This window comes from Chryseobacterium sp. Y16C (genome assembly GCF_022488405.1).
Classification (GTDB): domain Bacteria; phylum Bacteroidota; class Bacteroidia; order Flavobacteriales; family Weeksellaceae; genus Chryseobacterium; species Chryseobacterium geocarposphaerae.
In genome coordinates this window covers 1,210,021-1,325,363 of record NZ_CP092711.1, presented here as the reverse complement: position 1 = coordinate 1,325,363, position 115,343 = coordinate 1,210,021, and the positions used below count along the sequence as shown (strand labels likewise).

The 115,343-nt window shown below is 39.1% G+C and carries 106 protein-coding genes, 1 pseudogene and 3 riboswitches (2 of these 110 only partly in view); of the genes and pseudogenes, 64 read left to right on the top strand and 43 right to left on the bottom strand.

Going from position 1 to position 115,343, the window contains the following annotated elements; translation table 11 throughout:
• Together MKS83_RS05795 and MKS83_RS05790 are read left to right on the top strand one after the other, a co-directional pair.
• On the top strand, positions 1 to 831 hold the 3' end of the coding sequence (locus MKS83_RS05795; protein ID WP_240582373.1) for a tetratricopeptide repeat protein. Its footprint begins 870 nt before the window's first position; the window shows 831 of its 1,701 coding nt (coding positions 871-1,701); the start codon falls outside the window, past its left edge; its stop codon occupies positions 829 to 831.
• Positions 832 to 877: 46 nt separating this feature from the next.
• Positions 878 to 1,723, top strand: coding sequence for an RteC domain-containing protein (locus tag MKS83_RS05790; protein ID WP_240582372.1), 846 nt, complete (start codon positions 878 to 880; stop codon positions 1,721 to 1,723).
• A gap of 61 nt (positions 1,724 to 1,784) precedes the next feature.
• Here the strand turns inward: MKS83_RS05790 and mobC (MKS83_RS05785) are convergent, their stop codons facing one another.
• The 3 genes from mobC (MKS83_RS05785) to mobA (MKS83_RS05775) form a co-directional block, all read right to left on the bottom strand.
• Entirely contained in the window at positions 1,785 to 3,779 is a 1,995-nt protein-coding gene (mobC, locus tag MKS83_RS05785) for a conjugal transfer protein MobC (RefSeq protein WP_240582371.1), read from the bottom strand.
• 101 nt (positions 3,780 to 3,880) lie between these two features.
• Positions 3,881 to 5,167 (bottom strand): conjugal transfer protein MobB, encoded by a 1,287-nt coding sequence (gene mobB, locus MKS83_RS05780; protein ID WP_240582370.1) that lies wholly within the window; start codon positions 5,165 to 5,167, stop codon positions 3,881 to 3,883.
• The gene (gene mobA, locus MKS83_RS05775) at positions 5,164 to 5,607 is read right to left on the bottom strand and encodes a conjugal transfer protein MobA (RefSeq protein ID WP_240582369.1); all 444 of its coding nucleotides are present in this window, start codon (positions 5,605 to 5,607) and stop codon (positions 5,164 to 5,166) included. The genes mobB (MKS83_RS05780) and mobA (MKS83_RS05775) overlap by 4 nt, the downstream gene beginning before the upstream one ends.
• Before the next feature lie 670 nt (positions 5,608 to 6,277).
• On the opposite strand from mobA (MKS83_RS05775), the gene MKS83_RS05770 reads away from it, so the two are divergent.
• From MKS83_RS05770 to MKS83_RS05705, 14 genes are all read left to right on the top strand, one after another.
• Positions 6,278 to 7,045 (top strand): ParA family protein, encoded by a 768-nt coding sequence (locus tag MKS83_RS05770; RefSeq protein WP_240582368.1) that lies wholly within the window; start codon positions 6,278 to 6,280, stop codon positions 7,043 to 7,045.
• Positions 7,046 to 7,049: 4 nt separating this feature from the next.
• A complete protein-coding gene (locus MKS83_RS05765; protein ID WP_240582367.1) occupies positions 7,050 to 7,445 on the top strand; it encodes a DUF3408 domain-containing protein in 396 nt (131 codons plus the stop codon).
• 11 nt (positions 7,446 to 7,456) lie between these two features.
• Entirely contained in the window at positions 7,457 to 8,080 is a 624-nt protein-coding gene (locus MKS83_RS05760; protein WP_240582366.1) for a hypothetical protein, read from the top strand.
• A gap of 195 nt (positions 8,081 to 8,275) precedes the next feature.
• Positions 8,276 to 8,581: a DUF4134 domain-containing protein gene (locus MKS83_RS05755; protein ID WP_076352058.1), complete on the top strand. Its 306-nt coding sequence runs from the start codon at positions 8,276 to 8,278 to the stop codon at positions 8,579 to 8,581.
• A 12-nt stretch (positions 8,582 to 8,593) separates the two neighbouring features.
• Positions 8,594 to 8,926, top strand: coding sequence for a DUF4133 domain-containing protein (locus tag MKS83_RS05750; RefSeq protein ID WP_240582365.1), 333 nt, complete (start codon positions 8,594 to 8,596; stop codon positions 8,924 to 8,926).
• Positions 8,923 to 11,430, top strand: a complete 2,508-nt coding sequence (locus tag MKS83_RS05745; protein WP_240582364.1) for a TraG family conjugative transposon ATPase — start codon at positions 8,923 to 8,925, stop codon at positions 11,428 to 11,430. Before MKS83_RS05750 ends, MKS83_RS05745 begins: the two co-directional genes overlap by 4 nt.
• A gap of 19 nt (positions 11,431 to 11,449) precedes the next feature.
• Positions 11,450 to 12,082, top strand: a complete 633-nt coding sequence (locus MKS83_RS05740) for a DUF4141 domain-containing protein (RefSeq protein WP_240582363.1) — start codon at positions 11,450 to 11,452, stop codon at positions 12,080 to 12,082.
• Position 12,083: 1 nt separating this feature from the next.
• Positions 12,084 to 13,076, top strand: a complete 993-nt coding sequence (gene traJ, locus MKS83_RS05735) for a conjugative transposon protein TraJ (protein WP_240582362.1) — start codon at positions 12,084 to 12,086, stop codon at positions 13,074 to 13,076.
• A 12-nt stretch (positions 13,077 to 13,088) separates the two neighbouring features.
• A complete protein-coding gene (gene traK, locus MKS83_RS05730) occupies positions 13,089 to 13,712 on the top strand; it encodes a conjugative transposon protein TraK (RefSeq protein WP_240582361.1) in 624 nt (207 codons plus the stop codon).
• A gap of 10 nt (positions 13,713 to 13,722) precedes the next feature.
• Positions 13,723 to 13,992 (top strand): hypothetical protein, encoded by a 270-nt coding sequence (locus MKS83_RS05725; protein WP_240582360.1) that lies wholly within the window; start codon positions 13,723 to 13,725, stop codon positions 13,990 to 13,992.
• Between the two features lie 4 nt (positions 13,993 to 13,996).
• A complete protein-coding gene (gene traM / locus MKS83_RS05720; RefSeq protein WP_240582359.1) occupies positions 13,997 to 15,298 on the top strand; it encodes a conjugative transposon protein TraM in 1,302 nt (433 codons plus the stop codon).
• 15 nt (positions 15,299 to 15,313) lie between these two features.
• Positions 15,314 to 16,219, top strand: coding sequence for a conjugative transposon protein TraN (gene traN / locus MKS83_RS05715; protein WP_240582358.1), 906 nt, complete (start codon positions 15,314 to 15,316; stop codon positions 16,217 to 16,219).
• A gap of 1 nt (position 16,220) precedes the next feature.
• The gene (locus MKS83_RS05710) at positions 16,221 to 16,781 is read left to right on the top strand and encodes a conjugal transfer protein TraO (protein ID WP_240582357.1); all 561 of its coding nucleotides are present in this window, start codon (positions 16,221 to 16,223) and stop codon (positions 16,779 to 16,781) included.
• A gap of 11 nt (positions 16,782 to 16,792) precedes the next feature.
• Positions 16,793 to 17,245 carry a DUF3872 domain-containing protein gene (locus MKS83_RS05705; RefSeq protein WP_240582356.1) on the top strand — a complete coding sequence of 151 codons (453 nt, stop codon included), beginning with the start codon at positions 16,793 to 16,795 and terminating at the stop codon, positions 17,243 to 17,245.
• A 266-nt stretch (positions 17,246 to 17,511) separates the two neighbouring features.
• On the opposite strand, the gene MKS83_RS05700 is transcribed toward MKS83_RS05705, so the two are convergent.
• A complete protein-coding gene (locus MKS83_RS05700) occupies positions 17,512 to 17,955 on the bottom strand; it encodes a JAB domain-containing protein (RefSeq protein WP_240582355.1) in 444 nt (147 codons plus the stop codon).
• Between the two features lie 698 nt (positions 17,956 to 18,653).
• A complete protein-coding gene (locus tag MKS83_RS05695) occupies positions 18,654 to 19,649 on the bottom strand; it encodes a YhcG family protein (protein ID WP_240582354.1) in 996 nt (331 codons plus the stop codon).
• A gap of 158 nt (positions 19,650 to 19,807) precedes the next feature.
• Between MKS83_RS05695 and MKS83_RS05690 the strand changes: the two genes are divergently transcribed.
• Both MKS83_RS05690 and MKS83_RS05685 read left to right on the top strand, forming a co-directional pair.
• A complete protein-coding gene (locus MKS83_RS05690) occupies positions 19,808 to 20,023 on the top strand; it encodes a hypothetical protein (RefSeq protein ID WP_240582353.1) in 216 nt (71 codons plus the stop codon).
• 104 nt (positions 20,024 to 20,127) lie between these two features.
• A complete protein-coding gene (locus MKS83_RS05685) occupies positions 20,128 to 21,726 on the top strand; it encodes a recombinase family protein (protein ID WP_240582352.1) in 1,599 nt (532 codons plus the stop codon).
• Positions 21,727 to 22,353: 627 nt separating this feature from the next.
• Here MKS83_RS05685 and MKS83_RS05680 read toward each other — a convergent pair.
• On the bottom strand, positions 22,354 to 22,965 hold the full coding sequence (locus MKS83_RS05680) for a Crp/Fnr family transcriptional regulator (protein WP_240582351.1): 612 nt from the start codon (positions 22,963 to 22,965) through the stop codon (positions 22,354 to 22,356).
• A 158-nt stretch (positions 22,966 to 23,123) separates the two neighbouring features.
• On the opposite strand from MKS83_RS05680, the gene MKS83_RS05675 reads away from it, so the two are divergent.
• From MKS83_RS05675 to MKS83_RS05640, 8 genes are all read left to right on the top strand, one after another.
• Positions 23,124 to 23,657, top strand: coding sequence for a hypothetical protein (locus MKS83_RS05675; protein WP_240582350.1), 534 nt, complete (start codon positions 23,124 to 23,126; stop codon positions 23,655 to 23,657).
• Entirely contained in the window at positions 23,654 to 24,553 is a 900-nt protein-coding gene (locus MKS83_RS05670) for a ferredoxin family protein (RefSeq protein ID WP_410679427.1), read from the top strand. Before MKS83_RS05675 ends, MKS83_RS05670 begins: the two co-directional genes overlap by 4 nt.
• A 364-nt stretch (positions 24,554 to 24,917) precedes the next feature.
• Entirely contained in the window at positions 24,918 to 25,760 is an 843-nt protein-coding gene (locus MKS83_RS05665; protein WP_240582348.1) for an RteC domain-containing protein, read from the top strand.
• A 237-nt stretch (positions 25,761 to 25,997) separates the two neighbouring features.
• Complete coding sequence (locus MKS83_RS05660; RefSeq protein WP_240582347.1) at positions 25,998 to 26,297, top strand: helix-turn-helix domain-containing protein; 300 nt, start codon at positions 25,998 to 26,000, stop codon at positions 26,295 to 26,297.
• Positions 26,298 to 26,369: 72 nt separating this feature from the next.
• The gene (locus MKS83_RS05655) at positions 26,370 to 27,758 is read left to right on the top strand and encodes a DUF3945 domain-containing protein (RefSeq protein WP_240582346.1); all 1,389 of its coding nucleotides are present in this window, start codon (positions 26,370 to 26,372) and stop codon (positions 27,756 to 27,758) included.
• An 11-nt stretch (positions 27,759 to 27,769) separates the two neighbouring features.
• On the top strand, positions 27,770 to 29,854 hold the full coding sequence (locus tag MKS83_RS05650) for a type IA DNA topoisomerase (RefSeq protein WP_240582345.1): 2,085 nt from the start codon (positions 27,770 to 27,772) through the stop codon (positions 29,852 to 29,854).
• 169 nt (positions 29,855 to 30,023) lie between these two features.
• Positions 30,024 to 30,461, top strand: a complete 438-nt coding sequence (locus tag MKS83_RS05645) for a DUF1896 family protein (protein ID WP_240582344.1) — start codon at positions 30,024 to 30,026, stop codon at positions 30,459 to 30,461.
• A complete protein-coding gene (locus MKS83_RS05640) occupies positions 30,448 to 35,778 on the top strand; it encodes an N-6 DNA methylase (RefSeq protein WP_240582343.1) in 5,331 nt (1,776 codons plus the stop codon). The genes MKS83_RS05645 and MKS83_RS05640 overlap by 14 nt, the downstream gene beginning before the upstream one ends.
• A 158-nt stretch (positions 35,779 to 35,936) precedes the next feature.
• Here the strand turns inward: MKS83_RS05640 and mobC (MKS83_RS05635) are convergent, their stop codons facing one another.
• Positions 35,937 to 37,928, bottom strand: a complete 1,992-nt coding sequence (gene mobC, locus MKS83_RS05635) for a conjugal transfer protein MobC (RefSeq protein ID WP_410679424.1) — start codon at positions 37,926 to 37,928, stop codon at positions 35,937 to 35,939.
• A gap of 231 nt (positions 37,929 to 38,159) precedes the next feature.
• Here mobC (MKS83_RS05635) and MKS83_RS05630 point away from each other — a divergent pair, with 231 nt between their 5' ends.
• A complete protein-coding gene (locus MKS83_RS05630; protein WP_240582342.1) occupies positions 38,160 to 39,122 on the top strand; it encodes a tyrosine-type recombinase/integrase in 963 nt (320 codons plus the stop codon).
• A gap of 63 nt (positions 39,123 to 39,185) precedes the next feature.
• Complete coding sequence (locus tag MKS83_RS05625) at positions 39,186 to 39,446, top strand: hypothetical protein (RefSeq protein ID WP_240582341.1); 261 nt, start codon at positions 39,186 to 39,188, stop codon at positions 39,444 to 39,446.
• A gap of 72 nt (positions 39,447 to 39,518) precedes the next feature.
• Here the strand turns inward: MKS83_RS05625 and MKS83_RS05620 are convergent, their stop codons facing one another.
• The 6 genes from MKS83_RS05620 to MKS83_RS05595 form a co-directional block, all read right to left on the bottom strand.
• Entirely contained in the window at positions 39,519 to 39,869 is a 351-nt protein-coding gene (locus MKS83_RS05620) for a YtxH domain-containing protein (protein WP_240582340.1), read from the bottom strand.
• A 401-nt stretch (positions 39,870 to 40,270) separates the two neighbouring features.
• The gene (locus MKS83_RS05615; RefSeq protein WP_240582339.1) at positions 40,271 to 40,555 is read right to left on the bottom strand and encodes a hypothetical protein; all 285 of its coding nucleotides are present in this window, start codon (positions 40,553 to 40,555) and stop codon (positions 40,271 to 40,273) included.
• A 21-nt stretch (positions 40,556 to 40,576) separates the two neighbouring features.
• Positions 40,577 to 40,762 (bottom strand): hypothetical protein, encoded by a 186-nt coding sequence (locus tag MKS83_RS05610; RefSeq protein ID WP_240582338.1) that lies wholly within the window; start codon positions 40,760 to 40,762, stop codon positions 40,577 to 40,579.
• Positions 40,763 to 40,772: 10 nt separating this feature from the next.
• Positions 40,773 to 43,493 (bottom strand): DNA ligase D, encoded by a 2,721-nt coding sequence (ligD, locus tag MKS83_RS05605; protein ID WP_240582337.1) that lies wholly within the window; start codon positions 43,491 to 43,493, stop codon positions 40,773 to 40,775.
• A gap of 45 nt (positions 43,494 to 43,538) precedes the next feature.
• On the bottom strand, positions 43,539 to 43,730 hold the full coding sequence (locus MKS83_RS05600; protein ID WP_240582336.1) for a DUF3606 domain-containing protein: 192 nt from the start codon (positions 43,728 to 43,730) through the stop codon (positions 43,539 to 43,541).
• 138 nt (positions 43,731 to 43,868) lie between these two features.
• Positions 43,869 to 44,465, bottom strand: coding sequence for a Crp/Fnr family transcriptional regulator (locus MKS83_RS05595; protein WP_240582335.1), 597 nt, complete (start codon positions 44,463 to 44,465; stop codon positions 43,869 to 43,871).
• A 268-nt stretch (positions 44,466 to 44,733) separates the two neighbouring features.
• On the opposite strand from MKS83_RS05595, the gene MKS83_RS05590 reads away from it, so the two are divergent.
• The 3 genes from MKS83_RS05590 (at position 44,734) to MKS83_RS05585 (ending at position 46,427) form a co-directional block, all read left to right on the top strand.
• On the top strand, positions 44,734 to 45,009 hold the full coding sequence (locus MKS83_RS05590; protein WP_240582334.1) for a hypothetical protein: 276 nt from the start codon (positions 44,734 to 44,736) through the stop codon (positions 45,007 to 45,009).
• A 162-nt stretch (positions 45,010 to 45,171) separates the two neighbouring features.
• The gene (locus MKS83_RS22235; protein WP_262916678.1) at positions 45,172 to 45,522 is read left to right on the top strand and encodes a divalent metal cation transporter; all 351 of its coding nucleotides are present in this window, start codon (positions 45,172 to 45,174) and stop codon (positions 45,520 to 45,522) included.
• Positions 45,501 to 46,427 (top strand): NRAMP family divalent metal transporter, encoded by a 927-nt coding sequence (locus MKS83_RS05585; protein WP_317224477.1) that lies wholly within the window; start codon positions 45,501 to 45,503, stop codon positions 46,425 to 46,427. The genes MKS83_RS22235 and MKS83_RS05585 overlap by 22 nt, the downstream gene beginning before the upstream one ends.
• A gap of 102 nt (positions 46,428 to 46,529) precedes the next feature.
• On the opposite strand, the gene MKS83_RS05580 is transcribed toward MKS83_RS05585, so the two are convergent.
• From MKS83_RS05580 to mobA (MKS83_RS05465), 24 genes are all read right to left on the bottom strand, one after another.
• A complete protein-coding gene (locus tag MKS83_RS05580; RefSeq protein ID WP_240582333.1) occupies positions 46,530 to 47,300 on the bottom strand; it encodes a metallophosphoesterase family protein in 771 nt (256 codons plus the stop codon).
• A gap of 24 nt (positions 47,301 to 47,324) precedes the next feature.
• Positions 47,325 to 47,768, bottom strand: coding sequence for a universal stress protein (locus MKS83_RS05575; RefSeq protein ID WP_240582332.1), 444 nt, complete (start codon positions 47,766 to 47,768; stop codon positions 47,325 to 47,327).
• Positions 47,769 to 47,775: 7 nt separating this feature from the next.
• Entirely contained in the window at positions 47,776 to 48,147 is a 372-nt protein-coding gene (gene crcB, locus MKS83_RS05570) for a fluoride efflux transporter CrcB (RefSeq protein WP_240582331.1), read from the bottom strand.
• Between the two features lie 12 nt (positions 48,148 to 48,159).
• On the bottom strand, positions 48,160 to 48,522 hold the full coding sequence (locus MKS83_RS05565; protein WP_002981539.1) for a DUF190 domain-containing protein: 363 nt from the start codon (positions 48,520 to 48,522) through the stop codon (positions 48,160 to 48,162).
• Between the two features lie 37 nt (positions 48,523 to 48,559).
• Positions 48,560 to 49,831 (bottom strand): voltage-gated chloride channel family protein, encoded by a 1,272-nt coding sequence (locus MKS83_RS05560; RefSeq protein ID WP_240582330.1) that lies wholly within the window; start codon positions 49,829 to 49,831, stop codon positions 48,560 to 48,562.
• Between the two features lie 116 nt (positions 49,832 to 49,947).
• Positions 49,948 to 50,505, bottom strand: a complete 558-nt coding sequence (locus MKS83_RS05555; protein WP_240582329.1) for an inorganic diphosphatase — start codon at positions 50,503 to 50,505, stop codon at positions 49,948 to 49,950.
• A 7-nt stretch (positions 50,506 to 50,512) separates the two neighbouring features.
• Positions 50,513 to 51,796: a phosphopyruvate hydratase gene (eno, locus tag MKS83_RS05550; RefSeq protein ID WP_240582328.1), complete on the bottom strand. Its 1,284-nt coding sequence runs from the start codon at positions 51,794 to 51,796 to the stop codon at positions 50,513 to 50,515.
• 41 nt (positions 51,797 to 51,837) lie between these two features.
• Positions 51,838 to 52,284: a universal stress protein gene (locus tag MKS83_RS05545; RefSeq protein ID WP_240582327.1), complete on the bottom strand. Its 447-nt coding sequence runs from the start codon at positions 52,282 to 52,284 to the stop codon at positions 51,838 to 51,840.
• A gap of 51 nt (positions 52,285 to 52,335) precedes the next feature.
• Complete coding sequence (locus MKS83_RS05540; RefSeq protein ID WP_002981529.1) at positions 52,336 to 52,779, bottom strand: universal stress protein; 444 nt, start codon at positions 52,777 to 52,779, stop codon at positions 52,336 to 52,338.
• Between the two features lie 212 nt (positions 52,780 to 52,991).
• A riboswitch (Fluoride riboswitch) is annotated at positions 52,992 to 53,059 on the bottom strand.
• Between the two features lie 81 nt (positions 53,060 to 53,140).
• Complete coding sequence (locus MKS83_RS05535) at positions 53,141 to 54,124, bottom strand: hypothetical protein (RefSeq protein ID WP_240582326.1); 984 nt, start codon at positions 54,122 to 54,124, stop codon at positions 53,141 to 53,143.
• Between the two features lie 37 nt (positions 54,125 to 54,161).
• Positions 54,162 to 55,652, bottom strand: coding sequence for a MutS-related protein (locus MKS83_RS05530; protein WP_240582325.1), 1,491 nt, complete (start codon positions 55,650 to 55,652; stop codon positions 54,162 to 54,164).
• Complete coding sequence (locus MKS83_RS05525; protein WP_240582324.1) at positions 55,649 to 57,187, bottom strand: MutS-related protein; 1,539 nt, start codon at positions 57,185 to 57,187, stop codon at positions 55,649 to 55,651. Before MKS83_RS05525 ends, MKS83_RS05530 begins: the two co-directional genes overlap by 4 nt.
• Before the next feature lie 178 nt (positions 57,188 to 57,365).
• Positions 57,366 to 57,436: riboswitch (Fluoride riboswitch) on the bottom strand.
• Between the two features lie 58 nt (positions 57,437 to 57,494).
• Entirely contained in the window at positions 57,495 to 59,825 is a 2,331-nt protein-coding gene (locus tag MKS83_RS05520) for an HAD-IC family P-type ATPase (RefSeq protein ID WP_240582323.1), read from the bottom strand.
• Positions 59,826 to 59,848: 23 nt separating this feature from the next.
• Positions 59,849 to 62,971 carry an efflux RND transporter permease subunit gene (locus MKS83_RS05515; RefSeq protein ID WP_240582322.1) on the bottom strand — a complete coding sequence of 1,041 codons (3,123 nt, stop codon included), beginning with the start codon at positions 62,969 to 62,971 and terminating at the stop codon, positions 59,849 to 59,851.
• A 17-nt stretch (positions 62,972 to 62,988) separates the two neighbouring features.
• Positions 62,989 to 63,897, bottom strand: coding sequence for an efflux RND transporter periplasmic adaptor subunit (locus tag MKS83_RS05510; RefSeq protein WP_240582321.1), 909 nt, complete (start codon positions 63,895 to 63,897; stop codon positions 62,989 to 62,991).
• A 23-nt stretch (positions 63,898 to 63,920) separates the two neighbouring features.
• Positions 63,921 to 65,219, bottom strand: coding sequence for a TolC family protein (locus MKS83_RS05505; protein ID WP_240582320.1), 1,299 nt, complete (start codon positions 65,217 to 65,219; stop codon positions 63,921 to 63,923).
• A 114-nt stretch (positions 65,220 to 65,333) separates the two neighbouring features.
• Positions 65,334 to 66,623: a sensor histidine kinase gene (locus MKS83_RS05500; protein ID WP_240582319.1), complete on the bottom strand. Its 1,290-nt coding sequence runs from the start codon at positions 66,621 to 66,623 to the stop codon at positions 65,334 to 65,336.
• Positions 66,620 to 67,294 (bottom strand): response regulator transcription factor, encoded by a 675-nt coding sequence (locus tag MKS83_RS05495; RefSeq protein ID WP_240582318.1) that lies wholly within the window; start codon positions 67,292 to 67,294, stop codon positions 66,620 to 66,622. Before MKS83_RS05495 ends, MKS83_RS05500 begins: the two co-directional genes overlap by 4 nt.
• A gap of 60 nt (positions 67,295 to 67,354) precedes the next feature.
• Positions 67,355 to 67,993 (bottom strand): phosphatase PAP2 family protein, encoded by a 639-nt coding sequence (locus MKS83_RS05490; RefSeq protein ID WP_002981510.1) that lies wholly within the window; start codon positions 67,991 to 67,993, stop codon positions 67,355 to 67,357.
• A gap of 1 nt (position 67,994) precedes the next feature.
• A complete protein-coding gene (locus MKS83_RS05485; protein ID WP_002981509.1) occupies positions 67,995 to 68,531 on the bottom strand; it encodes a hypothetical protein in 537 nt (178 codons plus the stop codon).
• Entirely contained in the window at positions 68,528 to 68,812 is a 285-nt protein-coding gene (locus MKS83_RS05480) for a DUF211 domain-containing protein (RefSeq protein WP_002981507.1), read from the bottom strand. The genes MKS83_RS05485 and MKS83_RS05480 overlap by 4 nt, the downstream gene beginning before the upstream one ends.
• 3 nt (positions 68,813 to 68,815) lie before the next feature.
• Entirely contained in the window at positions 68,816 to 69,271 is a 456-nt protein-coding gene (locus MKS83_RS05475; protein WP_002981505.1) for a universal stress protein, read from the bottom strand.
• A 248-nt stretch (positions 69,272 to 69,519) separates the two neighbouring features.
• A riboswitch (Fluoride riboswitch) is annotated at positions 69,520 to 69,586 on the bottom strand.
• Positions 69,587 to 69,717: 131 nt separating this feature from the next.
• Positions 69,718 to 71,001 (bottom strand): conjugal transfer protein MobB, encoded by a 1,284-nt coding sequence (gene mobB, locus MKS83_RS05470; protein WP_240582317.1) that lies wholly within the window; start codon positions 70,999 to 71,001, stop codon positions 69,718 to 69,720.
• Positions 70,998 to 71,426, bottom strand: a complete 429-nt coding sequence (mobA, locus tag MKS83_RS05465; protein ID WP_240582316.1) for a conjugal transfer protein MobA — start codon at positions 71,424 to 71,426, stop codon at positions 70,998 to 71,000. The genes mobB (MKS83_RS05470) and mobA (MKS83_RS05465) overlap by 4 nt, the downstream gene beginning before the upstream one ends.
• A 692-nt stretch (positions 71,427 to 72,118) precedes the next feature.
• On the opposite strand from mobA (MKS83_RS05465), the gene MKS83_RS05460 reads away from it, so the two are divergent.
• From MKS83_RS05460 to MKS83_RS05435, 6 genes are all read left to right on the top strand, one after another.
• Positions 72,119 to 72,886: a P-loop NTPase gene (locus MKS83_RS05460; protein ID WP_240582315.1), complete on the top strand. Its 768-nt coding sequence runs from the start codon at positions 72,119 to 72,121 to the stop codon at positions 72,884 to 72,886.
• A 1-nt stretch (position 72,887) separates the two neighbouring features.
• Complete coding sequence (locus MKS83_RS05455) at positions 72,888 to 73,295, top strand: DUF3408 domain-containing protein (RefSeq protein WP_214588886.1); 408 nt, start codon at positions 72,888 to 72,890, stop codon at positions 73,293 to 73,295.
• Between the two features lies 1 nt (position 73,296).
• The gene (locus MKS83_RS05450) at positions 73,297 to 73,593 is read left to right on the top strand and encodes a DUF3408 domain-containing protein (RefSeq protein ID WP_240582314.1); all 297 of its coding nucleotides are present in this window, start codon (positions 73,297 to 73,299) and stop codon (positions 73,591 to 73,593) included.
• Positions 73,594 to 73,642: 49 nt separating this feature from the next.
• Entirely contained in the window at positions 73,643 to 74,212 is a 570-nt protein-coding gene (locus MKS83_RS05445) for a hypothetical protein (protein ID WP_240582313.1), read from the top strand.
• A gap of 46 nt (positions 74,213 to 74,258) precedes the next feature.
• Positions 74,259 to 74,660, top strand: coding sequence for a hypothetical protein (locus tag MKS83_RS05440; RefSeq protein ID WP_240582312.1), 402 nt, complete (start codon positions 74,259 to 74,261; stop codon positions 74,658 to 74,660).
• A 136-nt stretch (positions 74,661 to 74,796) separates the two neighbouring features.
• Entirely contained in the window at positions 74,797 to 75,594 is a 798-nt protein-coding gene (locus tag MKS83_RS05435) for a hypothetical protein (protein ID WP_240582311.1), read from the top strand.
• 123 nt (positions 75,595 to 75,717) lie between these two features.
• On the opposite strand, the gene MKS83_RS05430 is transcribed toward MKS83_RS05435, so the two are convergent.
• Together MKS83_RS05430 and uvrB are read right to left on the bottom strand one after the other, a co-directional pair.
• On the bottom strand, positions 75,718 to 77,298 hold the full coding sequence (locus tag MKS83_RS05430) for a Na+/H+ antiporter (RefSeq protein WP_240582310.1): 1,581 nt from the start codon (positions 77,296 to 77,298) through the stop codon (positions 75,718 to 75,720).
• A gap of 187 nt (positions 77,299 to 77,485) precedes the next feature.
• Positions 77,486 to 79,462, bottom strand: a complete 1,977-nt coding sequence (gene uvrB, locus MKS83_RS05425) for an excinuclease ABC subunit UvrB (protein WP_240582309.1) — start codon at positions 79,460 to 79,462, stop codon at positions 77,486 to 77,488.
• Positions 79,463 to 79,852: 390 nt separating this feature from the next.
• Between uvrB and hxlB the strand changes: the two genes are divergently transcribed.
• The 12 genes from hxlB to MKS83_RS05365 all read left to right on the top strand — a co-directional run bounded on the left by hxlB (position 79,853) and on the right by MKS83_RS05365 (position 93,861).
• On the top strand, positions 79,853 to 80,416 hold the full coding sequence (hxlB, locus tag MKS83_RS05420; RefSeq protein WP_240582308.1) for a 6-phospho-3-hexuloisomerase: 564 nt from the start codon (positions 79,853 to 79,855) through the stop codon (positions 80,414 to 80,416).
• 38 nt (positions 80,417 to 80,454) lie between these two features.
• Entirely contained in the window at positions 80,455 to 81,084 is a 630-nt protein-coding gene (gene hxlA / locus MKS83_RS05415) for a 3-hexulose-6-phosphate synthase (protein ID WP_061084748.1), read from the top strand.
• Positions 81,085 to 81,215: 131 nt separating this feature from the next.
• Positions 81,216 to 82,613 (top strand): NADP-dependent phosphogluconate dehydrogenase, encoded by a 1,398-nt coding sequence (gene gndA, locus MKS83_RS05410; RefSeq protein WP_240582307.1) that lies wholly within the window; start codon positions 81,216 to 81,218, stop codon positions 82,611 to 82,613.
• A gap of 11 nt (positions 82,614 to 82,624) precedes the next feature.
• Positions 82,625 to 84,145 carry a glucose-6-phosphate dehydrogenase gene (zwf, locus tag MKS83_RS05405; RefSeq protein ID WP_240582306.1) on the top strand — a complete coding sequence of 507 codons (1,521 nt, stop codon included), beginning with the start codon at positions 82,625 to 82,627 and terminating at the stop codon, positions 84,143 to 84,145.
• Positions 84,138 to 84,866 carry a 6-phosphogluconolactonase gene (gene pgl / locus MKS83_RS05400; RefSeq protein ID WP_061084745.1) on the top strand — a complete coding sequence of 243 codons (729 nt, stop codon included), beginning with the start codon at positions 84,138 to 84,140 and terminating at the stop codon, positions 84,864 to 84,866. The genes zwf and pgl overlap by 8 nt, the downstream gene beginning before the upstream one ends.
• Positions 84,867 to 84,880: 14 nt before the next feature.
• A complete protein-coding gene (locus MKS83_RS05395) occupies positions 84,881 to 85,756 on the top strand; it encodes an AraC family transcriptional regulator (protein ID WP_061084744.1) in 876 nt (291 codons plus the stop codon).
• 63 nt (positions 85,757 to 85,819) lie between these two features.
• Complete coding sequence (gene pgi, locus MKS83_RS05390; RefSeq protein WP_240582305.1) at positions 85,820 to 87,466, top strand: glucose-6-phosphate isomerase; 1,647 nt, start codon at positions 85,820 to 85,822, stop codon at positions 87,464 to 87,466.
• A gap of 291 nt (positions 87,467 to 87,757) precedes the next feature.
• Positions 87,758 to 88,909 carry an iron-containing alcohol dehydrogenase gene (locus MKS83_RS05385; RefSeq protein ID WP_061084742.1) on the top strand — a complete coding sequence of 384 codons (1,152 nt, stop codon included), beginning with the start codon at positions 87,758 to 87,760 and terminating at the stop codon, positions 88,907 to 88,909.
• Positions 88,910 to 89,057: 148 nt separating this feature from the next.
• Positions 89,058 to 89,951 (top strand): bestrophin family protein, encoded by an 894-nt coding sequence (locus tag MKS83_RS05380; RefSeq protein WP_240582304.1) that lies wholly within the window; start codon positions 89,058 to 89,060, stop codon positions 89,949 to 89,951.
• A 17-nt stretch (positions 89,952 to 89,968) separates the two neighbouring features.
• Positions 89,969 to 92,533 carry an excinuclease ABC subunit UvrA gene (gene uvrA, locus MKS83_RS05375; RefSeq protein WP_410679409.1) on the top strand — a complete coding sequence of 855 codons (2,565 nt, stop codon included), beginning with the start codon at positions 89,969 to 89,971 and terminating at the stop codon, positions 92,531 to 92,533.
• A 53-nt stretch (positions 92,534 to 92,586) separates the two neighbouring features.
• The gene (locus MKS83_RS05370) at positions 92,587 to 92,841 is read left to right on the top strand and encodes a SemiSWEET transporter (RefSeq protein WP_240582303.1); all 255 of its coding nucleotides are present in this window, start codon (positions 92,587 to 92,589) and stop codon (positions 92,839 to 92,841) included.
• A gap of 114 nt (positions 92,842 to 92,955) precedes the next feature.
• Complete coding sequence (locus MKS83_RS05365; protein ID WP_240582302.1) at positions 92,956 to 93,861, top strand: helix-turn-helix domain-containing protein; 906 nt, start codon at positions 92,956 to 92,958, stop codon at positions 93,859 to 93,861.
• A gap of 115 nt (positions 93,862 to 93,976) precedes the next feature.
• Here MKS83_RS05365 and MKS83_RS05360 read toward each other — a convergent pair whose 3' ends face one another.
• Complete coding sequence (locus MKS83_RS05360) at positions 93,977 to 95,176, bottom strand: alcohol dehydrogenase catalytic domain-containing protein (protein ID WP_027374817.1); 1,200 nt, start codon at positions 95,174 to 95,176, stop codon at positions 93,977 to 93,979.
• Positions 95,177 to 95,739: 563 nt separating this feature from the next.
• Between MKS83_RS05360 and MKS83_RS05355 the strand changes: the two genes are divergently transcribed.
• From MKS83_RS05355 to MKS83_RS05285, 15 genes and pseudogenes are all read left to right on the top strand, one after another.
• Positions 95,740 to 96,048: a DUF4134 domain-containing protein gene (locus MKS83_RS05355; RefSeq protein ID WP_240582301.1), complete on the top strand. Its 309-nt coding sequence runs from the start codon at positions 95,740 to 95,742 to the stop codon at positions 96,046 to 96,048.
• A 26-nt stretch (positions 96,049 to 96,074) separates the two neighbouring features.
• Positions 96,075 to 96,929, top strand: coding sequence for a DNA adenine methylase (locus MKS83_RS05350; protein WP_240582300.1), 855 nt, complete (start codon positions 96,075 to 96,077; stop codon positions 96,927 to 96,929).
• Positions 96,916 to 97,284: a DUF4133 domain-containing protein gene (locus MKS83_RS05345; protein ID WP_240582299.1), complete on the top strand. Its 369-nt coding sequence runs from the start codon at positions 96,916 to 96,918 to the stop codon at positions 97,282 to 97,284. The genes MKS83_RS05350 and MKS83_RS05345 overlap by 14 nt, the downstream gene beginning before the upstream one ends.
• Positions 97,281 to 99,856: pseudogene (locus tag MKS83_RS05340) on the top strand (TraG family conjugative transposon ATPase). Before MKS83_RS05345 ends, MKS83_RS05340 begins: the two are co-directional and overlap by 4 nt.
• A gap of 22 nt (positions 99,857 to 99,878) precedes the next feature.
• The gene (locus MKS83_RS05335) at positions 99,879 to 100,511 is read left to right on the top strand and encodes a DUF4141 domain-containing protein (RefSeq protein ID WP_240582298.1); all 633 of its coding nucleotides are present in this window, start codon (positions 99,879 to 99,881) and stop codon (positions 100,509 to 100,511) included.
• Between the two features lie 15 nt (positions 100,512 to 100,526).
• Positions 100,527 to 101,552: a conjugative transposon protein TraJ gene (gene traJ, locus MKS83_RS05330; RefSeq protein WP_240582297.1), complete on the top strand. Its 1,026-nt coding sequence runs from the start codon at positions 100,527 to 100,529 to the stop codon at positions 101,550 to 101,552.
• A gap of 2 nt (positions 101,553 to 101,554) precedes the next feature.
• Entirely contained in the window at positions 101,555 to 102,178 is a 624-nt protein-coding gene (traK, locus tag MKS83_RS05325; protein ID WP_002981472.1) for a conjugative transposon protein TraK, read from the top strand.
• A gap of 55 nt (positions 102,179 to 102,233) precedes the next feature.
• On the top strand, positions 102,234 to 102,515 hold the full coding sequence (locus tag MKS83_RS05320) for a hypothetical protein (protein ID WP_002981471.1): 282 nt from the start codon (positions 102,234 to 102,236) through the stop codon (positions 102,513 to 102,515).
• A complete protein-coding gene (traM, locus tag MKS83_RS05315) occupies positions 102,496 to 103,830 on the top strand; it encodes a conjugative transposon protein TraM (protein ID WP_240582296.1) in 1,335 nt (444 codons plus the stop codon). Before MKS83_RS05320 ends, traM (MKS83_RS05315) begins: the two co-directional genes overlap by 20 nt.
• A gap of 48 nt (positions 103,831 to 103,878) precedes the next feature.
• On the top strand, positions 103,879 to 104,739 hold the full coding sequence (gene traN / locus MKS83_RS05310) for a conjugative transposon protein TraN (protein ID WP_240582295.1): 861 nt from the start codon (positions 103,879 to 103,881) through the stop codon (positions 104,737 to 104,739).
• An 11-nt stretch (positions 104,740 to 104,750) separates the two neighbouring features.
• Positions 104,751 to 105,308 carry a conjugal transfer protein TraO gene (locus tag MKS83_RS05305; protein ID WP_240582294.1) on the top strand — a complete coding sequence of 186 codons (558 nt, stop codon included), beginning with the start codon at positions 104,751 to 104,753 and terminating at the stop codon, positions 105,306 to 105,308.
• Positions 105,309 to 105,323: 15 nt separating this feature from the next.
• Positions 105,324 to 105,800, top strand: a complete 477-nt coding sequence (locus MKS83_RS05300) for a DUF3872 domain-containing protein (RefSeq protein ID WP_240582293.1) — start codon at positions 105,324 to 105,326, stop codon at positions 105,798 to 105,800.
• Positions 105,801 to 106,084: 284 nt separating this feature from the next.
• A complete protein-coding gene (locus MKS83_RS05295) occupies positions 106,085 to 106,843 on the top strand; it encodes a helix-turn-helix domain-containing protein (protein WP_240582292.1) in 759 nt (252 codons plus the stop codon).
• A 130-nt stretch (positions 106,844 to 106,973) separates the two neighbouring features.
• Positions 106,974 to 108,512, top strand: a complete 1,539-nt coding sequence (locus tag MKS83_RS05290) for a MauE/DoxX family redox-associated membrane protein (protein WP_240582291.1) — start codon at positions 106,974 to 106,976, stop codon at positions 108,510 to 108,512.
• A 55-nt stretch (positions 108,513 to 108,567) separates the two neighbouring features.
• Positions 108,568 to 108,819: a DUF6520 family protein gene (locus MKS83_RS05285; protein WP_002981456.1), complete on the top strand. Its 252-nt coding sequence runs from the start codon at positions 108,568 to 108,570 to the stop codon at positions 108,817 to 108,819.
• A 13-nt stretch (positions 108,820 to 108,832) separates the two neighbouring features.
• On the opposite strand, the gene MKS83_RS05280 is transcribed toward MKS83_RS05285, so the two are convergent.
• The 3 genes in view from MKS83_RS05280 to MKS83_RS05270 are tightly spaced (at most 11 nt apart) and all read right to left on the bottom strand, a layout consistent with a single transcriptional unit that may run on beyond the window.
• The gene (locus tag MKS83_RS05280; protein WP_240582290.1) at positions 108,833 to 111,340 is read right to left on the bottom strand and encodes an alpha/beta hydrolase family protein; all 2,508 of its coding nucleotides are present in this window, start codon (positions 111,338 to 111,340) and stop codon (positions 108,833 to 108,835) included.
• A 2-nt stretch (positions 111,341 to 111,342) separates the two neighbouring features.
• A complete protein-coding gene (locus tag MKS83_RS05275; protein WP_214588915.1) occupies positions 111,343 to 112,704 on the bottom strand; it encodes a RagB/SusD family nutrient uptake outer membrane protein in 1,362 nt (453 codons plus the stop codon).
• Positions 112,705 to 112,715: 11 nt separating this feature from the next.
• Positions 112,716 to 115,343 carry the 3' portion of a SusC/RagA family TonB-linked outer membrane protein gene (locus MKS83_RS05270; RefSeq protein WP_240582289.1) on the bottom strand. The gene runs 465 nt beyond the window's last position, so 2,628 of the gene's 3,093 nt are visible here — the last part of the coding sequence; its start codon lies beyond the right edge, outside the window; the stop codon is at positions 112,716 to 112,718.

Here is a 115,343-nt window from a genome sequence, read left to right as displayed (position 1 = left end):
ATTGCCATTAAATACTATAACAGAATAGATTCTGTTTTTGAAAAGCATGAATTTGTACTCCCTGAAGTTTATAGCAGCTATAAATATCTCATTGAATATTACCGAAATAAAGATGTCAATAAGCAGTTGCATTTTACCAATCAATTGCTTAAAGCAGACAGCATTATTTCTAAAGATTACCCTTATCTTTCTTCGAAGCTTCATAAAGATTACGACCGTCAAACGCTGATCGAGCAAAAAGATGATATTGAAAAAATGAGCAAGAGAAAGATGAAATATGCTCAAATTTTGATCTTTTCCGGCAGTATTGTGCTTACGTTCTTTGTAGTAAAATACAGAAAGGATCAAAAAATTAAAAAGCAATATGATCTTTTACAAAAGCGGATAGCAGATGGCACTTACAAAATTAGTGATATTGAGAAGGATGAACTCGATGAACATTCACTTCGGAAAACCTTCCTAACTCCTGAAATGACTTTAGAAATAAGGGAAAAGCTTGAAAAATTTGAGCAGGAGTTGCAGTTTAAAAAGAAAGGGCTTACACAGAATAGTATTGCTGTGAAACTGGGAACCAATTCTCATTATCTGTCAGTATATATCAACGAAAATAAAGGAATGAATTTTAATAAATATATGGCAGAACTCAGGATCAATTATATCACAGACCTGCTGAATACAAACAATAAATATCTTAACTACCGAATTGAAGCGTTAGCAGATGAATGTGGCATCGCTGCACGTCAAAATTTTTCCAATCTGTTTTATGAAATTAACGGTATACGTCCGACGGATTATATTAAAAAACGAAAACAGGAGTTGGGAATCAGTTGATTATATTCCTACTAAACGTTTTTTTGTAAATTTCTAAAAAAAGGACATGGTAACAAAAACTCTTTTTAGAAAAATTAAAAAATTACATGATGACTTAGAGTTAAAAATTAATGAAGTCTATGACGATGATCAGGATATGGTGAAAGTCTCAGAAAAGTCTTTGATTCTTATCGATGAGTCTATCAGAATGCTTAAGGAAATGATTTCAAAGCATCATTTTGAGAGTCTCTCTGAAGAGGTTTATTTCTTTAAGAAATTGAAGCCTGAGTTTATTTCTAAGTTTATTTATTACTCAACCATTTTAGATCTTGAATCGCATAAACCGGCAGCCGGCAAAAAGGTGCTCAAGAAATATTATGAAGCAGAGCAGGAAAAACTCAAAAATTTCTATATCTCACAATCCGAATTTTACAGCTATTACAAACGTAATGCGTCTTATCTTGATCATAAGATATTTGTCCGCAATTCTTATGATCTGAAAATGAAGCTATCATTTGGATTTTATAATTTCGATGCCAGTTTTACCACCTCCCACGATCATCTGATTGCCCGCTTTATTGCCAATCAACAGTTTGATCAATACTTAAAAAAACAGATTGAAAATCTGATTGATACTGTGAACGGAAAAGCCATTTCTCCATTGGCCTGGTCTGCATCCAAAGTAGGATTAATTGAATTGGTGTATGCATTATATCATATGCGTTGTTTCAATGGAGGAAATATTGAATTAAGCGAAGTGGTCAAATTTGTAGAAAAATCTTTGGATACCGATCTGGGAAATTTTCATAAAACAATTTTCGAAATTAGGAATAGAAAACAGGGGCCTACAAAGTTTTTGCAATTGGTCAGTGATAATCTAAACCAGCACTTTGTCAACAGCGAAAGTGAATAGTTGTTCTGTATTTGAAAAGCCTCAAGAGCTTGGAAAGATAGTGAGAGGCTTTTTAATCCATTTATTGGATTAAGTGTTGTAAATCGGGATCATTTTTAATTCTTTCTAACTCATCCGTGATAATACTAAGAATATCGGTTTTAACCTTTTTGTAATTTTTGTTTATTTCTGTCTTCATACGATCTTCACCATCTTCATCATCAAAAGAACGAATTTGCGGGATCGGATGATAATCTTTCAACTCGGCAGAAAGTTTTGCTTGATCTACAACAATTTCAGAATGAAATATTTTCTGTTCTATTCTCTGATCAAAATTATCTGAAACAGCACCCACAAAAAATCCTTGAGTTAAGGTTGAAATTTTAGAAGCAGGAATTAAATTATCTAATTGTGTTGAAATTGACGTTGACGTATCATTTCTGTTAATCGACATGCTCTGTCTTTTTTGAAGTACTTTTCCGAAACGCTCCGAAAGACTTTTTGCGGTTTCACCTACAACCTGGCCGCTGAAAATATTTCCAACGGTGTTTTGAATAACCTTACTTTCTTTATCCCCATAATCTCTGGTCAGTTGAGAAAAGTCCTGGAATCCAAGACAAACTGAGACTTTATTGCTTCTTGCGGTTGCGATTAAATTATCAAGCCCCCTAAAATAAATAGTAGGTAACTCATCTATGATCACTGAACTTTTAAGCCTGCCTTTTTTATTAATAAGCTTTACAATCCTGGAATTATACAATCCCAAGGCTGCAGAATAAATATTCTGACGATCAGGATTATTTCCTACACATAATATTTTGGGTTCTTCCGGATTGTTAATATCCAGAGAGAAATCATCTCCTGTCATCACCCAGTAAAGCTGTGGAGATATCATTCTCGATAATGGAATTTTTGCAGATGCAATCTGACCCTGAAGTTGATCCTGTGCGCCTCCCTGCCAGGCATCCATGAAGGGAGACAGATAGTTTTCCAACTCTGAATAGGAAGTTAGTATTGTAAATACATCTTCATACTTTTTATTCAGCAGTTCAATAGCGTGCGGAAATGTACAATAGATCCCTTCTTTGTAAATTTTTAAAAACCAGATAATGGCGGCCAAAAGAATAATCGGACTTTCGACAAAGAAATCTCCCTGCTTTTGTATCCAGCTTCGATTGAGATTCAACATGATGGTATAGGCCGCTTCATAAGCATCAGAAATATCAGTCATGAAGTTTGGATTTAGCGGATTACATCGGTGGCTTTTTCGTGGATCATCAAAATTAATGATGTAAAATTTCGGCTTTACTTTATATTTATCGCTATTCTTCAATAAATGATTATAGGCAATGGAAGAAAGATCGTCGAATTTAAAATCGTAGATATACATGCTAAAGCCTTTCTCTATATGTTGCTTAATGTAATTGTTGATAACAGCGTACGATTTTCCCGAGCCTGGAGTACCCAGCACAATTGAAGCTCTAAAAGGATTGACAATATTGATCCATCCCTTATTCCATTTTCCTTTGTAATAAAATTGAGTAGGGAGATTGATGGAATACTCATTTTCGACCAGTTTGGTTTCCTGCCAGAAACTCTCATTTTCGTTGTTGAATACATCGTCCATTAAATGGGTACTGAGCAATCGGGTCATCCATACGCCTGCCATTAATAAGGCAATATAGCCTAATGAGATCGTAATGAAGTAGAGGAATATTGCTGTTTCGTGAGAAAGATGTAGCAACGGTGTATTGAGGAAGAAAAGCACAAAGCCACTAAATATTGCCAAGAAAATTTTTGACCAGGTTATCTTTTCATTTTTTACTCCTTTAGTTCCTAAACAACTCAAAGCCAGCAAAACCACTGCAAATACTTTGGTATAGAGGGGATGCGAAAACAGACCTGCCGTTCGGTCGAAGTTTGCTAATATTTTATTGATGATTACCAATGTCCAACCCCGCTCCAAAAAGAAACGATAGCAAAACCAATAAAGATGCATCAGTACCAAAAGAATACTGACTGCACGCATAAATGCCATTATCTTGGCGAGCCCCCTTAAATCATCCTCTCCCTGCATTATTTCATGTTTTACTGTTCAGGAATGAATTTAAAGGCTTTACAAAATTGCTATTGTAATCTGGCAGTATCTGGCTTTTGGTTGCCTTGCTTGGCCATATATTATTTCTGACTTCTTTGGCGTTTGCGTTTCTTCATCATTTCGTTGACAAAGATTTGTTCTTCGTAATCTTCTCCTTGTAATTGGGGCAATAGACCTCCAAGTGACTCAACCCAGTCGTCTTCTTGTTTACCTGTCGTTAAGAATTCAAACAGATGGTGTGGTTTTTTTAGAGGCATATCAGCAGGATCTGACGTTGCTAGTTTGGTATTTGATACTCGCGGAACTTTTGCCTCTTGCTTGATATTCCTATTCCAACAATCATTAAAGTTATTGGCAGCAAGCTCTTTTCCTAACCGTGATCCATTCCAAACTGTTTTAGAATGATGGTCTATGAATGTTACCCCATAGATTCTTCCTTTTTCATTTCTCCGAATGACAGTATCAATATGATGAAGAGCTAATTTTCTTTTAAAATCTGACTCATTATTTGTGGACTGAAAAGTTTTAAGAATAAGAGATTTTAGAATTTTTTGTGCAGGATTATTTTTCAGATTAAGTTTACATTTCTCAAAATGTAATTGTAAGCTTTCAAGCCCGGCTGTTTTCCCAAATAAAGAAGCTTTAAGGGGATGTCCTGTCTTTTTTCCATCATCAGATAATGGAAAATATAATAAACCCCTTTTCAATTTCCCATGCAATTCACCTTCTATCTGTTCGGTAGTAATATTATAGAGAGAAAGTAATGCATTGTATTCTCCCAATGTTTGAAATTGATAATATTCCGGTAGATGGCGAATGACAGAAGAAATCTGACTTTTAACATCACCTTTTTTGTAATTTACGGCACGAAAAATTTTCTCATTTTGTTGACTTTGTTTTTCAGTTGCGGGTTGAAGTCCGAATGCTTTTTCCAAATCCCTACAGATTTTCATCGACCTTACTTTTTCAAACTGATCAGAAATCTTTTTACCATTTTCATCTACACATACCGAAACGATGTGGATATGTGAACGGTCAATGTCGGTGTGTTTGAACACTACAAAAGGCTGCTCTCCATAGCCCATCTCACGCATATACTGCTCTGCTATTTCTTTATATTTTTGATCACAAACATGGTCTCCCGGATCGGGATTAAGAGAAATATGCAGTGTATGCTTTTCAGTTTTTTGATTAGCGATCAAGTAAGGTTCAAATGATTTCATCAACTGTGGCACAGAATATTGTCCATTCAGGGTTTCTATCATCTTGTTGGTCAAAAGAATTTCTCCTTTCTCCTGCTGTATCTTGGTATTATTGTATGACAAAACTCCAAAAAGATTGTTGCTTCTCCCAATTTTTGCGATCATTCTACCTTATTATTTTGTAGATTTTTTTGATGAAATTCTTCGGTAATCTTAATGACATTTTTAAAAATTTCAATCATTTCTACCGTTTGCTTTTCCAACTTATAGAGAAAAGATGCTGCTTTTTTTTCAGAAAAATGATTGTAAAGAATCTTCACAATCTGATTGTAATTAACACCTACATTACGAAACTGGCTATGAAAAGAGGTCAGCCGCATATAAAAATCCAAACTTCCCTTATCAATTTTTATCGTTTTTATGGGTTTGTTAAAGATACAGGACGTTATAAAATGAGCTTTAACTTTCATTCCCGACTGATCAAAAAGTTCAAGAAATCGGGAATGCTCCGCTTCATTCAAAGAGATGGTATATCTAATCTTGGCAGGATCAACTTTAGGATGTCGCCCTCCCTTTTTCTGTTGTTTACTGTTTTTATCATTCATAATCTTCTACTTTACTATATAAACACCGACTTCGGAGGTTGTTTTTCTGCTCCCTGCAAGGGCAAGTTGTTTTTAGCATCGGAAATGATTCCGAGATGCTCAAAACACAACTTGCCCCTTTCGGGTGAAAGGATATCTCCTAAGATTATAGTGGATTTGATCTCTTGAAACCGCATATTACAAAGGAGTGTATTGTAAAGTCTCTTTAATTCTAAATCAACATCGGCTTCTTTTACAAAGTAACAATCAATTGATAATGAATGCTCTGTATATCATAAAGCCAAACAATGACATATCACGCCAAAGAAAGAATATCACCTTTTAGCAGCAATTTTATACGTGTTATTTGTACAGGGAAGTTATCCGGAGTGCCATCAAAAGGTCTTGCTCAGTTTCCTGAAAGCCTGCAGGCCTGAAATCAAGAGGGCAGGCACGACACCCGTCAGAACTTATATAGGGCTGGAAATACAGCTTTCTTTCAGGATTGATTGATTGATTGATTGATTGATTGATTGATTGATTGATTGATTGATCTAAATCTGGATAGAGTGATGGGTTGTTTTAAGTCGATCAAGATAGCCAGCCAGTGATGCTGATGGCATCCAATCACTACACTTTAGTACAATAGTAAACAATTAGTTAATTGAAGTTTAACATAAAATCAGGAAATATGACCACAAAAAAAAGACCATGTATTATTGCTTTCTCCACTCAAAAAGGAGGAGTAGGAAAAAGTACTTTTACAGTACTTATAGCGAGTATTCTTCATTACCGTTTAGGCTATAACGTTGCGATCTTCGACTGTGACTTTCCACAGTACAGTCTGATACAAATGCGTGAACGGGATTTAAAAACAGTGATGAAAAATGAAGCATTAAAGAAAATGGCTCATCAGCAATTTACAACCATTAATAAAAAAGCCTATCCGATTTTTCAATCAAAAGCTGATACAGTCCTGGAAGAGATTGAGAAATATTTAGATGAGTTGGATATTGCTCCTGATTTTATTTTTTTAGATCTACCAGGGACAGTAAATACTGCCGGTATTTTAAAAACATTAGCGAGTGTCCATCATATTTTTTCACCCATTACAGCAGATCGGCTAGTGTTGGAAAGTACCTTAAGTTTTACAGATGTTCTGATGAATGTTTTAATGAAAGAAAAATATACAGAGATTAAAAGTATTCAACTATTTTGGAATCAGGTTGATGGAAGAGAAAAGAGTGTTTTATATAATAATTATAGCCAAGTGATTAAAGAGTTGGGATTGCGACTCATGGAAACTACCATTACTGATAGCAAAAGATTTCGTAAAGAGGGTGAGGTTCAGGCTAAAACAGTTTTTCGTTCTACACTGCTGCCGGCTGATCCCAAATTAATGTCTTTATGCCGGTTTGATCACTTTATGGAAGAGCTTTTACAAATTATCAAGGTATAAGAGTATGGAAAATGAAAAAAAGAAGATGGAAGATAATAGTATAGATGAACACTATCTGATGTCCATCATGGCTGGTAATACAAAGAAAGAATCGCCAATCCTTGAATCGGAACAGCCAAAAGAAAAACAGATTGTAAGGCAGAAATCGAGGAACAAAAAAAATGAGGAAATTACTTATGTTGAGCAATTTCTAACCCATCACACGATGACTAAGCGTGGGGATAAAAGTATCTATATCCGTCCAGAATATCATGAACGTCTTTCCCGCATTATCCAAATCATTGCAGATGACCAAATCCCTTTATATGCGTATTTGGATAATATTTTGGCCTATCATTTCGAAATGTTTGAAAAAGAAATTACAGATAATTTCAATAGTAAATACCGTCCCATTTTTTAATATGAATAGTTATGGAACAACTCATCATCATAGGTTTATTAATCATTATAGTTTTACTTCTCCTGGAAAAGAAGTTATCACAGAGAAAAGTTCAGGAAGAAAAAAAGAATACTCAGTTTAATTTGCCTTCTATTATAGGAGATACAAAAAAAGAAGAGAGACAACCAGTGCCATCATTTGCTGATCAAAGCCAGAGTGAAAATAATAAAATGGGCGTGTCTATTTTTGAATCAGAAACCAACAGTCAAGGATTTGACAATAACGATCTGAAGAAAAATTTGGATCAAATATTGAGCAGAAGTGAAGTCTGGGAAGAAGAGGAAGAGGACTGGGTTGATGAGATGGAAATAGAAGTTGAAAGCGGTTTTGCCACAGGGGTTACCTTTCAGGAATTGAATACTGTGAGTCAGTTTTTCCAACAGGATGTATTGGATCCTGATGTTGAAAATGAAGCAGCCTATATTATTCAAAAAATTCAAGGAACCGAGCTTTTCAATCTTTTAGAAAAATCATTGGGAGAGGCGTCAAGAAGAGTAGATCATTTATTGAGTAAAAATTATCAGAATGATGGGACGCCAATCTCTTCTCATCTTCATAAAGGACTGGATGGTTTTGATATTGGGGAGTTTGTTTAAACAGACTCCCTTTTTTGTATTTGTATAATCAGACTGAAAAGTCTGGTTTTTTATGCAAAAAACTGAAAAAAAAGTCATCCAAAGCCAAATCATACCTATTGCAGACACTTAAAAATTAGCCGGTTTTTCCAAAGCACATTTGCTATTGAATCCTGCAGGGAGCGGGTTTCATTAACCAATTTAAATATTTAAAAAATGGAAAAACAGAGAAAAAAACTGCTGTATGCAAGTTTGGCACTTTTCCTAAGTACAGGGGTATTTGCACAAGGTAATGGCAGTGCCGGAATCAATGAGGCCACACAGATGGTCACCTCTTATTTTGAACCGGCTACCCAATTAATTTATGCTATTGGTGCGGTCGTCGGATTGATTGGAGGCGTCAAGGTTTACAATAAGTTCAGCAGTGGAGATCCCGACACCAGTAAAACGGCTGCCAGTTGGTTTGGTGCGTGTATATTCCTGATTGTAGCTGCTACCATCCTGCGTTCATTCTTCCTTTAAAAATCTTGGATTATGAATACATATCATATTAATAAAGGAATAGGACGGACTGTCGAATTCAAAGGGTTGAAGGCACAGTACCTGTTTATTTTCGCAGGTGGTCTGTTAGGATTGCTGGTCTGCATGATGATCATGTATATGGCTGGAGTTAATACTTATTTGTGCCTTGTCATAGGGGGTGCCAGCAGTGGTCTTTTGATCTGGCAGACTTTCGCACTGAATGGAAAATACGGAGAACACGGCCTGATGAAATTGGGTGCTCTTAAAAAGCATCCTAAATACATTATCAGCCGCAAAAGCATATACCGCTATCTGCAAACTAACCGTAAAAAAGCTTCTGCATGAGAAATTCTTCCAAATCGGCAACATTGGAGAGTAAATTTCCACTGCTTGCTATAGAAAATGATTGCATTATTTCAAAAGATGCAGACATCACGGTTTGTTTTAAGGTCAGACTTCCGGAATTATTTACGATTGCCTCGGCTGAGTATGAAGCCATTCATTCAGCATGGTTCAAGGCGATTAAAACGCTTCCCGACTATACGGTCGTTCATAAACAGGACTGGTTTATCAAGGAAAATTATAATCCTGATCTTTCGAGAGAGGATCAAAGCTTTCTTTCCAAATCTTTTGAAAGGCATTTCAATGAAAGACCTTTTTTAAATCATTATTGTTACCTGTTCATTACGAAGACGTCCAAGGAAAGAATACGGATGCAGAGCAATTTTTCATCTTTATGTAAAGGCAAGCTGATTCCGAAGGAGATTAAGGACAAAGAGATAATCAGCCGTTTTCTGGAGGCTGTCGATCAGTTTGAGCGTATTATGAATGATAGTGGTTATATCCATTTGGAAAGAATGATCGAGGACGAAATTTCAGGGACTGCTGAAAAGTCAGGACTCCTGGAACAGTATCTCACTTTATCTCGTGAAACCCATCCTTCATTGCAGGATATTAAGCTGGGTTCAGAAGAAATGCGGATCGGCAACAACCGTCTCAGCATGCATACCTTGTCAGACACCGATGATTTGCCTGGTACCGTTTCATCTCACAGCAGATATGAAAAGCTAAGTACGGACCGTAGTGACTGTTTGCTGTCTTTTGCATCTCCGGTCGGGCTGTTATTAAGCTGTAATCACCTATATAATCAATATTTGTTTATTGATAACAGTGATGAAAACCTGTCTAAGTTTGAAAAATCTGCAAGGAATATGCATTCCCTGGCAAGATATAGCAGAGCCAATCAGATCAATAAGGAATGGATTGAAAAGTATTTGAATGAAGCACATTCTTTTGGTTTGCAATCGATACGTGCTCATTTTAATGTGATGTCATGGTCTGACAATCCTGCCGAGTTAAAACAGTTGAAGAATGATACAGGAAGTGCCTTAGCTTTGATGGAATGTAAGCCCCGTCACAATACAACAGATACAGCCACTCTTTACTGGACAGGAATTCCCGGAAATGCAGGTGATTTTCCGAGTGAGGAAAGCTTCTATACATTTATTGAGCCGGCACTTTGCTTTTTTACTGAAGAAACGAACTATCAGGATTCTCCTTCTCCTTTCGGAATCAAGATGGCAGACCGTCTCACAGGGAAACCAATCCACTTGGATATTTCTGACCTTCCTATGAAACAGGGAATCATAACGAACAGGAACAAGTTTATCCTTGGACCTTCAGGAAGTGGCAAATCCTTTTTTACGAACCATATGGTTAGACAGTATTATGAGCAGGGAGCTCATGTTCTGCTTGTCGATACAGGAAATTCCTATCAGGGATTGTGTGAACTGATCCAAGGGAAAACAAATGGCGAGGATGGAGTGTATTTCACCTACACAGAGGACAATCCAATTGCCTTCAATCCATTTTATACTGATGATGGAGTTTTTGATATCGAAAAACGTGAAAGTATTAAAACACTGATTCTCACTTTATGGAAAAGAGATGATGAACCGCCGACACGATCAGAAGAAGTAGCATTGTCCAATGCCGTAAGCGGTTATATTGAAATGATTAAAGCCAAGGAGCAGCATCCCTCATTTAATGGATTCTATGATTATGTCAAGGAGGATTATCAAAAAGTGTTGGAGCAGAAAAAGGTCAGGGAAAAAGACTTTGATATTGCCAACTTTCTCAATGTATTGGAGCCTTATTATCGGGGTGGGGAATATGATTACCTGCTCAATTCAGAAAAGCAGCTGGATCTGCTGTCCAAGCGTTTTATTGTTTTTGAAATCGATGCCATTAAAGATCATAAGATTCTGTTTCCCATTGTGACCATCATCATTATGGAAGTCTTTATCAACAAGATGAGAAGATTGAAAGGAATTAGAAAACTGATCCTTATTGAAGAAGCCTGGAAGGCAATTGCCAAAGAGGGTATGGCAGAGTATATCAAATACCTATTCAAAACCGTAAGAAAGTTTTTCGGAGAAGCCATTGTAGTGACTCAGGAAGTTGATGACATTATTCAGTCACCTATTGTGAAGGAAAGCATCATTAATAATTCAGATTGTAAGATCCTGCTGGATCAGCGTAAATACATGAATAAGTTTGATGACATTCAGGCAATGCTCGGACTAACGGATAAAGAAAAATCTCAGGTATTATCGATCAATATGAACAATGATCCGAAGCGACTGTACAAAGAGGTTTGGATCGGATTAGGTGGAACGCACTCTGCGGTCTATGCCACTGAAGTGTCAACTGAGGAATATCTTGCGTACACCACCGAAGAGACGGAAAAGATGGAAGTGATGAATCTTGCATCAGAACTTGATGGCAATGTAGAGCATGCGATTAAGAGGATTTCTCTAAAGAAAATTAAATCAACCAAAGACAATTAATCAACACCTATTTACACCCATGAAAAATTTAATCATTAAAATAGTAGTGGTAGCATTCTTCGCTACCTTCACCTTTGCAAAAGCACAATTTGTCGTTACCGATCCTGCTAATCTTGCATCTGGTATTTTAAACTCTGCCAATGAAATTGTGCAGACTTCATCAACGGTATCGAACGTCGTAAAAAACTTTAATGAAGTAAAGAAAGTTTACGATCAAGGCAAGGAATATTATGATAAGCTGAAAGCCATCAACAATTTGGTAAAAGATGCCAGAAAAGTGCAGCAGACTGTTTTGCTTGTAGGGGATGTTTCCGAGATGTATGTCAATAATTTCGGTAAAATGCTGAATGACCCGAATTTTAATGCACAGGAATTATCTTCCATAGCCAATGGGTATTCTGCTTTACTCACTGAGAGCACTGAACTGCTTAAAGAACTGAAGGAAATTATTACCTCTAATGGTCTTTCTTTAAACGATAAAGAAAGAATGGATGTCATTGATCGGGTTTACAAAGAGGTCAAGGAATACCATAATCTGGTAAGATACTATACCAACAAAAATATTTCAGTGAGCTATCTGAGAGCTAAAAAGCAGAACAACACCCAAAGGGTGTTAAATCTTTACGGAACCTCTAACCAAAAATACTGGTAATATGGAGCCTACGAATTTACATGAAGTTCTACGATCGGTATATGAGGAAATGATGCCTTTGTGTGCTGATATGGCAGCAGTAGCAAAAGGTGTTGCGGGTTTAGGAGCCTTGTTTTATGTAGCCATCAAAGTCTGGCAGTCCTTAAGCCGTGCTGAGCCCATTGATCTGTTTCCGATGCTGCGGCCATTTGCCATAGGGATCTGTATCATGTTTTTTTCAACCTTGGTGTTGGGAAGTATCAATGGAGTTCTAAGCCCTATTGTTCAGGGAAGTCATTCGATGTTAGAAAATCAGGTTTTGGATTTGAATGAATTACAACAGAAAAAAGACCTTCTGGAGAGAGAAGCCATGCTTAGAAATCCGGAGATGGCTTATCTGATCTCCAATGAAGAGTTTGATAAAAAGCTGGAAGAACTGGGATGGTCACCTTCTGATCTGGTCACCATGTCCGGGATGTATATCGAAAGAGAAATGTTCGCCATCAAGAAAGACATAAGGGACGGTTTCAGAGAATTTCTGGAAATTCTTTTTCAGGCAGCCGCGTTGGTCATTGATACGATAAGGACATTTTTTCTGATTGTACTTTCCATATTAGGTCCCATTGCTTTTGCAATTTCAGTCTGGGATGGCTTTCAGACCACTTTAACCCAATGGCTGACAAGATACATCAGTGTTTATCTCTGGCTTCCTGTTGCTGACATTTTCAGTTCTATACTGGCCAAAATACAGTCACTCATTTTGGAGCGGGATATTGAAATGCTGGCAGATCCCAGCTTTATTCCTGACACTTCCAATACGGTTTACATCATTTATATGGTGATCGGAATCATAGGATACTTCACCGTACCTACGGTTACGGGATGGGTTATACAAGCTGGAGGGGCAGGAAACTTCATGCGCAATGTCAATCAGACCGCCTCAAAGTCAGGAAATATTGCGGGAGCGGCAGCAGGCTCAGCAACAGGTAATATTTCAGGAAGGTTATTAAAATAAAAGTACAGTACTATGGAATTTAAATCATTAAAGAATATTGAGAGTAGTTTTAAGCAGATCCGTCTGTTTACGCTGGTTTTTATCGTCCTGTGTTTTGGAGTTGTAGGAGTTGTTGTATTTAAATCATATCAGTTTGCCGAAGAGCAGCGCCAGAAGATTTATGTATTGGATAATGGTAAGTCTCTGATGGTGGCACTTTCTCAGGATATGTCGATCAACAGGCCTGTTGAAGCCAGAGAGCATGTCAGAAGATTTCACGAACTGTTTTTTACGGTAGCACCTGATAAAAATGCTATTGAAAGCAATGTCAAAAGAGCGTTCAATCTTGCTGATCAATCTGCATTTAATTACTATAAAGACCTTCAGGAAAAGGGATATTATAATAGAATTATTTCGGGGAATATCCAACAGAGAGTAGAGGTAGACAGCTTAGCTGCAGACTTTGACAGTTATCCATATACCGTAAAAACATACGCCAGACAATTTATCATCAGATCAAGCAACCTTACCATAAGAAGGCTGATTACAAGCTGTTCATTGGTTAATTCCGTAAGATCTGACAGCAATCCTCAGGGATTTACCATTGAGAAATTCAACGTCCTTGAAAACAAAGATATTGAAACCGTTGAACGCTAAAAGTCACCTTATGAAAAGAATAAGAGATAAAATAGAATATTACGCCTTGCAAGCAGATAACCGTTGGAAAATTCTTCCTGTTAAGCGACAAAGATTATTAACCAAGCTTTTTTTCGGAGGATATACTTTGCTCACTTTACTGGTAATTGTTAGCATCTGCATATCGACAAGTCAGAGGAATAACGAAATATCGATCAATCATATTGATGGAATTTCTAGGAGCCCTCAAACGGAGGATACATTACAAGCTGATAAGATTAACTCATTAATTAAGAAGTAGAAGGATGAAAGATTTTGAAAAAATAAAAATTACAGAAGATGACCTACCTCAGAATGATAATGGAGTAGGAGATCATCCCAAAGCAAAATGGGAGCACCTTAAAAAGCCAATGATCTATTGTTTAATGGCTTTATTATGCATGGTTTGTTTATATCTGATTTTTAAACCAAAAACAAATAATACGATTGTTGCAGAGGAAGGTCTTAATGCTGCAATTCCCCAGGCAAAAGACGGTCAGTTGCAGTCGGACAAGCAGAAAGCTTACGAGCAGCAACTTTTGGAACAAAAAAATGAAGAAAAGAAAAATGCCCTCACTACATTATCTGATTATTGGACAGATGAAAGTGATGTTAATCAAAATTCCGGAACATCCTTATCTGCCAATAAATCAGGTGATTTATCACGTTCAGACCAGAATGCGGTAAACAGTTATCGAAATGCACAACAGACCTTAGGTTCTTTCTATCAGCAGGATAATCAGGAAGTCAATGATTTAAGAAAGGAAATTTCCAGATTAAAAAAGGATGCGATACAGAATAATTCTGTTCCTGCAGGCCTCGGAATCAACGATCAGTTGGAATTAATGGAAAAATCCTACCAGATGGCAGCTAAATACCTTCCTTCCGCTTCGAAAGAAGAGACTATACCAAAAGAAAAAGAAGAAACAAAGCTATCAAATGAAAAGAAGGTTAAGCTTACCGCAGTGAAAGCTGCTCATTCCAGAATAGTTTCATCGTTGTACAGAGAACCATCTGACAGCGCTTTTATTCTAGGGTTGAATCATAGTAGATTTTTTGACATACCGAGTGATAAAAAAAAATCAAGTCAATCTAAGAATGTGATAAAGGGCATTGTTTCTGAAACCAAAACATTAGTGAATGAAAGTTCATTATCAATCATGCTTTCAGAAGGTATGCAGTTGGGTCGGATAGATATTCCATCAGGCACAGTGCTTATCGGCACAGGTAAATTTCAAGGGGGAAGACTTCAGCTGAAAGTGAGTTCAATTGAATATGGAGGCAACATTTATCCTGTGGAAATTAACGTATATGACAATGATGGCCAGCCAGGGCTGAATGTTCCTTATTCACCTGAGCAAAATGCAGTCAATGACATGGTAGCGAATATGAGTCAGACTTCAGGAACGAATATTATGATGACCCAATCAGCCGGGCAGCAGATTGCATCGGACCTAAGCAGGGGAGTGGTACAAGGGGTGTCCGGTTATTTTCAGAAAAAAGTCAGACAACAGAAGGTAACGGTAAAGGCGGGTCATCAGATTTTACTTGTGCCAAAGAATAACTAATTAAATTAATAAAAAATGAACACACTAAAGAACCATTATACTTTTGGAATTCTACTCCTGCTCATCATAAGCAGCAGGTCATTTGCTCAGGATTCCTTTGCTTCTTATCTTCCTTTAGAGCAAGCACGATTGATCCCATTCAGAATGGAGGTTACCTATAATAAAACATCACATCTCTTATTTCCCTCACCTATTCGATATGTTGATCTTGGAAGCGATCTCTTGGTTGCCAATAAGGCAGAACCTATTGGAAATGTTCTCCGGGTTAAGTCCGCAGTAAGAGATTTCGAAGAAGAAACTAATTTTTCAGTCATTACTGAGGACGGAAAATTTTACAGTTTTGATGCATCTTACAGTGCTTATCCGGCAGTACTCAGTTATGATTTATTAAAACTGCAGAGAGATATCGAACGACAATATTCAACAGATGTTTTATTTGAAGATCTTAAAGGAAGCTCATCTACGGTGACAGAGCTTATTATGGAAAATCTTTACCGGAAAAACAATAGAACTATTAAGCATATTGTCTCCAAAAACTATGGAATTCAATTCTCAGTCAGGGCATTATATGTCAATGATAACAAGTTTTATTTCACCTTGGAGATTGAAAACTCCAGTAATGTGGCGTATACTATTGAATGGGTCAACTTCAAGATTGTTGACAAGAAAAACTTAAAACGTACGGTTGTTCAGGATAAGCTATTAGAACCGATTCGTGTGTATTGTCCTACAATGACGGCTTCCGATCATTCGAACATGTTAGGAATTTATCTATTAAATCAGTTTACCCTCCTAAAGGATCAGGTTTTGGAAATCGAAATTCTGGAAAAGAATTGGGGAAGACATCAGAAAGTGCAGCTTGAAAATAAAGACCTGATTCATGCAAGGCTCATTAACAGTTTAAACATAAAAACGAAATAAGATGTATAAAATATTTTTAACAGTAATTTTTATGCTTACAGCAAGTATTAAAACATTTGCCCAGCAAATGATTCCAAAGCAAAAAGGTGTTGAATTTTCTTATTCAGTATTTCCGCAATCCCCCAAAAAGCAAAATTATGCTTTAAACGTTGGGATAATTTCTTACGTACGAAATGGCAGTTACTTTTTTGGATTGGCAGAATATGGTAGAAAGTATTATGAATATACCAACTACGAAATCCCGATAGAGATGTTCCTGTTCAACGGAGGTTACAGTTTTTACTTGTGGGGAGACTTTATGCGAAATGTCAATCTTAATCTTGGAATTGGAGGTCTGGCTGGTTATGAACAGGTAAATAGAGGTAATAAAGTGATTGATGATGGTTCAATGCTTGACTCAACAGATAACTTCATTTATGGAGTTGGTGGTAAGCTTTCTTTTGAAAGTTATCTGACGAGACATTGGGTTTTTCTGATCAATGGGCAGCTGCGCTTTTTAAAGAACAGTCAGCAGGGGCAGATTCACTCCCTATTCGGTTTTGGAATAAGATATAATTTTTAAAATAATATAAAATGAAAAATATAATTGATCATACATTTAAGATACTGTTCAGGTATGGCTTACTGCTATTCGTCGTGGGTTTTATATTACATTCATGTCAGAATGATGATTTAGAAATTCAACAGAGTTTTCCATTTGAGGTAGAGGTGATGCCAGTTCAGAAGTACGTCGCTAAAGGTGAAACAGTAGAAATCCGATGTCGTATTATATCCGCTGGAAATTATGCCGGAACTGCCTATTCGATACGATATTTTCAATCCGATGGAGCGGGTAATCTCAGATTAATTAATGATCCACCTTTTGTTCCAAATGATTTCTATCCTTTAACTGAGAAGGAATTTAGGTTGTATTATACTTCTGAATCCACGGTATCTCAAAGTTTTGATATTTGGATCTCAGATAATATGGGGAATAAGCAGCAAGTCAATTTTCAATTTAATCCTCAAAGTACGGGGGCATTGTAGATAGATTTTATGTAAAATGTAATATACTTAGGCTATTTCATCAGAAATAGCCTTTTATTGTTTGCCATTCAAAGCTATAAGAAATAGCCAGAGAAACTAATCGTAACCTTTTTGAAAAAAATTAACCTAGATTTTTTTTCAATAGGGTTACTCTAACAATTTGCGAAAAGACGTTTTCGACCAAAGGAAGGAATTGTCTTTTCGCCGATACGTAAATAAGCGATAATAGTAAATTATCGCTTGCTTTAAGTAATGATACTTTTGATTTATAGATGACCGTCATCGGCAAATGATAAGTAATCTGTTGAGGTCAAAATGCAATGATCCAGTAATTTGATATTTAAAAATTCTGATGCACTTTTTATGCTCTGAGTAATTTTCAAGTCTTCTGAAGAGGGTTTTAAATTACCAGACGGGTGATTATGTGCTAAAATTATCGCAGTTGCATTGCACAAAAGGGCTGCTTGCATGATGATTCTTACATCAACTATTGTTGAAGAAATACCTGATTCGGATATTTTCTTTATCCCTAAAACTTTGTTTGCCTGATTTAGATATAGTGCAAAAAATGATTGTCTGTAATCTATTTCTTCAAGGTCAAAGTATTGACGGAATACATCAACAGCATCAAGTGAACAGCTTATTAATTTCTCAGAGTTGCCTTTTCTTGAATAGCTTAGTTTTATTTCATTGACAATATTAAAATCCATGTGATTGCTCTTATACGGCAGAGACTTGAATTTCCCGTACTTGTTATATTTTTGACTTGTTTTCAGTCTCTTTTCCAATTCATTCCTTAAAAATCCTTTCAGGCTTCGCTGAATATTTTTCAAAAGAAAACCGGAAAAAAGAAAGCAGATATGAAGTGTTGCCAAAGAATAAAAACCAAAAGGAAACGGAATAATTGGAAGGTACCTTTAGGGAGGAAACCGTTTATGCCGTAGTCTTTTGGTGGGAAAAGCGTTGGCTGGCAACAATACCTTAGCTGCCTTTTTACCGGTTTTTTTTTAAATATCAGAACATTAAATAAAAAATCCTGTAAAAAATCCTGTAAAAAATACAGGATATAAAATTTCGTTATAGTAACAAGATGGGTGATCTAATTTGTAAACGGGAGTTTTTTTAATATGGTTTATCATAAAAATCGCCAGATAATCGAGATTAACTGATGGAAGAATTTGAAAATAAATAATTGTGTAACTTCCCTGGACGAATCAAATCGTATTAATTTACTAATGTGTACAAATGAATAATGAACTTATTGAAATACGCAATGGTGTCTCGTAATTCTGATTCAGATCAAAAGAACTTTATTAATACTTTATCAGTAATAATAAAAGGAATCATAGAAAGAATTTTATTAAACTTTAAGAGGTTATAATTTTTTATTATAGAATTATTGTTTATTCTATGTCAGGTCGTCCAGTTCAAGTTTTAATCGGTCAGCTTCAATAAGTTGCTTTAATTCTATCTCATCGGGTAGGTAAGTTCTATATTTACTTGCAAACAGTTTTTCATTTTCAGACATAACAGAATATTTTACCACTGTTTCATCTTTTTCCGTGCATAAGATTATACCAATAGTAGGATTGTCATCATCTCCTTTTTTAAGATCATTATACATTCTAACGTACATATCCATCTGTCCGATAGCTTCGTGGGTTAATTTATGTGTTTTTAAATCAACAAGGACAAAACATTTTAGATAATAATTATAGAAAACAAGGTCTATGAAAAAATCGGAAGTATCGGTAACAATGTGCTGTTGTCTTGCAACAAATGCAAAACCTTTTCCTAATTCCATCAGGAATTTTTGCAAGTGAGAGATAAGTGCTGTTTCTATTTGAGTTTCTGTCTGTGTGGTATCAGTGGGCAATCCGAGAAATTCAAATATATAGGGGTCTTTGATGAAAGATGAAACTTCTTTCTCATCATTCTTATCTGGAAATTTTAATAATCTGCCCAAATACTTACTGTCAATATTTCGTTGCAGTGTTCTTGTATTCCAGTTACCTTCAATGGCATGATTTACGTATTGAATTCTGTGATCAGGGTTGTCAATTCTGCTAATAATCCTATAATGAGTCCAACTCAATTCGGTACGCACTGCGTTCCAAATTGGAAAAGAGCTAAAGAATGCCCTCATATTATTCAGATTTCTTTCGTTGAAACCTTTGCCAAACTCAAGAGATAGCTGGTTCGCTAAGTTTTTAAGTATATGTTTTCCATACCCTGCACGTTTTTCGCCATTTTGCTCATCCTGAACAATAAGTTTACCGATTTCCCAATACATATTTAATAATATGGTATTGGTTGTTCTGTAAAGACTTGATTTTGAATCGACAATAATTTTGGCAATTGAATGATAAAGTTCTTGTTTAGGCTGCCGTTCTTGTTCTTTCATATTTTCAAAGGTACAAAAATTAGAAGTTTTTAATAAAAAATAATGTCGTTAAATACCTGTAATAGAACGCCATCAAGTACACTACAAAGACACTTCAAAACATGCCAGAAATGATGATTTTAAATTAATGGTGATTTATAATCATTAAGCCAATCATTATGAAAAATCATCATAAAGAAAAGAATAAAATTTCATATTCTCAGAGTAAAAAATATATCCCATCTATTGAATTAAAAAAGATTCCTCCTGAAAAAGCATTGCATTTGCTAAGAAAAGCTGGCTATGATATTAATGAAGAGCAATCCGAAGAAATAATGGAATTTATATATATTATTGTAAAACTTACCTTAAAAGAATTTTTTACATCTGACTGATAATTTGTACCTTAGCAATATATCGGAATGATGAATTTCTGCCGCATCAGTTTTGTCTTGATGCCAATCTAAAACTCAATTTTAACGAATTTATAATTACAATTATGGTTATTGCAGATCTGTATATAAGGGTGTCGACCGATGAACAAGCTGAAAAAGGTTATTCACAAAGAGATCAGGATGAGCGATTACGGAAGTATTGTGCTAATAACAATATATCGATCAACAAAATAATTTATGAAGACCATTCAGCTAAAAGCTTTGAACGTCCTGAGTGGAAAAAATATCTTCTCGAAATCAAAAAAAAGAGCCATAAAAGCAGTTTGGTTCTGTTCACAAAGTGGGATCGATTTAGTCGTAATACTGGTGATGCCTATCAAATGATCAGTCTCCTTCAAAAAAATCACATCATTCCTCAGGCGATTGAACAGCCATTGGATATGTCTGTACCTGAAAATAAGTTGATGCTCGCTATCTATCTTTCCACACCAGAGGTGGAAAATGACAGAAGAGCATTAAATACTTTCCATGGAATGCGAAGAGCAAAAAAAGAGGGACGATTGATGGGAATAGCTCCTTACGGCTATATCAACAGAAGTCATGAGGATGGTAAAAAGTATATTGCAATTAAGGATCCGGAGGCTTCCAATATTATCTGGGCATTTAATGAGATTTCCAAAGGTCATATTCCCGCTGACCATGTAAGGCTACAAATGAATAAAAGAGAGGGAGTATCAATGTCAAGAAGCGCTTTCGCCAAAGCGATGAGAAATCCGGTTTACTGTGGGAAGATCTATATTGAAGACTATAAACAAGAGGAAGCTTATTACACAGAAGGAAAACATGAAGCATTGATTAGCGAACGATTGTTTAATCAGGTTCAACAGATTATGGACAAAAAAAGAAAAGTAGAGGGTCCTGGTGGAAGGGTTCTTGGAAACGAGCGCTTTCCACTTAGAGGCCTTCTGGTCTGTCCAAGGTGTGGAAAGAATCTTACGGCAAGCGGTGCAAAAGGAAAGTCTAAAACCTATTATTACTATCATTGCCATTATAAGTGCGGATTCAGGTTTGATTCTGAAAAGTTAAATGAACTCTTTGAACTTGAAATTTCTAAACTAGAATACAATCCAATCATCAAAGAACTTATGAAGGAGATACTTTTAGATAATTATAAACAATTCACCTATGATATAGAAGCTAAAAGAAAGTCAATTTCAAAAGAGATCAATTTACTCAATGAAAAGGTTGCTAATGCAAGAGATAAATATCTTGTCGATAAATTAGATGAAGAGGATTATAAAGAGATCAAAAGGATCACAAAATCACAAATTGAGCAATTGGAACAGGAACTTCAGCAAATGGTTTCGGATAGCAAGGAACTTGACATTAGAACAAAAATAGAAAATGCACTTGACGGGATGGAAAACCTTGCAAACCTTTATCAGCAGGGAGATCTTCAAACAAAAAGGACGATTGGGTGTTTGATATTTCCCCAAAAAGTAGAATTTGACGGAAAAAGTTTTCAAACACCTAAAATGAATATTGTTGCTCAGTGTATCTACCAGTATAACAACGGATTAGGAAATAAAAAAAACCGACATCGAAGAGTGAAATCTTCAAATGTCGGTCTTGTGAACTTGACAGGACGCTACCCAAACTCATATTTTACCGACATTGAGAATTTTTCAGTTGTATATCGTTGAAAATCAACCTATTTTTAAATATGATGAAGAGTTTGATTCCTGTTAGGTATTGAAGTTTTACTCATCTTTATTAGCGCAGATGAGTTGGTAGAGTTGGCGGTATGCCAACTCTATTTTTGTTTTATCTTCAAAATTTTTGGATGATATTTTTAAAGAATTATCCATACTTTTTTTTATTGTTTACAAATTTTTATTGATCGTCTTTGTAGTTGCTCTTTAACAGTTTAGTGGGGCTGTAACTGATTTAATTATTAAGGGCAACTTGATGGCACAACTTACAGGTGGTGGCCTTTTTAATTTTTTTTTCATCTTCTTAATTTTAATTGTTTATAAATTTGGTCATTGGTGACTGAACGATAGATATATTTTTAAAGCCTATAAATTCTTCGTTTGCCACTTACTTTGCGTAATTTGAGAATTAATTTTTAAATCAATTTATAAAAACCAATATTTGTCCTTTCAGAAAAAATATATGTAGTTTTTTGCAAAATATATGGTGTTGTTATCTAGGGTTTTTTGTGTAAAATTCGGTGGCTAGAGCGAAAAAAAAATATGTAAAACTATCATAGTCTTATTCTTTCCTATTAATTCCTACTAATGTTTTTGATTATGCTACATTAATACCTTCTAATATTCTTTTTTGGCTCTTATTCGGCTTAAAGTTGATTGTGTGATTCCAAGATATGAAGAGATCATACCTAAAGGAATACGTGCAATAATATTTGGATATTTTTCAATAAGATGTTGGTAGCGTTCCGTCGCAGTAAAAACACGTAATTCGTTAGCTTTCTCTTCTGCTTTAATGTAATATGTTTCGGTAAGAATCCTTCCAATAAAATTGAACTCTGGAAACGAATGATAGAGATTTATTAATTTATCATAGCTAAGCACCAAGAGACTTGTATCTTCTACAGTTTCTAATACCTCAAAAGATCGTTTTTGACTAAAAAAACTATATACTGAAATGGCAAGATCACCCTCGAAAAGAAGCCAAGAAGTTGTGTCCTTACCATAGCTATCCAAGTAGTATGATCTAACAATCCCCTTAACAATAAAAAAAAGTGATTTTTGGATTTCATCTATATCGAGTAGAATATGCTTCTTGTTTACTTTTACCAAATGTGTATTTGAAAATAAGGCAGCACGCAGTTCTGGTGACATGGAATGGATACTTCCGAGAAATTCCAATAAAGATTCCTTAGCTGTATCTTCTTCCACTGCATTTACAATATTTCTCATTTTACTTCTGGAAAGATTAAATGTATAGTTAGTAATGATACTGGAATATACGTGAAAAATTTTAATTAAACACGCTTTTTTTTGCCTTTTATCAAAAATATTACCTGTAAATAGTGTTTAATTTGTTATTCTGAAAACCATATTACAAAAATTAATTTATGAAAAGAAGTACATTTATTAAAAAGGTATTGTTACTCAATGCCTCTTTATGTTTAGGTTTTAACCTATTGTCCTGTGCCGAGGAAGATTTCGTGCCTGTGCATGGAAATGGCATTTCGGAAAGTGAGCTTAGTAATCTTCGCAACCTATTGTTAGCAAATGGTACTATATACGTTACTTCGCCCACAAAGCATGGGGAAGCCAGGAAAAATGTGAAAATTGTGCGGGTTGAACTCGATCCTAAACTTGTTGAAAATAAAACTAAAAAAACATTTAGGCCATTAGCTAGGACTAACTTAGATATAATTGCTGCATTGATATTCAAAAAGGAGGTGAATGTGGATGTTTTAGTTAATAGGGGATTTGGTCACCTGTTTGAGTTAGTGAGTGATGATATAGTTATGATCAGTTATAAAACCCCGAGTTCACTTTCAAGACCTCTAGGACGTGGACAAACGATTTATTACATTTCTGATAAGGATCTGAACGAAAATAAAAATATTCATATTAACGAACTAAATGTACAGTCATGAATAACTCGATATATGGAACAACCGATCCTGACTACGAACAGGATGGATTCCAAATTTCCCAAGAGAGATGCGAAGGATTCAGTTATTGTGTGAATATCTGTCCAGTTGAAGCATTGACACTTGTAGAAGGTTATGTAAATGAAATATTGAATATCCGGGCATTATATGTTCAACTTGATACATGTATTATGTGTGGTGTCTGTGAGCCGGAATGCCCGACGGAAGCAATTATGCTACGCCTGAGCGGTGGTAGTCCGGGTACTACTCCGGGGACAAACCCAGGTACTGATGGGGGTGGAACAGGAGGAAATTCGGGTGGATCTTTTTCGGCAATTGCACCAGTATCAACAATCAACCTGGAGGACCGACTGAACTGTTTCAACAATGTTGTAGATAATATAAATACAACATATAAAGTAACTTTGAACGCACATAGGATAGACCTAAATTCTGATAAACCGGGGCATGCTTATTTTACTATTGAAAAATCAAACGGAAACCAGTTACAAAGGTTATCATATGGCTTCTACCCAAAATCAGGTGCAGCATCAGCTACCATGCAACCTACTCCCAGCGCTATGGGTGAAGAATCGAGTGATGAATACCGAAAAAGTGATGCAAGGTATAGCCTTTATGTTAGCAAGACACAATTTAATTCAATTATTAGCCAGTCTATTGCCTTATCAAAAGTACCGTATGATCTCAATGATAACAACTGTACACATTACGCTACCGATGTATTTAATTTACTCCTCCCGAGTAATGGACAATTAAATAATAATGGATTTTTGACACCAGATGGCGTTTATACTTATTTGGCAAATCTGAAACAGGAAGGCAATCCAAATATTCAATTAGGTCGAATCGTTCCGCCAACTAGCACAAGTTGTAATTAAGGATTATAAGTATTAGCTTTTTTGTTGAAAAGTCTTTAAGAATGTTTGACAGCCAGGAATGATAATAAGAAAATCAGGTAATAATTTTATCTTATCTTTTATTGAAATAGTAGTCTAATTTCTTTGTAGTATTAATATTATTTTATTTAATACTATGAATTCCCATGTGGCAATAATTAAACTTGTTGATAAACCGGATTTTTGCAAAATACGAGCAGATACCAATTGTGTTACTGCAAATAATTAAGCACCCTTGTAACCAATACATAAGAAATAAATTATAGTGTATATTTAATTTTGTTTTATCTCAATATGATGGGATATATTTTAAAGTGTGGGGCATAATCACTTTAAAAAAAATCATATGAAACAGGCATATAAAAACATTTTATTATCTATCGAGAAAGAAGAGATAAATGTGTCAAGAAGCAAGAAAAGTGCAATTGATGAAGCTTATCACATGGTCTCTTTTCTCGATAAAACTTTAACGGAATTAAAAGCACAAATTAATCTTAAAGGATTTGAGAGTATCCTTGATGAAATCATCTTTTTCAAACGTGTGAAACCTGAAATTTTGGGCATGCTGATGTTTTACAATAAAGTTGTAAAAATAGAGGCATATAGCCCGATAAATTCAGAGCTCACGGAGCCTTATTATACAGAACAGGTAAGGTTACTCAATAAGGAATACAAAAAGCATATAGCTTCTTCTGACTTTTACAGTTATTACCGTACAGGTCGATCTGATAAGGATGAATACTACTTTAGGCTCGGTAACATCAACTATTTCGATGGTGTGGACAGTTTCTTCTTTGAAGTTGACCGTGAGTTTTCGACCTACTACGATTACAAGATTGCACAGATCAAAGCATATGATCTCTATCATTCCTATCTTTCAGGAAAATTCAACCGACAGGAACCAACGGACAATACTAACTTTGATATCAATGAAGATGCTGAGTTTTCCTGGACTGATTCAAAAAATGCACTGATAGAACTTATCTATGCGCTTCATATTTCGAGAAGTGTTTCAAATGGAAGGCTGGGGTTACGAAAGATAAGCCAAATGTTTGAAGATATTTTTGAGGTCAGTCTTGGGGATATCCATCATGCGTTTTACCAAATGAAATTCAGGGCAGGTCAGAGAGCCCGATATTTACATTTTCTGAAACATTCACTTGAACAGTATATGGATAATGATTTGTAATTAAAATAAGCCAATTTTTTCAGAGAGGGGTAATCTATTAGATTACCCTCTTTTTTTTTACCCATATCTAGTCATACTGTACCCATAAGGTCAGCCTCAAAATAAATTTATCAATGATTTTTCGCAATTATAATTAGAAAAAAAAATTCAATATGACTGCAATATGGGTAGACCCACTGGTAGAAATAGCCGGAAAAACTAGGTCAATTTTGGCTCTGTAAACAAACAGCAAAAGCTATGAATATTGACAGAGTTGAATTTTTGAATTGGATGGAGCGCATTATGAAGCGTTTTGACATCCTTGCCGGAGACATTGAAAGCAGAGAAAAGAAACGATTGAGTATTGACGGGGAAGAGCTGCTGGACAATCAGGATGTCCTTCAGATGTTAAAGATAACTTATCGCTGTCTGCAGCGCTATCGTACCATTGGCAAGATCAAATACTTTACCATAAGCGGCAAAGTGTTCTACAAAAGTTCCGATGTCCACCAGTTTATCCGCGACAGTTATCACGGTGGCAAATATACGCCTATGTAGGAAAACAGCGGATAGCTACCGCAGATGACATTCAACAAAGGATAGATTCGAACAATGTAAAAACTTTTTATTATGAGCGAACAAACAATTTCTAAAGAAAACGGACAGCAGGTACTGGAAGCATTATCGGATATCCTCCTGGTACTTGATAAGAAAAAAAACCGTATTGAGGCAGTAAAAGGTGTGGATGAAGAAGGAAATCTAAAGACAACTGAGCCAAAGAAGTCAAATCTACTGGATTTTATGAGAATTGATAAGGGAGATGCAATAAGTAATTTCTTTTCCAACTTCTGGCGCAGGCTTAATGACCCGATATCATTCCGGTTTTTCAGGGCTCCTGAAATTGACTTGAATGAGGTTGCAAAAAAATTACAGAAAGCAATAGACCATCCTACGCCGGAGGGCAATAAACTTTTGGATGCCCTTGAGATCAAGTATGACAACAAATTAAATCAAAAAAATATGGATACAAATCAAAACTCAGAAGGCGCAGCGCCAGCAACTGAAACCAAATCGGTTTACAAATACAAAGTCGAGGATATTGACTGGACAACACTTGAAAAATTTAACCTGAATCGTGCACTACTTGAAAAGAATGGACAATTGGACAAAATGTTAAAAGGGTATAAATCAGACGGAGTTTACAGGATCGAAGGAAATTTTGACAGTGTAGTCGTGAAAGCAGATGCCCGATTGTCACTAAGAAAAGCAAAAGATAGTGATCAGGTAAAAGTCATGACGCATGGTGTCCGAATCGAACCGGATCTTAAAAACCAGTTTTATGGGCATTCTTTTTCCCCTGAAGATAAAGAGAATCTTTTAAAGACTGGGAACATGGGGCGAGTTGCAGAACTCACAAACTATTCCGATGGTACTAAAGTGAAGTCGCTTATCAGCATTGATAAACTGACCAATGAGGTCGTGTCATTTCCAGTGGAGCGTATCAAGATCAGTGAAAAGTTTGGGGGAGTTAAGTTAAATCCTGAACAGAAAGCCGAACTTCTTGAAGGAAGACCAGTTCTTGTCGAAGGTATGGTAAATACAAAGACAGGTGAAGTCTTTAACCAGCAGCTGCAGTATAACGCGGATGCTAAAAAGCTGGTCTTTATTGGGCAAAGTGAAGGACAGCAGCAGGGGCAGAATAATGTCATCCCGAATGAATTTAGAGGTCAGGTCCTGGATGAGAAGGATAGAAAACGTCTGGAGGATGGTGAAGTTATTTTTATGAAAGGTATTGTTAATAAAGAGGCCACAAAGGTTTACAATGGATATGTGTGGCAGAATAAGCAAACCGGTAGGTTGGAATTCGATTTTGACAACCCTCAGCAGGAGAAAACTCAGAAACAGGCCGAAACTCAGGGATCTGATCAGGGACAGGCAAAAAAACAGGATGATACTGCTAATAACGCGCAGAAAAATGCTGCTAAAAAGGAAAATGCCAGAGGGCCGAAAATGCACTAAGCCCTGATCTGATGAAAGCGATTATAGCAGAGAAGCCCTCAGTAGCCAACGAACTGGCTCGCATTATTGGGGCGACAGAGAAGAGGGACGGTTATTTTGAAGGTGGAGGTTTTTTTGTAACCTGGGCCTTTGGACATCTTGTAGGACTGGCGATGTCGGAGGAATATGGGATTAAGGGATTCAATAGGGAATCCCTACCCATAATCCCCGTAGAATTCAAATTGAATGGAAGAAAAGTGAAATCTGGGAATGGCTATGTGTATGATGAGGGTTCAAAGAAGCAGCTTGAAATTATTGACTCTGTATTTAGAAAGAGTGACAGCATCATTGTGGCGACGGATGCCGGAAGGGAAGGAGAGGTGATCTTCCGGTTTATCTATCAATATCTGGGCTGTACCAAGCCCTTTGAGCGTCTGTGGATAAACAGCCTTACAGAAAAGGCTATAATCCAGGGATTTCAGAATCTAAAACAGGGAAGTGAATTTGATGGTCTATTTGTGGCTGGCAGAGAACGGTCACAATGTGACTGGCTTGTAGGAATCAATGCGACACAGGCGCTTACCATTGCGATGGGTGATGGCTTATTTTCTTTGGGACGGGTGCAGACGCCTACGCTCGCACTGATCTGTAAGCGTTTTCTTGCGCATAAAGCATTCGAGGTCAAAGATTATTTTCAGCTGGAACTATCCTTGATAAAAGAAGGAATAAGTTTCAGAAGCCAATCCGAGGATAAATGGCATGATAAAGAAAAGGCCGAATCAATCATGCGGACAATTGAACGCTGTGGCGTTGCAGAGATAAAGGAGGTTGAAAAAAAATCGGGTACGATCCAGGCTCCGCTGCTTTTTGACCTGACGGGATTGCAGAAAGAGGCTAATAAAAAGCTGGGTTATTCTGCCGAACGGACACTTGAGATTGCTCAGAAGCTTTATGAAAAGAAATTTATTACCTATCCCAGAACGGGTTCTAAGTACATACCGGAGGACATTTGGCAAGAAATACCCAGTTTAATCCTGGCATTAGGTTCCCGGACATCCTGTAAGGAAGCTGTTGATCATATCAAGTGGGAACGCTATAATAAGTATATTGTAAATGATGTGAAGGTTACGGATCATCACGGCATATTGATTACTGAAAATATTCCTACCAGGCTGGAAGGAAGCGAAGATGCTTTGTACGATATGATCGCAAAACGACTTCTTGAATCTATTTCCCCGCCCTGCCACCGGGAGATCACAGACATACGAATTTCAGCACTTCATTATGATTTTAAACTGAAAGCGATCAGGATCACTTCTGCTGGCTGGAAATTGATCAATGGAAATTTTGAGGTGGAAGGTGAGGATCTTGTCACTGATTTTCCTGATCTGAAGAGCGGAATGCAGCTGAACATTGATGCTGTAAATGTACTTGCGAAAAAAACAAAACCCCCGATGCTCTATACGGAGGCAGACCTCCTTGCGACAATGGAAAATGTAGGCAGTACAGTTGAAAACGAGGAAGAACGAAAAATCCTAAAAAGCATCGGTATCGGCACACCTGCGACAAGGGCCGCTATTATCGAAACTCTTTTTGATAGGGGATATATCCTTCGGGAGAAAAAGAGTATCGTTCCCACCGATAAAGGCATGCTTGTTTATGAAATAGTGGGTGACAAGAAAATTGCTGATGCTGCGATGACGGCGCAGTGGGAGATTGCATTCGAAAAAATTGAAAATGGTGAGATTGATGCGGAACTTTTTCATGCGGAGGTTGAGCTCGCGGTACATGAAATAACCAATGAATTACTGGGCGTAAAAAGAGCTTCCGGGGATAATACGGATCTATGCTGTCCTAAATGTAAGGGCAAAGTGATCCTGCGCGAAAAAGTTGTTAAATGCAGAGATGAAGCCTGTGATTGGGTATTATTTCGCAATATCTGTGGCGTTCAGCTAAGTTATCGGGAAATTGATGCCCTTCTTGTAAAAGGCAGAACCCCATTGATAAAAAAGATGATGGGCAGAAATGGGAAATCCTTTAATGCCTACATACTGCTGGACGGGTCGGGTTCAACATCCTTTGAGTTTGAACAAAAAAAGAAAGGAAAATACAAATAGTTCATGATGTGATTTTGGTTGGTGAAGTCCGGGACCTGCAATGGTTCCGGGCTTTTTTGTGTAATGGGAATATCTTGGCAAGAATAGGAAAGCTTAGGAATCAAAACAAAGATTACTCCCTTAGCTGATTAGGTTTACCGCTATAAAGTTTAAAAAAAAATATAGCGATATGAAAAATCATAACCAGGACTATTCCTACTACCAGCTAAAGTTGCAGGATCACATCGATTCCAGTTTTCCCGAGAGATCAGGAGATAATAAATTTATCAGCCAGCGTGCAAGGTGGGCGGCAAATGCCTATGAGGGAGCGTTCCGTTCAGGGAACCATGTTATTAAATGCAATGAGATTGCTGATTACATTCTCTACGAAGGATTGCATTTTTCCAGATTTGATACACTGTTTGAGGTATTGACCTATGAATTTTCGGATGTTTTCGATGAGCTCGATTATCGTGATTTTGCACTGAAGATCCTTCCACAATGTGAGGAGATATTTGGTGATTATGAGCTGACGGATGATTTCGCTTATACAACTGATTACGATCTGTTATATACGGAGTTAACTGGCTTTATTGCAATCTGGATCGAAGGTAATGGCATTCGATAAAAAGCTTATCATCCGCCAGAATATCGATGCGATCGGGACTGTTTTCTCCCTTGAAAAAGAAGGGCGCCCCGCAACAGAAGATGAAATGTCCATACTGCAGAAGTATGCTGGATTTGGAGGGTTAAAGTTCATATTGAATCCAGTAGGGGAGCCTGACGATATCAATCATTGGAAGGCTTCCGATATGCCATATTTTCTGCTTACACAGGAATTGTTCGCACTTATCAGGGACAATTCTGAAAGTGAAAACGGCTACCGTGAGTATGTATCCAAAATAAAGGGATCGATCCTTGATGCGTTTTACACGCCTAACGAAATTACGGGAAGTATTGCAACAGCAATCAGAGATACTGGAATTTCTATTGGACGAATGCTTGAACCTTCGGCGGGGGTGGGAGCGTTTCTCGCACCATTTACAGACATCGACGACATCCGTATATGTGCTTATGAACAGGATCTTCTTACAGGGAAAATCCTGAATGCACTATATGGTCCCAGTGCGGATATCCGCATCGATAGCTTTGAAAATATAAACGAAGAAGATAGGGGATACGACCTGATTATAGGTAATATTCCTTTTGGAACAACTTCTATTTTTGATCTTTCTTATTCGAGAGGAAAGGACGAAGCACGAAAATTTGCTGCACAGAGCGTGCATAATTATTTCTTTTTGAAGGCAACTGATAAGTTAAGGGAAGGTGGCTTGCTTGCATTTATAACATCGCAGGGAGTTCTAAACAGTCAGTCCAACCTTTCGATCCGTGAAGCACTAATGCAGGAGCATCAATTGGTGTGTGCTTTGCGCTTACCGAACAATCTATTCGAGGAGAGCGGTACCTCCGTTGGAACCGACCTGATTGTTTTACAGAAGAACAGCAGGCCTCGGTCATTGTCCAGGCGTGCACTTGATTTTATGGGGATCAGCGAAAATTGTAATCTGCTATTTTACAACCCAAATCATATCATTGCGACACGATCTTTTCAAGATACTGACCAATATGGAAAGCCTACAACAATTCATTTACATGATGGTGGGACTGAAAGAATTGCAGAAGATCTTCACCGAAAGCTTTCTGAGGAATTTCAGCGGTATTTCGACCTTCAATTGTTTAATGAACATAAAGTGACAGCGATTGACACTAAAGTTTTATCAAAACCTGCTGATAACATTCCTGAGAAAAATATCATTCATAAAGGTGGTGATGAAAGAGCTATACAACTCGATCTTTTTTCCGATCAAGTGCTAGGAGAAATGTCTGTTAAAAAGACCAAGAGAAGAGGTAAAAAGACGTCTAAAAGCAATGTTACAAAATTTAAACAGCTTTCCTTTTTTGATTCCGGAGAAACCGGCACGGTGGATCAGAAAGATAAACTGGATACTGAATTTAATCATAATGAAAAGAAAGCCAATATTCAAAAACATTCGTCCAATTCCTCAAAGAAAAGGGTTGAATCCCTTTCGTTGTTCCATGAAATCGACGATAGTAAGGTTTGCAAAAATGAACCGGAAACTTTTACAGGAGAAGTAAAATCTTTTTATCGGGAGAATACGCTGATTGTTTCAAACGGTAGGGTAGGTAAACTACAAATGAACCGTCGGGACAGAGCTTTTATTTTTCAGCCGATTGAATTATCCGTAACGGACAATAAACGTATCCAAAGTTATATTAAGCTGCGGGACAGTTATCAACTACTTTATGATTTTGAAGCCAATAACAGGCAGGAGGATGTAGAGACCAGAAAACTTTTAAACTGGACCTATGATGATTTTGTGGCTCGGTTTGGAAATTTAAACACGGCAGAGAACATTAAATTTATAAAAATGGATGCTTCGGGGAATGAAATTCCCTATCTGGAGCGGGTGGTTGGCGGTGTAATACATAAGTCTGATATTTTTGACCATCCGGTCAGCTTTTCGACAAGAGAAGTCGTGGTAAAAAGTGCTTCTGAAGCTCTATCTGCGTCGCTTAACCTGTTGGGTAGTGTTGATCTGGGGTTTATGGAAGAGATCAGCGGGTTTACTGAAAGTGAATTGCGTGAAAATTTACAGGGTCAGATATTCTACAATCCACTTTCAGGCCAAATGGAGGTTTCCCAAAAGTTTTTGGCTGGAAATGTCGTGTTAAAGGCCCGTCAGCTAACCGAGTATATTTCCTTGCATCCACAAGACACAGAAGCCCTAAAAAGCCTAGAGGCGCTTGAAAAAGCCCGGCCTGAGGCCATAAAATTTGATGAACTGGATTTTAACTTGGGCGAACGATGGATCGGATGTGATATTTACAACAGGTTTGCCAGCCACCTTTTTGATACGGAAATCAAAATTTACTATTCGGAAAGCAGTGATGACTTTTCGGTCAATGCGAAAGCCAGCAATATAAAAATCACTGAAAAATATGCGATAAAGTCGGAGAGCAGAACATTTGACGGATTGAATCTACTGCGCCATGCCCTGGTCAATACGACCCCCGATATTACCAAAACAGATTATCTCGCGGACGGAACTGCCGTAAAAGTCAAAGATATGGATGCCATCCAGATGGCCAACGGAAAAATTGACGAGATACGGAATGAGTTTACGGACTGGTTATATCAGCAGAATGATGATTTTAAAAATGAGCTGACAGCACGCTACAATGACCTTTTTAACTGTCATGTAAGACCTTATTACGACGGTGGTCACCAGACCTTTCCAGGACTGGACCGTGCAGCACTAGATATTGAGGATTTATATGACAGCCAGAAAGATGCCATCTATATGCTTAAAAGCAACAATGGTGGTATCTGCGACCACGAGGTAGGAGCCGGAAAGACACTTATTATGGTCGGGGGCGCACAGGAAATGAAAAGGCTGGGCCTTGTTCATAAACCGATGATCATTGCGCTGAAAGCCAATGTCCATGAAATAGCCGAAACCTATCGAAAGGCCTATCCATTTGCGAAAATTTTATATCCGGGTAAAAAAGATTTTACACCACAGAAAAGGTTAAAAATCTTTGGTGATATCAAAAATAATGACTGGGACTGTATCATACTAACGCATGATCAGTTTGGAATGATCCCCCAGTCTCCCGAGTTACAGAAAGAAATTTTAGAGGCAGAACTTCATTCTGTGGAACAGAACCTAGATGCCCTGCGCAATCAGGGTAAGGATGTATCGGGTGCAATGCTTAAGGGTGTAGAAATTAGAAAGAGGAACCTGAGCGTAAAATTGAAAACGCTGGAACATGACATTGAAAACCGTAAAGATGATGTGGTTGATTTTAAGATGATGGGAATTGATCACCTGTTTGTGGACGAAAGCCATAAATTCAAGAATCTGATGTTCAACACGCGCCATGAGCGTGTCGCTGGGCTTGGAAATGTTCAGGGAAGCCAAAAGGCGCTCAACCTTCTTTTTGCGATACGCACTATTCAGGAAAGAACAGGAAAGGATCTCGGGGCCACATTCCTCTCCGGTACGACAATTTCAAATTCACTGACTGAGCTATACTGTCTGTTTAAGTTTTTAAGACCCAATGCGCTGGAACGACAGGGAATAAACTGTTTTGATGCCTGGGCTGCTATCTATGCCCGAAAGTCCATAGACTATGAATTCTCGGTAGCGAACAATATTGTGCAAAAAGAAAGGTTCAGGCATTTTATCAAGGTTCCCGAACTTTCACAGTTCTATACTGAAATTACCGATTATCGTACAGCAGCAGATATCGGTATAGACCGGCCCACAAAAAATGAGATCCTTTACCATATTCCCCCAACTGCCGAGCAGGAAATCTTTATTAAAAAATTGATGGAATTTGCGAAGACCGGCAATGCTGAATTACTTGGGAGGCCGCCTCTGTCACCGACTGAGCAGAAAGCGAAAATGCTTATTGCAACGGATTACGCAAGGAAAATGTCCCTGGATATGCGTCTGATCTCTCCACGATATGCTGACGACCCCGGAAACAAGGCTTCGGTTTGCGCAGGTAATATTGCAAAATATTATAGAGATTACAATGCACAAAAGGGGACACAGTTTGTTTTTTCTGACCTAGGAACCTATAAGACGGACGAATGGAACGTATATAGTGAAATAAAAAGAAAGCTTGTTCATGATCATGGTATACCAGAAGATGAAATTCGTTTTATTCAGGAAGCGAAGACCGAAGATCAGCGTAAGGAGCTGATAAAGGCTACGAATGAAGGCAGGATCAGGGTTCTATTTGGATCTACTGAAATGCTGGGAACAGGTGTAAACGCGCAGAAAAGGGCGGTTGCTGTACATCATCTTGACATTCCCTGGAGGCCGTCGGATCTGGAACAGCGGGATGGCCGTGCGGTACGAAAAGGGAATGAGATTGCTAAATTTTTTGCTGGAAATAAGGTTGATGTCTTTATTTATGCTGTTGAAAAATCCCTTGATGCGTATAAATTTAATACGTTGGCGAATAAACAACGCTTTATAGGCCAATTAAAAAGCAATACGATTGCGGTGAGAACACTTGATGAAGGAGGTATGGATGAAGTGTCAGGAATGAATTTTTCCGAATATGTAGCTTTACTTTCCGGCAATACCGATCTGCTGGAAAAGGCGAAGGTTGAAAAGAAGATATCTGTTCTGGAAAGCGAGAAGCATGCATTTTTACGTTCAAAATGGAGTTCTTCCTCCAAACTTGAAAACCTGACAGAAGAACTTGAAACAAGATCCTCGCGGTTAGAAAGGCTCAATGCCGACTGGAACAATTTTCAGAACCGGGTACAGAGGTCTAAGGATGGAAATATATTAAATCCAATACAGCTGGATGGGCTTTCTAAAGATGCGAGTATAAAGGAAATAGGTGCTAGACTCAGTAAGCTGGCTGCTGTATCAAGAACTGGAGGAGATTATGAGGAAATAGGGGCATTATATGGTTTCCGTTTACTTGTTAAAACAGAAATGACTCAAAAAGACAGTTCCAGCCTTGTGGAAAGAGATAACAGGTTTTTCATTTGCGGTGAGGGTAATATCAAATACACCCATAACAATGGTATCATGGCAAGCGATCCAGAGCGGGCGAGTCTAAATTTTATCAGTGCACTGCAGAAACTTCCCGGACTTATCGAGGAAGACGAGAAAAAATTGAAGGCACTGAAAGAGGATCAGGTTGTGCTTAACGATATTGTTTCTGGAAGCTGGAATAAAGAGAAGCAGCTCGCGTCGCTTAAGACGGAATTAGCTTCTGTTGAACGTAAAATACAATTATCCTTAGAAACAGAAAAAAAGGATGGGGCGGAAGATGAAAAAGTTGAAGTACTTGAAGAGGAGAAGTCAAAAAAAAGCAATCAATTCAAAATCTAAAGTCATCTCTTTTGATATAAGATGGAGGTGTATACATTCTATTGGCGGAGATCAAAATGAAAGGAAGCTATCCAAGTCGGATAGCTTCATATTGTTCGGAAAGAGGATATGACAATCTTTTTAACTTAATATGTAAGCAAAAGAAATAGGTGAAAAATCTACTTTTTATCTATTTTGATTAAGTGAGATAATTCAGGATCGTTGTTAATTCTTGATAGCTCATTTGAAATTATGAAGGAAACATCAAGTTTTATCTTGCGATAATTTTCGTCAATTTCTTTTTCCATAATATCATCACCAGTCTCTGAAAGAAAGGACCGAATCTGTGGAATCGGTTTATAATTCTTGGTTTCATTGGCAACTTTTTCATTATCTACTACGATCTGGGCATGGAAAATTTTTTGTTCTATTTTCTCCCCAAAATTGTCAGCGACAGCTCCGACAAACATTCCCTGTGATAAAGTTGAAATCTTAGATGCGGGTATCAGGCTATCCAGCTGCGTAGAAATGGATGAGCTTGTATCATTTCTATTGATACTGATTGACTGTCTTTTTTGTACAATTTTCCCAAATCTTTCGGAAAGGTTTTTTGCGGTATCTCCAACAACTTGGCCAGCGAATATATTACCCACAATATTTTGGATTACTTTGGACTCTTTATCACCGTAATCCCGTGTCAACATTGAGTAATCCTGCAATCCCAGGCATACCGAAATCAAATTACTTCTGGCACTGGCTATCAGATTATCGAGGCCCCTAAAAAATATTTGTGGCAACTCGTCGATAATTAGGGAGCACTTTAATTGCTTCTTTTTGTTGATTAAACGGACAATCCTCGAATTATAAAGACCTAAAGCAGCGGAGTATATATTTTGTCTGTCAGGATTGCTTCCAACGCATAAGATCTTAGGAGCGTCAGGATTGTTAATATCAAGACTAAAATCGTCTCCGCTCATTACCCAATAGAGTTTGGGAGATATAATTCTTGATAATGGTATTTTAGCCGACGCGATCTGGCCTTGGAGCTGATCTTGGGCTCCGCCTTCCCATGCATCAAGGAAAGGACTTAAATAGTTTTCCAGTTCAGGATAACTAGTAAGAATGGTAAAAAGGTCGGCGTACTTCTTGTTCAAAAGTTCAATAGCGTGCGGAAATGTACAATACTTGCCATCTTGATAAATCTTAAGAAACCAGATAATTGAAGCAAGTAGTATTATGGGAGATTCAACAAAGAAATCGCCCTGTTTCTGAATCCATGTTCTGTTTAAGTTTAACATTATAGTATATGCTGATTCGTATGCATCTGATATATCTGTCAAAAATGATGGACTTAAAGGATTACAACGATGGCTGCGACGTGGATCATCAAAGTTTAAGACATAAAACTGTGGTCTGACTTTATATTTATCATAATGCTTCAACAAATGGTTATATACAATGACAGAAAGATCATCAAACTTAAAGTCGAAAACATACATCGAAAATCCCTTCTCGATGTGTTGCTTGATATAATTATTGATTATAGCATAGCTTTTTCCAGATCCTGGGGTCCCAGCAACTATTGCTGCACGAAAAGGGTTGACCACATTAATATATCCATCGTTCCATTTACCCTTATAGTAGAATTTGGTAGGTAAGTTGACGGAATATTCGTTTTCGATAAGTCTGGTTTCCTGTAAGAAACTTTCATTTTCGTTATTAAAAGGGTCATCCATTAACCTGCTTTTCAGCAGTCTGCTCATCCATAGTCCTGCAACCATAAGTAGGATAAATCCAGCAGAGGTTGTTAGCATATAGAGCAAAGCAGAAATTTGGATAAGGGGAAAGTTTAAAAGGTAAAGTATTGAACCTATTATCAAGCAGCTATTGATATTTGTCCATTTTATCTTTTCATTTTTTACTCCTTTTGTACCCAAACAACTTAGTGCCAATAAAATCAGGGCAAATAACTTACTATTAAAGGAATTGGAGAACAGGCCTGAGGTTCTTTGAAAATTCTTCAATATCCTCTCCAAAACTTCAAGGGTCCATCCCTGTACATAAAAGAAAGAATAACAGAACCAATAGAAATTCATCAGTAGCAATAAAATACTTACTGCGCGCATAAAGGCCATGATCTTGGCCAATCCCCGTAAATCGTCTTCTTGCATAATTAACTGTTTTCGGCATAGATATAAGGATGGCTATGACTATTTTCCAATGTGAACTACAGGTACCTATAATGACCTATATTGTCTCAATTTTGTTGATTAGTTAATTGATTTATAGATGATTAATATCAGATGCTATGCATTGCATATATTGTACCCACGTTATATCTTTGGAGCCGTTAAATTTTAAGGAAGAATTTATTGGGCTTAAATATTACCAAATAGAAGATAATGGGATGTTTTATTGATCGCTGTCGGAAAGTGATGGATGATATGGAATTAGGAATTGTGAAAAAGAAAGACGGGGATCTATATAGTGCATTCACAATTCGGAGTATGCGCAGTAACATCCGTGTGGTACAAAGTTTTGTAGTTGCTACGCGTGGTGTACTTAGAATGGAGGACGTAAATAAAGAACTTGTAGCCGATTTCCATCAATTTTTGCTTGATAAAAATCTGGCTAAAAATACTATTTCAGGAAGACTTAACGGACTTCGATTTTGGATAAGAAGATTTTGCGGTGAAAAATTACTTGATTACTGTGGCGAACGTGGTAAATACCCGATGGAAATTACCACAGCAATTGCTTTAAGTATTGAGGAATTAAGGACATTGTATAATTTATCACTTCCAAATGGCCAGAAAAAAGACCTCGATATTTTTATTTGTCAGTGTTTCTTAGGGCTACGAGTTGGAGATATGTTTAAATTTTTGAAAAATATCGCTGTAAGGCAACGTACATTGGATGGCCATATTTTTTTCGAAATATTGACGGGCAAAAAAGGTACTCCTGTCGTTATTCCGGCAGCAATAATCGTTATGCAGATTTTTAAAAAATACGGTAATTCCCTACAAAAAGGATTTTCGGAATCGCACTATAATAGTACGCTTAAGAAAATTGTGGAAAAGTCTACCATTGAAAGAGAAGTTGCCTTTTTTAGAACGCAAGGCGGGAAGAAAACGGAAAAAATTGTAAAGCTTTCATCATTAACAAGTAGTCATACTGCAAGGAGAACATTTGCAACTAATGGTTATCTCGCGGGAATAAGTCCGTTCGACTTGATGAAGATAACGGGCCACAAGTCGCTGAATTCTTTTTTCAGGTACATGAGATGTGACAATATCGCAGTTGCCCTGAAAATTTCTACACACCAATTTTTTAAAATAGACTTTTCGGAATCAGTAATCGATTAAAGTATTTATATTTTGCTGTAAAATTCATATAATTAGGGAGAATTTTACACGTAACTTTTTTCTATGCAGGACACAATTGGAAAATATGAGGAGCATTTTGACAAACAGGTATTCCGGGTAACTTATAAATTAAAGGATTATCAGGTTATTCTACTTAAAAAGGATCTGAAAAAAGATCTTAAGGAAATAAGCATACTTTTAGATGGTGTTGTTCAGAGAATGATTAAAGAGGAGGGAAAGTGGCGTTTTGAACATGGTAATGACCGGGAGCTGGCCAATGATATCTGGCGTGCAATTTCATTACGGTATCGAATCTTCATGTGATTATTCTTGCATATGAACGAGGAAAAAAAGTGGATAACATATCGTTATCCACTTGCCCAGAAATAGTAAATACTATTTTTTAAGATCATTTTCTTTTGACTCGGCCTGTACGTTAGCATCTTCTAGGTTGGATGCCACTTTGCCTTTAAGTTTATCGAAACTGTCGGCAACCGTACTGGCAACATTATTTGCGGTATCTTTAATATTTGAGGAAACATTGTTATACTGATCTTTTACAGCTTCGGTAACTTCACCATATTTATTTTTCGCTTGATCTTTTAAATCCTCTGATTTCTTTTTTATTTTCTTTCTGGTTTCCTGTCCACTATCTGGAGCAAATAGGAGCCCTACAAGCGCTCCAATAGCAGCACCTGCCACTATTCCCAGAACCAAGCCCGTTTTGTTATTTTTTTCGTTGCACATTGTATATATATTTTAAGTGGTTTATAAATAACTGAATGCAAAAAATACAATTAATATACCAATTTAAGCTCTTCTCGAGTTAAAAGTAAGGTTCAGGTAATAGTCGTAACATTCGACCGTACTTAGACGTATTAACTAATTTATTCTTGGTTTCCGCTATAAGATATGATTTAAAAGGTTAGCCTGTCGCCAATCTATATTTTAAATTGTGATTCTAACAAAAATGAAAGCTTATGGAAGACAATGTAGGAGTACGGTGATCTTAATCTAAGAGATGGATCTGGAAAAAAATAAAAGAATTTCCTCACCCGCGCAGTACCTCGTTAACAATGTTTTGTCCAGAAACAAATATTACTCATGATCCTTTGGATGACTTGCGTGTTTAATGCATTTAATTTTGGTTATCTATCGATATATTTTTCAGTAACCTTCCAAACATCCGATTTTTCAATATTCTGTAAAACCCATGCTTTGGCAGCTATGGCAGTTCCAGCGACAGTTGTATAGGGAGCAACATACATATTAATTTGATCCGGCTCAATTACCTCGATATCACCTGTGGAAATCGCACCACCTGAAAAATCGATAATTACCTCCATATACACGCAGTCCATTAACGGTCGAAAATTAAACTTTCCCAGACTACCTATATAAATATGTGTATTGTCAAAGTTTATATGTCTCATAACTTTTATATTAACTCACCCTTAAGACTCATCTTTCGTATTCTTGACAAGACTTATTCCAGAAGCGAAGAAAATAAGCGCCAAAATACCGACTACCGCCAAATTTGTATAAGCGGTACTTTTCATGATGAGCTCATAGCCTGTGTAAATTAATCCTCCTATTCCTAATATTGTCAGAATAGTTCCGAATATCCGTTTTACGTTCATAATTTCTTTATTATTTGTTAAATTTCTGATTATCCGAAAATTTTTCTATTGCAGCTTTAAGATCGATGCCTTTACCAAGAACAGGTTTAAAAATATCACCTTCAGACTCCATTCGTTCCATCGCATTGAAAATATGGAAGTCAGACATTTTTAGGCCCTTCTTGACTTCATCCCAATGCAAAGGCATTGATACAGTGGCACCCGGTTTTGGTCGAACGGAATAAACCGAGGCAATGGTGGCATGCGCCCTGTTCTGTAGAAAATCAAGGTACATTTTCCCCTTACGATCTTTAATAGCACGTTCAAGACTGGTATAATCAGGTAGCTCTCGATGCACCAGCGTTACAATAACACGTGCAAATTCCTTGCACTGTTCATAGGTATATTTATTACCTAATGGGATGTATATATGCAATCCTGTTGAGCCGCTCGTTTTACAATATGAGGGTACGCCCATGTCATCAAGAATTTGCTTAGTAACCTGTGCAGCTGCAATTACCTGATCAAACGAATTCTTGTCAGGATCTAGATCGATGATGCAATAGGTGGGATGTTCCGGCTTTTTGACGGTACTGTTCCAGGGATTCATTTCGATGCATCCCAAATTGGCCATGTACAGTAATGTCGCCTCGTCTTTTCCGACGAGATAATGCCTGTCTTTATCAGCAGAATCACTGTGATACAAGTAAGTATCGGCCCATTCCGGTGCTGTATCAGTGACATTTTTAAAATAGAAACCTTCGTCCTCTATTCCGTTTGGAAACCTGTTCATGCTCTGTGGCCTTCCTTTTAGATAAGGTACGATAAAGGGTGCTGCCTGATAATAATAGTTGATCAGATCCCTTTTCGTGATTTTTTCTTTCGGCCAGAATATTTTGTCCAGGTTGGTAAATTTTAGTTCGTGCTTATTGATTTTTCTGACCTGCGTCTTATCCTTAGGATTCAGCAAGGTCTTACGGCCACTGTCAGACCGTGAAGGTACAATTGACCTTGTATTATCCTCTTCGATTATTTCTTCAATAGGTTCTTCATTTTCAAGCACGACTTTCTTAGCACTTTTATCTTCCCGCATACCATCAAATGATGGATGCCGCATTACCCCATCGCTGGTCATTTCCGTAAAACTCACCTCACAGACAAGTTCGGGTTTAAGCCATGTTACGGTCGCATGGGGTGGATTGGGTCTGAACCGCGAAAGTTTATTGACATCGGGTTCTTCGGTAAAGGGCACTTTCTTTGAAATCAAAGGCTTGAATTGCGCCATCATTTCTTTCTGCATTTTCTCATTGAACCCGGTGCCTACCTTACCCGTATAGACCAGTTTTTTACCTTCATATACGCCAACGAGGATACTGCTAAAGAGTTTGCTGGAATCGTCGTTTAAGGTAAATCCGCCAATGACTACTTCCTGCCGCTTATTGGCTTTTATCTTGAGCCAATCGCGTGAACGGTTATGGATATGATATATGCTGTCCTTCCGTTTGGCCATAATCCCTTCAAGACCGAGTTTTTTGGCTTCCTCCAAGAAAGCAATACCCGAAGTTTCAAAATGTTCACTTACTAATATATTATTGCTCTTAGGCAGGATTTCTTTCAATATGGCTTTACGCTCGCAAAGTGTTAATTCAGTAAGATCTTTCTCTTTGTACCATAAGATATCGAATATATAATAAACCAGATCGCCGTCCGCTTCACTTCGCCAGTTCTGTAATGAACCGAAATTCGCGGTACCATTTTTGGAGAGTACAACAACCTCACCATCAATGATGGCATCAAGATCCATATCTTTTAACGCGTGATATACCGGATAAAACTTTTCATTAAAGCTTTTATCATTGCGCGATTTAAGCTCTACCTTACTATCTTTCATAAATGCTACAGCCCTATAGCCGTCCCATTTCACTTCATAAATCCAGCCTTCGTCATCAAAAGGTTTATCGACAAGCGTAGCAAGCATAGGTTCCACACTGGTATAAAAAGCCTGTTTGGGTGCCTTTTTTAATAATTCGGCAACTTTTTTCGAGGCATTTATTCCGTCTGCAGATACAGCCTCCAACTGATCTGTTATTATTTCAGCGGCCTCATTTGCGGTGGACTTTTTATCCTTTACTGTGGTATCTTTCTTGATGATATTTTTCCCGTACACCCTGTCCGGAGATTTTTCCATCTGGGCAATGGTCTTTTTTGAAATAACGGATTTATCTTTAAGTGTAACATCATCTGTTGTGGCATATTTGTCATCAAGCTTAAATAATAGCCATCCATTCTCGCCCCTTCCATGGGCCTTCACAAGAACAAACTCACCTTTTAGCTTACTGCCATTGAGTTTGAATTTTATTTTTCCTGAATTGAGCTGATGGAGCAGACTTTTTTCCATCTTTTTAAGATCTTCCCCTTCAAAATCAACGGCTTCATAGGTTCCCTCGTCCCACACAATCACTGTTCCGCCACCGTATTGTCCTTTAGGGATGATGCCTTCAAAATTGCGGTAATCATACGGATGATCTTCGACCATCATGGCCAGACGTTTGATTTCAGGGTCCAACGATGGCCCTTTTGGAACCGCCCAGCTTTTTAAAACGCCGTCCATTTCCAGACGAAAATCATAATGCAAATGGGAAGCATCATGTTTTTGTACTACAAAGCGTAACTCTTTCCCACTCGGCTTCCCGCCAAAAGGTTCAGGGGTTTTCTCCTCCGAACGCTTTTGGCGATATTTAGATAATCCCATAGCTTTATAATTTAAATGTTATTCGAATTAATGAAAAACAAAGTTTTACTTTCCGTGACGCTTTTTCAAATAATCTGTTAGCACTTTTCTATCGTTTGATCCGGTAGCCCGTATAGCTCCTGTAACTGCCTGAGAACTCACACCCATTTTTTCCTTAAAATATTGGATTTCGTAATTCTCCGATCCGCTTACTTTATTTCTGTCGGATTTTCCTTTTTTTGATTTGTTGTCTGTCATAATAATAGTTTAAAAGATTACAATTCAGTATTTCGATTTTTAATTAAACCTTAAGCTGGCAATCAAATATTTATATAACATCAGGCGATATAAATTCGATTGATTTCTTTTCATTTAACACACTTTTTTTATCAGACATTAATAAAAGATCTTTCTGTCCTTAACAAGTATTAGTCCTTCTTCATTCATTTTTTTAACGGTACGGATTACAGTTTCTACACGCAGTCCCGTCAAATTTGCAATTTGCTGTCTTGTCAAGGGAAAAGAATATGAAAACTGTCCTTCCACAGACGCAGATCTTTTGTAATAATCTAGAAGAGCCAGTATTTTAGGGATCGGCTCGTTTGCTGAGTTGCCAAAAAGCATGGTGTATTTATAAAACAATCTATCTGAAAGATATCCTAAAAGGCTGAATACAATACTTTTATTTTCATCCAGAAGCTCTAGAAATTGTGTCTTTGGTAGATACAATATGGTACATTCATCTTTTGCTACAGCGTTCATTGGATAATGATTCCCTCCAAACAGAAGTGATTCCCCGATACTTTGACCTGCTGATAGGATATTTAAGGTAAATTCCTTTCCATCTTCATGATAGTTATTGAGCTCTACAGTTCCTTTACTGATCTGCAGATAGGCCGCTGGGTTATCACCCCGGCTAAAAATTGTTTCTTTTCCAGCGTAATGGTGAAAAACAGCACCGTATTTAAACAGAATATTCTCATCAATGACCATGAATAAAAGATTTTTTAACAAATAAGAATTCATTATACCTGAGCCGGCAAGGTGAGAATACAAATATTGGACCGATGAAGGGAATACAAATTCAGCTAGATTTTAAGAAATTCTGATAAGGTATTATTTATTGTATAATAACAAATTTCAAAAACAAATTCATTGAACAATTGTTTATAAGATGCGCTAATAAAATACGTGGTCTATTGATCTTTCGACTGATCTGAAAGATCATTCCGAAATTTATCGAACTTATATTTTTACATTTATGAACGGGCTTATTTTTGACGATGTCACAATTCAGATTGGTGGTACTGCACAATTTTTTTTTGATCCCGAGATTGGGCAAAAATCCATCCCAGCAATTATTGAATTTCGCGGAGGTGAAAAAGCATATGCTGAAATTTCCGAAGTCCATGTAAATAGAATAGTAATTAAAGTTGGTGAATACTCAGTGGGACCGGAGGAAAAGCTTCCCGGAGGAAGTTGGTTTTTGCAATATAATAAGAAGAATGACAATTGGAGAATAGTCAAAAAACTCTAGTTAAAATAAACAGTCAGAATGCAGCATCTTGGTATGGTCACGAATTTTGTTGGCAAATAGCTATTTAAATTTGCGCTAGCTTTATTTACCAGTTTATGAGGCGTAATTTTTAATATCTTTAATACAATTAATTGCGGGGATAAACCGATTTAAAATAAACCTATGTCAAAAGAAAGGAATGACTCCAAAATCCTGGGATTTTTTAAAAAATTAGGTCCCGGGCTGATCACTGGTGCCAGTGACGACGATCCTTCAGGAATTGCGACCTATTCACAGGCAGGTGCACAATTTGGGCTTTCTACTTTGTGGACCGCTCTGCTTACTTTCCCGCTGATGGCAGCCATAGAGGGTATGTGTGCGAGGATCGGTCTTGTAACCTGCGAAGGGCTTACAGTAACGTTAAAAAAACATTACTCAAAACCTATTCTCTATAGCATGCTGTTTTTTAGTTTTCCGGCAATTACCCTAATATCGGAGCCGATATACAGGGAATGGGAGCGGTGGCAAATATGATATGTCCTAACATACCGGTATCAGTTTTTTGTGTTATTATCACCGCTCTGCTTCTTTTTATCATCATAAATTATTCTTATCAGAAAATATCAATGATCCTGAAATGGCTATGTCTAAGTTTATTATTATATATAATCGTACCTTTTATGGTCGGTCAGGACTGGGTTCTGGTAGCGAAAAAAACTTTTATACCCACGGTAAAATTTGATAAAGAATTTCTTTCCATCATAGTAGCAATTCTTGGAACCACAATTTCCCCTTACTTATTCTTTTGGCAGACTACGATGGAAGCAGAAGATCAGGCGCATAAGGGCGCAATAATAGTGGATAAGCAGGTATTAAGTGAAATGAAGACCGATGTAAATTTGGGAATGCTCCTGTCCAATATGGTCATGTTCTTTATGATCCTTACTACAGGAACAGTACTTTTTAATGGTGGAATCCATAAGATTGATACAGTGGATCAGGCAGCCAAGGCACTTGAACCATTAGCTGGAAAGCTTACCTATTTTATTTTTGCTACAGGAGTTCTGGGGACGGGATTGCTCGCAATTCCGGTTCTTGCAGGCTCACAATCCTATATGCTTGCTGAAACGTTCGGATGGAAGGCAGGATTAGATAAAAAATTCTCTCAGGCAAAACCTTTCTATGGATCAATTATAGTGTCCCTTCTTGTGGGGCTTTCTCTTGACTTTTTTGGTGTAAGCCCAATTAAAGCGCTGCTTTACACAGCAATTGTATATGGATTGACAGCTCCGGTCATGATCGCAGTCATTATGCATATCGCAAATAATAAAAAGATAATGGGCAAGAATACAAACACGAGACTTTCCAATATTCTTGGAACGATGACCTTTATATTGATGACGGCAGCAGCTGTAGGGCTTATATACTTTATGTTTTAAACATTTTTTAAAAAGAAAAGCTAGACAATATTTAAGTCCAGCTTTGTAAATAAATCTAAATTGGAAACTTAATTTTTGAACATGAATATATAGTCTTTACATTTATTTATTACTCAGGAAATCATCATAAGCAGTAGATAGTCCAATTTCATGGATGTGAGAAATGGTTTTTTGTACATCATAATCTACATAATGGAAACTAACCTTAACCGTATCAGGCGATGATAGATCAGAATTGTGGTCTATTTCCAATAACGTATAGCAAGATTTATTATCTCCGTGTTTTGGTTTGCCCACAGATCCTACGTTAATTGCGTGCCTGTAAATTTTCCGGTTATTCTCTTCACAGAATATACTTTTATGATAGGGAATATGGGTATGTCCCATCAGTAAAATATCTGCTTCAACGCTATCCATCATTTCCAAAAGATATTCTTCATCACAATTTTCTTTGATATATTCTGTATTGGAAAGTGTACTGCCGTGTACCATTGCAACTTTTATCTGCTGAAAAGGGAAACGGAACTGTATCTGCAACATAAAAGGGAGGCTCAGAAGAAAGCTTCTGTTATCCGAAGTAATGGTTTCATTTACCAGTTTGATTGATTCATAACCAAACATTTCTTCGGCTTCTGTTTTAAATGAAAATGGGAAAGAAGATTTTTTGTACGCTATTCCCTCATCATGATTTCCCTGGAGACATGTGATGCCGTAGTAGCGGACTGCTTCAATGACCTCATTATCCCATCCTGCAAAGTTAACCAGATCTCCAAGACAGTAAATGTCGTCCTGTTTATGTTTTTGTATATCTCCCATTACCGCTAATAAAGCAGGAAGATTGGCGTGTATATCGCTGATAAATGCTAATTTCATAACTTGAGATTTTAAACATAATTCTTAATTTGTCATTTCACGCGGCGTAATCAAAACCGGTATTTTAGAATGTTTTAAAACATAGTCTGCTACTGATCCCATTAAAAGTCTGGTTAAACCAGTACGTCCGTGAGTTCCCATTACAATAAGCTCAGCTTTCCATTGCTCAGCGACATTAAGTATTTCCTTATGAGGTTCTCCTTCGGGGGTAAAACGAAATACTTTATCAACTCCATCATATAATTCTATATATTGCTGAATAGTATTCTCTGCTTCCTGCAATAAGATCGCATGCTGCTGCCCTTCATTAATACCAAGATCGGGGTTGGGCAATTCTTTTACAGCATCAATGACAAAAACAATTGCGATTGATGCTGAAATCTGGTGTGCCAGTTCAAAGCCGATACGCGCAGCTTTCATGCCGTAGGCACTGTCATCAACGGCAATGAGTATTTTACTGAAATTCATGATATTTTCATTTAATTGTTAGTGTTCCCAAGTAAGTAGCTAAAAGCCCTAAGCCGACACTGAAGATCAGATAGAGTGCACAGTAGAGATAATCTCCCTGTCTCAGCAGACTGATACTGTCATAAGAAAAACTTGAAAATGTTGTAAAACCACCGCATATCCCGGTAATCAAAAACCATCTCCATTCCGCAGTCATCCAGCTGAATTTTTCAGTCAGTCCAAAGAAGATCCCGATCAAAAAACATCCCAAGACATTGATCAGAAATGTTCCGAGCGGAAATGTAATGTGGAAGTTTCTTGCAACAAGATCCTGTACAAGATAGCGGAATACACCACCGATCCCGCTTCCTATCCAAATTATGAGTATCGCTTTTAGCATTGGTTTATTTTTTTATGTTTCCCAGAATTCCACTTCTTTGTAGATAATGATCTTATCCTTTAGCAGGACATGATGCTTTAAAAAGAAGTTTTCCAGTTTTTCCCTTTCGTCGATAAGCTCGATACATATAGCCAGGTTCGTATTGTTTCCTTCAAGCTGGTAGCGTTGGACTTTTCCCTCTCGGGAAAATCCCGAATGCGTCTGGTAAACAGATGCATTCAGGATACCATCTTTTTTAGCGTCAGAGACAATATGAAGATACGCTGATTTTGGAAACATTTTTCTAAAAAATGAAGCTTCGCTATCTTTGACCTTATGGGAGGGCTCTATGTAGATCTTGAGTTTTCCCAGCGATTTTTTTATGATCTCTTTCATATTGTACTATTTTATTCACGTTCTACTTTGGGACGGATTATTTTTTTTTGATCATCTTCCTGTATCTGCTGATATGGTGTTTCAGAAAATGTTCCCTTCTTTTTCCGGCCTCGGATAGCGATCCATCGGAAGAAAAATAGGAATCAAATATTTTGGGTACTTCAATTCTTTGGGCGCTGTAGATTCCTGAATGGCCACTAAAGAAATAGGCGGTAAAGCAGGCTACTGCATAGTAAAGTGTATACTCTCCACCAAAGAGTTCTATCCCCATCAGCGTACAGGCAAGCGGCGTATTGGTCGCACCGGAAAATACAGCGATAAATCCAAGTGCCGCAAAAAGTCCTACCGGCGCGTTCATCAGATCAGAAAGTGTGTTACCCAGCGTTGCACCGATATAAAATAGCGGGGTGACTTCGCCGCCTTTGAAACCGGTTCCTAAAGTGACAGTCGTGTAGACCGTTTTCCAGAGCCAGCTCCATGGATCTGAACCTCCCGCATGAAATGCAGATTGAATTGTAACCGCCCCCTGATATTCGGGGTCTACTCCAAGGCTGAGATAATCAGGCTTACCGTTAATGAAAGTCAGTAAAATGATCACGCATCCACCTATAACAGGAATAAGCCATTTTTTTGAAACGGAGGCGACCATGACATTTTTGATACGATGTGCCATTTCAGCAAAAATAAAACTGGCAAGCCCAAATGCAATTGATGCAATGATAATCTTTCCGAGCAGAAGCAGATCAAATGGGATATACTGTGAAAGCCAGAATGACTGGTCCATTGGAGGTATCGCATCGATATGATAATGGGTATGGTGGATTTTCCATGCGGATACAGTGATATCACCGACAGTCCCGGCAATAAGACAGGGCAGGAGGGCATCGTATTTTATTTTTCCGATAGCCAATACTTCCAGTGCAAAAATGGCTCCGGTAAGCGGTGTTCCAAAAACAGCACCAAAACCGGCAGCTATACCTGCTGTCAATACAATTCCGGTATCGCGCTGATTGAGACGGAACCATTTGCCGAACATCTGGGCAATACTTCCACCAATCTGCACCGCTGTCCCTTCACGACCCGCTGATCCGCCAAAAAGATGTGTTATGACGGTAGCGAAAAGGACAATGGGAGCCATTCTTTTGGGTACTCCACCTCCCGGCTGATGTATTTCATCCATAATCAGGTTATTTCCTTTCTCTGAGGATTTACCGACAGATTGGTAAAGGAAATGAATCAATAGTCCTGCCACTGGCAAAAGATATAGCAGATAAGTATGGTCAAACCTATAATGGATAGCGAGGTTCAATATCCATAGAAAAAAGGCTACGATACTACCTATAGCAACCGAAATAGGAATTACAATGACACTCCACCGAACCAGCTGCCGGAATATACTGACATGTTCCATTCTCATCATATACGTTATTTATTTTTTAGCTGAGGTACAATTTCCGTGGTATAGGAGATCAGACTGTCATTGATACAGTTATAAGCAGATTCACGGTTGCTGAACCCCAATACTTCAACCTTTTTATTTTCCAACTTTTTATAATCTTCAAAGAAATTCTTGATCTCATGTAACGTATGGGGTGGAAGATCTTCTATATTTGCGATGTGTTTCAATGAAATATCATGTGAAGCCACCGCGATAATCTTATTGTCCTGAACACCGCCATCGATCATTTCCATCATCCCGATGACCCTTGACTGTACGATTGTCAGAGGGACCAGGTTTTCGGTACAGATAACCAGTATATCCAGCGGATCATGATCGGTATAATAGGTCTGGGGAATCAGTCCATAGTTTGCAGGATAATGGATGGAGGAAAATAGAACCCTGTCTACTTTAATCAGGCCGGAGGGCTTATCCAATTCATATTTAGTCCTGCTTCCAGCCGGTATTTCTATTACCGCCGTCACTTCAAATGGCAGATTTTCTCCCGGAGAAAGATCGTGCCATGGATGTTGTGTTCCTATCATTGTTGAGTTATATATTATTATTTTTAAAAGCCGCTATGCCTGCAAATTGTGATCCAGTGCCTAGTTCATCCTCTATTCTGAGCAATCTGTTGAATTTGGAAATGCGCTCAGATCGGCAGCCACTTCCTGTTTTTAGCTTTCCTGCGCCTGTTGCTACGGCCAGATCCGCAATAAAAGTATCTTCGGTTTCACCGCTGCGATGAGAGATAAAGCATCCGTAATTGTTCTGGTAGGCAAGCTGTACCGTATTTAAGGTTTCCCAGACTGTACCTATCTGATTGGGCTTGATCAGGATCGAATTTGCGACCTTCTCATCAATTGCTTTTTGAAGGATCTTGGGATTGGTGCACAGGATATCGTCGCCTATAAGTTCCGTATGTTGCCCAAGTTCTTCGGTCATGGATTTCCAGCCGTCCCAGTCATTTTCACCCATGCCATCTTCCAGCGAGATAATCGGATATTTTTGTAGCCACTGTTTCCAAGTATTTAAAAGCTGTTCTGATGAAACGAGCTCTTTAGTAGATTTGAAAAAGCAGTATTTACCATCCTGCCACATTTCACTTGTTGCGGGATCAAGACAGATCGATATATCCTGTCCCGGTTTATACCCTGCAGCGTGGATGGCTTCAAGAATAACCTCAATAGTTTCTTCATTGGATCTGAGATTGGGAGCGAATCCTCCTTCGTCGCCCACGCCTGTAAAATATCCCTTTTTATTAAGGATGCTTTTTAGGGAGTGAAAAGTTTCTTCACCCATGCGGATAGCTTCCCTAAAAGTTGGAGCATTGTGTGGGGCAATCATAAATTCCTGGAAATCGATATTATTGTCTGCGTGCTTCCCACCATTGATCACATTCATACAAGGAACCGGAAGGACCAGACTACCACTGGTATTAAGATAGCTGTATAATGGAATTTCCTGCTGCTTTGCGGATGCCCGGGCAAAAGCCATGGAAACCGATAGTATCGCGTTGGCACCGAGATTTGACTTTTCATCTGTGCCATCAAGGTCAATCAGGAATCTATCGAATTCTTCCTGACCGGAAAAATGCTTACCTTTTAGGGCGGCGGCAATGATATTATTTACATTGGATACCGCGTTCAGTACACCCTTACCACCATACCTGGAGGGATCACCATCCCGTAATTCAACCGCTTCTTTCTCTCCGGTGCTTGCGCCTGAGGGACAAATTGCTTTGCCATGACCGTTATCTAGCCAAAGTTCAGATTCTACTGTTGGATTTCCTCTGGAGTCCAATACTTCTCTGGAAATGATTTTAGTTATCGTCATATTTTAATGTGTTATTGTTATTTTTAAATAAACTTTAAATTCTATTGTTCTGTTTTTGAAAGGGGTACCAAAATTATCGGAATATTTGTACTGTGCAGGAGATCGTCCGCGGTGCTACTAACAAAAAAGCGGCTAATACCTGTTTGGTGATGTATTCCGGCTACGATGATCTGAGCTCCCCATGCAGTCGCGGTATCGAAAATGACATCCCTTACTGGACCCTTTACCAAAAAAAGTTCTGTAGGTGTGCCTTTAGCAAACATGCTTTTCATTTTGTAAAGAAAATCGCTTTCGACAGGCTGTTGATCCTTATTTAGGCTGTTGACATATTCAACCAAAGTGTCCGCCAGGTTAATATCGCTGTCTTCCACCATGAGTATGCCTACCCGGGCATGGATCTGCCTGGCCATGTTGTAACCGTATTCAACAATTTTTTCCGAAGAGGCCGAACCGTCGACGGCAATTAAAATTTTAGAGATAAGTTCCATACTTCTTTAAGTTGACAGGATGAATTAATTGATAATGATTCATTATTTTGTTTATTCCATTTTATTTACGGGTACTATCAACATGGGAATCGTTGTTTCATGGAGGATTCCCTCTGAAATGCTCCCCATAAAAAATTTACTGATTCCCCTGCGAGCATGTGTTCCTGCTACGATCAATTGCGCATTCCACTGGAGTGACGTTGAAATGACAGTTTCCTTTATTTCTCCCTCTACCACAAAGATTTTCGTATCTATACCAAGGGCATATTTTTCCCGCATGCTTTCCAGAAAATGTTTTGCATGCATAAAGGTATTGTCCCCATAAATTGTTTCATAGGGCATCACAGTATCAATTGGATGAAGTTTGGAATCATCGACGAGCAGCAGGCCTACTCTTGCCTGCATCTGGTTAGCCACTAGATAACCGTACTGGATCACTTTCTCCGAAAATGGGGTTTCATCCGCTATGATCAATATTTTTGTCAAAGGTTCCATAATATTTTATTTTTTATTGGTTGATGTAGGGTAACTGTGGGAACAACGAATAGAGCGCCCGACAATAGATGAAGCGGGATGATGAAAGGCATAACAAACCGACCGACGTGGGGATAACAATCGCTGTCCGGTAAAAGTTTAAAGCTGCTTTTATTGTAGTGTAGAAGGAATTTTAAATACATAACAAACCTGATTAAAATGTTAAACATCTAATTTAATCAGGCGTCATCAGCTCTTTTAGAGCGGTTGGGTAAGGAAGAACACCATTTCCTTTTTTGTTAAAGTAAATATAGACTTTTTTTGACAATTAACCTATTTTTTTAGGGAAATTATGCGGAGAAAAATAAAGAAGATATTGGGATCATCTCACCGGCGTATCAATTGTTTCAAAAGCTAAGGCAAACTCCTTCAGATCCTGTTTCATAAGATTGACAATTGATTCAATCTGATCAAGCATGTCTGCCCGTTTACTGAGCTGCTCAGCAGTGTATTTACCTCCCGCTCCGAAATACAGATCCAGTGATTTTCTTTTTCGCTCGGCTTTAATCCCTGAAATCTCTCCAAGATCCATCCATTTTTGTTTTATCTGGTTCCTCAGTGAACCCCGGAGGCAGTCGGAGCTATCTTCATAATTTAGATAATACCAGACGGCGGGAGGAAAGATGGTGGAAGTTTCTCCTGCATGCCAGATATCACCCAACGGATTTCTTTTATGATAAAATTCCACTTTGGTTTTGTTTGTCAATATCAGTACTCCGGCAACTGCTCCAGCTATACCCGTACCGATTCCCAGATAATCATTGGCATTTCCTTTATTGACCAGAAATCCAGATGCGAGTGCCCCTGAAGCACCTATTACCAATCCGCCTACTGTTAATTTGGTTTCTATATAGTCTTCTTTATCCTTTAGATAACTGGCGATCTGATCAGCCCTTTCTTCTTCGCAGTCCATTTCAGATGCTACCGCAGAAATTTCCAGTGAAGCTATATTAATACGCTGATTAATTTTTTGTGTACATTCCAGCAGTTCCAGACGTTTTTCAGTAGAAGGGTGTTCCGCGTAATCTTTTTTAAGGTCAGCATACTTTTTTAATAGGTGCAGGGCACCGATAGCATTGGCTATATTCAGGCTTTTTCTGCTGAAGTTTTTCTTTAGATCTGAATCAATTTTTAAATGTTCGATCGGAGTCGGAATATCCTGTGCGGTATAGGAATAGATACTGAGCTGGTTACAGTTACTTTTTTCCAGCTGTATTTTAAGCTGCTCATTCCTCAGCCCGGCACATGATGTCATTAAGTAACAGAAAGATACGGCAACCAGCGCGCTTATCATTGGATTCTTCATCTATTCTTATGGTTTTGATTGTTTTTTTATTGATCAATTACTCGAATATTTTATTATAGAGATCTTCTGCAAAGCTTGTTGGCAGTGGAAATCCTTCGGTAAGTTTACCAATCTGTGTATCTTTTTCTCTAGATGCCTGAAGGAACAATATACTGTCTGTTTTATTCTGATAATAACTAAATGCGAAATCGTAGAGATGCGTGACAAAAAAGACTTTAATATTACTGAGCTGAAGGGCAGAAACAATCTGCGTGGCGACATCCGATCCTTCTTTTTCATTGGTTGCAGCGAAAGATTCATTGAAAAGAACAAAGTCTCCTTTCTTCAAATGACGGACAATTTCATTCATCCTATGAAGCTCTTCGTCAAATTTTCCGCTGTTCATTGACCTGTCTTCTTCTTTTTTAAAATGAGTGGCGATGTGTCCTGCAGGATTACTCTTAAATTTTGTGGCGGCAACAAAAATTCCACTTTGCATCATCAATTGGGCAATACCTACACTTCTTAAAAATGTTGATTTGCCGCCCCTGTTTACTCCCGTAATAATAAAGAGCAGTTTTTTATCACCGGAGATATCATTTCCAACCAGCTGATGTCCGGCTGTAAGAGCAAGGCATGGATCGTATAGTCCAGTGACATCAAATGATTCCTGGTCTGTAGGTACAGGTTCAGGGAATCCGACCGGCATTTTTAGATTCTTTAACCTGTCATGAAGATTAATGCACCCTAAATAAAAAGCCAGCTCATCCCGTATCAGGGTGAAAAAATCAGTGAGATGGTCATTGGCCTGTGCAAGTGTGTTTGCGGTACGGTTGACCATTTGATCGTTGAGACTGGAGAGTGCATTGCACCCACCGATATCCCTGGGGTTGATCTCAAAATAATAGCCTTCGATCTTTGAGGGAAAAAGCCAGTTCCACCAGGTATGTTTTTTTTGAGTATTTTTTCTCAATGTATATTGTGTTCCTTTGTTAGCTCTTCCCAGCTCTACACTGGTATGGATTCGGCCGTACAGTTTCAGACTTTTTAAATTTTCCATTACCTGTATGAAGTATGCATCATCCGTCTGTTCTATGAACATGCGGAAGAAGCGGAGCATTCCATCGGACTGAAATTGCGAGATAACCTGAGAAGTAATTTCGCGAAATTGACGTAAAAAATCCATAGAAATTTCCATAAGTGCAACAGAACTGTGCAACAGCGAGGTAGGATGCTTGATAAAAATACCATACCAACTTATTTTTTTGCTTTCAATAGCTTTTAAGGAAAGGTCAAACAGTGACTTTATAATCGCACTATTTGCTAGACAATCTTTCAAAATATTTTGTCTGTAGAGGATTGTGGGAATGTCATTTATATCTTCCTGAAGCAGGACCTTGGGAACAACAGTATCAATGACATTATTTCCGTCAGACATCGCATCAAGCAGTACCTGTAGTTCCAGGTCCTTCATAAGTTCATCACTATTCCATACCAGCGGTTGGCCAATATTGAAATCACGGTCAGGATATAAAAGATAAGGATTCATGAGTCAATGCGTTTTAAGAGCTGGTTAAAAGATAGTCCGTAACGTTCTGCCAGTGATCGTGCATATGCTTTTCCATCAGGATATTTTTTAATGATCTTAAAGGTTCTCTCGGCATCCGGACTTTCCGGGTTAACCGTTGCTGACATACTTATTGAGGTTTGTGTGGCTGCAGAAAGCTCTTCAATAAACGTTACCCAAACGCAGTACGAACCAATCTTTTCTACTTGCTCTATAATCTTTGAAGAAAGGAACTTACTGTCAAGGAGTGTTGTGGAAGAGAATATTTCATTAAGAATGATGATGCTCCGGGTAGATGCTCGCTGTATAATTGCATGTATCCTGTTGAGATCATTTTCAAGTTTGCTCTGTTGCAGCTGGATATCCTCTGATTTTTCAAAATGAGTTAGGATGTTGTCACAATGGAGTATTTTTGCGTTGCTTCCGGCAACTGGAAGCCCAAGATTGCCAAAGTAATGGACTTGGCCAAAAGTTCTTGCAAAAGTGGTTTTACCTCCCTGGTTAGGGCCTGATACAAATATGATCCGCTCTTTGCCGGAAAGAGAAAAATTGTTGAGTACAGGTTTTTTTTCAAGGGTAACAAGATGTGAAGCCAGTGCGGTATCGAACGTATCAAAGGCAAAGATATCAGCCTGTACCGGTGTAATTTCCGGATAACAGAAAGGGGAGCCATTAACTTCAATTTTTTTAAAATATTCTAAATAAGAAAGGTAGAAATGGACATCCCTGTCAAAATCCTGAATAATCTCATCTTGGAAATCCTGATTATTAAGATAAAAAAGTACGATCTTATCAAAGACAGCAGGATATAGGCTGGCAACTCCTTTGAGGATCTGAGCCTCCACATCATTCATATGGACGGAAACCGGAAATTTTTCAAGGTAGTTTTTATTATTACCACTTAAAAACCTGGAAAAAAGCGTTCTGGTTTCTTTATCGTAATCATCCTGTGATCTGTAGGGAAGTACCCTGACCAGCAGACCCTCAACCATGAGATCGTATCTGATTTTCCCTATTTCTGAAAACAGCTCTTCGATCATTTCGCGGCCGGCTATAAACTCAGAGGAACCTACATATTTGGATAGGTACTGAAAAAAAGCGCTGAATCCTTCGCTTTGAAGCTTCAGTGTCCCCAATTTTTCGTAAAGGGTCTGTACGATGGTGCAATAGGCATATACGGAATCCATGAACAATCTTTCCTTCTGGAATTGATAACGGCAATTTATTGCATTTTTCAGCATCATGCGCATGTCCCGCATTGCAGCGGAAAAGCCCAGTAATATTTCATATAATTCAGGAGTGTCTATTTCCTGCATGATCTGCTGCCGGTAGGTTATGGTATCAATGTCCAATGGCCAATTGGAGAAAATTGGTCGAAGTTCATATTCTTCCTTGCCGCGGATTACCTCACTGATAATCTGGTCTATATTCAGATCGATCATAAATTGGGGCATTAGGGGACTGGTTTTGGAAGCAGGAGTTTCCCCAGACCTGTACAATAAGCTTTTAAAATACATAGGCTGACTTTTTTAAGATTATGAAAATGGAGAACAGCAAATGCTTAGATACGGAAACGGTGTGAAGACAAAGTAGACCTATGGGATACCATGGCCCAAAAAAAGCTATGAAAAATAAGATTTTGATGAAAAGCTGTAATAAATCCATGACTGAACTGATTAAAATGTTAAACACTTAATTTAATCAGGCGTCATCAGCTCTTTTTTTGGAGCGGTTGGGAAAGGAAGAACACCATTTCCTTTTACTAAAGTAAATATACAACTTTTTTATCAATCCGTGAATTCTTTAGTAGAAGGGCTATAATTATTAGCTTTTCCTTCTGTAAAAAAGTATTTTTAAATACTCCAGCAGAACTGTAAACATTACCGATATCGTAAATAATATTACAATGTGAGCCAGCGGAACGGCCTGCATTAGGATACCAGCACTTGCCAGGATTGCTGATATAATTATATTTCCGGTTGTGACAGCGATGACCATTCTGCTCGGCCAGAATTTCCAGAAAGCATTTTTAACTCTGGTACAGTAAATGGTAAGCTGAGCCGAAAATATCAGGTATAGAAACATGTAGGTCTGAATCTGCTGCATTGGAACGTTCATCTTTCTCTGCATCAGGTAAATAAGCGTTACTCCCAATGTGGTCCATCCAAGTGCAAATATACCGGATATCTTTAAAATTCGTTTCATATCCCACTGTTCAATCTTTTGCGATATGGCAGCCCTATCTGTACCGAGCGTGATCGTAACCAGATCATTGAATACGACAACGAGCACAATAAGGTTTAGCGGAATAACAAAATCTTCAGTGAGTATATATCCTGCGGTCAGCAGCACGGAAAGCTCGATCGTTCTGGAAATCTTCGTGATTGTCCATGTTAGCATCCTTCTATAAACTTTCATTCCTCCCTGGATTACTTTAATGATATCCGAAAGTCCGGGTTGGGTCAGGATAACTTTGGCAGATGCCTTGGCCACATCGGTGGCATCCTTTACAGCAATTCCTATCTCTGCCTGCTTAAGTGCAGGAGCATCATTCATTCCATCACCGGTCATTGCGGTAATCAGCCCTTTTTGTTGAAGGGATTTGATGATCTGGTATTTATCTTCGGGATATATATTGGCCACTGAATCATATTCCATTGGTGATTGCAACACTTGATCCAGAGTTCCTGCCCTGTTGCCGATAGCCAGATCTTCACCTATGGCTTGCGCGGTCATTGCAGTATCACCGGTAATCATTATTATTTTAACGCCCATTCCCTTGATTGTCTGGACTAGCTGGAAAGCGTCTTTTCGCGGGTAATCGGCAAGTGATAGAAGGCCACATATCATTGTGTTTTCCTCACCGAGAACTGCGACTGCAAGGACACGGTTACCTGTTTTAGCCATCCTGTGATAAACTTCGTTTATCAGCTGAGGTGATGAGGTATACTGTTCCATCACCATTGGTGACCCAAGAATGATTCTTTGGACTTTATTTATGTCCGATACTGTTGCCTGTGAAAATTTATTGACCGGATTAAACGGCATAAATTCTTGACGGTTTAAAGGTTGAATATTTCTATTTTTTATTTCTTTTAGAATGGCAATATCCACAGGATTTAAGGATGAACTATCGCAGCATGCAGCGGCATATCGCAGCACCTCATTTTCGGTTTCTGTGGATAATGCTGTGATCTCTGAAAGGACTGGTCGGTTTTCAGTAAGTGTTCCGGTTTTATCAACACACAGCACCTGGATCGAGGCTGCTTCCTGCAGAGCTGTAAGACCGGTTACCAGAACCCCTTCTTTGGCGAGAGAACGGGCCTCAAGCGCGTTTGCAACAGTGAAACTTGCCGGCATTGATATCGGAACTGTAGCAATGACCAGTACAATAAAAAAAGGCAATAGGGGTAATAGCGCGAGTCCATTAATTATTGCAGAAATCAGGAGAACTGCAGCAAGGAAGAGATCTATTACAGCCAGATAGCGTACAACGCTGAAAAGGATCTTTTCCAGATGCCCCGGTGCGGAAGCTGTCTTTACAAGCTCCGCTGTTTTTCCAAAATAACTGCTGCTACCCGTGGCTGCTACTTTAACCAGTGCCTCGCCCGAGCGGACAACAGAACCACTGTAGATATTTTCATTTTCATTATAGGAAACAGAAGCAGATTCTCCTGTCACTGAAGATTGGTCCAGTTCAAGTGCTCCTTTAATCACAATACAGTCAGCGGGTACGATATCACCAGCTTTAAGGTGAATATAGTCCTGGGGCACAATTTCTTTTGCCATTAAAAATTGCCATTTGCTATTTCTTACCACGCGCACCCTTACCTGTATGTTTTGCTTTAAAAAATTAAGTGCTTTACGTGCGCGTCGTTCCTGCAGTTCCCCTATGATAGCACTGAAAATAAGTAGAACTACAATGATTGATCCCTGTAGCAGTTTGCCCAGTGCAATCTCCAGTATCAGTGCCATCTCCAATATCCAGGGAATGGGCCCCCAAAGACGTCTTAGTACACCTTTAAGACTATTTGTATGTTCTTCGGGTATTTCGTTATAGCCGAATTTGTTCAGGGCATCTCTGACTGCAATATCTGAAAGTCCCGTTTGCCCGCTTTCAAAGGTATTCTCAAAATTATTATCCTGTGCTGTCATCTTATATTAATTTAAAGTTTTTATCAATCATATTTTTTCGCAAACGTCGGTCTTTCATAAATGGCCTTTAGCAATGTTGGGAAAACAAACAGGAGCAAAGGGATACCTGTCATAAATCCACCGATAACGGCAATGGCTAATGCCTGCTGCATCTGGGCACCCATTCCAAGACCGAGGGCAAGCGGCAGCAGTGCAAGGATGGCACCGATTGCGGTCATGAGCTTCGGGCGTATACGCAGGGCAAGGGCATAGTTGACCGATTTTTCTACATTTCCTTTGGATTTTTCCATATTGAACATAAATTGATTGACTGTAAAAATGGCGTTTTCAGCTATAATCCCAACAATCATTATAATCCCGGTATAACTGCTCACGTTCAGGGGTGTGTTTGTCAGGTAAAGTGCGATCAGACACCCAGGTATTCCCAGTATGGAAATCAGCAGGACGAGAAGCGATATGCTCCATTGTCTAAAGAGGAAGAGCAGAACTGTAAATACTAAAAGACATGCTGCAATGAGAATGGTCAACAGCTCCCGGAATGACTGTTGCTGTTCTGCATAGGCACCGCCGAAGTTGACATAATAACCTGAAGGTAGATGGAGGTTCGCTGAAAAAATTTCTTTCAATTGCGCTACGGCCGTTCCGAGATCCTTACCGGCTAATCTTGAAGTCAATACGATACAAAGTTTCAGGTCTTCACGTTTATAATCGATTTCACCTTTTTCAGATTTTATACTGCAAAAAAATGAAAGAGGTCTTAGACTTCCATCTGGCAAAAAAATCATCTGTTTTAATATCTTATTGACATCATTCTGTTGATAGCCGGTCAGGCGTAATCTTATCTTTCGCATCTGCTCACCGTCCTGGATCTGTCCCACCTGTAGGTTTCCGAGCATAGATGACTGAACTGGAGAGGGCTCTGTAACAGCGGCATTGTCTCCAAGTACGATACCTTCGGTGTACATACGGAGCTGATTCTGAAAGTCAGTCTGACTAATTCCATAAAGTGCAAGCCTGGCATTGTCTGGACGGACAACAAGGGTGGGGCCTGCAGAAATCATTCCACTTGATATGTCTACCAGTCCCTTCGTATGTCGCATAATACTGTCGGCCTGTTTTGCTAGCCTTTCGAGTTCTCTCTGATCACTTCCGAAAATTTTTACTTCTATTGGACTGGGCGTACTCATCAGATTGCCCAGAAGATCCTGTATACGCTGTCCGAATTCTATGTTCATAACGGGTACGGAAGTCTGTATACTTTTTCGGAGCTGGTCGATAACCTCCTTAGTATCGTGTTTTCTGTCTTTTTTTAGCTGGATAAGATAATCACCATAATTAGGTGCTACGTTCCTGAAATCCAGCCTTAAGCCTGTACGTCTGGAATAGCTCTCCACATCGGGGTTTGAAAGGATCGTTCTTTCCATCCTCTGGCAGAGCAGATCTGTCTCCTCAATCGCGGTTCCACTAGGCGAAAAATAATCTAATACGATGGTTCCCTCATCCAGCTCAGGAAGAAAACCTGTCTGTAACTGACGGGAAGAAAACCAGCCCGCAAAAATTATAAAGAATATAAAAGAATAAGCCAAAAATGGCTTTCTATAGAGTTTGGTAAGCCAGGTATACTTATTTACATTTTGTTCATCATGGCTGTGGGAATTTTTATGCGGTCTGTATCCGATCAAAAGATGCAGAACAGGTGTTACGATCCATGTAGCGAAAAATGAACATATCAGTGTCAGTTCCATCGTTACAGCGAGTTCCTTAAAGAATGCTCCCGCCAGCCCGCCCATAAGAACAAAAGGAAGAAATATAACGATGGTACTGAGGGAAGAACCCACCATTGCAGGATAAAGATCGGTTATGGCATCTTTTACGACCTCAAACCTGTCCTTTTCGGGATGGTCTTCATGCATACGGTAGATCTGTTCAACAATGACAATGATATCGTCAATGAATAAGCCCACAGCTGCTGCAATTCCACCCAGGGACATGATATTGAGGGTAATACCGAAAATATGTAGTGTAATCAGGGTAAAGCCAAGTGTAACGGGAAGAGTCAATATTACAACCGTACTGGCTCTCCAAGACCGCAAAAATAGGATGACTACCACGATTGCCAGTAGTAATCCTTCCAGAATAGTATGGACCACACTGTCAATACTGTCACCAACAAAGGCTGATTGATTATAATATGGCCTCAATTTGACTCCTTTGGGCAGGAGTCTTTTAATTTCACCAGCTTTGGCATCCGCATCTTTGGCGAACTGGACAAGATTGACTCCCGGCTGCTTGACAAGATCGACAATAACTCCGGGATGGCCATTTGTATTTATGGCATTGAATTCAACCTGTTGCTGAAGTTCTATTCTGGCTATATCAGAGAGACGTATAAGACGCTGGCCACTATTTTTGACAATGATATCCTTCAGTGATTCGGCATCATTGATACGATTATCCGTGAGAGTGAGATATAGTCTACGGAAATCTGAAATTTTACCATTGGAGAGTACAAAATTATTCTGCCTGAAGAGTTGTACCAGATCCTCAGGGCGTATTCCCAGAGAAGACATCTTAATAATATCGGGAACGATCACAAATTCCTTTGTTTTTCCGCCACGTAAGATAACGGTTGAAACTCCCTCTATCTGGGAGAATAGAGGTCGAACGGTATTCATGGCCAGGTCCCTCAGTCCTACTAGTCCGATTTCATCACTTGCACTCTCCAGGGTGAAGCCATAAACAGGAAACAGGGACTGGTTATAGCCTTCCACAGCTATATTCGTTCCGCTGGGCAAAAGGTTTTTTATTTCGTTCAGCCTACTTTCTATCAATAGTTTAGCATTGTTTACATCAGTTCCCCAATTGAAGTATATCTGTATATCTGAACTTCCCCGACTTGTGACACTCTTGACCACAGTAACACCTTTTATTCGCTTCACAGCACTTTCAATGGGTTTTGTGACGGTAATCATCATACGGTCTATGGGGATTGAACCCACGTCCGCTATGAGCTTTACTTTTGGAAACATAACCTCAGGAAATAGAGCCGTCTGCATTTTGCTAAAGGTGAACAGTCCTAGGGATATTAATAACAGACCTATAAAAAAAAAGGGCTTGTTGTATTTTTTATAATAGTTTTTATGCATCTTATTCTGATATCGTTTTATTTAATACTCACCAGTGCACTGTCTCCAAGACCGTAATTTCCGCTTACCAAAATTCTGTCTTGTCCGGTGAATTTTGGGCTTTTAATTTCTATCATTTCACTATCCTGATCTCCAGGTTGAATGAATACTTTTATGGCCAAAGAATCATTAAGAAGTTTCATTACCCAGAATTTTTCCATAAGTTCATCACTCAGTACTGCCTTTTTGGGAAGAAGGAGGGCTTCTTTATTTTTGTAAACCACCATTTCAAATTTTGCAATGGTTCCTGACGGTATATAATGGGCATTATCCAATTTGGCCATATAGGGTATAGTCTGTAATGCAGTTATTGCCTGTATAACCGGTGTCTGGAGACGGGCATTAAGGGCTGTACCGTCGGGAAGAATAATCTTACCGCTTGTGTTCTGTGCGATATATCGATTGTATTCATATGGGATATTGACCTGAAAATAGAGGCTTTTTTCATCTGTTATGTCGCATAGTACAGCTGCCTCCGGAACAAATATTCCCGGTTGCGATTGTGGAAGGGACGTCACCACTCCATCCATAGGCGCATATACGTTAACAAGCCCATAATTTTTATCGAGCGGTATATCGCTTCCGAGATTTCCAAGTGCGCGCCGCTCTTTTGTCTCAATTGTATAGAGCAATTGCCCTTTATGTACCCGGTCGTTAAAATTGATCTTTACGAACTTAATTGTTCCCGCGATGGGGGACTCTACTGTAGTATGGCGCAGGTATTGGGCGATGGAAGGTAAAGGCTCAATATGAGCCATGGTACCCCTGCGAATCGAAGTAAGGCTTACGAGTGATTTTGCCCTGATTTTTTCTTCATCGGTCTTTTTTTGTACACAACCGTGTAGGATAAGAACCACAGATAGTATCGGTATGATTGAAAGTTTCATGTCTTTAAATAAATTGAGAGGTTTTACCAGTTCCAGTAATTATAATTATTAATTGTCCACAGGCGGGCTGTATGTAGGGAAACCCTATTGTTGAGCAATGCTGTGTTGCTCCGGAGGGTGGTCAGGTATTCGATCACAGACCCCTGTCCTGCGGCGATCTGTTTTTGATAATATTTCAGAAGTTCTTCATATTCATTGATCTGTCTGTCAATGGAGGTAATTTGCTCCTGCTGTGAATTGATCAGTTCCATAAAAGCTTTTTTTCTGTTTTCGTTTTTTGACTTGAAAAAATTACTGTTTATAGTCGTCGCCTCTTGGAGCACCCGTAGTTTTTCATCATTTAGTTTCCGTTGATTTCCGTCAAAAATTTTTTGTGTAAAACGTATTCCTATTAGCATTCCGAATCTTTTGGGGATATCAGACAGGTAATCTGCATGTAATCCAGCCGTAGAATAGAGACTAACGGTAGGGAGGTATTGAAGGTTGAATATCTTGCGGTTGGTTTCAAGACTGAGACTGTCTAGTTTGTATTGTTTAATAAATCCTGAACTGTCTATTTTGGGCGGATTTTGGATTTCTATAGCTAACGGATCAAGTTCAATGATATCCGCTTTCGTAATTCCACAGAGACTGTAGAGTTCCAATAGGTGTACCTGATAACTATTCTGAAGCGTTTTAATAGCAGTCTGCTGCTGTGAAAGTTCTATTGTCAATAATTTGGCATCACTTAATCTGGACAGACCACTTGTGGATAATTTTTGGACAATTGCAATTTGCTGCTGGGTAATTTCACTGGTGTGTCGCATCGCTTCCCGTTGACCAATGTCCTGGAGGCAAAGGATGTATTGATCTGTAATAAGCTTTTCAATATCGTGAACAGCGAGAATTGAAGAGTTGCCAAGGAGCTCATTCTGTATTTTCATCTGCTGTTGGGCCATGTCAATACGTTTTTTATTAAACAGCGGTTGATCCAATGTGATTACCCCTTTATACAAACCTCCGTTGGTTGCAGAGAAATCCAGTCCATAATAGTCGGTGATACTTTTGGACGGGTTTATTTTGATCCCGCGGTTGTCTGCATCATTTGCATATACAGGTGCCATCATATAATCCATCTGAGCTGTAACCAGTGGTTTGGTCAGACCTGCAACGATCCTTTTTGTCTCAATTTCATTGGCTTTGGACTGCAGAATATTGGTTTTTAGCATAGGTGCATTCGTTGTCGCAATCCTGATAAAGTCGTTCAGGTTCCGCTGGGCCATAAGTTTATGCGGGTTAAAAGCAACCAGTATCAGAAATAAAAGTTGGATTTTTTTTACCATATATTTACTATTGTTATTGTCTTGGTGGATAATTCCATATAATTTATTCTGGCAAAAATACTTTTGAGATTCTGGAGAAATTCTGGATTTAATGGCGGTAACCGGAGAAAATAATTAAGGATTATCTAGCGGTATAAAATCAACTTTAAATGTATGCCATGATCCCCCCGAATGAACGTAGCTGATTTTCCAGCCACTTTGGTCACAGATCTCTTTTACGATTGCCAGTCCGAGGCCACTGCTTCTGTTATCGGTTGATTTTTTACCGAAACGCTGAAATAGTGCAGTATGGTCAAGTCCTTTCCGTTGCCCGGTATTGGTAATGGTAAGGGATTTTTTTTCGATTAGGATATCAATACGGCCGTTTTCAATATTATGCCTTATGGAATTCAGCAATAGGTTGTTGATGAGAATTTCTGTTAGGACTTTATTGGCATTTAGGTGAAGCTCCCCACCGATTTGAAGTTCAATCAACAGGTTTTTCGCTCCTGCCTGTTCGGTAAAATAAGGAACGACTTCTGAAATGATGTCGTTGAGCAAGAAATTGCGATGATCAGCAAACTGGTTGTTCTCAATCTTGGAGAGCAGTAAAAGGTTTTTATTGATACGGCTCAATTTTGACACTGACTGATACAGCGAATGCAGTATCGTGATTTGTTCTTTGCTAAGCGTATTATCCTGAAGGAGAAGATCGAGCTTTGACTGGAATACCGCCAAAGGCGTCTGCAGCTCATGAGAAGCATTTTGAGTAAACATTTTTTGCATGGAATAGGAGCGCATACTCTGGTCGATGAGTGTTGAAAGCCGGTTATTCAACTGTTTGAACTCTATAATTTTCGTCGCGGGAAAATTTGCCTTTGTTCCTTTTTCGATATTGAAGTTTTCGATTATTTCAAGGGTTGTGTAGAAGGGTTTCCAAAGTTTATTTGAGATCAGCACCGTGATAAAGAAGATAACCGTGAGTAGTATAACCAAAATTCCGAGATAGATCCAGACAATCGTTTTTATCAAGTCTTCGGATTCAACAAGGTTCAACCGGATCATCAGTATAAAGGGTTTTCCTTCGATGTGGATATCCGCATATAAAACCCGGTATGGTTCCCATTCAGGTACCAGTTCATCATAAAACTTTTGCTGGAGTATCCGGTTTCTAGAATAATTGGCCGGGATGGAAGAAAAGATTCTGGTATCTCTATTAAACCTGTTCCATTGAGGAATATCTTTTATGAATAGGTCTTTCTGATTATTGACAACGAATTCTGTTTTACGTAGAAATATAGCTTCATCAACATCCTCCTGATATAGCTTTTCAAGCGTATAATAGATAAATGGGGCACTGAGCAATAGGATAAAAATTGCTGAAACAGAGTAATAGATTAACGTTTTATGTAATAACCTGTTCATGATTCCCATTTATAACCCATACCGTAGGTTGTTTTAATATAGTCTTTGCATCCTGCTTCAGTCAGTTTCTTTTTTAGATTTTTAAGGTGGGAGTATATAAAATCATGATTATCCATCATATCGGCCATTTCACCGGAAAGATGTTCCGCAATGGCAACTTTCGAGATGTTCTTGTTTTTATTACCTACAAGAAAAAGCAACAGATCAAATTCTTTTCTTGTCAATGTTAAAAGCAGACTATTGACTCTTACTGTTTTTGCCAACAGGTCGATGTAAATTTCGTTAACAAATATACCATTCGTACTTCCAAAATGTTTACGTCTGATAACCGAGTAGATGCGTGCACCAAGTTCAGAAAGATGAAAGGGCTTGGCCAGGTAATCATCTGCACCAAGTTTTAAACCATCTATTTTATCCTCGATAGCATCTTTTGCTGAAATGATGATCACGCCATCCTGTTTGCTTCTCGATCTAAGATTTTCCAGGATGCTGAGTCCATCTCCGGAGGGCAGCATAAGGTCGAGCAGGATACAGTCGTAATTATATTCTTCCGTTTTAAATATAGCTTCCTGGTAATCAGATGCAAATTCACAGACATAATTTTCACCCTTGAGATAGGACGAAATATTTTCTGCAAGTTCCTGTTGGTCTTCGATAATCAAAATTTTCATGGCTTAAAGGTAAAATCTGAATTTTGGAGAATTTCTGGATTTTTGTGATAGTCTATAATCTTATGAAAGGAGTGAATTTTTAGATTCGGGAACTTCTTTGAGTACAAATCGTTTGGTAAGCAATCCGATGATAAGTCCTACAGCAGTTCCCACGATTATCCCGCCTAAGACATCCGAGGGGTAATGGACACCGTTATAAATCCTACTATAGCTCACCAGTAACATCCAGATGAAAAGTTTGACTTTTATATCTTTATGATGAGGGGGTAGAATTATGGAAAGTAGTACAGTTAAAGCCATTGCATTGGCAGCATGGGAGGATACAAAACCGTAAAGACCACCGGGACCTGCTTTACTGAGACGTATCAATGGTATGAGCAAGGGCTCATGTGAAGGGCGGAGACGCTGAACAAGATGTTTAATCAGTCCTGATGATATCTGGTCAGCTAATGTAATGGCTATTGCGATCGCAACAAAGATGTACAAACTCCGTTTTTTATATACTTTTACTAAAAATAACGCAAGGGCCAGATATAGTGGGACCCAGAACCATTTATTACTTGCCCAGTACATGACCTCATCCAGTGCATCATTATGTGCATGGTTGATGTAAAGAAGCAAACGTTTATCTAAATCTTTGAGTTTTACAAAAAAGTCTGAAAGAACAGCTAGACCTAAAATGATGAGATTATGTGACATTTTAAATTACATTTAGTTTATATCCGATATAGGCTACAAAGCATCCTGCTGCCAGCAGTGAAATTGACCACTTTGTAGCGCTTCCATAAGTAAGATGGGCAATACCGATGCCTACGGTCACGAGCATGATAAGGGCTATTATAAGGGCTATCCATTGCATAGTAGGAAAAATCAGTGCAACAATCATTGGTATCATCGCACTTGAAAAGTTGCAAATGGAAGAAATAATAACGCCCCGCAGACTATCTTTCAGTATCCGCTTTCCGAGCTGCGTTGTGGCAAGTTTGCCGTGCGATGCAAGATTAAGCTGTTTTTCAGCATGGATCAGGTGGGTGTGCTGGCGTGAATATTCTGAAAAAAAATAGATAAAGGCTCCTGATACCGTGGTGGCAAATGCTACTTTCAATGCCAGCGATAAAGTGATCGGCATGCCTTCAGATGTTAGGACATGACCGGTCACCAGTGCCAGAACAGTGAGAATTCCATCTATCAATCCCAACAGCAATGCAAAAAGGTTATTTTTAAACAGATTTTTCATCGCGTGCGGTGAACGGGTGTGATCATCTTTTTGCCAGCAAGCAACTGGTCAAGACTGTGTACAACAGCTCCTGTTTTTTCGATGGCATTTACGATGTCGTCATAGGGGAGATCGATTCCTTCAACAGTAATTTCCATACCGACTGTCTCCATATCTATTTCGTTGACCACAATGCTCAGTCCTTCTACCTGCTCTATGCTTTCTATAGCCGTGGCAATTTCAGTGATATCGGGAAGGTCCTTGGCTTTATCGACATCCAGTAATAATTGTCTTATACCCATGATCTACATATTTTGCATTGTTTTATTTTTCTCGGGTACGATCAGCATTGGAACAGGTGATGAATGTAGAATATCTTCGCTTACACTTTCCTTGAATAGTCTTCCAAGACCTTTACGCTCGTGCGTGCCAGCAACAATTAGTTGGGCATTCCACTCTCTGGCTGCAGATAGAACACTCTCTTTTATTCGTCCGTCCATTACAAAGATTTTTGTTTGTACTCCATCAGAGAATTTCATAGAAAGGTTTTCCAGATAGTGCATGTTTTGCATAAATGTTTTATCGGATTCGGCGGGGTTAACTTCTGTAAGCATATCCATATGATATTCTTTGGAATTTTCAACATGCAGCAAAGCAACTTCAGCTGTCAACTGCTTGGCTAAAGTATAGCCACATTTTACAACATTTTGTGACAAAGGAGTTTCGTCAACCATGATTAAGATTTTTTTTATTGATTCCATAGTATTTTGGATTTAATTGTTATTAGATATAAATTAGGGATTGAATACGGCTGAAGACATGAAACAGATTGATATCTTCCCGAAAAGTAAGGTTGCTTTAAATTGTATATAGGGATAGGATTACACCAGATCATCCGACGCAAATAAAGATGGTTTATCATCCTATGATAAACAAAATATAAATTGTTATGGGCGTTTGAAGATTGTTTTAGAAGCATGCTCAACCTGATTAAAATGTTATACATCTAATTTAATCAGGCGTCATCAGCTCTTTAGAGCGGTTGGGTAAGGAAGAACACCATTTCCTTTTTTCTTTAGTAAATGTATTAATTTTTTTTTAATCGCACTCTTTTTTTTAAAATATTTCCGACCTAAGCGAAGCTAAGGAGTTTCAATCTTTCTTAGTATGCTCATATTTGTATCAGCGCTTTGCTTGTTTTTACGCCTTAGTTTTTGCTCTGCCTTCTCCTTCTCTTCTTTTTTTTCATGTTGAACTCAAATATCTGTTCCTCTGGATCTTCGGACATTCCACCTAACAAAAGTGAATCCAACAGTCCCCATTCACCTATTAAACTTCCGCTGTTTATCATAAAATCGAATAGCGGATGGAGTTCATCTTTAAGAGATGTCATATTTATATTCGTGGGATTTGGAGGTGTGGTTTGTTTGTTGCTAGGCGGTTCACTGAGTTTGTTGTCGGCAAACAGCTTTTGGAATACGTTAGCAGAGAATTGCTTGCCCAAATGTGAACCGTTGAATACATGACCGGTATTGTGATCTATAAAGGTAATTCCATACAATCTGCCCTGTTCATTTCTTCTGATTACTGTATTTATTCCGTGCTCTATTAAATAAGTGGTAAACTCCTTTTCATTGCTGGTTATTGTTAAGGCCGCAGAAATAATCAGACTGGTTTTCTCTTTAATTTCGGGACGTAGTATTTTACTCTTTTCAAAATGTGATCGAAGAGCTATAAGTCCCGCCTGTTTTCCGAAAAGGGATGCTTTAAATGGATTACCTATTTTAGCACCGCCAGTATCCAGAACGCTATATACTAGTCCCTCTTTGATCTCACCTTTATAATCTTTTTTTACATGTTCAGCGGTAATATTGAAAAGTGAAAGAAGAGCGTTGTAGCTACCTAGGTTCTGAAAGCTATAATGATCTGGTAGGTAGCGTACAATCGACGCAATCTGACTTTTAATATTTCCTTTGTTATGATCGACAGGGGTGAAAGTAAAACCGTCATCAGAGCTTATCTTTTGATCCGCAGGAGTTAAATGGTATTTTTTTTCAATATAGCGACAAATCTCCATTGATCTTTTTTTCTCAAAAACATCAGATATTTTTATTCCATTTTCATCGACTGTTGTTGATACAATGTGGATGTGTGTTCTATCAATATCGTTGTGCCTAAAAACCACATAGGGTTGATTGCCATAGCCCATTCTGGTCATGTACTCATTTGCAATGTTGATAAAGTCTTCATCTGAAACAATATCTCGTGGATCTGGATTGAGCGAAATATGGATTGCAGTTTTTTCTGTGTTCTTATTGGCGGCAAGGTATGGGACGAACGAGGCTAATAATTGTCCGGTCGTATAGTTTCCGTCAGGTGTTTGCAGCATATTGTTCATGTGTAAAATCTGGCCATTGTCCTGCAATACCTTGCTATGATTATAAAGCAGCGCACCATAGATTTTTGAGCCACGTCCTATTTTTGCGATCATAAATGTTGTTTTTTAGCAAGATGTTCGTTTTCGAATTTTTTGCTGAGGATCAAAATTTCCCGGCAGATATTAGCGAGTTCTATGGTCAACGCTTCAAGTTTTCCTATATAAAAGACTGTTTTTTTATCACCGAAATGTGTGTGCAGGATCTTTACGATCTGGTTATAGTTTACCCCGATTGCCCTGAACTGAGCGAAAAACTGCGTTAATTTTGTGCAGTAATCCATTGCTCCTTTATCTATAATCACCGAATTTATCTTCCTTTCAAACAATAGTGATACAATAAATTTAGCTTTATTGTCAAGTCCTGATTGATCCAATAGCGATAAAAACCTTGCGTTTTCACTATCCGTGAGGCGGAAAACATAGCGATGGGTAGCTTTGTCGATTTTGGGTTTTCGACCTCCTTTCCGATTTGCTGTCATATCTTTTTTTCAAAACCTAATTGAAAGCGATGAACATTCAAGCTCATGAGCTATTAAAAACCTAGTTTTTCCTACTGATTCATAAGATATCTCAGACAACATAAAAGGTATATCCGACTTCGGAGGATTACCTAGCCCTCGGCAGAGCAAGTAGTTTTGGGGCACAAAACGAGTTTTGAGGCACTCAAAACACAACTTGCTCTGTTCTTGGGAACAGATATGAGAAAGAATAGAATAAAGCTCGCATCATAAAGAGCTTTCGGAAACCGTAGGTAAAAAGAGGAAAGGTAGTAAAGCTTCTGCTTTACAGCCCCTACAGTTGCATTCTTTTGCATAGAGCATGTCGGTAAGAACTATGGTCAATTTACCCTCTTACAAAGCAAGTAATTGTAAAAGCATAAAAGTATTAGGTTTTAAAACCATAAAACCATAAAACTATAAAAGCATAAAACTATAAAAGCGTAAAAGCATAAAGCTGGTAAAATATAAGGTCATAAATAGGGGAAGTTTTTTTACCAGCCTACTGTATTTTAAGAAGTACAAATGATTTACAAATAAGATATGAGCCTTTATGCAAGGTCATTTTTAAACCAGTAATTCTGACTATACATATATTTTACGACGCATCTGTAAACGTAGGTTCTTGCACTTTGATACAACTGTAAAATTAAGAAGCTATAAAATAATATAATATGGAAAAAAAGAAAGAAACCTTAAAGGTAAGCATTTATGCGCAAAAGGGCGGAGTTGGTAAATCGACAATGACGATTCTTCTTGCGAGCGTTTTGCATTATCGTCTTGGATATAATATCGTGGTAATGGATTGCGATTTTCCGCAGCACAGCCTTCTCGGTATGCGTGAAAGAGATAAGCGTACCATTATGGAAAGTGATTTTCATAAGCGGCTGGCCGTAAAACAATTCCATACGATCAATAAGAAGGCTTATCCGATCATTAAGTGTAAGGCGGAGAACGCACTTGAAAAAGCCTTTGACTACTGTGAGAGTAGCTCCGTTCAGCCGGATATTATTTTTTTCGATCTCCCCGGAACTGCCAATACGCAGGGTGTTATCGGTGCTTTAAAGGGCATGAACTTTATTTTTTCGCCAATAACCGCAGACCGACTGGTCGTTGAGAGTACATTGGCATTCAGTGAGGTTTTTCTGAAACTTCCCGCACAGAACAAAAATGCCCTTGAACAATCACTGTTTCTATTCTGGAATCAGGTTGATGGCAGGGAAAAGACAGGTCTTTATGATTCTTATCAAACTGTAATAGAGGGATTATCGCTAAAGAGTATGACAACAAGGATCATGGACAGTAAGCGGTTTCGGAAAGAAATTGATGACACAGGAAGCTATGTTTTCAAGTCCACGCTGCTGCCTGCCGACTTACAGATTTTGAAAGCTACGCGTGTAGATGAATTTGTTAAAGAGTTTTTAAAAATAATTCATATCTGAGATGGCAATAAAGAAAGATCGTAAAGAATTTGAGAAACCCGTCATAGATGAGGAGTACCTGATGAACATTATGAGTGGCGATGAGCCTTTACCAGCGGCAAATCCGGAGGAAAGCACCGATAAAGATTTAATTCGCACGGCTAAAGTTGAGAAGTCCAGAACAAGATCCGGTAAAAAAATGGATTACGAAGAACTGTTTCTTGTCAACCGTTTTCCAACGGGGAGGAGTGGAAAGGTTGTCTATATCCGATCGGAATATCACGAACGGCTCCTGCGCATAGTGCAGTTAACCCGTGAGGACAAAATAACGCTGTATTCTTATATAGACAATATCCTGGAGAATCATTTCCGAGAATATGGTGATGAGATTACCGATTATTTCAATAAAAAATTTAAACCCATTTTATAAGATGAAAAAGCAAAATAGAAAGGTTGAAGTTACTGTTAAAGTTCATCAGCAGGTAACTTATGAAAATGTGAGTTATGAATCGCTTTTCCTTTCAGATACTTTGATGGAAAAACGTGGCGATAAGAGCATCTATGTCAGTGGAGAGCATCATACCAGATTATCCAGAATCGCCAGTGTGATCGGTGAGGATAAAATCCCGTTATATGCGCTGCTGGATAATATATTAAGACATCATTTCACGCTTTTTGAAGAAATGCTCGTCAGGGAGTTCAAGGACAAATCAAAGCCACTTTTTTAAGATCATGGAAACTTTAATACAGACCGTAATATTGTTCTGCCTAATTGTCGTGATTATTCTCTTGCTGGTCGATAAGGTTAGGTTCATAAAACCACAGCGGAAAATATTTCGAAAGGTTGAGCAGATAGCTGAACCGGATGTCATAGGGAAGGTCACAATTCCTGAAAAAGCAAAAGCACCCGTCTGGCTTGCCAATAGGAAAAAGTTAATCGAACAAATGTTGGCAAACAAGGCGGATCAGGGCAACGAAGATCCAACCAGAAATGACCAGGAAGAAGAAAGTGCCTCAAACTTTAATAAAGAGGAACCTGACGATACCGATAATATTCCAGCAGATGATGATCGGTTTGGACAGGCAGTTTCTTTAAATGAACTGACAAAAGTTGGAAACCTGTTGCAGCAGGAGAATCTGGATGCAGCCCAGGAAAAGGAAACAAGTGACATTATCCAAAAAATTGAGGGAACAGAATTTCTAGCGATGATGCAACAGTCCATTGATGGGGCTTCTCAGAAGATTGCCAGACTTTTAGATAAGTCGTTATCTGAAAAACATAATGTTATTCCAAAAGAGAACCAGAATAATGCCCTGGACAATTTTGATATCGGGGACTTTATCTGATACTGAATTTTTAATGCACTAATTAGTAATAATAAAAAAAGCAGCTATGATAGCAATGGATGATCCTGACTATATAATAGAAGAATACAAAGGCCGGATAATAGCCAGTCATAAAAGTAATGTGTCACAAAAATCAATGGACAATATTATCATTGTTTACGATAAGCTTGATTTTCCCGATTATGGATTTTACATCGGACTTGATGATTCAAAAAACATAGGCTACCGGAAAATGGAACCTGTTAATATGGAAGATGCCAGAAATTATATTGATTGGCTATCAGAAGTGACCAATAAAAAAGGCATACAGCAAGATCGGTCAGTTTCTGTTCCCTTACCGATAAAAGAAGTGGTTGGCCAGATTTTATCTGAGGTCGCATTGAAAAGGTTGGAAAATAAAGAGGCACAGTCCCCAATTAAATCCCGAAAAAAAGGTAGGGGGATTTGAACCTCTCAATTTCGGAAATTGGATAGGAAATGTTCGGAATAATAGTGTCGCGATTGTTTGTCGTCTTCAAAAGTAGGCGATTTCACTCTGAATTTAGCTCAGCAATAAAATTAATAAAAATGATAAAAGCTGAGCTATGGAAAAAGAACTACTGATCTACACAGATCCTGATTATGGAATCGAGTTTATTGTTGATGTAGAGAAATTCGAATTTCGAGAAAGAGCCAACCCTGACAATTGTTACACATTAGAGGATATAAGTGATCTGGGTGAAGAAGGATACTTTTTTGATCATTTCGATAAATCAACAGGGATGACCATTTGTATAAAGCCTCCTCAATTTGTTACTTTGGCTCCACAGCAGATGGCAGAAAAATATAATAAAGCTGTTGAGGAAATTCTTTTGCTGACCGATTTTGAACTTATGGTCGATCAGGAGGTACTGACAAGACGAATTAAACATGGAGAACTTCCAACGGTTGAAATTGGAGGTCACATCTTTTATGCAGATGCAAGGATAGATCTTTTAAGGCCTAAAGATGTTCTCTCAACAATGGGTATACGTTTTGATGATCTGGAGTATTGGTATGTTGAGGATAAAAATGTCTATGCTTTTCCTTACGATCCCAAAAATTTTGAAATAGGAGATCGAGAATGGGATAAAATACTGGACTACCCTATAGATTTAATTTTTGTTGAAATTCCTTATGCAAGAACCCTTGATCCGGTGGGATTGAACCGAAGAAATGGATGGCAGGAAATGGAAGGTTTGAAAGAAACTGGTCTCCGACTTGACTTTAAAGCTGAGTTGGTGCCGTGGAATAAATCTGGAATTGATGAAATTATCTCGGAAAATAGACTTAAACAACCCATTATTGAAGTAGGTAAAGAAAGAAATAAAAGACAAGAACATAAGAAAGGGCGGAAATTATAGAAGCTTTGAAGATATTGCTTTACACCAAGTGGTTAAAGCCGTGGACGGCAACTTATCAGGAATCAGTTGAGCACTGATTCCTGCAATTAAAAAGATCAATAAATATTCAATTATACTACAATTCTAGAAAGATGAATATTGTAGTCTTTCTTCTTCAAGATCAAGACGCATCAGATGTTTTTTTATTATATCCTCATCCAGATCTTTGTATTCTGCATTTTTTTTCAGCAGCCAACGTCTTTGAAATTCTAAAAGATCTATATAGAGATTTTTGGACGGAGCAGTTCGGCATACATTTTCGACATCATTATATTTTTTCTCCCACTTTGCTACCATGTTCATGACATGGGGATAATCCTGGATTTTATCACCGTATTTGTCCTGGAGGTAATGTACTGTCTCCGCTGTCATTTCCTTGAAAAGACTGGCGCTGATCTGTTCTTCGGACATTTCGTTTTCTTCGGAAGGTAGGTTTAGTTTTTTAATGAGAAGGGGGAGTGTTAGTCCCTGAACAACAAGGGTTAATAGGATGACTACAAACGTGACAAACAAGATGAGGCTTCTTTCCGGAAAAAGCTGTCCGTTATCCATGTAAACCGGAATAGAAAGTGCGGCTGCCAAAGAAACCACTCCGCGCATCCCCGACCAGCCAAAGAAAACCGGGAATTCCCATCCGTGGTTCTGTGCAGCTGCGACCGTCGTAAATTTTCTTGCAACGAATGTCGCAATTACTGCGGCATAAGAAGAGATAAACCGGACAAGTATTACAACGCCGGTGATCAAAACACCATATCCGATAGCTTTTGAAATGCTTACATTTTCAAGCTCTGCAATAATCTGGGGAAGGTCAAGACCGATCATCATGAAGACTGTACCGTTTAGTATAAAGCCCAGGCAGTTCCAGACACTTATGGTCCGTAATCTGGAAGAGCTGCTCAAAAACTTATGCTGGTTATAGGACAGAAACAGTCCTCCCGATACAACAGACAATACACCGGAAGCGTGAGTTTCTTCAGCCGCAAGGTACATAATGTAGGGAGCAATGAGCGTTAAAATGGTATCTATATTAACATCGGTATCCAATTTTTTATGTACTTCCATAAAGATTTTTCCTGTCAGAATTCCAATTCCCACGCCACCGATCACCATCCAGAAAAAGCTTCCCAAAGCTTCATACCAAACAAAATGTCCGGTCATTACTGCGGCTATGGCAAAATGAAATATGATCAATGACGAAGCATCATTCAGTAGGCTTTCGCCCTCCAGAATAGCGGCGGAACTTTTGGGTATTTTCACATTTTTAAGAATTGCTCCTGCACTTACGGCATCCGGCGGCGATACAATTCCACCCAATAAAAAACCCAGAGCCAGGGTAAAACCGGGAATAAAATACCAAGCGGTAACTCCAACTGCGAAGGCAGTGAAAAATACAACCAAAAAGGCAAAACTGCTGATAATCCTGCGCCATTTCCACAGCTCTTTCCATGAAATATTCCATGCTGATTCGTAGAGCAGGGGAGGTAGGAATATAATGAAAATTAGCTCGGGATCAATTGTTATAACCGGGACTCTGGGAATGAAGCTTACAGCTAAACCTGCCAATACCAGTAAAATAGGATAAGCGATCCTGATCTTTTTTGCCAGAATGATCAAAAGAGTAATCAATACTGCAAGGATCAGATAAAAAATAAATTTTTCTTCCATTTTGCAAAAATAATATTCCTAAACTTGATCGTGTAGAAGTATCCTACAACTAATTCAGTACTATAATAGAATTGCACATTAAAATATAATGTGCAATTCTATATAGTGCAGCGTTATTGCATCTTTATATTAATATTTAGCCGGATCTAGGCCCCCAGTATCGTTAAAAACTATCGGATGCGAAGACTTAGATATAGATGAACTGTCTATAGAGAGCGTCTAATTGAAGGCGGATTTCATCTGTCAGTTTTTCATCATGATCGTCTGATGCAGCAACAAGCTGACGTTCCAGTTCAGTTATCCTTTCGCAGAGCTCCTCAAGATTCTCACAAAAAGCTTCTGTGTGGGTGAAGTTTTTCCCTTCCCGGGTTTCCTCTGCATGTAGTCTACGGCCGGAGGAAACGGGAGAAACATGATTTTCTTCGTTGAAAGCAATCTGGCGTTTTCGGCGACTTTCGGTTTCGTCAATAGCTGCTTTCATTGCCGGAGTGATCTTGTCGGCGTACATAATAGCTTTTCCGCTGACATTACGTGCTACACGGCCAATCATCTGTATAAGTGCACTTGCTGACCGCAGAAATCCAGCCCTGTCAGCATCAAGTATTGCAATCAGTGAAGCCTCCGGAATGTCCAGTCCCTCCCGAAGCAGACTGATACCTATCAGGATGTCGAATTCTCCGGCTCTGAGATCATTGAGAATTTCCTTTCTTTCTAAGGTCTTAAAATCCGAGTGGAGATATCTCACGCGGAAACCTTCGCTCTGGATATAGCCACTGAGTTCTTCGGCGGAGGCTTTTGTCAGCGTGGTGATCAAAACACGGTTGCCTGAATCCACACATTTTTTTATTTCGCCCAGCAGATCGTCAATATCATTTGCTGATGGCCGTACCTCCACAATGGGGTCGAGAAGCCCCGTGGGTCTGACAACCTGTTCAACAACGCGGTCCTCTGAAACTTTCAGTTCATAATTACCGGGGGTGGCCGAAACAAAGATAGTCTGCGGTTTGATCTTCTCAAATTCTTCAAAACTAAGGGGATGGTTGTTTTTTGATGAAGGAAGTCTAAAACCGTAATCTATCAGGGTATCTTTACGCGCCTGATCGCCCTTGTACATCGCCGAAATCTGCGGAATCATAACGTGTGATTCATCTATAAAGAGAAGTCCGTCCTTCGGTAAATAATCCAGAAGGGTAACGGGCGGCAGTTTGGGATCGCGGCCACTAAAAAAGCTTGCGTAGTTCTCCATACCTGAGCAGTATCCGGCAGTGCGGAGCATTTCCACGTCATCGGTAATACGCTGGTAAAGACGGTCAGCTTCTTCTAGTCTATTTTCATTGTTGAGCTGTGCAACACGCTCATCAAGTTCGGTCATAATCTGGTCCGCTGCTGCTGTTGCCTGTATTTTTGAAGGTGCAAATAGGGTTTTGGGCGATACTGAATACGCTGTTATATCTTCAAGCTCTTTTCCTGAAGCGGCATCAATAAACTTTAGGGAAGTGATTATCCCGTAGCTAAGAACGATTTGTATGGCCCTGTATTCTGAATCAGCGGGAAAAATTTTTATGATATCTCCTTCGATCCGGTAGTTACCACGTTTGAGAGCACGTTCCGTACGGCTGTACTGTAAATGTGCCAGGCCCTGCTCCAGCTGGTCGATCTGCACTGTCATTCCCAGTGACAGGCGAACCTGTAATGCTCTATAATCGCTGGGTGCTCCAAGCCCATAAATGGACGAAACCGATGCGACCACAATAGTATCCCTGCGTTCAATAAGGGATTTTGTGGTGGAAAGACGAAGTCTTTCCAAATGCTCGTTGATGGAAGAGTCTTTTTCAACGAAACGGTCACTGCCGGGCAGATACATTTCAGGCTGAAAATAGTCATAATATGAGACAAAAAACTCAACAGCATTCTCTGGGAAAAATTGCTTCATTTCATCATATAGCTGCGCAGTTAAGGTCTTGTTAGGTGCAAGAATCAAGGTCGGACGCTTTAGCTGATGGATAATGTTGGCCATTGTAAAGGTCTTTCCTGAACCTGTGATACCTTTGAGTGTCTGGTGGGTAGCGCCAGATTCAATTCCCGAAACAAGTCTTGCGATAGCATCCGGCTGGTCTCCTGCTGGAATATACTTTGAGTGCAATATAAAAAGGCCTTTTGACATAAGTTTCCTGTTAGTTGGTTGTAACACAAATATAATTAAAAAACTGATTCACGGTTTGCCGGTGTTCAGGGAAAATCAATATTTCATTTATCCGCAAACTAAACCTCCGGAATTAAATGATTGACCAGCAGGTGTAAAATAGTTTGGTAAGGCAATAATGTGCGTCGGACTGTTATTGATCAGGCACAGTTACCTTTATGCTGGGGTCAGCGACACCACTCCCTATACAATACAGTATTATTAAAATATAACCCGCTCTTTTACAGTGGTCAGGAAGGTCGCAAATGTATATTATATAATATTATATGTATAATATCAGGCGTCTCAGGCAGCATAACTTTGTATTATCAAATCAGAGGATCTGATGATAAAATATCCTTACTAGAGAAAATGGAAGAGAATAGTTCAATAAATAATTTAAATATAATCCTGGATGAAATTAAAGCGATTTCATCAGTACTGAATCCGGTATCGCTACAGACACTGGAGGACAATTTAAAGAAAGCGGACCGTATATTTTTTGCAGGTGCCGGGCGTACCGGTTTAGCACTGAAGATGGCTGCCATGAGATTTATGCATCTAGGCTTAAATGTATATGTTGTGGGTGAAACAACTACGCCCGCCATCTTAGAGAACGATCTTCTGCTGGTAGGCTCCGGTTCTGGAAGCACGCCGACACTTGTAATCGCAGCTGAAAAGGCAAAAAAACAGCATGCAACTGTAATAGGCATTACAGCGGATTCGAATAGCAAAATTGCTGGCCTTTCAGACCAAGTGGTGCTTGTTAACGCGGCGGTGAAGACGGACTTTGGAGAATCAGCGTCCCGTCAGTATGCCGGAAGTCTCTTTGAACAGTCTGTCCTTTTGGTCCTTGATGCTGTATTTATGACACTGTGGAGAGATTCAGGCCTGACAAAAGAGGAACTCTGGCCGAAACATGCCAATCTTGAATAACGAGAAATACAATTAAATAAATATTAAAATTTTATATTATGACTAAGTTACAAGTAGCGATTGACTTATTGACTACAGAAGCAGCCCTTGATTTGGCTGCAAAAGTATCACCTTATGTGGATATCATCGAACTGGGAACACCTTTAATCAAAGCTGAAGGTCTAAAAGTGATCACCGCAATGAAATCCGCGCATCCCGATAAATTGGTCTTTGCGGATCTGAAAACAGCTGATACAGGTGCATTAGAAGCAGAAATGGCATTCAATGCAGGTGCGGATCTGGTAACCGTAATGGGTGCTGTTGATGATTCCACGATCAAAGGTGCGGTAGAAGCAGCAAAAAAAGCCGGTAAAAAAGTAGTAGTTGATACGATCGGTGTAAAAGACCGTGTACAACGTGCCAAAGAAGTTACAGCCTTTGGTGTGGCATTTGTTGAATTGCATGCCGGCCTTGATGAACAGGCGCAGCCGGGTTATAACGTGCAAAAACTTATCGGTGAGGGCCGTGAGGCACAGGTTCCTTTTTCGATTGCCGGTGGTGTAAATCTTGACACGATTAAAGATGTCGTGGCTGCTGGTGCAGCAGTAGCTGTTGCCGGAGGAGCCATCTATGGTGCCCAGGATCCAGCTGCAGCAGCTAAAGCCCTGAAAGAAGCCATCACAGCATAAATCAGAAAGTCGGATTATCCTTTGAAGTCTTCTCTGTACTAACAGGGAAGACTTTATTCTGCGAATCTAATCTGCTCAATTATTTACTGTAGTGAAGAACGATATATATAGAATATTTAAAGATTTAGAAAATGAAGACATATAATTTTGGTATAGTAGGCCTGGGTGTGATGGGCCGAAATTTATTGCTCAATATGGCGGATCATGGATTTGCTGTGGCCGGGCTGGATATGGATCAGGAGAAGGCAGGTTCATTGCAGAATGAAGCACAGAAAGACCATCAGATTTTTGCAACCGTTGATCCGGAATCCTTTGTTAAATCTCTGGAAAGTCCGAGAGCAATAATGCTCCTTGTTCCTGCGGGTTCTGCTGTTGACGGGGCAATAGGAACTTTACTTCCCTTGCTGGATGAGGGCGATATAATAATCGATGGGGGCAATACCTATTTTTCTGATACCGACAGGAGGTATCAGGAACTTTCGTCAAAGGGAATCCACTTTTTTGGTATGGGAATCTCAGGTGGTGAGAGCGGGGCCAGAAGGGGGCCGAGTATGATGCCCGGAGGTGATAAGGTAGCTTATGAGCGATTACGCCCCATTTTTGAAGCAATTGCTGCAAAAGTTGATGATGCACCATGCGTTGAATTTTTGGGTAACGGCTCAGCGGGCAACTATGTGAAGATGGTCCATAACGGTATAGAATATGGAATTATGCAGCTTATTGCAGAGACCTATGATATAATGAAGAATGTCTATCATCTGGAGCATGAAGTGATACAGGAATCATTTGAACAGTGGAACAGGGAAGAACTGAATTCCTTTCTCATTGAAATTACCGGAGCTATTCTAAAGCGAAAAGAAGAGAATACTTTCCTGGTGGATCTGATTTCAGACTGGGCTAAATCCAAAGGGACAGGTAAATGGACATCTCAAAATGCAATGGATCTTCAGGTGCCCGTACCTGTGATCGACGCTGCTGTGAATATGCGGGACATGTCCAAATATAAATTGGAAAGGATTCACGCATCGAAGCTGCTGACCTGGCAAAATACGTCAAAAGTTGATCCTGTTGATCTGGAACATCTGAAGGCCGGTCTTTATTTCGCGATTATTAGCACATACGCACAGGGACTTGCCCAGCTTAGGATGGCATCCGATACCTATGGTTACGGATTGAATCTGGAGACCGTGTGTAAAATCTGGCGTGGGGGCTGTATCATCCGTGCGACACTTCTGGAAGACTTCCGAAAGGCGTTCGCTTTACAGCCGGATCTTGCAAATATTCTGCTTGACAGGGAGATTGCTGCCAAGTTAAATGCATCACAGGCGGGTATCCGGTCTATCATTCGGGATGCCATTCAGAATGGTACACCTGTTTCGGCATGGATGAATGCACTGTCATATTTCGATTCTTACCGTGCAGAAAATTTGCCTACGAACCTTATTCAGGCACAGCGGGATTTTTTTGGCGCGCATACTTATGAAAGAACTGATAAGGAAGGCGTATTCCATACCCGTTGGGAATCTTAAAATTAAATAAAATGAAAAATAATGATAAAAAGCCAACCTCGATCGTAGTTTTTGGGGCAACAGGAGATTTGGCGAAAAGAAAATTATTTCCTGCATTTTTCAATCTGTTCCTGGAGGGTTGGTTGCCCGAGGAATTTGAAATTCTTTCACTGGGAAGAACGGAACAGACACAGGAAGAATTCAGGAATTATATCCTTGAAAATATCAGGACATTTTCAAGAATCCAAAAATTCTCCCAGGAACAATGGAATAATTTCAGTGAGAAAATTAAATTTATCAGATTTGATATAACACAGGAGGAATCTTTTATCCGGTTGAAAAATGAACTTGATACCATTGATGTAAACTTGGGGATCAGATCCAACCGTCTGTTTTACCTTTCAGTGGCACCCAGTTTTATTGAAAAGGTATCGAATAGCTTAAAAAATGCAGGTCTGACCGAGAATGTTGATCAGGACAGGATGATCATTGAAAAACCTTTTGGGTATGATAAGGCTTCGGCCGTAGCGCTCAATAAGCTCCTTTCGCAGACTTTTAAGGAAGAGCAGATCTACCGGATCGATCATTACCTTGGAAAAGAGAATGTACAGAATATCCTGGCTTTCCGTTTTGGAAATACCATTTTTGAACCATTGTGGAATAATAATTATATCGATTCTGTACAGATTACCGTTGCGGAGACTGTCGGCGTTGAAGACCGGGGCGGATACTATGATGGGTCAGGGGCTCTCCGTGATATGATCCAGAACCATTTGATGCAGATTCTCTGCATGATTGCCATGGAAGCTCCGGCTGCATTTGAATCGTCAGAGATCAGGGACCGTAAAGTAGACGTGCTCAAAAGCGTCAGAAGGATCAATCTTGAGGATATCGGACATTATACGGTAAGAGCACAGTATACCGAGGGAGAGATTGACGGTAAAAAGAAAGCTGGCTATTTGGAAGAACCCGGAGTGAATCCAAACTCAAATACCGAAACATATGTTGCGATGAAGTTTTACATTGACAATGAGCGCTGGCGCGGGGTACCGTTCTATATGCGGACGGGCAAGCGCATGCAGGAAAAAAAATCTTCCATCGTGATCAGTTTCAAAGACGTCCCGTGCACGACATTTCGAGATGATCTGAATATGCTGTTCCCCAATAAGCTGGTGATCAATATCCAACCAGAAATGGACGTCAGGCTGTCGTTCATGACCAAAAAACCAGGTCTGGACATGAAGCTGAAACCGGCTGAAATGGTATTCGACTATTTTGAATGTTCATCGGAAACTCCAGAAGCTTATGAAACTTTACTCTTGGATGCTCTTGACGGGGATTCTACTCTTTTTATGCGTTCGGATCAGGTGGAGGAGGCCTGGGATGTTATCTCCAATATTCAGACCGCCTGGGAAAGCGGAAATTCGCCAAAGATGGACACGTATGCTGCTGGAAGTGCGGGGCCTGCAGCTGCGGATGATTTATTGAAGAGACAGGGGCATCACTGGTTATCTACTTCTGCCGAAAAATTTAAAAAGGAACAAGATGCTTAATATATTTGCGACCACAGAAGAAATTTTCAAAGAAGCCGCAGCGGTTTTTATCAGTTCTGCAAATGAAGCGATTATGCAGAAAGGATATTTTGCTGTTGCACTGACGGGCGGATCTTCACCGGAAGGCCTGTATAGGTTATTATCGGAAGATCAGTATAAAAACCAGATCGACTGGACCAAAGTACTGATCTTCTGGGGAGATGAAAGGTGGGTGCCACTTGACAATGACCTGAGCAATGCCAGGATGTCCTATGAGCAGCTCTTGGACAGAGTGCCTGTTCGGCCGGTCAATGTCTTTCCCATGTACCGGGACGGTATAACAGCAGAGGATTTCGCTGCTGTATATAATGTATTATTAAAAGAAATGCTGGGAAGTGATGGCAGAATGGATCTCATCCTTCTTGGAATGGGACAAGATGGGCATACTGCCTCGTTGTTTCCGGGAACCGTGGCGCTGGATGAAACAGAAAATTGGGTCACTGCGTATTATCTGGAACAGCAGCAGATGTACCGGATTACACTGACGGCCCCTTTTCTTAACAGGGCACGAAAACTGCTCGTGATCGCTTTTGGAGAAACGAAGGCAGAAGCTCTCAAAGAGGTTATCGAGGGGCCTTATAACCCCAGAATATACCCGGCACAATTGCTTGCGCCATCTCAGGGAGAATTATTATTTTTGGTAGACAAAAAAGCAGCAAAATATTTGCACGGCAATATTTAATATAAAAAATAAATATGATCACACATCATCTGAAAGATATTCAGCATAATTCTGAAAGGGCAATCACGCCCTTTCATATTTTTGAATTGGACAGGAATGCACTGGAGGAATATAGGGAACCGCATACAAAAGACCATTTTTGTCTATTATTTGTTAAAAAAGGCAAAATGAAAATGCAGGTGGAGGACCGCCGGTACGATGTGACCGAAAATAACATCTGTGTTATATTTCCTGGACAGCTATCATCAAAAGAACAGATCAGCAGCAACTTTGAGGGCAAGATGATCCTGTTTGATGAAGTGCTGTTCTGTTCGGATATCCTTAAAAATGAGCTGAGTATTTACAATCACAACATTTCTGTCAAACTCAATCATATTGAACTGCCCGTAGCGGAGACCAAGGAAGTAGAGTTGCTGTTGGATCAGATAGAAAAATTATACCATGACCTGACATCGGTAAAGAAAGAACAGGCACGGTTTTACATCAAGATAACGTTACTTAAACTGGTCGAGTTTGTCCACACGAAGTGGGACAAGAATAAACTGACCAATGAAAATACAAAACTCTATGGGAAATTTTTAGAATTACTGGAGCGGCATTACAAGACAGAACGTACAGTAAGCTGGTATGCGGAAAAATTGCTTATTTCACCAAAAAAATTAAATGAGATCACCAAGAAAACCGCGGGGCTGACCTCGATCGAAACCATCCACGCAAGGATCATGAATGAGATCAAGCAGCTGTTGCTGCTCTCCAGCTATTCCCATAAGGAAATTGCTTTCGAACTTGGCTTCAACTCACCCGCTGCACTTAATAAGTTTGTTAAGGCTAAGCTTGATGAAACACCCACGGACCTGCAGCAGCAATTGGCGCAAATGTATAAGACATAGGTATAAGTTGGTTGCGTGACCGCCGGAGAATTGAACTAGGTTTGTAACATAAATCTTAAACATATGTTACCAACGGTTAATTTAAAAAATACAGCGGCTTTTCAGAAGCTTACAGCACATTTCCAGATGATAAAAGATGTGCAGATCCGCAATTTATTTATAGAAGATCCCCATCGGTTCTCCACGTTTTCAGTGCAATGGGGCGATATACTGTTTGATTATTCAAAAAACAGAATTACAGAAGAGACGCTGAATCTTTTGCTGGAGCTGGCAAAAGAGGTGAAACTAGACCAGGCGATTGATAAAATGTTCGCTGGAGACAAGATCAATGCAACGGAGGGCAGGCCTGTTCTGCATACAGCACTGCGCCAGCCAAAAAATGCGGTAGTTACTGTTGATGGAGTGAATATCATACCCCAGGTTCATGAAGTATTGGACCAGATGAAAAATTTCACACAGGATGTACTTTCGGGAAGCTGGACTGGATATACGGGAAAGGCGATAACTGATGTTGTCAATATTGGGATCGGTGGGTCAGATCTCGGCCCCGTCATGGTAACGGAGGCTTTAAAAGCATATAAAACGCCTCTGAATCTGCATTTTGTATCGAATGTCGATGGTACGCACATTTCTGAGGTCTTCAAGCAAGTGAATCCTGAAACCACACTTTTTCTTATTGCTTCCAAAACATTTACCACCCAGGAAACCATGGCCAATGCCCATAGTGCGCGTTCTTGGCTGCTTGAGGCGGGGGCTGAAATAAAAGATATCGAAAAACATTTTGTTGCGCTGAGCACGAATGAAGCTGAGGTGGAAAAGTTCGGAATCAATACGCGTAATATGTTTGTGTTCTGGGACTGGGTAGGGGGAAGATATTCATTATGGTCCTCAATAGGACTGTCCATCAGTCTTGGAATAGGATATGCTAATTTCCAGGCGTTATTGGAGGGTGCCCATGAGGCCGACGAGCATTTTCAGCATATTCCCTTTGAAAAGAATATTCCCGTGATCATGGCTCTTTTGGGGATCTGGTATATCAATTTTTATGGTGCTGAGACCTTGGGTATTTTTTCGTATGATCAATACCTGCACCGTTTTGCTGCCTATTTTCAACAGGGGGATATGGAAAGCAATGGTAAATATATCGACCGTAACGGTCATATGGTTGATTATCAGACAGGACCTATAGTCTGGGGCGAACCTGGCACCAATGGACAGCATGCGTTTTATCAGTTACTTCATCAGGGGACGAAGCTGATACCTGCGGATTTCATCGCGCCTGCTCAGAGTTTAAATCCGCTGGGAGAACATCATAAAATACTATTGTCCAATTTTTTTGCGCAGACTGAAGCACTGATGAACGGAAAATCGGCGGAGGAAGTGATAACCGAACTGCAGGGATCTGGAAAATCAGCTGATGAAATCGAGCAGCAGCGTAAATACAAGGTATTTCAGGGAAACCGTCCGACAAATTCATTTTTGCTGAAAAAGATAACGCCAAAATCATTGGGTAAACTGATCGCTCTTTATGAACATAAAATTTTTGTGCAAGGGGTCATCTGGAACATTTTCAGCTTTGATCAATGGGGCGTTGAACTTGGTAAACAATTAGCTAATGCTATCTTACCTGAACTTCAGGAGGATCACCAGGTTCAGGGCCACGACTCATCTACCAATGGGTTGATCAATCAATATAAGTCCTGGCGCTGATTCAGGATAGGTTTTACTCCGAGTATAAAAAGCAGAAGTTTATTACTTCTGCTTTTTATACTTAATACAGTACCATATATGCTGTATGTCAGTGATTAAATGTATAACAATGAATGTTGTGTTCAGTATGAAGTGTTTGATTTTCAATAGTATAATGGTTTATGTCTGCCTTTTTGTTTTAATTTCAGTTGTTTATTTATAAGGGAGCAAATGTATATCATATAATATTCAATGTATAACATCAGCGTCTGCCATTGCAGTAATTTTGTATAAGAAATTTAAAATAAAAATATGAGCAAGTTATTTGTTGCCAGCGAAGTATTTCACGGAGCTGGAAGTTTATCAGAATTAAAGAACCTTTCAGGAAAGAAAGCGATCATTGTAACTGGTGGACAATCAATGAAAAGAAGTGGGACCTTAGATAGAGCACTTTCCTATTTAAACGAAGCAGGACTTGAAACTGCTGTTTTTGACGGTGTTGAAGAAGATCCGTCTTCGGAAACAAGTCTTAAGGGAGCTGCAGTGATGCGTGATTTTGAACCGGACTGGATTGTTGGTCTTGGGGGCTGTTCTGCAATCGATGCGGCAAAAATGATGTGGGTCTTCTATGAATATCCCGATGCCGATTTTGAGGCAATGACAAAGCCTTTCACTGTTCCGACATTACGCCAGAAGGCTAAATTTGTAGCGATTCCTTCTACAAGTGGTACAGGAACAGAAACAACAGGTCTGGCGGTTATCACTGATAGAGAAAAAGGGGTGAAGTATCCGATCGTTTCTTATGAGTTAACTCCGGATATTGCAATTGTAGATGGAGAAATATGTGCTTCAATGCCGGCTCACATTACATCAAATACGGGTCTGGATGCTTTGACACATTGTGTGGAAGCCTATGTGTCGAATATTGAAGACAACTATGCAGATGTACTGGCAAAAGGAGGTCTGGAAATTGTTTTTCAGAATCTGGAAGAAGCGGTGAATAATCCGGGCAATATCAAGGCCCGTCAAAACATGCACGATGCTTCATTTATGGGAGGTTTAGCTTTTAATAATGCGTGGTTGGGTATTGTACACTCATTATCGCATCAAGTTGGCGCCCTTTATGGTATTCCCCATGGTGCAGCCAACGCGATATTCCTTCCAAATGTGATCCGTTACAATCAGACAGCAACAAGCAGATACCCTGATCTGGCCAAAATTGTTGGCAGGACATCAGCAGAGGAGCTGGCTCAGGAAATTGAGAAACTTAGAGCGTCTGTCAATAACATAGGTTCACTTAAAGCATTCGGTATTTCCCGTGAAGACTGGGAGAAAAATCTGGATTTCATCAGCAAAAATGCTTTAGAAGATCCATGTACAGGTTTCAATCCGCGTAAACCGACTTTACAGGACTTAAAAGATCTTTACAATGCTTCTTTTGAAGGTGATATCTATCAGAATTAAACAAGTTTGATAAAGAAAGTGGTTTACCCTTTAATTTAGGGTGGATCACTTTCCTCCATTTGATATTTTGGAGCTATATTTATTAAATTGGAATCGGAAATTCTTATTTTGAATTGTATAGTAATAATAATGTTAAATAGAAAATCCCATGATTATAAACCGCAGAGTTCCATTTAAATTTCTATTAAATGAAATTAAGGTACAATTGTTTACAGTTGCCCTTCTGGGGGTTACTTTTGGTCTATTACCATATTATTTACCAGATTATGCGCCGGATATTTCCATTCAGATAGCGACAACGTTGGGTATTGCGATCTCGATTCTGTTATCGTATAAAATCAACCAGTCCTATAACCGGTGGTGGGAAGCCCGTACCATCTGGGGAGCAATCGTAAATGACAGCCGTTCTCTGATCCTGCAGCTCCAGCTTTATGTGAAAACTGAAAACGTAGATGTGGCTAAAATTTCCCATTATCAGATTGGCTGGTCCAGAGCCTTAGAAAGATCATTGAGGCGGCAGGATATTTGGCCTGTTCTGGAAGATTTGCTCAGCGAAGAGGAAATTAAAAAGCTCCGAGAACATTCAAATGTTCCCCTTGCGATCAGTCAATTACAGAATGGATGCTTGAAAAAACTTTATGATGAAAAGCTGCTGAATGAATTTGCTCTGCTTCAGATAGAAAAAACATTAAATGATCTGGTAGCATCGATGGGGAGGGCAGAGCGGATTAAAAATACCGTTTTTCCACCCACATTTGGGCAGATATTGCATGCCGCCATCTATTTGTTTGCCGTTTTTCTGAGTCTGTCATCCTCGTTCCACTTAAACATTGTGCTGCAGGTTGTCATTCTTATTTCGGTTTCGATGATGTTTTTTTTCTTGGAAATGCTAGCGCATAGGCTTCAGGATCCTTTCAGCAACAGCCCTACGGATACGCCTATGACCGCACTTTCACGAACGATAGAGATCAATATCCGTCAACTATTAAATGAGAAGGAAATCCCAGATCCGATTGAGCCGCAGGGATTTTATCTTATGTAACCTTAAAGCATTATTTTATGAAAATTTTTGGTAAAAATACAGAAGGCTCTAATAAGAGAGGCCTTTCAGATCAAAGTCCAAGCGAACAGAATTTCGAGGGTTTTGTACGTGTCAGGGGAGCCAAGGAACACAATCTAAAAGATGTTGATGTCGATATTCCGAGAAATAAACTTGTCGTGTTTACGGGGATATCGGGTTCGGGTAAATCTTCTCTTGCATTCGGTACGATCTATGCGGAAGCACAGCGAAGATATCTGGAATCAGTTTCACCCTATGCAAGACGTTTATTTAATCAAATGAATGTTCCGGAAGTCAGTGCCATTCATGGACTTCCCCCGGCTGTTGCCCTGCAACAGAGCAGGGGAGGAACTACCGTCCGCTCTACAGTGGGAAGTGTAACGACTATTTCCAATTTATTGAGGATGTTATATTCCCGGGCAGGGGATTATCCGCCCAAACAGTCTATCATCTATGCAGAAGGATTTTCTCCCAACACGCCGGAAGGAGCATGTCCTGTATGCCATGGTATCGGACGCATCTACGATGTCACAGAAAAATCGATGGTACCGGATGATTCCCTGACAATACGTGAACGGGCTGTGGCTGCCTGGCCTTCGGCTTGGCAAGGGCAAAATCTCCGGGAGATTTTGATGACTTTAGGATTTGATGTCGATAAGCCGTGGAAGGATCTGCCGAAAAAAGAACGGGACTGGATCCTGTTTACCGATGAAACACCTACAGTACCCGTTTATTCAGGGCTGTCTGCAGCGGAGGTAAACCGGGCAGTGAAAATGAAATTGCCGCCAAGTTATATGGGAACTTTTACCGGTGCCAAACGCTATGTTCTGCAAACATTTGCGAATACCAACAGTCAGATGATGAAGAGGCGGGTATCACAGTATATGCTGAATACGGAATGTTCGGAATGTCACGGAAAGAGATTAAAAAAAGAATCTTTGGCTGTAAAATTTGAGGGATTCGACATCGCTGATCTATCCAATCAGTCGTTATCTCAGCTGATGGCCATTTTTACTCCATATGCGGAAGGTAGATTTTTATCTAAAGATAAGGATAAACATCCTGAGAAAGCGATCGTTGCCCAAAATATTGCGATCGATCTCGTTGCACGGCTAAAAATCATGATTGATCTCGGTCTGGGGTATCTTTCGCTGGAGCGGAGCACGCCAAGTATTTCCCCCGGCGAGTTACAGCGGTTAAGGCTGGCGACACAGGTACACTCAAATCTGTTTGGCGTAATTTACGTTCTGGATGAACCCTCTGCGGGTCTTCATCCTGCAGATACAGAAGCCTTGTTGGCTGTTTTGATAAAATTGAAAGATGCAGGCAATTCAATGTTTATCGTAGAGCATGAGGTGGACATTATCCGGCATTGTGACTGGGTTGTGGATGTTGGGCCACAGGCGGGAGCCAATGGCGGGGAAATATTATATAGCGGTCCCCTGGAAGGACTGCAATCTGTAGAAAGGTCGGTAACCCGTCATTATATTGATCCGGTTCCTGTCACCAAAGAGATTGTCAGGAAAGCTGAACACTGGCTGCGTGCGATCAATGTCACCAGAAATAATATCCAAAACCTGGACGTGTCAATTCCCTTGGGCGTTCTCACCAGTATTACAGGTACTTCAGGGTCAGGTAAAAGCAGTCTGGTAAGTCAGGCACTGGTAGAGCTGATATCGGATTATTTGGGACAGGATATGGAGGAAAGTAGTGATGAACAGCCTGAACTATCACAGGAAACCAATATTCATACTTCAGGCGTTATCACAGCCGGCATGGAACACATCAAACGGCTGGTACGAGTTGACCAAAAGCCAATCGGCAGAACACCACGTTCAAATCTGGCAACTTATACGGGGCTGTTTGACAGGGTAAGGCAATTATTCGCTGAAACTGAGCTAGCCAAAAAAAGGAAATATGATGTGGGACGTTTTTCTTTTAATGTAGCCAAGGGACGATGTGCACACTGCAAAGGAGAAGGATTTGTTATGGTAGAACTGTTATTCCTTCCCAGTGTTTATACACCATGTCCGACCTGTAAGGGAACCCGGTATAATGACAAAACACTGGAAGTAAAGTATGACGATAAAAATATTGCCGAAGTTTTGGACATGACTGTGGATCAGGCCTGGGATTTTTTCAGCAGCGACAGGTCTTTAAGGCAAAGTCTTGAAGTCCTCAGACAGGTCGGTTTGGGTTATATACGTCTTGGACAGCCAGCCACAGAATTATCCGGGGGAGAAGCACAGCGTATCAAATTGGCATCGGAACTGCAGCGTACGCAAAAAGGGAAAACCTTGTACGTTTTGGACGAACCAACGACAGGACTACATCCGTCTGATGTGGAAAAGTTGATAGGTCAGCTGAATTTTTTGGTTGATGCCGGAAATACGGTGATTACGGTTGAACATGATATGCATGTTGTGGCTTCCAGTGACTGGGTTATAGATCTGGGACCCGGTGCGGGTAAAGATGGTGGAAAGATTATTGCCGAAGGAGCACCCAGGGATGTAGCTAAGAATAAGCAAAGCAAAACAGCTAAATATTTGGCTGCCTATGTTTAAAAAATGAAAATTAAAGGACGCGAGGTCCGCTATTAACAAAATAAATATGTCGTATGAATACAGACTTAATTGGACTCATTGCAGGTGTCTTAACTTCATTTGCAATGATGCCCCAATTAATAAAGGTGATAAGAACAAGAAATGCGGATGACATTTCAATCTTAACACTTATTGTTTTACTTTCAGGCCTTTCCCTCTGGGTCTGGTATGGAATCATGAAAGAAGATTGGCAGATCATCCTATCGAATGCCTTTGCCGTTCTGGTCAATTTATCCCTGCTGGCTTTCTGTATTATTTCCAGAAAATGATTTAACAGGTGCAGATCCGAAATGTATGGCATCCTGCTATCAAATCTAGCGGCTACAAAAATTAGGATTAAGTAAATTTTATTTGGTCAATAGTAAATATATAAAGACTTAAGTATGAAATCTTATCGGATAACTCCCGTAAATTTAAGCGACAGTTCTAAATTGGATTCCAGACTGGAGCACCGGAGGACTTTTAATCTTCCGAACTGTGAGCTCAACATATTTGAAACATTTCATAAAAGTGACAATGTAATACTTTCATATAGTGGTGGATTGGTGGTTTCAAGTATGATGAGAGGTAAAAAAGTGATGTCCGTGGATGGTCAGGAGGCATTTGACTTTCTGCCCGGTCAAAGTGTGATCCTTCCTGACGGACTAACCATGAATGTAGATTTTCCAGACGCAGATGAAAATCGTCCCGTGCAATGTATCACTCTTACACTGGACTGGGATACTGTTCACAAAAATCTTGACTATCTAAATGAGAGATATTCAAATCATCAGGCACCTTTTGAATGGAAACTTGATTTTTCGCATCAGCATTTCGAGAATAGCATGGAGCTGGTAACAAGTCTCAATAAACTTGTTAACCTTAGTATGGAGGAAGGTTTTGCAAAAGAGGCAATTGCGGACCTATCTCTTAAAGTACTTCTATTAAGGCTTCTTCAGACCCAAAACCGTTTGTCAGTGAACAGCAATCAACCAATGTATGACAATAGAATTCAACCGGCGATCAATTACGTGCATAAGCACCTTACGGAAAAAATAACTGTTGAAAAATTGGCAAGAGAATGCTGTTTGAGCCAATCATCTTTTTATCAATATTTTAAAAATATACTGGGCATAACTCCTTTGGAATTTGTTCTGCGCACGCGCATAGACCATGCAAAAAAAATAATGGCTGACAGTTCCGTTACTGTGACTGAAGCCTGTTACGCATCAGGTTTTAATAATGTGAATCATTTCATTAAAATTTTTAAAAGGCTTGAGGGACTTTCTCCGGGCCAATATAGACACTGATTAACGCAACGTGCGCGTTAAATAGGTATGTAATTGGTGAAGCTGAGAAATTAAAAAAAGGTGGGACATTTATTCAATGTCCCACCTTTACTTTTTATTTTCGCTCTACGTGAGTTTAAGAACGGTTTTTTATCATGCCATGTGGATCGATAATAAACTTTTTGCTTGAACCATCCGAAAAGTCTTTATAGGCTTGTGGTGCTTCGTCAAGGCTGATAACCTGCGGGTTCATGATCGTTTTCATGGAGATACGGCCCCATAGAATAGCCTGCATAATTTGATAATTGTAACGTCCAATTGGAGCCATTCCCGTTTGAATATGCAATGACTTAAGCCAACCTTTTCCCCAGTCGACAGTCAGTTTTCCGTGTTTGGCGTTCTCATCACGTCCTCCTGGGTCAGAAGGAGTATAGATACCTGGAATCCCTATACCGCCGCTTGCGCGGACAACATCGAAAAGATCATTGATAACTGCGTTGGGATTTTCTTTTTTGTAGTCTTCATCACCATGTCCATGTGCCTCATAACCTACGGCATCCACACCGGCATCCACTTCGGGTACACCGAGAATCTGTTCGATCTGTTCTGCTACGCTGGCATCAAGGGTAAGATCAACGGTTTCCATTCCGGCCTGTTTGACAAGTTCCAACCGCTCCTTGTTCATATCTCCCACAATTACGCAGGAAGCTCCAAGAAGCTTTGCTGATTCTGCAGCACAGCGTCCCACAGGTCCAGCACCAGCAATATAAACGGTTGATCCTGTTGTAACACCAGCAGCGTATGCACCATGGTATCCTGTTGGAAGGATGTCAGATACTAATGTGAGATCTAAAATCTTTTCCAGTGCTTGTTCTCTATCAGGAAACTTAAGGAGCTGAAAGTCAGCATAGGGGATAAGACAATATTCAGATTGGCCACCTAACCAGCCTCCCAGGTCAAACCCATAAGCGCCAACAGGGGCATCCGGATTAACGGTCTCGCAGACGTCGGTATTTCCGTTTTTACAGTTTCTGCACCGTCCGCAGGAAACGTTGAAAGGCACTGAAACGATGTCACCCACCTTGATGAATTCTACGTCTTTTCCAATTTCAACTACTTCGCCTGTGATTTCATGACCCAATACGTGTCCCACAGGTACTGAGAAACGTCCCCTAAAAATGTGCTGGTCACTTCCACAAATATTTGTGGAGACCACTTTAATGATTACCGCATGATGAATGTCCTTTCCCTTGGGGTTCTGGAATGTGGGATAGGCAATTTCATTTACTTCTAAGTTCCATGGGCCTTTGTAGACCACTCCTCTGTTACTAGCCATAATGTTTTATTTTGATGGTTTATAAATGTTTGTATTCCCTCATTCTGTGAGGATTATATATTAAAATTAAGCAATATTTAGCCCGGTAAAACATGTTGAACTCAGTATCGGAGAATGCTTATTCTAATATCAAGGATCGTTCTATTGTGCTGTGATCCAATTATCATGGGAGTAGTTGAAACGTAGCTCTTTAAGGCACTTATAATTTATGGAGCAAGACCTATTTTTTGTAAGATTTTAGTATAAAATTTATCCAGTAATGCTTGGGAATATTGACTTACCAGAATTTTATTTTATGGGATAACCAAATCTGTAATGAATACTAAACGCGAATAAATAAGATAAGAATTAGAAAAATAAATTACTGGAATCATTTTTAAAATAATGCATAACCGCCAGCTTTTAAAGCCTGGCGGTTTTTTATTTCTCGGAACTCAAATTAGGAAAACAACGGCAAACTTACTACCTCTGATACCACCTGCCCCCAAATCCTATACTACCTGCAACACCTTTGTTTCCAAGCCCGCACTGGCGGGTATTACAAACTTAAAATGTAATGAAACATGAAAAAATCAAGACAAAAAATTCTGCTGGCGTTGCTGTTTATTTCGCTTAGCAGCAATGGGACTTTTGCGCAGGGAAATGGTGCTGCAGGTATTCAGGAAGCCACGCAGATGGTTACAAGCTATTTTGATCCGGCAACAAAGCTGATCTATGCTATCGGTGCTGTGGTCGGACTGATCGGAGGTGTTAAAGTGTACAACAAATTCAGTTCGGGTGACCCTGACACTTCAAAGACAGCGGCGAGCTGGTTCGGCGCCTGTATATTCCTGATTGTCGCTGCGACCATTTTGCGATCATTTTTCCTTTAGGCTAACCCTATTAATTTTTTTCAATTATGGCAAAAAATAAGATGGTTACGCCACTGACCTATTATGGCGGAAAGCAACAGCTGGCCAAGATCATTATTCCGCTTATTCCACCCCATTATACTTACGTTGAACCGTTTGTTGGGGGAGGAGCGATATTCTGGTCAAAACCAAGGTCTGAGGTTGAGGTGATCAACGATTACAACCGTGAGCTGATCAATTTTTACGAGATGGTCAAAAATCAGTTTGTTGAACTGGAAAAAATGATCCGAATAACGCTCCACAGTAGATCCCTTCATAGCGATGCGCTGGTGATCTATAACAATCCTCATCTCTTTGACAGACTACAACGAGCCTGGGCAGTCTGGGTTCTATGCAATCAGTCTTTCAGCGCAAAGATCGGTGATTCATGGGGTTATGATGTTCGGGATCAGACTTCCACTAGAAGATTGAGTAATAAGCGGGCATCATTCTCCGAGGAATATGCTATACGACTTCAGAATGTTCAGATCGAAAATACGGATGCCATTCGGATTATTAATTCAAGAGATCATGAAAAGGCATTCCACTATTGTGATCCGCCTTACTTTAACAGTGATTGTGGTCATTACGATGGGTACAGCAAACATGATTTTGAATCTCTTCTATTATGCTTGTCCCGTGCAAAAGGCAAATTTCTATTGAGCAGTTATCCAAGTGATCTCCTGAACAAATTTAGCCGGGATCTTAATTGGCATACCGTCAAAATGCAGAAAGATGTGCTGGTCGATAAACATTCAGGAAAAGTACCCAAGAAAAAGATCGAAGTGCTGACCGCCAACTATGACCTTGCTATCGTGCAGGGAACCCTAAACTTTAAAACCCAAGAACATGAAAACCTATAACATCAATAAAGGTATCGGCTGTACAGTCGAATTTAAAGGGTTGAAAGCACAGTATCTCTTCGGATTTGCCGGAGGATTGTTATTGGTCCTGATCCTGGTTATGGTGCTGTACATGGCTGACGTAAATATGTATATCTGCCTTTCGGTCGGCTGTATTTCTGCATCGCTGATTGTTTGGAAAACTTTCAGTCTGAACAACAAGTACGGTGAACATGGGCTGATGAAGCTAGGTGCGAAAAGAAAGCATCCACAATTTATCATCACCCGTAAACCTGTCCAATCTTACCTTAAATACTCGGTTGCAAAAGGTGAGAAAATCCAAAATTTTAACACTAAATCTTCAAGGCCATCATGAGAAATATCTCTAAAACAACTACGTTAGAAAGTCGTTTTCCCCTCCTTGCAATTGAGAACGATTGTATTATATCGAAAGAAGGAGACCTTACGGTGTGTTTCCGTGTAAGGCTACCGGAAATTTTTACGGTGGGCACGGATGTGTACGAATCCATTCATTCCTCATGGAGTAAAGCGATCAAGACTTTGCCGGATTATAGTATCCTGCACAAACAGGACTGGTATTTAAAGGAGAACTATCAGCCGGATCTTGAAAGAATTGAACATAGTTTTTTGTCGCGTTCTTTCCAGCTGCATTTTAATGAGCGGCCATTTCTGAATCACTATTGTTATATTTTCCTTACAAAGACCACAAAAGCAAGGATGCAGTCCCAGAGCAATTTTAGCAGTTTGTGCAGGGGCAATCTTGTTCCAAAAGAAATACGGGATAAGGAAGGAATGCGGCGTTTCCTGGAATCGGTAAGCCAGTTCCAGCGTATCATCAATGACAGTGGTCATATAACAATGGATCAGCTGGGTGAAGCTGAAATATTGGGGAGCGAAGGGAAAACCGGAATCCTTGAACAGTATTTTACACTGTCACGTGATACCAATCCCGTTCTGCAGGATATGGCTTTGGGAGCAGAGGAACTTAGGATCGGAAGTAAGAGGATGGTACTTCATACCTTATCCAGTACGGACGATCTTCCGGGAGCTGTTTCAGACTGCAATCGCTATGATAGGCTTTCCACAGATCGCAGTGACTGTATGTTGTCTTTTGCCAGTCCTGTGGGACTGATGCTCAGTTGCGACCATATCTATAACCAGTACCTGTTCATCGATAATAGTTCTGAAAACCTTAAGAAATTTGAGAAGTCCGCCAGAAATATGCACTCATTGGCACGTTATAGCCGGGCGAACCAGATCAATAAAGAATGGATAGAGCGTTATCTGAATGAAGCACACTCCCACGGTTCACCATCGATCCGGGCCCATTATAATATATTTGCGTGGAGTGAAGACCGACAGGATCTGCGTAACCTGAAAAATGATGTCGGAAGTGCACTTGCTCTTATGGAATGTAAACCCCGTCATAATACGGTTGATGCCGCCACTTTATATTGGGCGGGAATTCCGGGCAATGCCGGTGATTTTCCAGCCGAAGAATCTTTTTACACGTTCATCGAACCGGCATTGTGTTTTTTTACGCAGGAGACCAACTATCAGAATTCACTTTCTCCTTTTGGGATCAAGCTTGCGGACAGGCTGACTGGGAAACCGGTGCATTTGGATATCAGTGATCTTCCCATGAAAAAGGGGATTATCACGAATAGAAACCGTTTCATCTTAGGGCCATCTGGGGGTTGGCGGGCTATTCTTAATTGAGTAGCCCGCCAGCCCACCCAAAAAATGGAAGTGGAAAATCATTCTTCACCAATCATATGGTGAGACAGTATTATGAGCAAGGAACTCATGTGCTATTAGTTGATACGGGTAATTCTTATCAGGGGCTTTGCGAACTGATCAAAGGTAAGACTAAGGGAAAAGACGGGGTTTATTTCACCTATACCGAGGAAAACCCGATCTCATTCAATCCTTTTTTTACCGAAGATAATGTCTTCGATATCGAGAAAAGAGAAAGTATCAAGACCTTGATCCTCACATTATGGAAAAGGGATGACGAAGCTCCCAAACGTAGTGAGGAAGTGGCACTGTCCAATGCAGTCGCAGGATATATCGAAAGAATTAAGAATAGTTCTGAAAGACCTTGTTTCAATGCTTTCTACGAATATATCAAAGGGGACTACAAAAAGATTCTGCAGGACAAAGAAGTACGTGAGAAAGATTTTGATCTGGCGAACTTTTTAAATGTGCTGGAACCCTATTACAAAGGTGGTGAATACGATTACTTACTAAACTCAGAAAAAGAGCTTGATTTGCTTAATAAGAGATTTATTGTCTTTGAAATTGATGCGATCAAAGATCACAAAATCCTGTTTCCTGTGGTTACGATCATCATTATGGAGGTCTTTATCAATAAGATGCGTCGGTTAAAAGGTATCCGTAAGATGATACTCATAGAGGAGGCTTGGAAGGCAATTGCTAAAGAGGGGATGGCAGAATATTTAAAATATTTGTTTAAAACCGTCAGAAAATTTTTCGGTGAGGCAATAGTGGTCACACAGGAAGTGGACGACATCATACAATCTCCCATAGTCAAGGAAACAATCATCAATAACAGTGACTGCAAGATCCTGCTCGACCAGCGGAAATACGCCAATAAGTTTGATGAGATCCAGAATATGCTCGGGCTTACAGAACGGGAAAAATCGCAGATACTTTCGATCAATCAGGACAATGATCCGAACCGCAAATATAAGGAAGTATGGATAGGACTTGGAGGAACGCATTCAGCGGTCTATGCGACAGAAGTGAGCGAGCAGGAGTATTTGGCATACACTACGGAGGAATCGGAGAAAATGGAAGTGATGGATCTAGCCCATGAAATGGGCGGGGATGTTGAAGCCGCCATAAAAAAAATATCACTGAAAAAGATCAAAGGGTTAACGTCCGGCGATCATCCCAATAATTAAACAATCTTAAAAATTTAGAAAAATGAAAAATTTATTAATGACTGTGTTTATGGTAATGGCAATTACCATAACACAAAAAGTAAAAGCACAATGGGTTGTAACTGATCCGGGCAATCTGATCTCAGGTGTTCTGAACAGCGCCAATGAGATTGTACAGACCTCAAATACTGTAAGTAATGTCGTGAAGAATTTTAACGAAGTCAAAAAGGTGTATGAACAGGGTAAAGAGTATTACGACAAACTGAAAGCGGTGAACAACCTGGTTAAAGATGCAAGAAAAGTGCAACAGACCGTCCTTTTGGTCGGGGATGTCAGTAATATGTACGTTAATAATTTCTCCCGTATGCTGAACGACAAAAACTTCTCTGCAGCGGAACTGGTGGCCATTGGAAATGGGTATTCGTCACTGCTAAACGAAAGTACCGAACTACTCAAAGAGTTAAAACAGATCGTGAGTTCTAGCAGCCTTTCATTGAATGATAAGGAGCGTATGGAGATTATAGACCGTGTCTATAAGGAGGTTAAGGAATATCACAGCCTTGTAAGATATTACACCAATAAAAATATCTCTGTGAGCATCCTACGAGCTAAAAAGCAAAATGACACGAAGCGTGTCATGGACCTATATGGAACTGCTAGTCAAAAATATTGGTAATAAATTCTCAAAGTTATGGAATTTAACAATTTACATGAGATCCTGAGAGGTCTCTATGATGAAATGATGCCACTTTCGGAAACAATGGCTGTGGTAGCAAAAGGTGTGGCGGGACTGGGCGCACTGTTCTATGTGGCGCTAAAGGTTTGGCAGGCATTAAGTAGGGCAGAGCCAATAGATGTTTTTCCACTGTTAAGACCATTTGCGATAGGCATGTGCATTATGTTTTTCCCTACAATCGTATTAGGGACAATTAACGGAGTACTTAGTCCAATTGTTAAAGGTACTCATTCGATGCTGGAAGGGCAGGTTCTGGATCTCAATACCTTGCAACAGCAAAAAGATGTACTGGAAAAAGAAGCGATGTTGCGGAATCCTGCTACAGCCTATTTGGTATCAGATGAGGAGTTTGACAAAAAGCTTGATGATCTGGGATGGTCATTTGATGATATCGCAACGATGGTCAGCATGTACCGGGATCAGGCAGTCTACAATATCAAGCAGGAAATCAAAAAAGAATTAAGGGAAATCCTCGAACTGCTTTTTCAGGCTGCGGCGCTGGTTGTAGATACGATCCGGACTTTCTTTTTAATCGTTCTTTCGATACTGGGTCCGATTGCATTTGCCATCTCCGTCTGGGATGGATTTCAGAGCACTCTTACCCAGTGGCTCAGCAGATATATAAGTGTTTATCTGTGGCTTCCTGTGGCCGATCTTTTCAGTGCAATGCTTGCGAAAATAAACGCCATGAGTGTACAGCGGGATATAGAACTATTAAGTGATCCCTCATTTGTTCCAGATCCCGAGAATAGTGTTTACCTGATTTTTATGATCATAGGAATTGTTGGATACTTTACCATTCCAACTGTTACAAGCTGGATTATTCAGGCTGGCGGTGCCGGAAACTTTACCCGTAATGTCAGCCAGGCGGCCATGCGTACAGGAAATGTTGGTGCGGCTGCGGCTGGAGCAGCAGTGGGGAATATCGGGGGTGAACTGCTGGATAATAAAAGCAATGGACAAGGACAAAAAAGCAATTGATTATGGAATTCAAAACATTAAGAAATATTGAAAACAGTTTCAAGCAGATCAGGCTATACGCAATTGTCTTTGCAATATTGTGTTTAGCGGTAGCAGCTTTTGCAGTCTGGAAATCATATTCCTTTGCATCGGTACAACGGGAGAAAATTTATGTTCTTGATCAGGGAAAATCGCTGATGCTGGCACTCTCACAGGATGCAAGCATAAACCGCCCCGTTGAGGCACGTGAGCATGTCAGGAGGTTCCACGAGCTTTTTTTTACGCTGGCACCAGATAAAGCTGCGATTGAAAGCAATATGAAACGGGCGTTCGACCTGGCGGATAAAAGTGCTTTTGATTATTATCGTGACCTTTCTGAAAAGGGGTATTATAACAGGATTATCTCCGGGAACATTCAGCAAAGAGTTGAAGTGGACAGTGTGGTCTGTGATTTTAATTCGTATCCATATTCTGTCACCACCTACGCCAAGCAGTTTATCATCCGGTCCAGTAATCTTACCCGAAGGAGCCTTGTCACATCATGCAATCTGCTCAATAGCGTCCGGTCAGACAGCAATCCACAGGGCTTCCAGATTTTAAAATTTTCAGTCCTTTCCAATAAGGATGAGGAAGTGATAGAGCGGTAGATAAAATTAGTTCTCTCCTTAAAAGGGGGAGGCGTTATGGTTCAAAATTTAGAAAATGAAAAATATTAGAACAACAATTGATAATGAGCTTGAGAAGCTCGATCTGAGATGGCGGAATTTACCCGTCCGTAAACAGATCAGATATGTACTTTATCTATTCGCCTTCTACCTACTTATGGGCGTAGGCGTACTGGTCAAGGTATTTTATGATCTGGGAAAAGGGGATAAAATCGATATAAGCCATATCGAGGTGCCCGCAGTAATTCATAATGAATCTTCTTTGAAAGATTCTGTTAGAAATCCTAAAACTATACACAATGGAAGAGAAAGAGAATAAGAGGATCAGTTTAATTGTGGATGAAGATTCTACAGAAAATCCGGAAAGTAGTTTCTCAAAAAATGATAAGCTTAAAAAGCCCATCATCTTTGGCCTGATGGCCATTGTTTTCATCGCCTGTCTTTACTTAATATTTAAGCCTAAAAATAGTGGTGAGGAAAATAAAGACAAAGGTTTAAAAAATGCCGTACCCGAGGCAACGGATAAAGGACTGCAGGCCGATAAACAAAAGGCATATGAAAAAGAGATGGTTGAGGAAAGGGAAGCGGCAAAGCGTAATTCCCTGATGTCTTTGTCAGATTATTGGAGTGGTGCAGACACATCGGTTAACGCTGAAACTCCAGTTTCGAAGGTTATTGCAGGAAACTCAGGGGGATATGGGATGAGCGGTGCACAGAATAGTTCGTTGAGCAGTTATCAGAATGCGCAGCAAACGCTTGGCTCGTTTTACAGGGATGATGACCGTGAGAAATTGGCACTTCGTAAACAGGTAGATGAACTCAAAGATAAGCTTTCAGAAAAAGATGTCCCGCAGGCACCTACCTATAAGGATCAGCTCGCATTAATGGAAAAATCATACGAAATGGCTTCGCGCTATCTTCCGTCAGCAAATGGTGGACCCGCAAGCCCTACGGTGAATGTTGGACAGAATATGGATTCAACTGCAGTTAAAACAACTGTTTTACCGGGCAAAAAAGGGAAAACCGAAAGTTTGAAGGTGCTGAAAAAGAGTGTCGTCTCAGCCCTCTATCGGGAAGAGGACGCATCGGAGATTTTAAATGGGATCGGAGATCGTAACATGGGTTTTATAACGCCAGGACAAGTTGTTCAAAGCGATGTTGTCAGGAACAGCATACGTGCAATGATAATGGAAACAAAAACATTATCAGGCGACGGGTCACTAAAGTTGAGGTTATCCGAAAATGCCACTATTGGCGGTCATTATGTTCCCAAAGGAACCGGACTGGTTGCCGATACCAAATTTCAGGGAAACAGGCTGCAGCTAAAGATCAATGCAGTTGAAGTATCCGGAAATATAGTTCCGGTTGAGATTCTAGTCTATGGCACGGACGGTCAGCTTGGGCTACTTGTCCCACGAACAGATGAGATCAATGCCGCAGGAGAAATAGCGGCTAACATGAGCCAAAGTTCAGGAATGAATATTTCGATGTCACGTTCTGCGGGCCAGCAGGTTGCCAGTGATCTGAGCAGGGGCTTGATTCAGGGAGTTTCCGGTTTTTTTTCTAAGAAGCTGAGAGCTGTTAATGTAACAGTGAGATCAGGGTATCCGGTACTCCTGTTGACAAAAAAGTAATATAACAACAATAATAATCATACTATGATATCAATCAAAAATACACTTATGATCCTGCTTTTTGTAGGACTGTTCATCAAGACCTTTGGACAACAGTCTCTTGAAGCGGGAAGGGTCGAAGCTTATAGGCTGGAAGTTACCTATAATAAAACCTGCCACCTGATTTTTCCGGTAGCGATCAGGTACACAGACCTGGGATCGAATTATCTGATTGCGGAAAAAGCTGAGGATGCGCAGAACGTCCTGCGTATAAAGGCCGCGGTTAAGGACTTTGCAGAGGAAACCAATTTCAGCGTGATCACAGAGGATGGGCAATTTTATAGCTTTAATGTTATTTATAATGCTGATCCTTATACGTTGAGTTATGATCTAAAGAAAATGAAAACTGATGTTGAGCGTGAGGAAGGAAGAAACGTTCAGTTTGAAGAGCTCGGTTTTAATCCACCATCTTTAACGGAAATTGTACTTAAAACCATCTATCAGCAGAATAAAAGATATGTACGGCATATCGCTGCCAGATCCTATGGCATTCAGTCAATTCTTAAGGGAATCTATGTCCACAATGGAAAGTTTTATTTTCATCTTGAAGTGAAGAACAGATCAAATGTACCTTTTGTCGTTGACTTCTGTACCTACAAAATCGTTGATAAGCAGATTGCGAAAAGAACAGTATCTCAGGAAAAGCAATTGGTTCCGGTAAGGCAATATCCCGGTCTTGAAGTAATCTCGGATAATTCAATCGCTGGCAACGTCATACTTCTGGATCAGTTCACAATCACCGATGAACAGGTGCTAAGAATTGAAATTTTTGAAAGGAATGGCGCAAGGAACCAGGTTCTGGAAATTGAAAATTCGGATTTGGTTGCCGCAAAGCCCGTATCTGAAATGAAGATTAAAGTCACTCAATAAAGCAGCGAATTATGAAAAAATATATCATCTTTTTGGTACTGGCGATTTTGAGCATCAAATTACATGCACAGAGAATGGTCTATAAACAGAAATCTTTGGAAATTAATACGGGACTTCTAAATACAGAAAGGGTAGGCAAAAATTTCTATCTAAATCTGACACTGAACAGTTTTGCGAAACATGGCAACTATTGGATCTGGGGAGTGGAATATCAAAGAAAGACCGTAGACTACAAAAATTGGGAAATTCCTTTAGAAGACTTCATCGGAGAGGTTGGTTATAGTGTTAAGCTTCTCTCGGATTCAAGAAAATTTATTACGCTGAATGGAGGTGTAACTGGAGTTCTGGGCTATGAATCTGTCAATAGGGGAGACAGTCTCCTTTTGGATGGGGGGCTTCTAAAAAGTAATAATGGATTTGTTTTTGGGAGCAGCGGCAGATTGTCGCTCGAGACATACCTTTCAGACCGGATTGTTTTTATGCTGCAAGGTCGCATAAGGGTGCTTTGGGGAACAGATCTTGAGCGGTTCAGACCTTCAACGGGTGTCGGTTTACGTTTTAACTTTTGAAAATCAGCGAATAAAATGAAAAATTTAATTAATAAGTGGAAAATGTCGATAGGAACGCTTTTTCTAGGCTTTATTGCTATGCTGGGAATTACGTTACTTTCCGGATGTGATAAAGAGGTTTTGGATGTACAGGAAGTTTTCCCTTTTGAGGTGAAGGTGATGCCAGTACCAAAGGAAATCGGAATGGGTGAAACTGTTGAGATCAGATTTTCTATCATTTCAAACGGAAATTATACAGGTAATACCTACCGGATACGTTATTTTCAGAACGATGGACAGGGCATTTTAAATTATTCAGGTTATAAACCTTATTTACCGAACGATCTTTATCCCTTGGCCGAGAAAGAATTTCGCTTGTATTATACCTCACAATCTTTAGTTTCACAACAATTTGATGTGTGGATAGTAGACAGTTTTGGTAATGAAAAGCAAATTTCTTTTCAATTTAACAACAAAAAATTGGGTCCGATCATTATCGGTCCGGTTAGATAATATTATATTTATAAAAGTATTACAGTAAAAATAGGGCGAAGGCCTTACACTACCAGAGTGAGAGCATGCTCATTAGGACAGCCAATGGCTGTCCTTTTTTGTTACAATTAATTAGTAAATGTATGCGCGAGAAAGTGAGATGATTTTTTTACATGGAAATATTTCTTTATTAGGGTAAAAATGTTAGATTTATATAAACTATAGACCATAAATTACACTATACGGAAACTTATTTTTGCTATCCCTGAGATCGGTCTAATTTTGATGTCAACTTATAGATTGTGATGAATTTTTATATTGTTTCATTATTGGACGCTATGGCGGAGCAAAACCTATCTATATTTTGCGATCTTAATTTCGTAAAATCTGCTGGATTTTTCTCAGACCTACATGAAATTTCCAATCGTTTCAAAGTGGTTACAGATTTTTATTTCTCCTTTTTAAAAAAACTAAATTTTATATCGAACGAAGCTTCTATTACAAATCATTTGGGTTATTATAATTTTACAGAGCCTAATATATATGAGCGGCCAGTAAACGAAATCTTGCGCGCCCTTAGTCACAAAAAACTGCCGTTTAAAGATGTAATACCAGTTCAAACGAGATATACAGATAAGGATAATATGCATTTAGTTGTAGGTTTATACCGGATAGAGAATATTAAGAGAAGCTTTTTGCATATAGTTGATCTATGTCTACCTAAAAGCGAAATAAAAAATATCCCATCTGAGGTAACCTATGTTAAGGACTTACTTGATTCTTATATTTCTGATGAAAAGCAGACATTGAGAACATTTATAGAAAAAAAAGGATATAATTACAATCATTTCCAACGGGACTGTAAAGTATGTTTTGGGGATTCCTTTTATAGCTTCTGGTTAAAAAAGAAGATGATAGTGGCTGTTCAGGATATTGTTTTCACGAAGATGAGCTTAAAGCAGGTTGCATTCAAAAATAGATTTCTTGACTATCAGAATATGTACAAGGCTTTCATTCGTCACGGAATTGGTTTGACAACAATTCCTCGATTAGCTAATTTATAATATTTTAAGTTACTATTGTACATACTTTTGTTGCATATTGGTATAAGTTTATTACATATTGGTATATAATTGTTAATATTGTCAATATATAATTTTACCCTAATAGCGAAATTTGTCATAATCAATGCCAATGATTATGATAGGCTTCGTAAAAAAATATTTTGTAAAAACGGTCAGCATTCTTTTGGCCTTACTTTTTGTATATGCTGCTGGAAGTAAGTTACTCGACTTTGAGAATTTTCAGGTGCAGCTTGCTCAATCCCCTTTATTAAGTGCGTATGCCGGTGTAGTCTCTTATAGCATCATAACCATTGAATTCATTGTAGCGATTTTGCTCTGTTTGCAAAATACTCGTTTATTGGGACTGTATCTATCGCTCGGCTTAATGGCCGCTTTTACAATTTACATTTATATTATCCTTACTTATAGTGAATTTGTCCCCTGCAGCTGCGGGGGAATTCTAGAAAAAATGGGATGGACAGGGCATCTGATCTTTAATATTTGCGTTGTTATATTAACTGCTGTTGCAATTTTCCTATTGGAGAGAAACAGGGAAACAAGGATTACCAGAATATTATCCTTTTCGGCAGGAACAGTAATTGTCAGTTGTCTTGTTGTCGTTATGATGTTTCTTTCCTCGGAAAATATTATTAAAAAGGAAAATAACTTTACACGACGTTTTTTGCAGCATCCAATTTTTGAAGATAAGGTTTATAATCTTGGCGTTAACTCCTATTATTTTGCGGGGATCACAAATGGTAAAATTTATCTTGGCAATTTGACGACACCATTATTTATCACTGAGATCGATACCGGGTTTGCTGCTATGCGCCGTACAAAGATTACTTTGGATAATTTAGATCATACCTTTAGAAATGTGCAGCTTAAGGTCAAGTATCCTTATTATTATTTGTTTGATGGAAATGTTCCGGTTATCTATAGAGGTAAACTGGGCGATTCAACAGCAAATACTATAAGCAATGGTGATGCATATTTCAATCAGCTAATTGTACTAGATTCGATGAAGTTCGGAATTCGTACGCAAAAACGTTCTGACAATCAGTATACTTTTGCCTCTCTTGACCTTAATGGAGATCCAAAGTTATCTCTTAAGACTGAAATTTTAAAAAAGCAGATAGATGGTGTCTTTGATGTGGATGGGTCATTGAATTACGATCCTGTAAATGATAAAATTGTTTACACTTACTTTTATCGGAACCAGTTCATTGTGATGGATAGCGATTTAAGCGTTAAAAATAGGTTTAACACTATTGATACAACAAGCCGAGCTAATATCTCAGTAATCAGACTTTCCGATGGACGCAACAAGATGAATGCTCCATCGGTGAGTGTAAACAAAAGTTTTGCGCTATACGGTGGCTTAATCTTTAACCGTTCTAATCTTAAAGGGAAGCATGAACCATCAAGTTCATGGAAGAATTCATCTATTATTGATGTTTACAGTACAGACGAGCAACATTATATCGGAAGTTTTTATATACGCAATAGAGAAGGTAAATCTATGTCATCTATGATCTGTGACGGACATTATTTATATGTACTTATCGGTAACGAGCTACAGCGTTATAGGATTAGAGACGGAGCTTTTAAATTTAACATTCAACGAAACCAGTGGTTCAAGGAGGCACTGGCGGATAGGGATATATAGGGAATTGCCGAAAACCCTGAATAGATTAGGCAGTAACCAATTAAATTATGATAGCATGAAAAAATTGTTATTACCTGGTCTTATTGTAGCAATGGGACTAGGGGGTGCTTATGCTAGCAGTACAATGAAGACCGCAATGCCAACCTACCGTATCAACGGAAGCCATTGTGATGTCGTTCAACAGGAATGTAATGAGCAACCTGGTGAAGTTTGTACCTGGAATGAGGATTCGTCTTCTCAGCTGTACAAGTTTCGTAGTTCTGATGAAACTACCTGTTCTCAAGAACTCAGTAGAAGTATTCAGTAAAAAAGAAGGATGCCTATAGGGCATCCTTTTTCATTTGTTTATTGATCCAATCGATATCATTTCTACCTTTCAGGAAGTAATCCCACCAGTCCATTACTTTTTCACTCAAATCTCTCTGTTCGGGAGTGTCATTTATAAAAGAGTGTCCGCCGTTTTGGTAGAACAAGGCAATTACATCTTTTTTATAACGTCGAAGACCTGTATAGAATTCCATCGCTTGTGTCCAGGGAACATTCCCGTCCTTTTTACCTGCCCATAAAAGTATAGGAGCATTTACGTTTTTAACACTAAGGATAGGATTATTAGCCAGATATCTTTCCTTATCATCGGCTGGGGTTGTTCCCATCTGATATACGGTATTGTATATGAAATATAGCGGTTTATTCCAGTCAGTACTATATGAATAAAAATTGTTAATAATATCACTTATACCTGCACCGGATATATAAGCGGCAAAACGGTTCGATTTAGTGGCGATGAAATCCGTTTTATAACCGCCATAGGACTGCCCACATAGACCTATCTTTTTTTTGTCAATGTAAGGATTTTTCAACACCACATCCAAAGCATTGTTAACACATTCCAGTGCTGATAAACCTGGGCCTTTTTCCCCCACCGTTGTGTCAGGTAAAAAAACAAAATATCCCTGTTCCAATAATGTCCTGAATTGTAAGCCTTCAGGAAATGTCCTGTTTGGTGAAAGATAAGAATTTGAAAGATGTCTTTGGATATCGTAAATGCGAACTATCATCGGGTATTTCTTTTTCGGGTCAAAGTTGGATGGATAAAACAGGATACCGCTTAGGTTCTTTCCTACGGCAGAATACCTATAAATCTCCTGCTTTATTTTTTTTGCTCCATTGTCTTTAATATCACCATCAAAAAGCAAGGTCTTCTGATTTTTGGTTTTATAGGAAAACAGTGTTGGTGGAAGATTAAAATTCTCTTCCAAGGTATAAAAGGATGTCATTGCGGAATTATAAATCAGCTTATGAATTCTATTTTTTGTCGGGGATATTGTCTCGTAACCTTTCGCCCTTTGTAAGAGGTGATATGATATTACGTTTTCTTCCCTATCGTATATTTCTGCTAAAAATTTGTCTTTAGATAAAAAAGAAACAGCCGTATAACCATCACTTTCAAGGTTATAATTTTTGATTTTTATCATTTTTCCCACGCCGATCTCCAACGCTGTTAATTTTTTATGATGTATTTTAAAGTCCCACAGATCATCAGGGCTTTCAAAATAAATATGATCTGATTTCTGTGAGAACACGGGCTGTTCCAACCCCGTCTTTTCAATTACGGTTTCTTTTTCTCCATTTGAGTTATATAACGACCATTTTATGCCATCGTGGCTGGCTAAAAACCATTTGCCGTCAGAAGATACGTAGACTGAATGGTTAAGTAGTTGCGGCCATTCTCTTCCCATTTTCCGTACCAGCTTAATATCTCCAATATCAGTATAAGAATTTAATTTTAGGTCGTAAATCTGGGCGGCATTTAGTTCCGGTTCACTGGTAATGAAATTGTGTCCCCTTCGTGGAGCATAGGTCAAGAAATAGCGGTCATTGTTGATCGAATTAATTTCAATATTATCGGGTACAGGGATTTTCTGCAGTTTATTTCTTTTAGGGTGCCAGATCCAAAAACTTCGTTTAGAAAACATTTTAAAATGTTCGTTTATGTAGGGGTCGTTTCCATGCCATATTTCCACAAGAGAATCCCTGTGTTGTTCAACAGCAACGCGTGAGCTGATCAGATAAGAATTGCCGTCCTGTATTGCAGAAAACTTGATCACTGCATTTTTTGGTATATCTAGTCTCAATATTTTCTTACTGTAGTATCCGGTTTCCAAAAATGTTAACCTATCGTGTTCATTATCCGATGTTGCCTCTGTTATTAGAAGTTGTGTTGGGGTTTCGGCCAGTGATATTTTCCTTATTTTATTAACCGTTTGGTAAATAACCTTATGCAATGAACCCGTTATTTCTATTATTTCGGATTTACCATCATATTGTTTGCTTAAATATATTGTGTTTTTAGAATCGGTGGCAGCAAGATTATCTACTTTTGATATTTCAAGAAGCTGCTTTCCCGAAATATCATAGAACCTGAGATGATGGTCATTGAATAACAATCCATAGCTATTTTGTTGTTCTAGGACATAAAAGTCAATTACATTCTCAAAGTTTAGTAACTTACCCGTAATAAGATTGAGAAATACAACTTTATTTCCCTGTCTTCCCAATACGCCTTCATCATTTAGGAATGTAATCTGTGAATTCATTATCCTATATACTTTTTGTGCATGGTCTTTCGTATTAACGAGAAAAACACTGTCTCCGTTCTTTTTGCTTAATTTTCTGATTCCAATCCAGTTCGCACTTTTTGATTGAACTACAAAATCTGACAGAGTAGCAAATTTTGCTCTCCAATTGGATAAGGTGTCTTGCTGTTTTTGCGCAGATATCACGAGATATCCTACAAGTAACAAAACTAATTGCAGTATATTTTTCATTATCAATACCCAGGATTTTGTGGTTTAAGATTATCGTTTAGTAGAATTTCTTTTTGGGGAATTGGCCATAGTTTATGTATGTCCTTCCAGTTGGGCTTTGTTGTTTGAAGGTTATTAAGCTTTCCCATTCTTTTTAAGTCGATGAATCTGTGTCCCACCTCAGTAAAAAATTCTCTTTTATTTTCTATCAGAATTTCATCCAGTAGGGCACTTTTTGTAATGGATGATGTCAGGAGATTTAGCTGTGCACGCTGTCTTGTCGCATTTACATAAGGCAATGCTTCTACAATCTTGTCCTGTTGTGTCAACGCCTCTGCCAATAGTAAAAACACTTCTTCCAATCTGAATATAATGGAGTATTCTGTTAGGTTGTTGCCTCCACGGTTTTTATATTTCTCCGCTCGATAGTATGTTACTCCATTGAAGACTACAGGTGCAATCCATTTCTGTTTACGTAAATCGTCATTTGAAAATGAATTGATCAGCGCATTTGTTAGGGCATAGCTTGAAGGTGCTGAATTATTAAAATAATAAATTCCAGCTTGTGGTAATGATAGATTATTGTTTGGTTTAAGTTGCCAAATGATATGTTTGCCAGTTTTCTGAAAGACTTTGGTAATGTCAGGCTCTATTTGATATAGTCCACTTTGTGCAATTTCTTTCAATATGTTTTCTGTCTTATTCCAATCCTGTTTTGCCATATAAACTTTTGCCAGGAGCAATCTTGCTGCTAACCTGTTCGGATAAATACGCTCTGAATTTCTATAGTCATTTTCAAGTAGAGACGATACTTTTAGCAGATCTTTTTCGAGATTTGAAAGTACTTGCGCAAAATTTGTTTTATTTATGGTATTATTGATCATGTAATCAGTTGATTCGGGGTATGGGATGTCACCGTAAAGCTGGCTGAGATAAAACAACATGATTGATCTTACAAACAATGCCTCCCCACTCAGATATCTTTTGTCTGATGCAGAAATTCCTGTTGAAGCAGTAACCCCTTCCATAATAGAATTGGCAGAATAAATATGTTTATAAGCCGTTGCCCAGACATTATATACAATACTATTGGTATCTATCTGTTGGTTAAGGAAAAGATCCCTGCTGTCTGAGGAAACGGTGGTGAAGTTATCCAATTCATCAGTATAAGCGCTTAGATAGGTTTCGAGATCTCCACCTGCTATTGGTGAACTTTTCATGGCATCAGCATAGAGGGCAGCTAATGCTGCATTGGCAGTTTGCACGTCCTTAAAGACAGTTTCCTTATCAATTTGATCATTGGGGATATCTACTTCGATCATTTTTTCGCATGAAGTAATTGCAAGGCTCACAATAATTAATATAATAAAATGTATAGTTTTCATTTTTATAAATTTTAGAGGTTAAATTGGATACCAAAGGAATATGTTCTTAATGGTGGAAGAAAACCTAGCGATGAAGATTCTGGATCAACTCCGAAGAATTTCGTCCATGTGAAGAGATTCTGCCCCTGAAAGTAAATCTTAACATCTTTAAAAGGTCCACTTTTTAATGGAATTCTATATCCGAGTTGTACATTTTTTAAACGGATGAAGGAAGCATCCGTATATGCCGCAGTACTTGAGCGAAGTAGATTATGACTACTCGTATTGACAGTACTATAAGGCATGAAAGTACCATTTGGATTTTCGGGTGACCAGACATCAAGTACCTGTACTGGTTGGTTATTCATTGTTCCGGGCATGGTCATTATACCGATATAATTCCGTGCTTTCTTTTTTACAAACTGGAAAAGAAAGGAAAGATCCCAGTTTTTATATTGTAACGTATTGGTCCAACCTCCAAAATATTTTACACTTATATCTTCAATAACCTGTCGGTCTTCTGGTGTGGTTATTTTCCCGTCACCATTAAAGTCTGTAAACTGGTATTGGCCCGTTTGGGGATTAACTCCAAGTAATTGATACAGTCGTACAATATTTGTTGGTTGTCCTATAATATATTGGTTGGCATAAGTTGATCCGGCTAAACCTGGAAATGAGATTAATCTATTTCTCGGGAAGCTGATATTGAAGGCGGATTCCCATTGCAGGTTCTTTTCAACTATAGGTCGCCCTGATAACTCAAATTCCCAGCCTGTATTTTCGATTGTTGCTGCAAGGTTTGCAATTACACTGTTAAATCCCGTAACTGCTGAAAGCTGATATCCAACCAATTGGTTGGAAGATCGATTCCTGTACCATGCGGTGGTGAGATTTATCCGGTTTTTTAAAAGGCCCAGTTCCAGCGCTGCTTCCATTTTACGGGTGATCTCCCAACTATAATCTGGATTATAAAGACGCGAAGGAGCAACTCCAGTAGCATTATTATAGATTAATGTAGAGTTGACGGTATAGTTATCAAGATACTGAAAATCACCGATATTGTCATTTCCTGAAGAACCGTAGCTTCCCCTGAGTTTTCCAAAGCTTAACCAATTAATACCATTTAGAAAAGCTTCGTTTGAGAAAAGCCAGGCTACTCCTACGGCCCCGAAATTTGCGAAACGATTATTTGGCCCGAATCGACTGCTCCCATCCCTTCTTCCAGTTAAATTTACAATATACCTGTTCTCAAACTGGTAATTGAGTCTGCCAAATAAAGCCGCATACCGATATTCAACATTGGAATCTTCTAAGGTCATGACAGACTTAGCAGCCCCAATATTTGTAATGAACTGATTGCTTTCAAAGCCTATTCCTAACCTCTCATCTGCATTTCTCCTGCTTGTTTGGAAGCTACCACCGATTAGTGCATCTAGCTGGTGTCGTCCCCATTTTTTTAACCAATTTAATTGAGGTTCTGCTATAAAGGAAAATATTTGCTGCGATTTTTTGTCTGCCTGAGAGCTTGAACTTGACATACCCGTTGCTAAATAAGGGCTATAAACGGTATTTGGTGTCAGTGAAAGTTCATTGACAGCAGTATAATTTAGTCCGGCATTCAATTTAACCTTAAGATCCTTTAATATGCGATACTCTGCATTCAAGTTGGTTTGGAACAATTTTGTGTCGTTATCATAAGAAGCATTATACGCCGCCAATGGGTTTGTGAAAGTATTGTTCTGCCAGTTTAGGCCGCCATCTTGCATGTAAAGCTGAGGTGTAATAGGAGCTAACATATATGCATTTCTTGTCATGTCCGTTCTTACCAGATTATTTTTCTGTTGGCTAAACATGTTGGAAACACTGATGGAAAGTTTATTGTCAGCAGAACGGTGTGAAATGTTGGAATTAAAAGTATTGCTGCTGTACTTAAAACCCTGCCCAAAAACAGTAGTCTGTTCATTATGTCCGAGGCTCAGCATAAAGTTTGTTGTCTGATTACCGCCGCTTAATGAAAGCTGGGTATTACTTAGCGTTGCTTTTTTTCCGATCAGGGTTTTTATCCAGTCTGTCTCATGTTCCTGATCCCAAGTGCCATTGATATCATATGCGTTGGCAGGGTAAGCTGAAATACCATCGTTTGCGTAGGCGTCCCTGCGCATTTGTAGGTATTGATCCTTATTTAGAAGCTTGAGATTAGATATTGCTTCACTAATCCCATAATTTGAGGAAAGATTTACACGTATTCTTCCTGTCTTCCCTTTTTTTGTTGTTATCAATATTACTCCGTTCGAACCCCTAGAACCATAAATAGCAGTGGCATCGGCATCCTTTAAAACCTCTATGCTTTCAATATCGTTGGGATTAATACTGTTTAAAGGGTTTATAGTTCCATTAGGCATGGTTACGGATGATATTTGGGAAGATGGAATCTCGCTGATGGGTACACCGTCAACAACATATAAAGGGATATTTCCATTAGGCGTTGTAAAAGATCCGGTACGTAAACTGTTCTGTCCCCTGATCTGAATTTCAAATCCTCCGCCGGGAACACCACTGTTTTGGGCTACATTGACACCTGCCATGCGACCTTGTATTGTGGATAATACATTAGTGACAGGCTGATTTTCTATATCTTTTGCGGATACTTTAGCAATACT

Bases quoted from the DNA above. Each gene is read 5' to 3' on its own strand.
- MKS83_RS05790 (WP_240582372.1), top strand. From the start codon at position 878: ATGGTAACAAAAACTCTTTTTAGAAAAATTAAAAAATTACATGATGAC.
- mobC (WP_240582371.1), bottom strand. From the start codon at position 3,779: ATGCAGGGAGAGGATGATTTAAGGGGGCTCGCCAAGATAATGGCATTT.
- mobB (WP_240582370.1), bottom strand. From the start codon at position 5,167: ATGATCGCAAAAATTGGGAGAAGCAACAATCTTTTTGGAGTTTTGTCA.
- mobA (WP_240582369.1), bottom strand. From the start codon at position 5,607: ATGAATGATAAAAACAGTAAACAACAGAAAAAGGGAGGGCGACATCCT.
- MKS83_RS05770 (WP_240582368.1), top strand. From the start codon at position 6,278: ATGACCACAAAAAAAAGACCATGTATTATTGCTTTCTCCACTCAAAAA.
- MKS83_RS05765 (WP_240582367.1), top strand. From the start codon at position 7,050: ATGGAAAATGAAAAAAAGAAGATGGAAGATAATAGTATAGATGAACAC.
- MKS83_RS05760 (WP_240582366.1), top strand. From the start codon at position 7,457: ATGGAACAACTCATCATCATAGGTTTATTAATCATTATAGTTTTACTT.
- MKS83_RS05755 (WP_076352058.1), top strand. From the start codon at position 8,276: ATGGAAAAACAGAGAAAAAAACTGCTGTATGCAAGTTTGGCACTTTTC.
- MKS83_RS05750 (WP_240582365.1), top strand. From the start codon at position 8,594: ATGAATACATATCATATTAATAAAGGAATAGGACGGACTGTCGAATTC.
- MKS83_RS05745 (WP_240582364.1), top strand. From the start codon at position 8,923: ATGAGAAATTCTTCCAAATCGGCAACATTGGAGAGTAAATTTCCACTG.
- MKS83_RS05740 (WP_240582363.1), top strand. From the start codon at position 11,450: ATGAAAAATTTAATCATTAAAATAGTAGTGGTAGCATTCTTCGCTACC.
- traJ (WP_240582362.1), top strand. From the start codon at position 12,084: ATGGAGCCTACGAATTTACATGAAGTTCTACGATCGGTATATGAGGAA.
- traK (WP_240582361.1), top strand. From the start codon at position 13,089: ATGGAATTTAAATCATTAAAGAATATTGAGAGTAGTTTTAAGCAGATC.
- MKS83_RS05725 (WP_240582360.1), top strand. From the start codon at position 13,723: ATGAAAAGAATAAGAGATAAAATAGAATATTACGCCTTGCAAGCAGAT.
- traM (WP_240582359.1), top strand. From the start codon at position 13,997: ATGAAAGATTTTGAAAAAATAAAAATTACAGAAGATGACCTACCTCAG.
- traN (WP_240582358.1), top strand. From the start codon at position 15,314: ATGAACACACTAAAGAACCATTATACTTTTGGAATTCTACTCCTGCTC.
- MKS83_RS05710 (WP_240582357.1), top strand. From the start codon at position 16,221: ATGTATAAAATATTTTTAACAGTAATTTTTATGCTTACAGCAAGTATT.
- MKS83_RS05705 (WP_240582356.1), top strand. From the start codon at position 16,793: ATGAAAAATATAATTGATCATACATTTAAGATACTGTTCAGGTATGGC.
- MKS83_RS05700 (WP_240582355.1), bottom strand. From the start codon at position 17,955: ATGGATTTTAATATTGTCAATGAAATAAAACTAAGCTATTCAAGAAAA.
- MKS83_RS05695 (WP_240582354.1), bottom strand. From the start codon at position 19,649: ATGAAAGAACAAGAACGGCAGCCTAAACAAGAACTTTATCATTCAATT.
- MKS83_RS05690 (WP_240582353.1), top strand. From the start codon at position 19,808: ATGAAAAATCATCATAAAGAAAAGAATAAAATTTCATATTCTCAGAGT.
- MKS83_RS05685 (WP_240582352.1), top strand. From the start codon at position 20,128: ATGGTTATTGCAGATCTGTATATAAGGGTGTCGACCGATGAACAAGCT.
- MKS83_RS05680 (WP_240582351.1), bottom strand. From the start codon at position 22,965: ATGAGAAATATTGTAAATGCAGTGGAAGAAGATACAGCTAAGGAATCT.
- MKS83_RS05675 (WP_240582350.1), top strand. From the start codon at position 23,124: ATGAAAAGAAGTACATTTATTAAAAAGGTATTGTTACTCAATGCCTCT.
- MKS83_RS05670 (WP_410679427.1), top strand. From the start codon at position 23,654: ATGAATAACTCGATATATGGAACAACCGATCCTGACTACGAACAGGAT.
- MKS83_RS05665 (WP_240582348.1), top strand. From the start codon at position 24,918: ATGAAACAGGCATATAAAAACATTTTATTATCTATCGAGAAAGAAGAG.
- MKS83_RS05660 (WP_240582347.1), top strand. From the start codon at position 25,998: ATGAATATTGACAGAGTTGAATTTTTGAATTGGATGGAGCGCATTATG.
- MKS83_RS05655 (WP_240582346.1), top strand. From the start codon at position 26,370: ATGAGCGAACAAACAATTTCTAAAGAAAACGGACAGCAGGTACTGGAA.
- MKS83_RS05650 (WP_240582345.1), top strand. From the start codon at position 27,770: ATGAAAGCGATTATAGCAGAGAAGCCCTCAGTAGCCAACGAACTGGCT.
- MKS83_RS05645 (WP_240582344.1), top strand. From the start codon at position 30,024: ATGAAAAATCATAACCAGGACTATTCCTACTACCAGCTAAAGTTGCAG.
- MKS83_RS05640 (WP_240582343.1), top strand. From the start codon at position 30,448: ATGGCATTCGATAAAAAGCTTATCATCCGCCAGAATATCGATGCGATC.
- mobC (WP_410679424.1), bottom strand. From the start codon at position 37,928: ATGCAAGAAGACGATTTACGGGGATTGGCCAAGATCATGGCCTTTATG.
- MKS83_RS05630 (WP_240582342.1), top strand. From the start codon at position 38,160: ATGGGATGTTTTATTGATCGCTGTCGGAAAGTGATGGATGATATGGAA.
- MKS83_RS05625 (WP_240582341.1), top strand. From the start codon at position 39,186: ATGCAGGACACAATTGGAAAATATGAGGAGCATTTTGACAAACAGGTA.
- MKS83_RS05620 (WP_240582340.1), bottom strand. From the start codon at position 39,869: ATGTGCAACGAAAAAAATAACAAAACGGGCTTGGTTCTGGGAATAGTG.
- MKS83_RS05615 (WP_240582339.1), bottom strand. From the start codon at position 40,555: ATGAGACATATAAACTTTGACAATACACATATTTATATAGGTAGTCTG.
- MKS83_RS05610 (WP_240582338.1), bottom strand. From the start codon at position 40,762: ATGAACGTAAAACGGATATTCGGAACTATTCTGACAATATTAGGAATA.
- ligD (WP_240582337.1), bottom strand. From the start codon at position 43,493: ATGGGATTATCTAAATATCGCCAAAAGCGTTCGGAGGAGAAAACCCCT.
- MKS83_RS05600 (WP_240582336.1), bottom strand. From the start codon at position 43,730: ATGACAGACAACAAATCAAAAAAAGGAAAATCCGACAGAAATAAAGTA.
- MKS83_RS05595 (WP_240582335.1), bottom strand. From the start codon at position 44,465: ATGGTCATTGATGAGAATATTCTGTTTAAATACGGTGCTGTTTTTCAC.
- MKS83_RS05590 (WP_240582334.1), top strand. From the start codon at position 44,734: ATGAACGGGCTTATTTTTGACGATGTCACAATTCAGATTGGTGGTACT.
- MKS83_RS22235 (WP_262916678.1), top strand. From the start codon at position 45,172: ATGTCAAAAGAAAGGAATGACTCCAAAATCCTGGGATTTTTTAAAAAA.
- MKS83_RS05585 (WP_317224477.1), top strand. From the start codon at position 45,501: ATGGGAGCGGTGGCAAATATGATATGTCCTAACATACCGGTATCAGTT.
- MKS83_RS05580 (WP_240582333.1), bottom strand. From the start codon at position 47,300: ATGAAATTAGCATTTATCAGCGATATACACGCCAATCTTCCTGCTTTA.
- MKS83_RS05575 (WP_240582332.1), bottom strand. From the start codon at position 47,768: ATGAATTTCAGTAAAATACTCATTGCCGTTGATGACAGTGCCTACGGC.
- crcB (WP_240582331.1), bottom strand. From the start codon at position 48,147: ATGCTAAAAGCGATACTCATAATTTGGATAGGAAGCGGGATCGGTGGT.
- MKS83_RS05565 (WP_002981539.1), bottom strand. From the start codon at position 48,522: ATGAAAGAGATCATAAAAAAATCGCTGGGAAAACTCAAGATCTACATA.
- MKS83_RS05555 (WP_240582329.1), bottom strand. From the start codon at position 50,505: ATGATAGGAACACAACATCCATGGCACGATCTTTCTCCGGGAGAAAAT.
- eno (WP_240582328.1), bottom strand. From the start codon at position 51,796: ATGACGATAACTAAAATCATTTCCAGAGAAGTATTGGACTCCAGAGGA.
- MKS83_RS05545 (WP_240582327.1), bottom strand. From the start codon at position 52,284: ATGGAACTTATCTCTAAAATTTTAATTGCCGTCGACGGTTCGGCCTCT.
- MKS83_RS05540 (WP_002981529.1), bottom strand. From the start codon at position 52,779: ATGGAACCTTTGACAAAAATATTGATCATAGCGGATGAAACCCCATTT.
- MKS83_RS05535 (WP_240582326.1), bottom strand. From the start codon at position 54,124: ATGAAGAATCCAATGATAAGCGCGCTGGTTGCCGTATCTTTCTGTTAC.
- MKS83_RS05530 (WP_240582325.1), bottom strand. From the start codon at position 55,652: ATGAATCCTTATCTTTTATATCCTGACCGTGATTTCAATATTGGCCAA.
- MKS83_RS05525 (WP_240582324.1), bottom strand. From the start codon at position 57,187: ATGTATTTTAAAAGCTTATTGTACAGGTCTGGGGAAACTCCTGCTTCC.
- MKS83_RS05520 (WP_240582323.1), bottom strand. From the start codon at position 59,825: ATGACAGCACAGGATAATAATTTTGAGAATACCTTTGAAAGCGGGCAA.
- MKS83_RS05515 (WP_240582322.1), bottom strand. From the start codon at position 62,971: ATGCATAAAAACTATTATAAAAAATACAACAAGCCCTTTTTTTTTATA.
- MKS83_RS05510 (WP_240582321.1), bottom strand. From the start codon at position 63,897: ATGAAACTTTCAATCATACCGATACTATCTGTGGTTCTTATCCTACAC.
- MKS83_RS05505 (WP_240582320.1), bottom strand. From the start codon at position 65,219: ATGGTAAAAAAAATCCAACTTTTATTTCTGATACTGGTTGCTTTTAAC.
- MKS83_RS05500 (WP_240582319.1), bottom strand. From the start codon at position 66,623: ATGAACAGGTTATTACATAAAACGTTAATCTATTACTCTGTTTCAGCA.
- MKS83_RS05495 (WP_240582318.1), bottom strand. From the start codon at position 67,294: ATGAAAATTTTGATTATCGAAGACCAACAGGAACTTGCAGAAAATATT.
- MKS83_RS05490 (WP_002981510.1), bottom strand. From the start codon at position 67,993: ATGTCACATAATCTCATCATTTTAGGTCTAGCTGTTCTTTCAGACTTT.
- MKS83_RS05485 (WP_002981509.1), bottom strand. From the start codon at position 68,531: ATGAAAAATCTGTTTAAAAATAACCTTTTTGCATTGCTGTTGGGATTG.
- MKS83_RS05480 (WP_002981507.1), bottom strand. From the start codon at position 68,812: ATGGGTATAAGACAATTATTACTGGATGTCGATAAAGCCAAGGACCTT.
- MKS83_RS05475 (WP_002981505.1), bottom strand. From the start codon at position 69,271: ATGGAATCAATAAAAAAAATCTTAATCATGGTTGACGAAACTCCTTTG.
- mobB (WP_240582317.1), bottom strand. From the start codon at position 71,001: ATGATCGCAAAAATAGGACGTGGCTCAAAAATCTATGGTGCGCTGCTT.
- mobA (WP_240582316.1), bottom strand. From the start codon at position 71,426: ATGACAGCAAATCGGAAAGGAGGTCGAAAACCCAAAATCGACAAAGCT.
- MKS83_RS05460 (WP_240582315.1), top strand. From the start codon at position 72,119: ATGGAAAAAAAGAAAGAAACCTTAAAGGTAAGCATTTATGCGCAAAAG.
- MKS83_RS05455 (WP_214588886.1), top strand. From the start codon at position 72,888: ATGGCAATAAAGAAAGATCGTAAAGAATTTGAGAAACCCGTCATAGAT.
- MKS83_RS05450 (WP_240582314.1), top strand. From the start codon at position 73,297: ATGAAAAAGCAAAATAGAAAGGTTGAAGTTACTGTTAAAGTTCATCAG.
- MKS83_RS05440 (WP_240582312.1), top strand. From the start codon at position 74,259: ATGATAGCAATGGATGATCCTGACTATATAATAGAAGAATACAAAGGC.
- MKS83_RS05435 (WP_240582311.1), top strand. From the start codon at position 74,797: ATGGAAAAAGAACTACTGATCTACACAGATCCTGATTATGGAATCGAG.
- MKS83_RS05430 (WP_240582310.1), bottom strand. From the start codon at position 77,298: ATGGAAGAAAAATTTATTTTTTATCTGATCCTTGCAGTATTGATTACT.
- uvrB (WP_240582309.1), bottom strand. From the start codon at position 79,462: ATGTCAAAAGGCCTTTTTATATTGCACTCAAAGTATATTCCAGCAGGA.
- hxlB (WP_240582308.1), top strand. From the start codon at position 79,853: ATGGAAGAGAATAGTTCAATAAATAATTTAAATATAATCCTGGATGAA.
- hxlA (WP_061084748.1), top strand. From the start codon at position 80,455: ATGACTAAGTTACAAGTAGCGATTGACTTATTGACTACAGAAGCAGCC.
- gndA (WP_240582307.1), top strand. From the start codon at position 81,216: ATGAAGACATATAATTTTGGTATAGTAGGCCTGGGTGTGATGGGCCGA.
- zwf (WP_240582306.1), top strand. From the start codon at position 82,625: ATGAAAAATAATGATAAAAAGCCAACCTCGATCGTAGTTTTTGGGGCA.
- pgl (WP_061084745.1), top strand. From the start codon at position 84,138: ATGCTTAATATATTTGCGACCACAGAAGAAATTTTCAAAGAAGCCGCA.
- MKS83_RS05395 (WP_061084744.1), top strand. From the start codon at position 84,881: ATGATCACACATCATCTGAAAGATATTCAGCATAATTCTGAAAGGGCA.
- pgi (WP_240582305.1), top strand. From the start codon at position 85,820: ATGTTACCAACGGTTAATTTAAAAAATACAGCGGCTTTTCAGAAGCTT.
- MKS83_RS05385 (WP_061084742.1), top strand. From the start codon at position 87,758: ATGAGCAAGTTATTTGTTGCCAGCGAAGTATTTCACGGAGCTGGAAGT.
- MKS83_RS05380 (WP_240582304.1), top strand. From the start codon at position 89,058: ATGATTATAAACCGCAGAGTTCCATTTAAATTTCTATTAAATGAAATT.
- uvrA (WP_410679409.1), top strand. From the start codon at position 89,969: ATGAAAATTTTTGGTAAAAATACAGAAGGCTCTAATAAGAGAGGCCTT.
- MKS83_RS05370 (WP_240582303.1), top strand. From the start codon at position 92,587: ATGAATACAGACTTAATTGGACTCATTGCAGGTGTCTTAACTTCATTT.
- MKS83_RS05365 (WP_240582302.1), top strand. From the start codon at position 92,956: ATGAAATCTTATCGGATAACTCCCGTAAATTTAAGCGACAGTTCTAAA.
- MKS83_RS05360 (WP_027374817.1), bottom strand. From the start codon at position 95,176: ATGGCTAGTAACAGAGGAGTGGTCTACAAAGGCCCATGGAACTTAGAA.
- MKS83_RS05355 (WP_240582301.1), top strand. From the start codon at position 95,740: ATGAAAAAATCAAGACAAAAAATTCTGCTGGCGTTGCTGTTTATTTCG.
- MKS83_RS05350 (WP_240582300.1), top strand. From the start codon at position 96,075: ATGGCAAAAAATAAGATGGTTACGCCACTGACCTATTATGGCGGAAAG.
- MKS83_RS05345 (WP_240582299.1), top strand. From the start codon at position 96,916: ATGAAAACCTATAACATCAATAAAGGTATCGGCTGTACAGTCGAATTT.
- MKS83_RS05335 (WP_240582298.1), top strand. From the start codon at position 99,879: ATGAAAAATTTATTAATGACTGTGTTTATGGTAATGGCAATTACCATA.
- traJ (WP_240582297.1), top strand. From the start codon at position 100,527: ATGGAATTTAACAATTTACATGAGATCCTGAGAGGTCTCTATGATGAA.
- traK (WP_002981472.1), top strand. From the start codon at position 101,555: ATGGAATTCAAAACATTAAGAAATATTGAAAACAGTTTCAAGCAGATC.
- MKS83_RS05320 (WP_002981471.1), top strand. From the start codon at position 102,234: ATGAAAAATATTAGAACAACAATTGATAATGAGCTTGAGAAGCTCGAT.
- traM (WP_240582296.1), top strand. From the start codon at position 102,496: ATGGAAGAGAAAGAGAATAAGAGGATCAGTTTAATTGTGGATGAAGAT.
- traN (WP_240582295.1), top strand. From the start codon at position 103,879: ATGATCCTGCTTTTTGTAGGACTGTTCATCAAGACCTTTGGACAACAG.
- MKS83_RS05305 (WP_240582294.1), top strand. From the start codon at position 104,751: ATGAAAAAATATATCATCTTTTTGGTACTGGCGATTTTGAGCATCAAA.
- MKS83_RS05300 (WP_240582293.1), top strand. From the start codon at position 105,324: ATGAAAAATTTAATTAATAAGTGGAAAATGTCGATAGGAACGCTTTTT.
- MKS83_RS05295 (WP_240582292.1), top strand. From the start codon at position 106,085: ATGAATTTTTATATTGTTTCATTATTGGACGCTATGGCGGAGCAAAAC.
- MKS83_RS05290 (WP_240582291.1), top strand. From the start codon at position 106,974: ATGATTATGATAGGCTTCGTAAAAAAATATTTTGTAAAAACGGTCAGC.
- MKS83_RS05285 (WP_002981456.1), top strand. From the start codon at position 108,568: ATGAAAAAATTGTTATTACCTGGTCTTATTGTAGCAATGGGACTAGGG.
- MKS83_RS05280 (WP_240582290.1), bottom strand. From the start codon at position 111,340: ATGAAAAATATACTGCAATTAGTTTTGTTACTTGTAGGATATCTCGTG.
- MKS83_RS05275 (WP_214588915.1), bottom strand. From the start codon at position 112,704: ATGAAAACTATACATTTTATTATATTAATTATTGTGAGCCTTGCAATT.